Source organism: Streptosporangium sp. H13245 (genome assembly GCF_055690525.1).
This window is the reverse complement of the sequence record NZ_JBSZKT010000005.1, coordinates 111,680-227,022: the sequence shown is the minus strand read 5'-3', so window position 1 is coordinate 227,022 and position 115,343 is coordinate 111,680. Positions and strand designations below refer to the sequence as shown.

Annotated in this window: 101 protein-coding genes (2 of these 101 running past the window's edge); 23 read left to right on the top strand and 78 right to left on the bottom strand. The window is 69.8% G+C overall.

Annotated elements, in window-relative coordinates:
• Positions 1–205, bottom strand: partial view of an AfsR/SARP family transcriptional regulator gene (locus tag ACW9TB_RS12620; RefSeq protein WP_472748157.1) — the 5' portion only. Its footprint begins 2,576 nt before the window's first position; 205 of the gene's 2,781 nt are visible here — the first part of the coding sequence; it begins with the start codon at positions 203–205; the stop codon falls past the left edge of the window.
• A 315-nt stretch (positions 206–520) separates the two neighbouring features.
• Here ACW9TB_RS12620 and ACW9TB_RS12615 point away from each other — a divergent pair, with 315 nt between their 5' ends.
• Positions 521–2,407: a propionyl-CoA synthetase gene (locus ACW9TB_RS12615; RefSeq protein ID WP_472748156.1), complete on the top strand. Its 1,887-nt coding sequence runs from the start codon at positions 521–523 to the stop codon at positions 2,405–2,407.
• A 140-nt stretch (positions 2,408–2,547) separates the two neighbouring features.
• Positions 2,548–4,749, top strand: coding sequence for a WD40 repeat domain-containing serine/threonine protein kinase (locus tag ACW9TB_RS12610; protein ID WP_472748155.1), 2,202 nt, complete (start codon positions 2,548–2,550; stop codon positions 4,747–4,749).
• Positions 4,750–4,793: 44 nt separating this feature from the next.
• Here ACW9TB_RS12610 and ACW9TB_RS12605 read toward each other — a convergent pair whose 3' ends face one another.
• From ACW9TB_RS12605 to ACW9TB_RS12520, 18 genes are all read right to left on the bottom strand, one after another.
• Positions 4,794–6,014: an MFS transporter gene (locus ACW9TB_RS12605; RefSeq protein ID WP_472748154.1), complete on the bottom strand. Its 1,221-nt coding sequence runs from the start codon at positions 6,012–6,014 to the stop codon at positions 4,794–4,796.
• A gap of 21 nt (positions 6,015–6,035) precedes the next feature.
• The gene (locus tag ACW9TB_RS12600) at positions 6,036–6,920 is read right to left on the bottom strand and encodes a radical SAM protein (RefSeq protein WP_472748153.1); all 885 of its coding nucleotides are present in this window, start codon (positions 6,918–6,920) and stop codon (positions 6,036–6,038) included.
• Between the two features lie 17 nt (positions 6,921–6,937).
• Positions 6,938–7,762, bottom strand: a complete 825-nt coding sequence (locus tag ACW9TB_RS12595) for a hypothetical protein (RefSeq protein ID WP_472748152.1) — start codon at positions 7,760–7,762, stop codon at positions 6,938–6,940.
• Complete coding sequence (locus ACW9TB_RS12590) at positions 7,734–8,693, bottom strand: hypothetical protein (protein ID WP_472748151.1); 960 nt, start codon at positions 8,691–8,693, stop codon at positions 7,734–7,736. The genes ACW9TB_RS12595 and ACW9TB_RS12590 overlap by 29 nt, the downstream gene beginning before the upstream one ends.
• Entirely contained in the window at positions 8,680–10,011 is a 1,332-nt protein-coding gene (locus ACW9TB_RS12585) for an amino acid--tRNA ligase-related protein (RefSeq protein ID WP_472748150.1), read from the bottom strand. Before ACW9TB_RS12585 ends, ACW9TB_RS12590 begins: the two co-directional genes overlap by 14 nt.
• 67 nt (positions 10,012–10,078) lie before the next feature.
• Positions 10,079–11,332, bottom strand: coding sequence for a radical SAM protein (locus ACW9TB_RS12580; RefSeq protein ID WP_472748149.1), 1,254 nt, complete (start codon positions 11,330–11,332; stop codon positions 10,079–10,081).
• A gap of 155 nt (positions 11,333–11,487) precedes the next feature.
• Positions 11,488–11,658 carry a hypothetical protein gene (locus ACW9TB_RS12575; protein ID WP_472748148.1) on the bottom strand — a complete coding sequence of 57 codons (171 nt, stop codon included), beginning with the start codon at positions 11,656–11,658 and terminating at the stop codon, positions 11,488–11,490.
• Between the two features lie 222 nt (positions 11,659–11,880).
• Positions 11,881–13,077 (bottom strand): cation:proton antiporter, encoded by a 1,197-nt coding sequence (locus ACW9TB_RS12570; protein WP_472748147.1) that lies wholly within the window; start codon positions 13,075–13,077, stop codon positions 11,881–11,883.
• 68 nt (positions 13,078–13,145) lie between these two features.
• A complete protein-coding gene (locus ACW9TB_RS12565) occupies positions 13,146–13,478 on the bottom strand; it encodes a hypothetical protein (RefSeq protein ID WP_472748146.1) in 333 nt (110 codons plus the stop codon).
• Between the two features lie 8 nt (positions 13,479–13,486).
• Complete coding sequence (locus ACW9TB_RS12560) at positions 13,487–14,653, bottom strand: DUF418 domain-containing protein (RefSeq protein WP_472748145.1); 1,167 nt, start codon at positions 14,651–14,653, stop codon at positions 13,487–13,489.
• Between the two features lie 365 nt (positions 14,654–15,018).
• Positions 15,019–16,119, bottom strand: coding sequence for an N-acetylglucosamine kinase (locus tag ACW9TB_RS12555; RefSeq protein ID WP_472748144.1), 1,101 nt, complete (start codon positions 16,117–16,119; stop codon positions 15,019–15,021).
• Positions 16,120–16,124: 5 nt separating this feature from the next.
• The gene (locus ACW9TB_RS12550; RefSeq protein WP_472748143.1) at positions 16,125–17,012 is read right to left on the bottom strand and encodes an alpha/beta hydrolase; all 888 of its coding nucleotides are present in this window, start codon (positions 17,010–17,012) and stop codon (positions 16,125–16,127) included.
• A gap of 126 nt (positions 17,013–17,138) precedes the next feature.
• On the bottom strand, positions 17,139–18,533 hold the full coding sequence (locus tag ACW9TB_RS12545; protein WP_472748241.1) for an NAD(P)/FAD-dependent oxidoreductase: 1,395 nt from the start codon (positions 18,531–18,533) through the stop codon (positions 17,139–17,141).
• 205 nt (positions 18,534–18,738) lie between these two features.
• Positions 18,739–19,587, bottom strand: a complete 849-nt coding sequence (locus tag ACW9TB_RS12540; protein ID WP_472748142.1) for an ABC transporter permease — start codon at positions 19,585–19,587, stop codon at positions 18,739–18,741.
• Positions 19,584–20,435, bottom strand: coding sequence for an ABC transporter permease (locus tag ACW9TB_RS12535; RefSeq protein ID WP_472748141.1), 852 nt, complete (start codon positions 20,433–20,435; stop codon positions 19,584–19,586). Before ACW9TB_RS12535 ends, ACW9TB_RS12540 begins: the two co-directional genes overlap by 4 nt.
• Positions 20,436–20,477: 42 nt before the next feature.
• Complete coding sequence (locus ACW9TB_RS12530; RefSeq protein WP_472748140.1) at positions 20,478–21,686, bottom strand: polyamine ABC transporter substrate-binding protein; 1,209 nt, start codon at positions 21,684–21,686, stop codon at positions 20,478–20,480.
• Positions 21,687–21,729: 43 nt separating this feature from the next.
• Entirely contained in the window at positions 21,730–22,875 is a 1,146-nt protein-coding gene (locus ACW9TB_RS12525; RefSeq protein WP_472748139.1) for an ABC transporter ATP-binding protein, read from the bottom strand.
• A 25-nt stretch (positions 22,876–22,900) separates the two neighbouring features.
• Complete coding sequence (locus tag ACW9TB_RS12520) at positions 22,901–24,358, bottom strand: gamma-aminobutyraldehyde dehydrogenase (RefSeq protein WP_472748138.1); 1,458 nt, start codon at positions 24,356–24,358, stop codon at positions 22,901–22,903.
• 193 nt (positions 24,359–24,551) lie between these two features.
• Here ACW9TB_RS12520 and ACW9TB_RS12515 point away from each other — a divergent pair, with 193 nt between their 5' ends.
• On the top strand, positions 24,552–25,046 hold the full coding sequence (locus ACW9TB_RS12515; protein ID WP_472748137.1) for an Lrp/AsnC family transcriptional regulator: 495 nt from the start codon (positions 24,552–24,554) through the stop codon (positions 25,044–25,046).
• Between the two features lie 27 nt (positions 25,047–25,073).
• Here ACW9TB_RS12515 and ACW9TB_RS12510 read toward each other — a convergent pair whose 3' ends face one another.
• A complete protein-coding gene (locus tag ACW9TB_RS12510; protein WP_472748136.1) occupies positions 25,074–25,598 on the bottom strand; it encodes a DivIVA domain-containing protein in 525 nt (174 codons plus the stop codon).
• A 295-nt stretch (positions 25,599–25,893) separates the two neighbouring features.
• Positions 25,894–28,620, bottom strand: a complete 2,727-nt coding sequence (locus ACW9TB_RS12505; protein WP_472748135.1) for a fascin domain-containing protein — start codon at positions 28,618–28,620, stop codon at positions 25,894–25,896.
• Positions 28,621–29,284: 664 nt separating this feature from the next.
• Here ACW9TB_RS12505 and ACW9TB_RS12500 point away from each other — a divergent pair.
• From ACW9TB_RS12500 to ACW9TB_RS12485, 4 genes are all read left to right on the top strand, one after another.
• Positions 29,285–31,411 carry a ThuA domain-containing protein gene (locus tag ACW9TB_RS12500; RefSeq protein WP_472748134.1) on the top strand — a complete coding sequence of 709 codons (2,127 nt, stop codon included), beginning with the start codon at positions 29,285–29,287 and terminating at the stop codon, positions 31,409–31,411.
• 48 nt (positions 31,412–31,459) lie between these two features.
• Positions 31,460–34,777 (top strand): discoidin domain-containing protein, encoded by a 3,318-nt coding sequence (locus ACW9TB_RS12495; RefSeq protein ID WP_472748133.1) that lies wholly within the window; start codon positions 31,460–31,462, stop codon positions 34,775–34,777.
• 253 nt (positions 34,778–35,030) lie between these two features.
• Positions 35,031–35,822: an ATP-binding cassette domain-containing protein gene (locus ACW9TB_RS12490; protein ID WP_472748132.1), complete on the top strand. Its 792-nt coding sequence runs from the start codon at positions 35,031–35,033 to the stop codon at positions 35,820–35,822.
• Positions 35,819–36,490, top strand: a complete 672-nt coding sequence (locus ACW9TB_RS12485; RefSeq protein WP_472748131.1) for a hypothetical protein — start codon at positions 35,819–35,821, stop codon at positions 36,488–36,490. The genes ACW9TB_RS12490 and ACW9TB_RS12485 overlap by 4 nt, the downstream gene beginning before the upstream one ends.
• A gap of 139 nt (positions 36,491–36,629) precedes the next feature.
• Here ACW9TB_RS12485 and ACW9TB_RS12480 read toward each other — a convergent pair whose 3' ends face one another.
• From ACW9TB_RS12480 to ACW9TB_RS12455, 6 genes are all read right to left on the bottom strand, one after another.
• Positions 36,630–38,117 carry an alpha/beta fold hydrolase gene (locus tag ACW9TB_RS12480; RefSeq protein ID WP_472748130.1) on the bottom strand — a complete coding sequence of 496 codons (1,488 nt, stop codon included), beginning with the start codon at positions 38,115–38,117 and terminating at the stop codon, positions 36,630–36,632.
• A gap of 339 nt (positions 38,118–38,456) precedes the next feature.
• The gene (locus ACW9TB_RS12475; protein WP_472748240.1) at positions 38,457–39,110 is read right to left on the bottom strand and encodes an AAA family ATPase; all 654 of its coding nucleotides are present in this window, start codon (positions 39,108–39,110) and stop codon (positions 38,457–38,459) included.
• Positions 39,089–39,289, bottom strand: coding sequence for a DUF397 domain-containing protein (locus tag ACW9TB_RS12470; protein ID WP_472748129.1), 201 nt, complete (start codon positions 39,287–39,289; stop codon positions 39,089–39,091). The genes ACW9TB_RS12475 and ACW9TB_RS12470 overlap by 22 nt, the downstream gene beginning before the upstream one ends.
• Before the next feature lie 24 nt (positions 39,290–39,313).
• Positions 39,314–39,940 carry a DUF5753 domain-containing protein gene (locus ACW9TB_RS12465; RefSeq protein ID WP_472748128.1) on the bottom strand — a complete coding sequence of 209 codons (627 nt, stop codon included), beginning with the start codon at positions 39,938–39,940 and terminating at the stop codon, positions 39,314–39,316.
• 195 nt (positions 39,941–40,135) lie between these two features.
• Complete coding sequence (locus ACW9TB_RS12460; protein WP_472748127.1) at positions 40,136–41,092, bottom strand: phage baseplate protein; 957 nt, start codon at positions 41,090–41,092, stop codon at positions 40,136–40,138.
• 183 nt (positions 41,093–41,275) lie between these two features.
• The gene (locus ACW9TB_RS12455) at positions 41,276–42,553 is read right to left on the bottom strand and encodes an ATP-binding protein (RefSeq protein WP_472748126.1); all 1,278 of its coding nucleotides are present in this window, start codon (positions 42,551–42,553) and stop codon (positions 41,276–41,278) included.
• A gap of 188 nt (positions 42,554–42,741) precedes the next feature.
• Here ACW9TB_RS12455 and ACW9TB_RS12450 point away from each other — a divergent pair, with 188 nt between their 5' ends.
• Positions 42,742–43,080 (top strand): PadR family transcriptional regulator, encoded by a 339-nt coding sequence (locus ACW9TB_RS12450; RefSeq protein WP_472748125.1) that lies wholly within the window; start codon positions 42,742–42,744, stop codon positions 43,078–43,080.
• Positions 43,077–44,144, top strand: a complete 1,068-nt coding sequence (locus ACW9TB_RS12445; RefSeq protein WP_472748124.1) for a hypothetical protein — start codon at positions 43,077–43,079, stop codon at positions 44,142–44,144. Before ACW9TB_RS12450 ends, ACW9TB_RS12445 begins: the two co-directional genes overlap by 4 nt.
• Positions 44,145–44,267: 123 nt before the next feature.
• Here the strand turns inward: ACW9TB_RS12445 and ACW9TB_RS12440 are convergent, their stop codons facing one another.
• The 3 genes from ACW9TB_RS12440 to rlmN form a co-directional block, all read right to left on the bottom strand.
• On the bottom strand, positions 44,268–44,957 hold the full coding sequence (locus ACW9TB_RS12440; protein WP_472748123.1) for a hypothetical protein: 690 nt from the start codon (positions 44,955–44,957) through the stop codon (positions 44,268–44,270).
• Positions 44,954–45,526: an RNA polymerase sigma factor gene (locus tag ACW9TB_RS12435; protein WP_472748122.1), complete on the bottom strand. Its 573-nt coding sequence runs from the start codon at positions 45,524–45,526 to the stop codon at positions 44,954–44,956. The genes ACW9TB_RS12440 and ACW9TB_RS12435 overlap by 4 nt, the downstream gene beginning before the upstream one ends.
• A 288-nt stretch (positions 45,527–45,814) precedes the next feature.
• The gene (rlmN, locus tag ACW9TB_RS12430) at positions 45,815–46,939 is read right to left on the bottom strand and encodes a dual-specificity RNA methyltransferase RlmN (RefSeq protein ID WP_472748121.1); all 1,125 of its coding nucleotides are present in this window, start codon (positions 46,937–46,939) and stop codon (positions 45,815–45,817) included.
• A gap of 72 nt (positions 46,940–47,011) precedes the next feature.
• Here rlmN and ACW9TB_RS12425 point away from each other — a divergent pair, with 72 nt between their 5' ends.
• Positions 47,012–48,103: a suppressor of fused domain protein gene (locus tag ACW9TB_RS12425; RefSeq protein ID WP_472748120.1), complete on the top strand. Its 1,092-nt coding sequence runs from the start codon at positions 47,012–47,014 to the stop codon at positions 48,101–48,103.
• A gap of 16 nt (positions 48,104–48,119) precedes the next feature.
• Here the strand turns inward: ACW9TB_RS12425 and ACW9TB_RS12420 are convergent, their stop codons facing one another.
• The 6 genes from ACW9TB_RS12420 to ACW9TB_RS12395 all read right to left on the bottom strand — a co-directional run bounded on the left by ACW9TB_RS12420 (position 48,120) and on the right by ACW9TB_RS12395 (position 53,561).
• A complete protein-coding gene (locus tag ACW9TB_RS12420) occupies positions 48,120–48,962 on the bottom strand; it encodes a phosphatidate cytidylyltransferase (RefSeq protein WP_472748119.1) in 843 nt (280 codons plus the stop codon).
• A 56-nt stretch (positions 48,963–49,018) separates the two neighbouring features.
• Positions 49,019–49,576, bottom strand: a complete 558-nt coding sequence (gene frr, locus ACW9TB_RS12415; protein WP_472748118.1) for a ribosome recycling factor — start codon at positions 49,574–49,576, stop codon at positions 49,019–49,021.
• Positions 49,577–50,018: 442 nt separating this feature from the next.
• Positions 50,019–50,786: a UMP kinase gene (gene pyrH / locus ACW9TB_RS12410; protein WP_472748117.1), complete on the bottom strand. Its 768-nt coding sequence runs from the start codon at positions 50,784–50,786 to the stop codon at positions 50,019–50,021.
• Between the two features lie 50 nt (positions 50,787–50,836).
• A complete protein-coding gene (gene tsf / locus ACW9TB_RS12405; RefSeq protein ID WP_472748116.1) occupies positions 50,837–51,670 on the bottom strand; it encodes a translation elongation factor Ts in 834 nt (277 codons plus the stop codon).
• A 108-nt stretch (positions 51,671–51,778) separates the two neighbouring features.
• Positions 51,779–52,726, bottom strand: a complete 948-nt coding sequence (gene rpsB, locus ACW9TB_RS12400; protein ID WP_472748115.1) for a 30S ribosomal protein S2 — start codon at positions 52,724–52,726, stop codon at positions 51,779–51,781.
• Positions 52,727–52,952: 226 nt separating this feature from the next.
• Entirely contained in the window at positions 52,953–53,561 is a 609-nt protein-coding gene (locus tag ACW9TB_RS12395; protein ID WP_472748114.1) for an ArsR/SmtB family transcription factor, read from the bottom strand.
• 352 nt (positions 53,562–53,913) lie between these two features.
• Between ACW9TB_RS12395 and ACW9TB_RS12390 the strand changes: the two genes are divergently transcribed.
• Positions 53,914–55,194, top strand: a complete 1,281-nt coding sequence (locus ACW9TB_RS12390; RefSeq protein WP_472748113.1) for an MFS transporter — start codon at positions 53,914–53,916, stop codon at positions 55,192–55,194.
• A 149-nt stretch (positions 55,195–55,343) separates the two neighbouring features.
• Here ACW9TB_RS12390 and ACW9TB_RS12385 read toward each other — a convergent pair whose 3' ends face one another.
• Positions 55,344–56,696 carry a CoA transferase gene (locus ACW9TB_RS12385; RefSeq protein WP_472748112.1) on the bottom strand — a complete coding sequence of 451 codons (1,353 nt, stop codon included), beginning with the start codon at positions 56,694–56,696 and terminating at the stop codon, positions 55,344–55,346.
• A 304-nt stretch (positions 56,697–57,000) separates the two neighbouring features.
• Between ACW9TB_RS12385 and ACW9TB_RS12380 the strand changes: the two genes are divergently transcribed.
• Positions 57,001–57,714, top strand: coding sequence for a murein hydrolase activator EnvC family protein (locus ACW9TB_RS12380; protein WP_472748111.1), 714 nt, complete (start codon positions 57,001–57,003; stop codon positions 57,712–57,714).
• 207 nt (positions 57,715–57,921) lie between these two features.
• Here the strand turns inward: ACW9TB_RS12380 and dprA are convergent, their stop codons facing one another.
• The 12 genes from dprA to rpsP form a co-directional block, all read right to left on the bottom strand.
• Positions 57,922–59,397 carry a DNA-processing protein DprA gene (dprA, locus tag ACW9TB_RS12375; RefSeq protein WP_472748110.1) on the bottom strand — a complete coding sequence of 492 codons (1,476 nt, stop codon included), beginning with the start codon at positions 59,395–59,397 and terminating at the stop codon, positions 57,922–57,924.
• Positions 59,394–61,010 (bottom strand): YifB family Mg chelatase-like AAA ATPase, encoded by a 1,617-nt coding sequence (locus ACW9TB_RS12370; RefSeq protein WP_472748109.1) that lies wholly within the window; start codon positions 61,008–61,010, stop codon positions 59,394–59,396. Before ACW9TB_RS12370 ends, dprA begins: the two co-directional genes overlap by 4 nt.
• Before the next feature lie 68 nt (positions 61,011–61,078).
• A complete protein-coding gene (locus tag ACW9TB_RS12365) occupies positions 61,079–61,432 on the bottom strand; it encodes a YraN family protein (RefSeq protein ID WP_472748108.1) in 354 nt (117 codons plus the stop codon).
• Positions 61,433–61,706: 274 nt separating this feature from the next.
• Positions 61,707–62,030, bottom strand: coding sequence for a DUF2469 domain-containing protein (locus ACW9TB_RS12360; protein ID WP_030511723.1), 324 nt, complete (start codon positions 62,028–62,030; stop codon positions 61,707–61,709).
• A gap of 39 nt (positions 62,031–62,069) precedes the next feature.
• On the bottom strand, positions 62,070–62,756 hold the full coding sequence (locus ACW9TB_RS12355; RefSeq protein WP_472748107.1) for a ribonuclease HII: 687 nt from the start codon (positions 62,754–62,756) through the stop codon (positions 62,070–62,072).
• A 64-nt stretch (positions 62,757–62,820) separates the two neighbouring features.
• Positions 62,821–63,414, bottom strand: a complete 594-nt coding sequence (gene lepB / locus ACW9TB_RS12350) for a signal peptidase I (protein ID WP_472748106.1) — start codon at positions 63,412–63,414, stop codon at positions 62,821–62,823.
• A 9-nt stretch (positions 63,415–63,423) separates the two neighbouring features.
• Positions 63,424–64,290: a signal peptidase I gene (lepB, locus tag ACW9TB_RS12345; RefSeq protein ID WP_472748105.1), complete on the bottom strand. Its 867-nt coding sequence runs from the start codon at positions 64,288–64,290 to the stop codon at positions 63,424–63,426.
• A gap of 156 nt (positions 64,291–64,446) precedes the next feature.
• Positions 64,447–64,800, bottom strand: a complete 354-nt coding sequence (gene rplS / locus ACW9TB_RS12340; protein WP_344746403.1) for a 50S ribosomal protein L19 — start codon at positions 64,798–64,800, stop codon at positions 64,447–64,449.
• A 188-nt stretch (positions 64,801–64,988) separates the two neighbouring features.
• Complete coding sequence (gene trmD, locus ACW9TB_RS12335; protein ID WP_472748104.1) at positions 64,989–65,798, bottom strand: tRNA (guanosine(37)-N1)-methyltransferase TrmD; 810 nt, start codon at positions 65,796–65,798, stop codon at positions 64,989–64,991.
• A gap of 1 nt (position 65,799) precedes the next feature.
• Positions 65,800–66,324, bottom strand: a complete 525-nt coding sequence (rimM, locus tag ACW9TB_RS12330; RefSeq protein WP_472748103.1) for a ribosome maturation factor RimM — start codon at positions 66,322–66,324, stop codon at positions 65,800–65,802.
• 93 nt (positions 66,325–66,417) lie between these two features.
• On the bottom strand, positions 66,418–66,660 hold the full coding sequence (locus ACW9TB_RS12325) for an RNA-binding protein (protein ID WP_329091253.1): 243 nt from the start codon (positions 66,658–66,660) through the stop codon (positions 66,418–66,420).
• Position 66,661: 1 nt separating this feature from the next.
• A complete protein-coding gene (gene rpsP / locus ACW9TB_RS12320) occupies positions 66,662–67,147 on the bottom strand; it encodes a 30S ribosomal protein S16 (protein ID WP_386261743.1) in 486 nt (161 codons plus the stop codon).
• Positions 67,148–67,405: 258 nt separating this feature from the next.
• On the opposite strand from rpsP, the gene ACW9TB_RS12315 reads away from it, so the two are divergent.
• Complete coding sequence (locus ACW9TB_RS12315) at positions 67,406–68,203, top strand: hypothetical protein (RefSeq protein ID WP_472748102.1); 798 nt, start codon at positions 67,406–67,408, stop codon at positions 68,201–68,203.
• Between the two features lie 238 nt (positions 68,204–68,441).
• Here ACW9TB_RS12315 and ffh read toward each other — a convergent pair whose 3' ends face one another.
• From ffh to ACW9TB_RS12290, 5 genes are all read right to left on the bottom strand, one after another.
• On the bottom strand, positions 68,442–70,001 hold the full coding sequence (gene ffh / locus ACW9TB_RS12310) for a signal recognition particle protein (RefSeq protein ID WP_472748101.1): 1,560 nt from the start codon (positions 69,999–70,001) through the stop codon (positions 68,442–68,444).
• Between the two features lie 85 nt (positions 70,002–70,086).
• Positions 70,087–70,647, bottom strand: coding sequence for a GTP-binding protein (locus ACW9TB_RS12305; RefSeq protein WP_031158879.1), 561 nt, complete (start codon positions 70,645–70,647; stop codon positions 70,087–70,089).
• A 13-nt stretch (positions 70,648–70,660) separates the two neighbouring features.
• Complete coding sequence (locus ACW9TB_RS12300; protein WP_472748100.1) at positions 70,661–71,119, bottom strand: DUF742 domain-containing protein; 459 nt, start codon at positions 71,117–71,119, stop codon at positions 70,661–70,663.
• Between the two features lie 24 nt (positions 71,120–71,143).
• Positions 71,144–71,557, bottom strand: coding sequence for a roadblock/LC7 domain-containing protein (locus ACW9TB_RS12295; RefSeq protein ID WP_326646986.1), 414 nt, complete (start codon positions 71,555–71,557; stop codon positions 71,144–71,146).
• A gap of 43 nt (positions 71,558–71,600) precedes the next feature.
• Complete coding sequence (locus tag ACW9TB_RS12290) at positions 71,601–74,771, bottom strand: sensor histidine kinase (RefSeq protein ID WP_472748099.1); 3,171 nt, start codon at positions 74,769–74,771, stop codon at positions 71,601–71,603.
• A 499-nt stretch (positions 74,772–75,270) separates the two neighbouring features.
• Here ACW9TB_RS12290 and ACW9TB_RS12285 point away from each other — a divergent pair, with 499 nt between their 5' ends.
• The 5 genes from ACW9TB_RS12285 (at position 75,271) to ACW9TB_RS12265 (ending at position 79,706) form a co-directional block, all read left to right on the top strand.
• A complete protein-coding gene (locus ACW9TB_RS12285) occupies positions 75,271–76,257 on the top strand; it encodes an ABC transporter substrate-binding protein (protein WP_472748098.1) in 987 nt (328 codons plus the stop codon).
• Entirely contained in the window at positions 76,254–77,042 is a 789-nt protein-coding gene (locus ACW9TB_RS12280; RefSeq protein ID WP_472748097.1) for an ABC transporter permease, read from the top strand. Before ACW9TB_RS12285 ends, ACW9TB_RS12280 begins: the two co-directional genes overlap by 4 nt.
• 11 nt (positions 77,043–77,053) lie before the next feature.
• The gene (locus ACW9TB_RS12275; RefSeq protein ID WP_472748096.1) at positions 77,054–77,833 is read left to right on the top strand and encodes an ABC transporter permease; all 780 of its coding nucleotides are present in this window, start codon (positions 77,054–77,056) and stop codon (positions 77,831–77,833) included.
• Between the two features lie 9 nt (positions 77,834–77,842).
• Positions 77,843–78,625, top strand: a complete 783-nt coding sequence (locus ACW9TB_RS12270; RefSeq protein ID WP_472748095.1) for an ABC transporter ATP-binding protein — start codon at positions 77,843–77,845, stop codon at positions 78,623–78,625.
• Between the two features lie 76 nt (positions 78,626–78,701).
• Entirely contained in the window at positions 78,702–79,706 is a 1,005-nt protein-coding gene (locus ACW9TB_RS12265) for a methyltransferase (protein ID WP_472748094.1), read from the top strand.
• A 375-nt stretch (positions 79,707–80,081) separates the two neighbouring features.
• Here the strand turns inward: ACW9TB_RS12265 and ACW9TB_RS12260 are convergent, their stop codons facing one another.
• The 6 genes from ACW9TB_RS12260 to ACW9TB_RS12235 all read right to left on the bottom strand — a co-directional run bounded on the left by ACW9TB_RS12260 (position 80,082) and on the right by ACW9TB_RS12235 (position 87,311).
• A complete protein-coding gene (locus ACW9TB_RS12260) occupies positions 80,082–80,621 on the bottom strand; it encodes a GTP-binding protein (protein WP_329091233.1) in 540 nt (179 codons plus the stop codon).
• Between the two features lie 7 nt (positions 80,622–80,628).
• Positions 80,629–81,027 (bottom strand): DUF742 domain-containing protein, encoded by a 399-nt coding sequence (locus ACW9TB_RS12255; protein ID WP_472748093.1) that lies wholly within the window; start codon positions 81,025–81,027, stop codon positions 80,629–80,631.
• Between the two features lie 9 nt (positions 81,028–81,036).
• Positions 81,037–81,459 carry a roadblock/LC7 domain-containing protein gene (locus ACW9TB_RS12250; protein WP_030906232.1) on the bottom strand — a complete coding sequence of 141 codons (423 nt, stop codon included), beginning with the start codon at positions 81,457–81,459 and terminating at the stop codon, positions 81,037–81,039.
• Positions 81,456–84,401, bottom strand: coding sequence for a sensor histidine kinase (locus ACW9TB_RS12245; protein WP_472748092.1), 2,946 nt, complete (start codon positions 84,399–84,401; stop codon positions 81,456–81,458). The genes ACW9TB_RS12250 and ACW9TB_RS12245 overlap by 4 nt, the downstream gene beginning before the upstream one ends.
• 197 nt (positions 84,402–84,598) lie before the next feature.
• Positions 84,599–86,005 (bottom strand): aminobutyraldehyde dehydrogenase, encoded by a 1,407-nt coding sequence (locus ACW9TB_RS12240; RefSeq protein ID WP_472748091.1) that lies wholly within the window; start codon positions 86,003–86,005, stop codon positions 84,599–84,601.
• 34 nt (positions 86,006–86,039) lie between these two features.
• Positions 86,040–87,311 (bottom strand): nucleotide disphospho-sugar-binding domain-containing protein, encoded by a 1,272-nt coding sequence (locus tag ACW9TB_RS12235; RefSeq protein WP_472748090.1) that lies wholly within the window; start codon positions 87,309–87,311, stop codon positions 86,040–86,042.
• Between the two features lie 125 nt (positions 87,312–87,436).
• Between ACW9TB_RS12235 and ACW9TB_RS12230 the strand changes: the two genes are divergently transcribed.
• Positions 87,437–88,045, top strand: coding sequence for a TetR/AcrR family transcriptional regulator (locus ACW9TB_RS12230; protein ID WP_472748089.1), 609 nt, complete (start codon positions 87,437–87,439; stop codon positions 88,043–88,045).
• Here the strand turns inward: ACW9TB_RS12230 and ACW9TB_RS12225 are convergent.
• The 4 genes from ACW9TB_RS12225 to ACW9TB_RS12210 are packed head-to-tail and all read right to left on the bottom strand — an operon-like array spanning position 88,039 to position 91,835.
• The gene (locus tag ACW9TB_RS12225; protein WP_472748088.1) at positions 88,039–89,064 is read right to left on the bottom strand and encodes an ABC transporter ATP-binding protein; all 1,026 of its coding nucleotides are present in this window, start codon (positions 89,062–89,064) and stop codon (positions 88,039–88,041) included. The two genes, ACW9TB_RS12230 and ACW9TB_RS12225, sit on opposite strands and share 7 nt — an antisense overlap.
• Positions 89,064–89,837 carry an ABC transporter permease gene (locus tag ACW9TB_RS12220; protein WP_472748087.1) on the bottom strand — a complete coding sequence of 258 codons (774 nt, stop codon included), beginning with the start codon at positions 89,835–89,837 and terminating at the stop codon, positions 89,064–89,066. The genes ACW9TB_RS12225 and ACW9TB_RS12220 overlap by 1 nt, the downstream gene beginning before the upstream one ends.
• The gene (locus ACW9TB_RS12215; RefSeq protein WP_472748086.1) at positions 89,830–90,711 is read right to left on the bottom strand and encodes an ABC transporter permease; all 882 of its coding nucleotides are present in this window, start codon (positions 90,709–90,711) and stop codon (positions 89,830–89,832) included. Before ACW9TB_RS12215 ends, ACW9TB_RS12220 begins: the two co-directional genes overlap by 8 nt.
• Positions 90,708–91,835 carry a polyamine ABC transporter substrate-binding protein gene (locus ACW9TB_RS12210; protein WP_472748085.1) on the bottom strand — a complete coding sequence of 376 codons (1,128 nt, stop codon included), beginning with the start codon at positions 91,833–91,835 and terminating at the stop codon, positions 90,708–90,710. Before ACW9TB_RS12210 ends, ACW9TB_RS12215 begins: the two co-directional genes overlap by 4 nt.
• A gap of 313 nt (positions 91,836–92,148) precedes the next feature.
• Here ACW9TB_RS12210 and ACW9TB_RS12205 point away from each other — a divergent pair, with 313 nt between their 5' ends.
• Both ACW9TB_RS12205 and ACW9TB_RS12200 read left to right on the top strand, forming a co-directional pair.
• Positions 92,149–93,132, top strand: coding sequence for a hypothetical protein (locus ACW9TB_RS12205; RefSeq protein WP_472748084.1), 984 nt, complete (start codon positions 92,149–92,151; stop codon positions 93,130–93,132).
• Entirely contained in the window at positions 93,129–94,205 is a 1,077-nt protein-coding gene (locus ACW9TB_RS12200; protein WP_472748083.1) for an SIS domain-containing protein, read from the top strand. The genes ACW9TB_RS12205 and ACW9TB_RS12200 overlap by 4 nt, the downstream gene beginning before the upstream one ends.
• A 12-nt stretch (positions 94,206–94,217) precedes the next feature.
• On the opposite strand, the gene ACW9TB_RS12195 is transcribed toward ACW9TB_RS12200, so the two are convergent.
• Both ACW9TB_RS12195 and ACW9TB_RS12190 read right to left on the bottom strand, forming a co-directional pair.
• Complete coding sequence (locus tag ACW9TB_RS12195; protein WP_472748082.1) at positions 94,218–95,000, bottom strand: DUF742 domain-containing protein; 783 nt, start codon at positions 94,998–95,000, stop codon at positions 94,218–94,220.
• On the bottom strand, positions 95,000–98,017 hold the full coding sequence (locus ACW9TB_RS12190) for a sensor histidine kinase (RefSeq protein WP_472748081.1): 3,018 nt from the start codon (positions 98,015–98,017) through the stop codon (positions 95,000–95,002). Before ACW9TB_RS12190 ends, ACW9TB_RS12195 begins: the two co-directional genes overlap by 1 nt.
• Before the next feature lie 378 nt (positions 98,018–98,395).
• Between ACW9TB_RS12190 and ACW9TB_RS12185 the strand changes: the two genes are divergently transcribed.
• A complete protein-coding gene (locus tag ACW9TB_RS12185; protein WP_472748080.1) occupies positions 98,396–99,394 on the top strand; it encodes an ABC transporter substrate-binding protein in 999 nt (332 codons plus the stop codon).
• A gap of 67 nt (positions 99,395–99,461) precedes the next feature.
• Here the strand turns inward: ACW9TB_RS12185 and ACW9TB_RS12180 are convergent, their stop codons facing one another.
• From ACW9TB_RS12180 to ACW9TB_RS12145, 8 genes are all read right to left on the bottom strand, one after another.
• A complete protein-coding gene (locus tag ACW9TB_RS12180; protein ID WP_472748079.1) occupies positions 99,462–100,049 on the bottom strand; it encodes a GTP-binding protein in 588 nt (195 codons plus the stop codon).
• Entirely contained in the window at positions 100,030–100,392 is a 363-nt protein-coding gene (locus tag ACW9TB_RS12175) for a DUF742 domain-containing protein (protein ID WP_344919297.1), read from the bottom strand. The genes ACW9TB_RS12180 and ACW9TB_RS12175 overlap by 20 nt, the downstream gene beginning before the upstream one ends.
• 39 nt (positions 100,393–100,431) lie before the next feature.
• Positions 100,432–100,854, bottom strand: coding sequence for a roadblock/LC7 domain-containing protein (locus ACW9TB_RS12170; RefSeq protein ID WP_472748078.1), 423 nt, complete (start codon positions 100,852–100,854; stop codon positions 100,432–100,434).
• A complete protein-coding gene (locus ACW9TB_RS12165; RefSeq protein WP_472748077.1) occupies positions 100,851–103,679 on the bottom strand; it encodes a sensor histidine kinase in 2,829 nt (942 codons plus the stop codon). The genes ACW9TB_RS12170 and ACW9TB_RS12165 overlap by 4 nt, the downstream gene beginning before the upstream one ends.
• A 249-nt stretch (positions 103,680–103,928) precedes the next feature.
• The gene (locus ACW9TB_RS12160; protein WP_472748076.1) at positions 103,929–106,205 is read right to left on the bottom strand and encodes a [protein-PII] uridylyltransferase; all 2,277 of its coding nucleotides are present in this window, start codon (positions 106,203–106,205) and stop codon (positions 103,929–103,931) included.
• Positions 106,206–106,208: 3 nt separating this feature from the next.
• Positions 106,209–106,547 carry a P-II family nitrogen regulator gene (locus tag ACW9TB_RS12155; RefSeq protein WP_350948726.1) on the bottom strand — a complete coding sequence of 113 codons (339 nt, stop codon included), beginning with the start codon at positions 106,545–106,547 and terminating at the stop codon, positions 106,209–106,211.
• A complete protein-coding gene (locus ACW9TB_RS12150) occupies positions 106,544–107,857 on the bottom strand; it encodes an ammonium transporter (protein WP_472748075.1) in 1,314 nt (437 codons plus the stop codon). The genes ACW9TB_RS12155 and ACW9TB_RS12150 overlap by 4 nt, the downstream gene beginning before the upstream one ends.
• A gap of 744 nt (positions 107,858–108,601) precedes the next feature.
• Positions 108,602–109,984, bottom strand: a complete 1,383-nt coding sequence (locus tag ACW9TB_RS12145) for a helix-turn-helix domain-containing protein (RefSeq protein WP_472748239.1) — start codon at positions 109,982–109,984, stop codon at positions 108,602–108,604.
• A gap of 198 nt (positions 109,985–110,182) precedes the next feature.
• On the opposite strand from ACW9TB_RS12145, the gene ACW9TB_RS12140 reads away from it, so the two are divergent.
• Positions 110,183–110,674, top strand: a complete 492-nt coding sequence (locus tag ACW9TB_RS12140; protein ID WP_472748074.1) for an ATP-binding protein — start codon at positions 110,183–110,185, stop codon at positions 110,672–110,674.
• A 564-nt stretch (positions 110,675–111,238) separates the two neighbouring features.
• On the opposite strand, the gene ACW9TB_RS12135 is transcribed toward ACW9TB_RS12140, so the two are convergent.
• The 4 genes from ACW9TB_RS12135 to ACW9TB_RS12120 all read right to left on the bottom strand — a co-directional run.
• Positions 111,239–112,177 carry a sigma-70 family RNA polymerase sigma factor gene (locus ACW9TB_RS12135; protein ID WP_472748073.1) on the bottom strand — a complete coding sequence of 313 codons (939 nt, stop codon included), beginning with the start codon at positions 112,175–112,177 and terminating at the stop codon, positions 111,239–111,241.
• A gap of 211 nt (positions 112,178–112,388) precedes the next feature.
• Entirely contained in the window at positions 112,389–113,540 is a 1,152-nt protein-coding gene (gene hutI / locus ACW9TB_RS12130; RefSeq protein WP_472748072.1) for an imidazolonepropionase, read from the bottom strand.
• A 173-nt stretch (positions 113,541–113,713) separates the two neighbouring features.
• Positions 113,714–115,075 (bottom strand): formimidoylglutamate deiminase, encoded by a 1,362-nt coding sequence (locus tag ACW9TB_RS12125; protein WP_472748071.1) that lies wholly within the window; start codon positions 115,073–115,075, stop codon positions 113,714–113,716.
• Positions 115,063–115,343 carry the 3' end of an allantoate amidohydrolase gene (locus tag ACW9TB_RS12120; RefSeq protein ID WP_472748238.1) on the bottom strand. Its footprint extends 979 nt past the window's final position, so 281 of the gene's 1,260 nt are visible here — the last part of the coding sequence; the start codon falls outside the window, past its right edge; its stop codon occupies positions 115,063–115,065. The genes ACW9TB_RS12125 and ACW9TB_RS12120 overlap by 13 nt, the downstream gene beginning before the upstream one ends.

Below are 115,343 nucleotides of genomic sequence, written 5' to 3'. Positions count from 1 at the left end.
GGCCGGGTTCGAGCGCCCGCCGCAGGCCCGCGACATAGGTGTAGACGCTCTGCGACGCGGTGGAGGGCGGCCCGTCACCCCACAGGGCGTCGATCAACTGGCTCGGCGCCACCACTCGCCCGGGGGGCAGGGCCAGCACGGCCATGATCGCCTGTTGACGCGGCGGGCCGAGGTTGAGATCCATCCCGTCCTGGGATCCCGTCACGGGCCCAAGAAGGCGAATGAAGGTTCCCTCAGTCACACCCGCTCCGCAACCGTGTCGACCACTTACCACCGGAGCCTAGCCACAAGATCCCGGGGAAATAAACCCCCGCCCCGGTTCGAAGGCCGTCACGAAATGCCTGACCTGCGAACTCACCGCGTGCCGCACAAACCGCACCGGGAAACGAGAGCCCGGGTCGGATCCCGGGTTCCTGGCCGGGAGTGGCGGGCGCCCTGGTTTCATCGGGAGTCGTTCTTCGTACGCGAAGGCCGGAGAGGGGCCTCGACCCGGGAGTCCGGGAAAGAGCATGATGGCCTGATGTCGTACGCTGACGCCTTCGCCCGCAGCATCGCCGATCCCGAGGACTTCTGGGCCGAGGCCGCCGAGGCGGTCACCTGGAGCAGGCCGCCGCGCGAGGTGCTGGACGCCGGGGCGCCGCCCTTCTACCGGTGGTTTCCCGACGGGGAGCTGAACACCTGCCACAACGCGCTGGACCGGCACGTCGAGGCGGGGTACGGCGACCGGGTCGCGCTGATCCACGACAGCCCGGTGACGGGCACCGGCAGGCGTTACACGTACGCCGAGCTGCGCGACGAGGTCGCGAGGTTCGCCGGGGTGCTGCGGTCGCTGGGGGTGGAGCACGGCGACCGGGTGGTGGTCTACATGCCGATGGTGCCCGAGGCGGTGATCGCCATGCTGGCGTGCGCGCGGCTGGGGGCGGTGCACTCGGTGGTGTTCGGCGGGTTCGCGCCCAGGGAACTGGCGGCCAGGATCGACGACGCGCGTCCCAAGGTGGTCGTGTCGGCCTCCTGCGGGATCGAGCCCGCCCGCGTGGTGCCGTACAAGCCGATGCTGGACGCCGCGCTCGGCCTGGCCTCGCACGCGCCCGCGCACTGCGTGATCCTCCAGCGCGAGCAGGCCCCCGCCGAGCTGGTGGAGGGACGCGACGTCGACTGGGCGAGCGCGAAGGCCGAACCCGCCGAATGCGTGCCGGTGCGGGCGACCGACCCGCTCTACATCCTCTACACCAGCGGCACCACCGGCCTGCCGAAGGGCGTGGTGCGCGACAACGGCGGGCACGCGGCGGCGCTGCTGTGGAGCATGGCCAACGTCTACGACATCGCGCCGGGCGAGGTGTTCTGGGCGGCCTCCGACGTCGGCTGGGTCGTCGGGCACTCCTACATCGTGTACGGGCCGCTGCTGCGCGGCGCCACGACCGTGCTGTACGAGGGCAAGCCGGTCGGCACCCCCGACGCGGGCGCGTTCTGGCGGGTGATCGCCGAGCACCGGGTGACCGCGCTGTTCACCGCGCCGACCGCGTTCCGCGCCATCAGGAAGGCCGACCCCGAGGCGGCCCTGCTCGGCGGGTACGACATCTCGTCGCTGCGCACGCTGTTCCTGGCCGGGGAACGCCTGGACCCCGACACCTACCACTGGGCGGCGGGAAGGCTGGGCGTGCCGGTCGTCGACCACTGGTGGCAGACCGAGACCGGCTGGCCCGTCGCCGCCAACCTGCGCGGGCTGGAGCCCATGCCGGTCAAGCCGGGCTCCCCCACCGTGCCCGTCCCCGGATACGACGTGCGCGTGCTGCGCCCCTCGGGCGACGAGTGCGCCCCCGGCGAGGAGGGGGCGATCTGCATCCGGCTCCCGCTCCCGCCCGGCACGCTGCCCACGCTCTGGCAGGACGACGAGCGCTACGTGAGGTCCTACCTGTCGGCCTTCCCCGGCTACTACCTGACCGGTGACGGCGGCCACCTCGACGAGGACGGCTACCTGTTCGTGATGGGCCGTACCGACGACGTGATCAACGTGGCCGGGCACCGGCTGTCGACCGGATCCATGGAGGCGGTGCTGGCCGCGCATCCGGCGGTGGCCGAGTGCGCGGTCATCGGGGTCGCCGACGAGCTGAAGGGGCAGGTGCCGCGCGGCTTCGTGGTGCTGAAGAGCGGGACGGAGATCGACCCGGAGACCCTGCGGGCCGAGCTGGTCCTGGCCGTCCGCGAGCAGGTGGGCGCCGTCGCGGCCTTCCGGCAGGTGGACGTGGTCCCGGCCCTGCCGAAGACCCGGTCGGGGAAGATCCTGCGCAAGACCATGCGCGGCATCGCGGAGGGCGCCGAGGAGCCCGTCCCCTCAACCATCGAGGACGCGACGGTGCTGGACGCGCTGCGCCCCATCATCGGCCGCCACCCCGCCGAGGACGGCTAGAAGGCGGCCGGGAATTCCCCGACGTCACCCCGGCTTTTCCTGGGAATTCACGCGATGCCCGATCCACGCTCGGCATCATCACGGTCACAATCAGTTCCTTCTTTCCGCTTACGGCACTATGACGTCGTTAAAGTCTCTTTGTGGCGAATGACGCGGGCAGGCTGGTCGCTGGGCGATATCGGCTGATGGACGTGCTGGGCCGCGGCGGGATGGGCACGGTGTGGCGGGCGCGGGACGAGAGCCTGCACCGCCAGGTGGCGATCAAGGAGCTCATCCTCCCCGACCACCTGGACGTTCCCGCCCGCGAGACGCTCTACAAACGGATGCAGCGTGAGGCCCGGGCCGCGGCGCGGCTGAAGCATCCGGCGATCATCACCGTCCACGACCATGTCGTCGAGGCCGACGGCCGCCCGTGGATCGTGACAGAGATCATCGACGGGCCCTCGCTGGACGAGGTGCTGCGAACCCGGGGACGCCTGCCGCCCCAGCGGGTGGCGGCGATCGGCGGGCAGATCCTGGCGGCGCTGGCGGTCGCGCACGCCGCCGGGATCACCCACCGCGACATCAAGCCCGCCAACGTCCTGCTCGAAGGTGAGCGGGTCGTGCTGACCGACTTCGGGATCGCCACCGTCGAGGGGGACGTCACCCTCACCGGCGCCGGTGTCACCCTGGGCACCCCGGCCTTCATCGCTCCCGAGCAGATCAACGGCCACCCCGCGACCGCGGCGTCGGACCTGTGGTCGCTGGGCGCCACCCTGTACGCCGCCGTCGAGGGCCACCGGCCGTTCAGCGGGACGACGCACGGATCGATATACGTCTCGATCGTCACCCGGCCGCCCGCCCCGTTCGTGCACGCCGGTCCGCTGGCGCCCCTCCTGGAGGGGCTGCTGCGCAAGGAGCCCGCCCGCCGCCTCACCGGCCCCCAGGCCGCGGGCCTGCTCGCCGAGATCGCCGCCGCCCCGGCCCTCGATGAGTCCCCCGCAGGACCGAGGCCAGACGACGCCGAGACCCGGATCGCCGACCGTCCCGCTCTCCCCACACCGCCCCCTCCCCCCTCGCCGACCGCGCCGTACGTCACCGCAGGCCGGGAGGAGCGGCCCGTCACCCTGCCGCTCACCGCCGTGTCGCCCGCCGCCCCGCCCGCGCTCGCGTCCACGAAGACCTCGGTACGCGCCCCCCGGAACCGGCTCCGCCCGGCGATCGTCGTGGCCGCGGCTCTCCTGGTCACCGCCGCCACGCTGGGCTACCTGCTCCGGCCAGAGACGGGTCCCGCGAAAGTGACCGCCGTCGCCCAGCTCAGGGGGCACACGGAAACGGTGAACACGGTGGCGTTCAGCCCCGACGGCGAGACGCTGGCCAGCGGCGGCGGTGACGGCGAGCTGATCATGTGGAACACGCGGACCCGGCGTCCCGTCGGCGATCCGATGAAAGGCCACACCAGGGCGGTGCAGGCGATGGCGTTCAGCCCGGACGGCGGGCTCCTGGCCAGTGGCGGCAGCAACAATGAGGGGACCGACCCCGGCGACCACACGGTGCTCCTGTGGGACACGCGGACCCGCCAGCCTGTCGGCGACCCGCTCACCGGCCACACCAACTGGGTGGAGGCGGTCGCCTTCAGCCCGGACGGCAAGACCCTCGCCACCGGCAGCAGCGACAAGACCGTGATCGTGTGGGACACGGCGACCTGGCAGCCGATCGGCGGCCCGCTCACCGCCCACAACGACTGGGTGCAGGCGGTCGCGTTCAGCCCCGACGGCAAAACCCTCGCCACCGTCGGCGACAACATGGCGGCGATCCTGTGGGACACGGCGACCTGGCAGCCGATCGGTGATCCACTCACCGGCCACACCGGATCGGTGCTGTCGGTCGCCTACAGCCCCGACGGCAAAACCCTCGCCACCGGCAGCAGCGACAGGACGGCGATCGTGTGGGACACGGCGACCCGCCGACGGATCGGTTCCCCGCTCACCGGCAATCCGGGCGAGATCCACACTCTCGCGTTCAGCCCGGACGGCGGCACCCTCGCCGTGGGCACCGGTTCCGTCGTCCGGCTGTGGGACACGGCGACCTGGCGGCCGGTCGGCGACCCGCTCACCCGCCACACCGGGTCGGTGTGGTCGCTCGCCTACAGCCCCGACGGCAAGCTCCTCGCCACCACCGGGGACGACACGACGGTGATCCTGTGGGACACCTCCTCGTCGGCCGGGACGGGCACGACCGTTCCGTGGCCGTGGCTCGCCGGAGCGGGCGTGCTCGTCGTGGCGGCGCTGGGAGCGGTGGTGGTCCTGCGGCGCCGCGGCGGGCGGGCTCCGGGCCGGGAGGCCACCGGGGCGGGAGCCTAGGTGGCCGGACGCGGTCTCCGTCGTGGACGTGGTGCCGCGGGACCTCAGGGCCCGCCTGCCGGACCTGCCGCCGCACCGGCCGGTCGGCGCGACCCGTGAGGAGGTCCCGGTCCGCGGGAACGGCGGGTGAGAAGCAGCGCGCCCAGTGCGAGGACCGCCGCGCCGATCGAACACCACGCGAGCGCGGGACCGACACCGGCCCGCTCCCACACCAGCCCGAACAGGAAGGCGGCCGCCGCGGAGGCCAGACCGCTGACCGTGCTGAAGCTGGAGGTGAGGGTGTTACGGAACTCGTCCGGGAACGACTGCTGCTGGACGGTCGCGACCGCGGTCAGCATCAGCCCGCAGGTCAGCTCGGCGATGACGAAGCCGGCGTACTGCAGGACCCCGCCCGCCAGGGCCGCGGCGCTCAGCGCGAGCGCCATCAGGATGATCAGCCCGGTGATGGGGGCGGGGGCGGCGGCCCAGGGCACATACTTGATCAGCCACGCCCCCAGGGCCGCGGCACCGGAGTAGACGAGCAGCAACAGCCCCAGATTGCCGAGGGGGACGGCGTTGAGCTCGGTGGCCGCGGGCTGCCAGCCCATCACCATGAGCTGGAACGGCACCATCGCCAGCGAGCTCACGAGCAGGAGCCCCACCAGGGGCGGAGCGCACGCCTGGCGCAGGCCGTCCTTGATGCGCTGCCGGACGGTTCCCTCACCGTGCAGCGCCGACTCCGGCCAGGTCACCCGGATCCAGGCGACGGCGAGGAGCATCACGATCCCACCGGCGGCTATCACGGTGCCGGGGTCGACGACCCGGACCAGGCCGAAGGACGCTCCCGCGCCGGCCGTCGCCGCCGACCATCTGGCGACCTGGGCGCCCCGGACGGCCGCGGGGATCCGGTCTTCGAGGCCATCGCTCCTCAGCCGGGCCACGACCAGGCTGACGGGGGCCCCCGAATAGACGGCCATGCCCGCTCCCCACAGGGCCAGGGCCACCACCGACAGGGCGAAGGAGTGCGACAGGCTGTAGGTGATCAGGGCGGCGCCCCAGAGCGCGAGCCCCACGGTCAGGACCCGGCGCTGGCCGTATCGATCTCCCCAGGCGCCGCTCGGCAGTTCCACCAGGGTGAGCACGACACCGCTGACGGCGAGAGCCAGGCCGACCTCACCTCCGCTGAGGCCGCGCTGTGTGAGCACCGCCACGTAGCCGGCCCCGAAAAGGAAGTCGACGAAGCCGACCACGGCGGTGAGCGCCCAGTAAGACCGCATGATGTTCATCTCGTCTTCTTCCTCGGCGCCCTACGCATCGATGAGGCATCCCAGCGTGACGCACGGGCCGGGCCGCTGCCGGAGCAACTCGGTGCTCCGGTGCGCGAGCACGTCGCGGGGGTCGTCCTTCACGGCGTTGCCGAGTGAAACCCCGTGGCGCTGACCGCAGACCCGGATCTCCCCATCGGAGTCGATGAACACGCCCCTGTCCCCGGTTTCACAGCTGTTGATCGCCGGGATCCGTCCCGTTCTCAGGAAGTGCAGGAACCTCGCGTAGTAGGCGGGCCTGCCGAGCGTCCCGGCGGAGCGGTTCAGCGCATCCGTCAGCTCGGCCCGCTCGTCCTGCGAGAGGGTCATCAGGCTGAGGGGGTGCGTGGACGCCACGCCGACCGGGATGATCTCCAGCCGGAAGTCCCGGGCGGCGCAGAAGTCCACCACCGCCTGGCAGTCGCGCCAGTTCTTGGCGGTGACGACCATCGACACCAGCACCTGCCCCGCACCGGTCTCACTGAGGAGGTCGAGTCCTTTCAGTGCCTGGCGCGTGCCTCCGCGGACGCGGTCGGGCAGGGAGGTGGAGACATGGTCGATGCTCACGTGCACCTCGCAGCCCAGATCGGCCAGGGCGCGGACCTTGTCCCTCGTCAGCAGGACGCCATTGGTCATGATCAGTGTGGAGGTGGCCAGCTCGGTCGCCGCCCGTGCGATGTCGAGGATGTCGTCGCGCAGCAGCGGCTCACCGCCGGTGATACTGATCAGCTCGATCGGCGCGAGCTCCCGGCATCTCTCGAACCAGGCGCGATACTGCGCCGCGTCGAGGGTGGCCTTGATGTACTGGGAAGTGCCCACCTCGTAGTAGCAGTACGTACACGCCAGGTTGCAGCGGTCGGCCACCATGATGGTCTGACGTCGGAACATGATGTGAACTCCTCAGCTCAAACCGGCGCGGACGCCATACGCGCCGTCAGGGATGTGCGGATGACGGCCCGGGTGCCGTCCGCCGCGATGGTCCGCCGGGATCCGTCGATGTCGTCGCGCAGGAGCCGCCACGTGGCGGGCTCGTCCAGGAGCGGCCGCAGCCGTCGCACGAGGCGCCCGCGCCGGCGCAGCCCTTCGTCCGGCATCCGCTCGTACCCGCGGAAGAGATCCTCGAAGATCTCGTGCAGCGGTGTGGAGCCGGCGGCGCACGCCCAGACGACGGCATCGGCCCACGCCTCCATCTCCTCACGCGCCCGCGCCGTGGCGAAGAGCAGGAGGTTGCCCAGCCACTGGTGCACGAGTTCGTGCGCGACGTACAACAGTCGCGCGGTGGCGGGCCGGCGCAGGCAGGCGTCGGCGATCACGACCATCGAGGGCAGCGACAGCCCCAGCGGGGTGGTGTGGTTCCCCCGCACCAGGTGCACGGCCGGCCAGGGCAGCGCGCCGAAGCGTTCGTGGAGCAGGGCCCACACCTCGTCAAGGCGCCGATCACGGACGCCGTCGACGACGACCCCTGAGGCGTCCGCCCGGCCGACAAGGCTGAAATCAGCCGAACCTGGCGCGATCATGGCCAGCTCGGCCAGGCGGACGTCCCGGTAGCGGGCGGCGAGGGGCAGATTCGACACGACCGGCGCGGTGTACGGGCCGGTCTCGTCGAACACGACCGGGGCGTCGCGGTAGGGGGTCAGCCGCGGTGTCTCCGCCAGGCCGCCGACGAACTCGCGCACCGAGGCCAGACGCCCGCCGTGTTCGTCAGCCAGCCGCAGAGCCGTCCCGCACATGCGCGCTGAGATGTGTCCTGGTCGCATCCGCGTTCACCATCCATAGTCCGGTCGCCGCCGACAGCACGAGATCGGCGTGCCACTTCCCCTCGACGTCACCACCGAGCAGGGTGTTGTCGCCCAGTCCGACGTGCACCCGGCCGAACGCCTTCTCCCCGAGGGAGGTGCCGGGCAGCCAGCGGGCCGACTCGTTGAGGCCCAGCCCGATCTCCACGAGGGGTGCCCCGGCGAACGCTCCCGCCCGGCCTGCCCGTACCGGGACCTTGACGGGCCGGCGCTCGTGCCCGTCCGGCGCGAGGCTCAGCTCGCCGTTGACCCGCGACGGGTCGCACGCGATCCACACCTCTCCCAAAGGCAGTTGCAGGATCGGCCGGTCCCGCTCGGCGTAGGTGAAGTCGCTGTGGACCGTCCACGGCGGGGTGACGACGAGTTCGCCGCCCGTCCCGTCGCCGAGCACCACCGCGTGTGCCGTGGCCAGTGCCCGTTGCGCCGCCAGCGCGTGGCGGCGCATCAGGTCGCCGTCCTCGGCCAGGGCCGCGAGGTACACCTGTTCGAGGCGGGCGGCCAGGCCGGGTGCCCTGATGCCGTGCGGGAAGTCGACGAAGCACACCGCCGTGGTGCGGACCAGTTCCCGTACGGCGGCTATGGCGCCGGACGCGGGCGGGCCGCCTCCCATGAACGGATCGTGGTAGATCAGCAGGCCGCCGGGCCGCGTGTTCTCCGCGGGAAGGCGCCATTCCTGGTCGGCGTCGTCCAGGCGGACGTCGTGGACATCGCAGCCCCGGCCGGTGAGCGCCTGGACGACGTGCCGCCAGAGCGGGTGCGCGCCGCGGTGCACGACGGTCGCCGTGGCGGGTGTCCCGAGCAGGTCCCGCACCGTGTCCACCATGGCGAGCGCGGCCGGCCGGGCGCCGTCGTCAGCGGGTGTCACGGTAGCGGGAGGATCCGGAGCCCAGCCGGGGGAAGAGCTGGGCCTCCGCGGCGGTGCCCGAACCGTCGAGCAGCGACACCAGCCGCTCCCAGCCCACACCGCACGTCACCATGCCCGGTGGGGCGTTCTCGAGCGCGCGGATCAGGTAGGCGTAGCGTTCGCTCAGCCCCTCGGTCTTCGCGTCACGGAGGTTCTCGTGGAACCCGTCGAGATCCGCGTTCGCGCTCGCGTGGGCGACCTCCGTGCCGCAGATGTACAACTCGGCCTGGGCGAGACGCTCCGTCCCCTCCGCGTCCCGCAGGCGCGTCGCGGTCACTCCCCGTACGGGCAGGGTGGAGTCGGCGCCCTCCCCCTGTCTCCAGTGGAAGGGCGGGTAGTAGTGCCAGCGCGGGTTCCACTGCAGGGCGGCCATGGACTCCAGGTCGCTGGAGGCCAGCGCGGTCACGTAGTCGAGCACCCTGGCCGTCTCGGCGAGTTGCCCGTGAGGCTGCACGACCAGTCGCCGGCCGTCCGCGCCCGCGCCCGGGTCGAAGATGTCCACGCTCGCCCCCAGCGCGCGCAGGCGCTGGACCACCAGCCCACAGGTGCTGTCCGTCCAGCTCGCCGGCAGGGTCGCCATCATGAGGTCGTCGGGGGAGGCGTCGAACATCGGATACCCGCCGCCCGTCCCGGCGGGCTTGGCGTGTACGAACTGCTGCTCGCGCATCGTGATGTGGACGCCGGCCGCGAGCTCGATGATCAGGCGCTGGGTGAGGGCCACCATCTCGCCGAGGTCGGCGAACGGCATGCCGATGTCGAGTTGCTCGAACTCCATCAGGTGCGCGGGATCGGTGTCGGTCTCGTACCGGAAGCATCGGCCGAAGGTGAAGAACCTGTCCATCCCCTCGGCCAGCGCCGTGTACATCGGGAACTCCGGCGACTGCAGCAGGTGCAGGGTTTCCGGTACGGCCAGCTGGGAGTGGCTGGCGGCCAGTTCCTCGGCGCCGTACTCCTCCGAGCGGGTCCACAGGCTCGGGAGCATGATCTCCACAAAGCCCTCGTCGCGCAGGAAGTCGCGGGCCACGGCGCGCAGCATGTCCCCGGTGTGGACCAGCGTCCGGGGCAGGGCCGCGAAGGACGGCAACCGCGCGCCCTCGCGGGCCCGGCGCAGCAGCTTGACGCCCTTCACCTCGACGGTCGCCGTATCCGGCTGGCGACCGGAGACCTCGACGACGTCGTGGGGACGCACGCCCGCCCGCGTCAGGTACGCCCGGTCACAGTTCTCCAGTTGGTACCAGCCGTGGGACGTCGCCAGATAGTGCACGCCCTTGTCTCTCACGAGCCATCCCCTGAGGGTGATGTCTCTCCCTGCCATCAAGTTCACGCGTGAAGCCCCTTTCCGCGAGCTAGCCTTCGACGAGGACGAGCCGCGTCATCTCCTGCATGAACCCGCAGCGGTCGGCGTTGAGCTCGCCGTTCCACAGGACCCGCTCCACAGCGCACGGGCCGCCGCAGATCTGGCTCGCCACGCACGAGTCGCAGTCGGTGACGACCGGCTGGCTCAGATGCCACCTGCGGCCGGTGTCGTTGATGTCCTGGGTGACGGGGACCTCCACCCGGTGATCGTTGTGGTGGACAAGGCACAGGGACCTGCGCCCGTCCGCGCTGACGTAGATGGGCCAGGCGCTGGCCGGATCCTTGAGGTCGGAGACGTCGACGCAACTGTCCGCCTGGGTCTGCCGGGTGCGGATCTGGTTGGGGATGAACGTCCCCGGCCCGTGGAAGCGGACGCCTGCGGCGTTGCAGTAGGTCCAGATGTCGAAGACGGCCTGCGCCAGCTCGTGGCCCCCGGTCTCCCAGCCTCGTACGACCGGCTGCGGCGAGTTGATGCCGATGACCGAGATCGGCAGCTGCGACTCCTCGACGAACCAGCGGACGAAGGACGGCAGCCGCCGGAGGTTCGCGGCGGTGACGGTCATGAGGATCGCGCCCTCCCCGCCGGCCTCGACCCAGTTGCGCAGGCCCGTGGCGGCCCGCTCGAAGGTCCCCTTGCCGCTCTTGAGGACCCGCAGCTGGTCGTTGAACTCGGGCGGCCCGTCGAAACTGAACGTGGCGTCGAACCCGTGCCCGACGAGCCAGGCGGCTCGCGTGGCGGTCATGAGGGTCCCGTTGTTGGTGAGCGTCTGCCGGTAGCCCGTGATGCGCCCGTCCTCGACGGCCTCCCGCAGAAGGCGGTCGCCCTCGACCAGCAGGTCCCATTCGAGCAACGGCTCGCCGCCGAAATACTGGACCGTGACCGAATCGTCCTTGGCCTGGGACAGGAACCACTCGAAGGTCGCCCGCAGGCACTCGATGGACATCCGGGGTTGCGCCTCGGGGTACATCGCCTGCTGGAAGCAGTAGGAGCAGGCCATGTTGCAGCGCTCGGTCAGCGAGATCCTGAGCGTGCGGAATCCCGGCCTGCGTTCGCGGCTCCTGTTCCCGCGCAGCTCCTCCAGCCGCTGGAGCGCCCGTCCGGGGACATCCTCCGCCTCCGGCACGATGAGCCCGGCGTCGATGAGGGGGCTCAGGCGCTCGTGTTCCTCAGGGGTGAGCCGCCGTGCCACCTCCAGGGTGTCGAGGTCGGATCTCTCTCCTTCGTCCAGCTCGTACGCGTTCATGGTGAGGCTGTCGAACGCGATGTTCTTCCCCTCTCGGGAAAGGAGATGGATATAGCGGCCTTTTTTCCACATGCCCAGCCTCGCTTTGCTCGCTAATTCATTCGAAAGAGAGAGCCGACGGGCGAAAAAAATTCGCCCGTCGGCATCAGCGTGATTTAGGAGACGAGGGCCGACGAATCGGCGACAAGCTTCTCGTCCTCCGCCAGCGCGGCCATGAGGGCCGCCTCGAACAGCACCTCAGGGTCCTCGTGCTCGACGTACTTCATGTGATGTGAACGAGCGCAGCTGTCGCCGGCTCCTTCCATGGTGATAGTACGGGTCTTCATGGCAGCTCCTTGTGAATTGAATTCTCGAAACAGCCTGCCGGCTTTCCGGACTAGATCATTAATCATCCTGGTCACGGATTATGGTCGCCACAAGAATGATCACTGCCAAGAAGCGAGGGATTCCCGCCACCGCCCGGCCACTTCTCGGGACTCCGGCGTTAATTGTTGAAAACCCAACGAAATTCGGGATGTTCACCGCGCCCGGTCACGCTCGCAGTCCGGTTATCCGGCAACTCGACGAGCTGCGACCTCACGCTCTCCTCCGGGGAGCATCCGAGCGATCTGCTCGGAGCGGCTCGCGACCAGCGGGCCCAGCAGGGCGAGGACGAGCACGTATCCGGCGATGAACGGGGCGAGCCTGCTGTCCAGCCCGGCGGCCAGCGCCATGGTCGCCAGAACCAGGGCGAACTCGCCACGGGAGAGCACGGTGAGCGAGATGTTGACCGCCTCCACCCTGCCGAACGCGTTGAGCCTCGCCGCCAGCACCCCGGCCACGACGTTGAGCAGCACCGTGACCAGCACCGCGATCGTGATGGGCCAGGCCACCGACAGCATGTCCCCCGGCTCGATGGACAGGCCGAAGGCGAAGAAGAACAGCGCGGCGAAGGCGTCCCTGAGCGGGTGGACGAGCTGCCGGATCCGCGGGGCGGCCCTGCTGGAGCTCAGGATGAGCCCGATCATGAAGGCGCCGATGGCGTCGGAGACGCCCAGCTGCTCGGCGATCCCGGCGGTGAAGATCGCCAGGCCGGTGAACATCACCACCAGCAGTTCCTCGTCCCTGGTGGTGACGAGCTTGTTGACCAGCCTCGTACCCCACCGCGCCAGCGCGGTCAGCACGATCAGGAAGGCGAACGCCCTGCCGAAGGAGATCGCCGCGGCGCCGAAGCTGTCGGCGCCGCTGAGAACCGGCTGCAGTACGGCGAGATAGAGCGCGAGGAAGACGTCCTCGACGACGATGATCCCGAGGATGAGGCGGCTCTCGGGGTTGCCGAGACGTCCCATGTCGACCAGGAGCTTGGTCACGATCGCCGAGGAGGAGATGCCGATCACCCCGGCCAGGACCATGGCCTCCCTGGCCCCCCAGCCGACGGCGAACCCGAAGGCCAGGCCGCCCCCGACGTTGAGCACGATGTAGCCGACCCCGGCGAACACCAGGCGCCTGCCTCCCGCCACCAGGTCGTCGAGGGAGAACTCCAGGCCGAGGTAGAACAACAGGAAGATCAGGCCGAGCGCGGCGATGACCTTCAGGTCCGCCGGGTTCTCCACGAGGGCGAGACCGGGCGTGTGCGGGCCGAAGATGATGCCCGCCAGCATGAACAGGGGGATGGTCGGCAGCCCTATCCGGGTGCCGAGCCTGGCGATGATCCCGGCGGCGAGGAAGGAGCCGCCGAGCGCGACGAGAGCGTCACCCAGTACCATTCGGCCCTCCCCCCGGGACGATCACGGGCATGGCGAACACACATTCGTGGAACATGGAAAAACCTCCGTCAAGCGATCTCGGGCCAGAACCTCTGCTGATCGCTTGACGGGGGCGCCCGGGGAGAGCTGTCGTCGTACAGGGTGTGCGTGGCCGGGACCGGCCAGGAGGGCAGGGGCGCGACCCTCGCCAGGGGGCCGGGCGGTGCGAGGCCGGGGCCCGGCGGGAGCGGGTCGCAGGCCGGTGCGTGCGGGGTCGCGGGAGCGAAGCCGACCCCGCTGGCCAGCGTGATCGCGGCTCCCGGGGCGGCGGGATGATCCGCGGGCCCCGGCAGCGGGGCGTACACGAGGGCGATCAGGGACAGCAGAAGGGCCGCGACCGTACCGGCGACCCTCCGCGACAAACCATGCCCTAACGTTCGGTGGAAACTTCCGCCATTTTATCAGGCCTCTTCGAACGACCCTGAGGCGCCAGGTAGGCCCACTGCCAGAGCGTCTCGACGGGACCCCGCTCGAAGCGCCGCAGCCACAGTGTGGACAGCGTCATGAAGAGCGCGCAGACGCCCGCCCAGGCCGCCACGACCCACCACGGCCGCAGGTCGTCGAACGTCGCGGCCAGGCCGAGCCCCCAGCCGTAGCAGAGCGCCGACGCGACCAGGTTCTGGAAGATGTAGGAGCTCAGGGCGGTACGGCCGACGTTGGTCAGTCCCCGCCTCAGCACGCCGGGGGCGCCGGTCGCCCGCCGGGCGAGGGCCGCGACGAGGCCGAGCAGGCCCAGCGCCACCACCGGGGGCAGCAGGTACCGGTCCACCAGGAACCAGCCGGGACCGGCGAAGGCGGTGACCAGGTTCAGAGGCAGGGCCACGGCGAGTCCGGCGATCATGAGCCTCCGGCGCAGCGTGGCGCCCCGCGCCGAGTCCTCGAACACCCCGGCGCGCATCAGCCGGGAACCGAGCAGGAACAGCACGATGCCCATCGGGACGATGAGGACGATCTCGATCCGGTAGAGGCCGATCATCTCGATCCTGGCGGCGACCTGCTGCGGGTAGGTGCCGTCGGTGAAGAGCGTGGACGGCTCAGACTCCCCGATCACGCTCGCCTGGCCGGAGAGCATGCCGACGGTGAACAGGCCGATCAGCGCGGCGAACACCGACCCGACGGTGATCATCCACGCCTTGACCACGCGGTCGCTCCTGCCGATCAGGTACGCCACGATGATCGAGGTCAGCGCGTAGCCCATGAGCACGTCGAACTCGAAGATCAGCAGGTAGTGGATCAGGCCCTCGACGAAGAGCAGCCCGGCCCGCCACAGGTACCAGCCGGGCCACGGCACCCCACGGCGCGCGGCCGAGCGGTACTGGAGTTCGAGCCCGACACCGAAGAGCAGGGTGAGCAGCGCGAGGAACTTGCCGTTGGTGAGGAAGCGGAAAAAGGTCTCCAGGGTCCCCGGTTGCCCCAGCGCGTTGATGACGTCGGCGGGGCCGCCGGGGTCGGTGAAGATCCAGATGTTCGTGCCCAGGGTGCCGACGATGGCGATCCCCCTGAGCAGGTCGAGCACTTCGATGCGGCGACTTGTCACGCCTTCCACGATCTCGCCCGGCGGGGCCGCGGACATCGTCACGCAGACCCATCCGGGACGTACATCGATGTATGTACCGGACCAGGACTCCGGCCCACCCGCCCCGCCCGGCCCCGCCTGTAAAGCCCAGACAGGCCCAGACAGACCCGGCCCGACCCGGACAGCGGAGACGAGCCGGACCACCACCGGAACGGAAACCGGCCCGATCACCGGAGACGACGCGAACACGAAACCGGCCCGATCACCGCCAACGACACAACCATGAAACCGGGCCGCCCCCGAAGGGCACAAGCGTGAAACCGGGCTGATCACCGCGAACACCACAAGCGCAAAACCGAGCCGAACACCACAAGCACGAAACCGGCTCAGTCACCGGAGACGACGCGGGTGTGGAGCCGGGCCGCGGTCGCCGGGTCCCAGCCGAACGCCTCCCGGCCGGCCAGCCAGGCCGCGGCCCCCGCGCCGTCGCCCGCCAGGACCGTCGAGGGCCCCAGCCTCTCCCGTACGGCGGAGGCGATCGGCCCCTCGCTGGTCAGCACGCTCCCGGCCAGCACGATCGGGCTCGTCTCGCCCGCCCGGCGGACCTCGGCCACCGTCTCGCAGAGCAGCCGGGCCGCGGTGGACACGATCTCCAGGGCGGCCGGATCCCCCTCGGCCGCCGCCCGGCTGACGAGCGGGGCGAGCCGGGCCAGCTCCAGCGGGGGCCGCGACTGCGCGTGGACCACCAGCCTGATCGCCAGCGCCCTCATCTCCTCCGTCCCCGTCTCCCCCGTCCCCGTCGTTCCCGCGCCATCGCGCCCCATCTCGCCGACCCCGCGCCGGGTGGGCGGGGAGTCCCGCCGGCCTCCACCGGACCCCTCGGCCGCCGGGGCGCCCGGGGAACGCCATGCGGCGGGGCCGGTGGGAAGCGGCTCGTCCCCCAGCAGGGCGGCCACGACCAGGCGGGTGAGCCTGCCGCCCGCGTCGCCCCGGCTGAGGGCGTGGGCGGCGACCCCGGCCGCCTCCCTGCCCAGCCAGAACCCGGAGCCCTGGTCGCCCAGCAGCCAGCCGAGCCCGTCGGCGATCATCACCGGCTCGCCTTCCTCGATCCTGGCGGCGATCGCCCCGGTCCCGGCGATGAGCGCGGTGCCGCGCGGTTCGGCCGTACCGGCGGCGAAGGCGATGCCCAGGTCGCCGGTGAGCCGGGGCGGGACGCGCAGGCCCGCGGCGGCCCACATGGGGTCGAAGACCAGCCGGTCCAGCGCCCCGCCGCCCGCCAGCCCGACGACCGCCCCGGCCACCAGGCCGGGGTCGATCCCGCGCAGGGCGAGCTCCAGCGCCAGGCCGATGTTGCCCACGGCGACGGCGTTGCCGTGGGCCGCGGGGTTGCCGCCCGGTGCCCTGCCGTACCCGGCCCGCCGCCCCGAGGCGTCGAGCAGGAGGGCCCGCGAGGAGGTCCCGCCGACGTCCAGCCCGAGGACGTACATCGCGTTCAGAGGTGCTCGCCGAAGAACGCGGTGACGGCCTCGACCGCCCGGCTGACGTGCGGCTCGGCGTCGTAGAGGTCGATGTGCAGCCTGGCGTCCAGCCAGACGAGCCTCTTGGGCTCGTCCATCCGCCGGTACGCCTCCTCGGCCCCCTCCGGCGAGCAGAAGCGGTCGACCACGCCGTGCACGATCAGGCCGGGCGTGGGCGACAGGAAGTCGGCTCCCGTCATGTTGTCCAGGGTGATCAGTTCGCGGACGGAGGCCCGGGTGACCTCGTTGCGCCAGTGCTCCGAGGCGCCCCTGGAGGTGCCGTAGTAGGCGAACGGCTCGTCGCCCGGCATGGCCGCCTCGCCCTCCTCGGCCACCGCGGGGAGGTATTCCACCTCACCACCCCCGTCCTGGCGCTCCAGCACCGCTGTGAACGAGGCCAGCGCCTCCCGGTACCCCGAGGGTGACATTCCGGCGCGCATCCCGTAGGGGTTGTTGTAGGCCCCCGCGATGCCCGCGAACGCCTTCACCCTGGGGTCGAACGCGGCGAACCTGAGCGCGTAGCCCCCGCCGAGGCAGATCCCGACCGCGCCGATCCTGCCGCCGTCCACCTCGGGGCGCGAGCGCAGCAGCGAGACCGCGGCCCGCAGGTCCTCCAGCTTGCCCTGGGCGTCCTCGTGGTTGCGCGGCTCCCCGCCCGACTCTCCCCAGTTGCGGTGGTCGAAGGCCAGCGTCGCGTATCCCGCCTCGGCCAGCCGGGCGGCGTACAGGCCGGTGACCTGGTCGCGGGTGCCGGTGAACGGGCCCGTGAGGACGAGGGCGGGGTGCGGGCCCGGCGCCGCCGGGATCCGCAGGTCGCCGAAGAGGGTGATCCCTCCGGCGGTGAACTTCACCTTTTCGGACATGCTCCAAGTCTGTACGGACCGCGCGGCGGAAGCCAACGGGCACCCCGCCGTCCCCGCCCGCTCGTCCGGCCTGGGCCGGGAAAGGACGGGGACGGCCTGGGGCACCCTCCAGGAACCCTGGGAACCCTAGGAGTCGAACCCGAGACCCATCCGGTCCAGGGTGCGCAGCCAGAGGTTGCGGCGGCCCTGGTGCAGGTCGGCCTGGGCGATCGACCAGCGGGTCATCTGGATCCCGGCCGAGCGGACCGGCTCGGGCGGGAACGGGACGGGCTTCTCCTTGACCATCCGGAGCTCGGTCCGCTCGGTCCGCTCTCCGGCGAGCAGGTCGAGCATGACGTTCGCCCCGAACCGGGTCGCGCCGACGCCCATGCCGGTGTATCCGGCGGCGTAGGCCAGGCGCCCGCCGTGCGACTGCCCGTAGAAGGCGCTGAACCGGCTGCAGGTGTCGATGACGCCGCCCCACCTGTGGGTGAAGCGCAGCCCGGAGAGCTGGGGGAACGTGGTGGAGAAGTGTTCCGCCAGCTTGACGAAGGTCTCGTCGCGCTGCTCGTACTCGGGCTTGATCATGCCGCCGTTGTAGTAGACCGCGTCGTAACCGCCCCAGAGGATCCGGTTGTCCTCGGTCAGCCGGTAGTAGTGGAACTGGTTGGCCGCGTCGCCGACCCCCTGCCGGTTGTGCCAGCCCACCGAGGCCAGCTGGTCGTCCGAGAGCGGCTCGGTCATCAGCGCGTAGTCGTAGACGGGCACCAGGAAGTGCCTCAGCCGCCTCAGCAGCGGCTGGAACACGCCGGTGCCGAGCGCGACCCGCCGCGCCCTGACGCTGCCGTGCGGGGTGATCAGGTCCAGGCTCGTCGGGGTGTCCCTCATCGTGCGTACCGGCGTGCGCTCGTAGATGCGCACGCCCAGCGAGAGGCAGGCCTGCCGGAGCCCCCAGGCCAGCCGGGCGGGGTCGAGCATGGCGCAGCCGTCGCGCTCCCAGTGGCCCCCGATGTACGTGGGCGAGTTCACCTCCGCCCGGATCTGTTCCCCGTCGAGGACGTCGAAGCGGGCGCCCAGGTCGCGGGCGACGCCGACGTTGCGGTTCATCTCCTCCAGCTGCCACGGCTCGGTGGCCACGTGCAGCTCGCCGGTGCGCTCGTAGCCGCAGTCGATGCCGTACCCGGCGACCGCCTCGCCGATCTCGTCGAGGTTGTCGACGCCGAGGCGTTCGAGCGTGGAGATCTCCTCGGGCCAGCGCTCCAGCCCGTTGGCGATGCCGTGGGTCAGCGTGGCCATCGCGAATCCGCCGTTGCGGCCGGAGGCCGCCCAGCCGATCCTGCGTCCCTCAAGGAGGACGACGTCGAGCGACGGATCGCGTTCCTTGGCCATCAGGGCGGTCCAGAGCCCCGAGAAGCCACCGCCGACCACCGCCAGATCGGCGCCGGTCTCGCCGAAGAGCCGCGCGAGCGGCTCGGGTTTCGCCGGACTGTCGAGCCAGTACGGCTTGCGCTCCGCGTCAGCAAGAGCCTTCAGCGGATCCACAAATCTCACTTCCCTACGTGAGTCAAATTGTCTTTGTGTGTATCGCGTGGTCGTGAGGACCACGCGCGGGTTCCCCCCGCCTGAGTCCGATCTCGCCTCCCTGTTCTCTGCCGTGAATCTGTTTCCGCCGGGAATCCGGGAACCCGGGGATCCGGGTACACCGAAGCCCCGTGCCACCCGGTGAGGGCACGGGGCTCGGCGGCGGCTACGTGCGGCGGCGCGCGGTGACCGTGTTGACCACGGCGATGGCGACGCCTACCGCGAATATAAGCGTTCCGAGAACGTTGACCTGAGGCGGCACCCCGATACGGGTGGCGCCCCAGATCCACAGCGGGAACGTCTGGGTGGCGCCGCTGGTGAACTGGGTGATCACGAAGTCGTCGATGGACAGGGCGAAGGCCAGCAGCGCGCCCGAGACGACGCCGGGCAGGATCATCGGGAAGGTGATCCGCCAGAACGTGACCCACGTGGACGCGCCGAGGTCGCGCGCCGCCTCCTCGATCGACCGGTCGAGCCCGATCACCCGGGCCCGTACGGTGATCGCCACGAAGGAGAGCGAGAACAGCACGTGCGCGACGACCACGGTCGCGAAGCCGGTCTGCACGCCGACGCTGATGAACAGCGACAGCAGCGAGGCGCCCATGACCAGCTCGGGCGAGGCGATCGCGGCGAACATCACCAGGTTGGTGGCGCCCTGCCCGCGGAACCGGTAGCGGCCCAGGGCGAGGCCCATGAGCGTGCCGAGCAGCGTCGTGACCACCGTGGAGAGGGCGGCGATGTAGATGGAGTTGCGCACCGCGTTGAGCAGCTCGGGGTACTCGTCCAGGCGGCCCCACCACTTGAGGGTGAAGCCCTGCCAGGTCACGTTCGACTTGCTCTGGGTGTCGTTGAAGCCGAACACGATCATGACGACGATCGGCAGGAACAGCCAGGCGAGGATCAGCCAGACGTAGCCGAAGAGCAGCCGGTCGCCCAGCCGCTTTCCGCGGCGCGGTGACCCGCGCCCGGCGGGCGCGCTCGTCACCGGGGCCTCCGTGACGTCGATGGTGCTCATCGGGCCGCCGCCTCCAGGACGTTCTCGGTGCCGAGCGCCCTGGCGTAGGCGAAGATGCCGACCAGCATCGCCGCCATCAGCGTGAACGACAGCGCGGCGGCGGTCGGGTAGTCGTTGTTGACCAGATACTCGGTCTGGATGATGTTGCCGATCATCGTGTTCTCCGGGCCGCCGAGGATGCCCGCGTTGACGTAGTCGGCGGTCATCGGGACGAACGTCATCAGCACCCCGGCGAACACGCCCGGCAGCGAGAGCGGCAGCACGACCTTGGTGAACGCCTCGCGCTTGGCCGCGTAGAGGTCCTGGGCGGCCTCGACCACCTTGGGGTCGACCCGCTCCAGCGCGACGTAGATCGGCAGGATCATGAACGGCAGGTAGTTGTAGACCAGCCCGCCGATCACCGCGAACGTCGTCTGCAGCACGTGGAAGTCCTCGGGCAGCAGCCCGGCCGACTTCAGCGGCCCCAGCAGCATGCCGTCGTCGGCGAGCAGGAACTTCCACGACACCGTGCGCAGCACGAACGAGACGAAGAACGGCAGCAGCACCAGCAGCAGGTAGGTGGACTTGCGGCTGCCGCCCTTGAAGGCGATCCAGTAGGCCATCGGGTAGGCGAGCGCGATGGAGATCACGGTCGCGGCCAGGCCGTACCCCGCCGAGCGCAGGAACTGCGTCTGGTACTGCGACAGCGCGTCGGCGTACACCGAGAAGTTGAACGTCTGGACGAATCCGTCGACCACGTTGCCCTCCTGGGTGGACACCGAGGCCATGAAGACCATCGGCACCACCAGGAAGATCGCGAGCCAGAGTCCGCCGGGCAGGATGAGCAGGTAGGGGGCGAGGCGTTTCACCGGCCGATGGCCCCTTCCGGTCCGAGTCGCTCTCTCATCCGCCTAGCCCTGCGTGACGGGCTGGAAGATGTCCTCGAAGACCTTCTCCTCAGCGGAGGTCAGCGTCTTGTACGACCTCAGCTTGGCCATGTCCGTCTCCGAGGGGAAGATCAGCGGACTCTCGGCGATCTGCTCCAGCGCCTTCTTCTCGTCGCCGGTCGCCTTGGCGGCGTCGGCGAGGACGAGGTCCTTGGCGGAGGAGACCGGCGTGATGTAGTTGATGTACTCGACCAGCATCGTGGCGATCTTGGGCTGGTAGACGTAGTCCATCAGGGTGAGCGCGTCGACCGGGTTCTGCGCGGTCTTCGGGATGCACATGTTGTCGGTCCAGATCGTGCCGCCCTCCTCGGGCACCACGAACCTCAGGTCCTTGCCCTCGGCGACCTGCTGGAAGATGTCGCCCGACCAGGCCATGGTGATCCAGATGTCGCCCCTGGCGAGGGCGTCGACGTAGTCGTTCTCGTAGTACTTGCGCACGAGACCCGCGTCGCGCTGCTCCTTGAGCTTTTCCCCGGCCTTCTTCCAGTCGGCCTCGACGGACTTGTCGGGGTCGATGCCCAGGGCGAACATGCCGAAGTTGGCGACCTCCTGGGTGTCGAGCATCATGCCGACCTTGCCCTTGTACTTGGGGTTCCAGAGGTCTTGGATGCTCTTGACCTCGTCCACGTACTTGGGGTTGTAGGCGATGCCGGTCACGCCGACCGTCCACGGGATGGTGTGGGCGTTGTTGGGGTCCCAGGTGGGGTTCTTCACCGCGGAGCCCGCGTTGGCCGCGAAGTTCGGCAGCTTGGAGTGGTCGAGGGGGACGAGGTAGCCCAGCGCGATGGCCTTGCCCAGCTGGAGGCCGTTGGTCAGCACCATCAGGTCGTAGCCGATGTCGTTGTTCGCGGCGAGCAGCGGCTGGACCTTGCCGAAGAACGTGCTGTTGTCCTGGATGGCCTCCTGGTAGGCCACCTGGATGCCGGTGTCGGCGGTGAACAGCTCCAGCGAGGGGTAGCGCTTGCCGTCCTTGTCGATGTAGAGCGGCCAGTTGGCGAAGCGCAGCGTGCCGTTCTTCTTCTTGGAGCCCCAGTACTCGGCGACGGCGTCCCTCGGGGGGACGGCCGCCACCTTCTTGCCCTGCACACCGCAGGCGGCGAGGGCGAGTCCGGCGGCCGACAGCCCGCCGAGGCGAAGGGCGTCCCGGCGGGTGACGGAGCGGCTCTGCGTCATGCCTCGCAGAAAGGCGGGGTTCTGGCGGGGGTCCATATCGAGCTCAACTTCCGATCGCGTACGAGTGGTGCGGCAGCCACGACAGCCAGACGGCGTCTCCACGTTCCGCCGTACTCGCGCTGTCGAGCGCGTTCTGCTGGAAGACGGTCACCTCCGCGCCGTGGGCCAGGCAGACCGTGTAGCTGGTGTAGAGCCCCAGATAGACCACCTCCGAGACGGTGCCTCGCACGACGCTGAGGTCTCCGGTGGGCTCCTCCGTGGTGATCCTGATCTTCTCCGGGCGCACCGTGATCGCGATCGGTTCCCCGGCGCCGAACGATCCGCCCTCGGCGAGGACGTGGTCGTCGTCACCCAGCTTAAGCACCGCGAAACCGGACCGGAGCCGGTCGACGGTGCCGCTGAGCAGGTTGGACGTGCCGATGAACCCCGCTACGAAAGCGGTGGCGGGCCGCTCGTAGATCTCCCTGGGGCTGCCGAGCTGCTCGACCGCGCCGTCGTTCATGACGGCGATGCGGTCACTCATCGTGAGCGCCTCGCTCTGGTCGTGCGTGACGTACACGAAGGTGATGCCGACCTCGCGCTGGATGCGCTTGAGCTCGATCTGCATGGCCTGGCGGAGCTTGAGGTCGAGGGCGCCGAGGGGCTCGTCCAGCAGGAGCGCGCGGGGTTTGTTGACCAGGGCGCGGGCGAGGGCGACCCGCTGCTGCTGGCCTCCGGACATCTCCCGGGGGCGGCGCTTCTCGCGCCCGGTGAGGTCGACGATCTCCAGGATCTCCCCGACCCGGCGCCTGATCTCGGCGTCGGCGACCTTCTTGCGCCGCAGCCCGAAGGCCACGTTGTCCCAGACGTTCATGTGCGGGAAGAGGGCGTACGACTGGAAGACCATGTTGACGTCGCGCCGGTTGGGGGGGACGTCGGTGACGTCCTGGCCGTGCAGCCGCACGGTGCCGCGCGAGGGGTCCTCGAACCCGGCGATCATGCGCATGGTGGTGGTCTTGCCACAGCCCGAGGGGCCGAGGAGCGAGAAGAACTCCCCCTCGGCGATCGACAGGGTGACACCCTTGACCGCCTGGACGACCTCGCCGTGGGAGACGTACTCCTTGACGACCCCGTCGAGTTCGATTGCGGGCACGTGGGGCGAGTGGGAGACGGCTTCGGCCGTCTCCGTGCCCGCCTGGATTTCGGTCATGCCAGGCTTATCCCTCTGTTCGCGGCTATTCGCCGATGTAGTGCATGACGTGCTTGACGCGCAGGTAGTCGTGCAGGCCGAAAACGGACAGATCTTTACCGTAGCCGGAGTGCTTGAAGCCTCCGTGCGGCATCTCCGAGACGAACGGGATGTGGGTGTTGACCCATACCACGCCGAAGTCGAGGCGGTTCGACACCCGCATCGCCCGGCCGTGGTCGGAGGTCCACACCGAGCCGGAGAGGCCGTACCTGACGCCGTTGGCCTTGGCGACGGCGTCGGCCTCGTCGGAGAAGGTCTGGACGGTGATGACCGGCCCGAACACCTCGTTCTGCACCATCTCGTCGTCCTGCCTGAGGCCGTCGACGACGGTGGGGGCGAAGAAGTAGCCCCGGTCGCCGATCCGGTTGCCGCCGGTCAGGACCTTGGCGTGGCCGGGGACACGGTCGAGGAAACCGGTGACGCGGGCCAGCTGGTCGGCGTTGTTGAGCGGGCCGTACAGGGCGTCCTCGTCGGAGAGGCCGCCGGTCACGGTGCTCGCCGCCGCCTCGGTGAGCGCGGCCACGAACTCGTCGTGGACGTCCTCGTGGACCAGCACGCGGCAGGCCGCGGTGCAGTCCTGCCCGGCGTTGTACAGGCCCGCGGTGGCGATGGACTCCGCGGCGGCCTTGAGGTCCCTGACGTCGTCGAACACGACGACGGGCGCCTTGCCGCCCAGCTCCAGGTGGACCCGCTTGAGGTCCTCGGCGGCGCTCCTGGCCACGGCCATTCCCGCGCCCACCGAGCCGGTGATCGCGACCATGGACGCGGTCGGGTGGCCGACGACCAGCGCGCCGGTCTCCCGGTCGCCGACCACGACGTTGAAGACGCCCTTGGGCAGGACCTCGCCGAGGATCTCGGCCAGCTTGACCGTGGAGGCGGGGGTGGTGTCCGAGGGCTTGAGCACGACGGTGTTCCCGGCGGCGAGCGCCGGGGCGATCTTCCAGACCGCCATCATCATCGGGTAGTTCCAGGGGGTGACCTGGCCCACCACGCCGATCGGCTCGTGCCTGATGACGGAGGTGTGGTCGGCGAGGAACTCGCCGGACGTCGGTCCCTCCAGCGTGCGCGCGGCCCCTGCGAAGAAGCGGAAGTGGTCGGCGGCGATCGGGGTCTCGTCCTCGGCCATCCGGGCGCGCGGCTTGCCGGTGTTGCGGCACTCCACCTCGTTCAGCTCCTCGGCCCGCGCGTCGATCGCGTCGGCCACCTTGAGGAGGAGGTTGGCGCGCTCGCCCGGGGTGGCCTGGCTCCACGCCTCGAACGCGGCGGCGGCGGCCGCGTAGGCCGCGTCGACGTCCTCCGGGCCCGAGATCGGGGCCCTAAGGTAGATCTCGCCGGTGCACGGATCGATGACGTCGGAGAACCGGTCGCTTTTGGTCTCCACGAGTTCGCCGCCGACGTAGTTGCGCAGGCGGGGAAGTTCGCTGGTCTCAACCGGGGTGGTCACCGTCGGCCTCCTTTGGATCGGGGCTGAGTTGTCGCGACTCTTACAGAGCGAGAGCCCTGCGACAAGGGATTTCGTTGTTAAGATACCAAATTGCTACGAAATCGCTTGACAGAAGCCTCGGAACTGACAGCATGTCGCATCCGAGCCGCAACATGACGGCAACAGCCCCGCAACATGACGCCAGGGAGCGCCCATGACGACGCCGCCCAAGGTTCGCCGGGAGAACGACGCCAAACCCGGCCCCGTCGTCCTCGACGAGATCTCCAAGCAGATCATCGAGCAACTGCAGACGGACGGGCGCAAGCCGTACGCCGCCATCGGCAAGGCCGTGGGCCTCTCCGAGGCGGCCGTCCGCCAGCGGGTCCAGCGCCTGCTCGACGCCGGGGTCATGCAGATCGTCGCGGTGACCGACCCGCTGACCCTGGGTTTCCCCCGTCAGGCCATGATCGGCATCAAGTGCGAGGGTGACCTGGAGACGGTGGCCGACGAGCTGTCGGCGATCAGGGAGATCGACTACGTCGTGCTGACCGCGGGGTCGCTCGACATCATGGTCGAGGTCGTCTGCGAGAGCGACCAGCATCTCCTGGAGATCCTCGGCAAGATCCGGGCCATCCCGACCGTCCGGGCCACCGAGACCTTCGTCTATCTCAAGTTGCACAAGCAAACCTACTCCTGGGGCACCCGCTGATGTTCCACCGCTCTGTGATGGACGCCCTCAGAGGTGCTTTTCCAGCACGTCCGCGAGGTCGGCGAGGAACTCGTCGACCTCGCCGATCGCGTACCCCGGCCGCAGCATCACCGTGGTGAACCTGGCCTCGCGCACGTCTGCGGGGGTGAGGGGCGTGTCGGTGGTGCCACGCAGGGTGGCCACGATCCGGTCGAGGAAGGCGTCCACCTCGTCCTCGTTGTAGCCCATGCCGAGGCGTCCCGGCCTGAAGGCGACCCGCTCGACCCGGGCGGCGTGGTCCTCCGGCTCTCCCCTCCCCGGGTCCTCGGGGGCGGGGCGGCGGGCGGGGACGACCGGGTGCCCGCCCGTCCCGGCGGGCCTGGTCTCGATCGCCACGATGAAGGCCTCGAGCGCGAAGTCGACGGCGATCTCGTGGTAGCCGCCGCGCCTGGTACGGAAACGGGCGCCGCGGATCTCGTCCGCGGTGACCGGCTCCCCCTCGGGGGTGCCCCTGCCGAGGGTGCCCTCGATCCGGCGGACCAGCAGGTCCACCTGGTCCGTGTCGTATCCCATGCGAACCCCGAGAACCCGTGGAAAGCGGTTCAAACCCGCGTCCTTTCGCCTCTCCCCGATCGGCCCTTTATCCGTTGTATCCATTCTGGAGGGGATCGCCGGGGAAAAGCGAGTGTCGGGGACGGGCGTGGACCCCGCCGGGAATCCCTGAAACCGGCCGGACCGGGCAGTCCCGCGAGGACGGCGAAACGCGGGCGTGACAGGCGGGAAACGCGCCTGACAGAGGCGTGACCAGCGGGAACGCCGGAAACCGGGCCCGAAGAGTTCGGGCCCGGCTTCCGGAAAATCCGCTTATTTAGTTATTTATCAGGTCGAAGCTCTCCCAGGGGCCGATCGCGTCGCGGTTGGCGATCAGCGGGTTGGCGCCACCGGCGTCGGCGCACACGAGCTTGCCGTTGACCTGGGCCCTGAGGCTGACCGAGCCGTCCGGGTTGGTGATGAGCTGGAAGGTCTCCCAGGGGCCCACCGAGTCGCGGTTGGCGATGAGCGGCTGGGCACCGGCGCCCTCCGCGGCCACGAACTTGTTGTTGACCCTCGCCCGCAGCGCGATGGTGCCGCCGCTCTGGTTGACCCTGTCGAACTGCTGCGCCGTCCCGACGGACGTCCCGTTCGCGATCAGCGGCGAGCTGGCCGAGGCGGTGACGTACAGGCCGTTGGCCTTGGAGCGCAGGCTGATCGTCCCGTTGCTGGTGCCGCCCGGGAGGCCCAGGGTGGAGGCGGTGCCGCTCAGGGCCTTGACGCCCTGGTTGGCGGAGCCGGTCAGCGTCGTCGAGGCGTAGCCGCTCAGCGGCTTGGCGGTCCGCTCCACGACGTACACGGTGTTGGCGGCGGTGGCGAAGGAGACCTCGCCGGTGGAGACGGTGGTCAGGATGGCGTTGTCGGAGGCGCGGCGCACCCGGATCTGCTGGGTGCCCCAGGGGTTGACCACCGTGGCCTGCTTGCCGTGCTGGCTCCTGAGCCCGACGTACTTGATCTCCCCGGCCTCGCGCTCGGAGCTGACCAGGAAGCCGTCCTTGGCCAGGAGGGTGAACTTGCCGACGAAGGAGGAGTCGCCCGGCACCGCGGGGAACACCCGGATCTTGTCGTTGTAGCTCTGCATGAGCGACTCGTTCAGCGCCGACAGGTGCACGCCGAGGTACTCGAAGACGCCGTTGGTGTTGGTGGTCATGCCGTTGGGGTAGTTCTGGTACCGCTGCAGCATCGTCTTCATGCCCTGGTACGCCTGGTCACCGAGGCCGAGCCGGGCCGCCTGGACCGCGTCGTTGGACCACACGTTGCCGTAGGGGAACGGCCGCTGGTTCCAGGTGTTCACCGCGGTCTGGTAGTCGGGGTAGCCGATGCCGGTGATGTTGTACGGCCAGATCAGCTCGGAGGCGACGTTCTCGTTGTTCCTCGTCTGCGAGATCGGCGGCTGGTGCGGCTGGTAGGCGCCGTTGGCGACGACGTAGGGCGTGAGGTTGTTCACGATGTTCTGCCAGTCGGCGCGCAGTCCGGCGTCGAGGCCGAGCTGCTGGCTGACCTGGATCGTCAGCGGGAAGATGCTGCGCACCGCGGCCAGGTCGGTGATCGCGTTGCGGACGTTCCAGTATGTCTCGTGCGAGTTGGAGTTGGCCATGTAGTACTTGCCGGTCGGCCCGTCGAAGGACAGCAGGCCCTTGTAGAGCTTCGCGGTCTCCCGCATGTACGGGTACGCCACGTCGCGCAGGTAGTTCGCGTCGTTGGTGTAGCGGTACTGCAGGTACATGTTGTACGCGGCCTGGTAGCCGGTCGTCAGGATGTTCTTGGTGTAGTCGCTGTTGATCGTGCCGCGCGCGTTGCCGTCCCAGCCCATGGTCTCGGGCACCCACAGCGCGTCGATCCCGTACCGCGTCTGTGTGTACGACTTCAGCCCGTTGTAGTTACGGCTGTAGAGCCGGTTGAAGTTGTTCATCAGTTCGGTGTGGTTGGAGGCGAAGAACGAGTTGTAGACGTCTCGCTGGTTCCAGTACCAGTAGGCGTTGCTCCACTTGGAGTTGTCCTGCGTGGCGCGGAAGACACCGTTGATGAAGTGCAGCGGGTAGTTGCCGTAGCTGCCCGCGGCGATCATGTACGTGCTGAGGTAGTAGACGTTCTCCAGGTAGTCCGCGTCACGGTTGGAGTTGGAGTACTGGACGAACGACTTGGCCCAGAACGCGTGCCACCAGTTGCGGTAGTTGTTGAACGTGTTGGTGTAGCCGGTGCTCTTGACCGAGGCCAGCTGGCTGCGCGCCTGCGCGACCGAGTCGCGGTTGGGGGCGTTGACGCGGCTCGCGGCGGTGAACCAGATGGTGTAGCTGGAGGTGGGCGTGATGTTCAGCCGCACGTTCCTGCCGTTCACGACCTGGGTGGTGAAGTTCGCGCCCTCGACGGTGGCGGCCATGGTGTAGCCGAAGCCGTTGGCGTCGGTCTGGCCCCGGCTGAAACCGGCCACGTTGGCGTCGGAGAAGGTGGAGATCGTCCGCCAGGTGTTCAGGTCGGGCACGTCCGCGATGTTCTGGACGGTGGCCGGGTCCCACATGCTGAGGTCGAAGGCCACGTTGGACACGCCGCCCCGGGTGTCCTCGACGTGGATGCCCATGACCTCGGAGTTCGGCGACCCCATCACGGTCACGGTCCGGTTGGAGTCGTACTTGGTGGTCAGCGTCCCGTCGTACAACGACAGTCTCTGCTGGAAGTTCGTGTACCCGGTGTCCATCGCCGGGGTGGTGCTGAGGTTCGCCAGGCCCGCCGCGTAGGTCGACTGCTGCGACAGGTCCACCCCCGACACCTGCATCGTGAGGCCGTTCTGGTTCCAGGCCATCGCCCCGGTGCGGCCGTTGCCGACGGTCAGACCCTGGATCGGGTTGGTGTTGGGGCGGTTGTAGACGATGTCGTGCTTCGAGAGGTACGACCCGTAGTCGACCTTCAGGGCCCCGGTCGCCTGGTCGAAGGCCGTGTCACCCGGCGCCGCCCACGCCGGCACGGCCAAGCCGACCGAGGCCAGGCATGTCACGAGGAACCACATGAATAAGAGGCGTACTGGTTTTCTCGACATGATCTTCCTTAATCGCCACCGGGGACGACGGCCACGCCGCCCCGTCCTGACCAAGCGCGCGACTCACCCACCTGCGTGGCCGGCGCCTCCGCTTGGGGGGAGAGCGGGTCGCTTCGGCGGGACGGGGCGGCCGGTGGGTGACGTGATGCGGGGGGAGTACGCCGGGGAGTTAGGGAGCCGCCGCCGGCAATCGGCGACCGGCGGCGGCTCCCTAACTTCCCCGTAGGTGCAGATCCGTCACCGGGACACCTGTGGTCACAGGCCGGGCCTGCTTCACACTCGGTAGATCGGATCTGTCAGCCGTAGTTAACATCGGACGTCTGCGGACGTCAAGATAGGAAATATGCCCTTTGGACAGGAAAAATTTGGCCGCTGATCATAGTAAGTCGCTGACCAGGCCATATTTAGTCCATTTCGGCCGGAAATTACAGCCCGTCGCAGATAAATACATCCGATGTATCAAGATCATTACGGACGGGCCGCGAGTGATTCGCGCGTAACGCGCCCGACGCATTGACGCTTTCGCCGGTCCATGCGAATCTTTTGTCGTACGGCGGCGAATGTCCTGACATCTCCGCCGAAAGGTTGTCACCAGGTGCGGCGGCGCGCTCCTCTACCCCCTAGGAGTAGGCGTATGCGCCGGATCTCGCGGGTTCTCCTCGCGCTGGCCGTCATGATCACCGGAGCTATCGCGCTGATACCCGGTACCGCCTCGGCGGCCCCCCTGACCAAGGTCCTCATCTTCTCCAAGACAGCCGGTTTCCGGCACTCCTCCATCCCCTTCGGGATCACCGCCATCCAGCAGCTCGGCGCGGCCAACGGCTTCACCACCGTCGCCACGGAGGACGCCGGGGCCTTCACCGCCGCCAACCTCGCCCAGTACCAGGCGGTCATCTGGCTGTCGACCACCGGCGACGTGCTCAACGCCGCGCAGCAGACCGCGTTCCAGTCGTACATCGCGGGCGGCGGCGGGTACGTCGGCGTCCACGCCGCGTCCGACACCGAGTACGACTGGCCCTGGTACGGCGGCCTGGTCGGGGCGTACTTCGCCTCCCACCCGGCCACCCAGCAGGCGACGATCCGCGTCGAGGACAGGTCGAACCCGTCCACCTCGCACCTGGCGCCCACCTGGACCCGCACCGACGAGTGGTACAACTACCGCACCAACCCGCGTAGCGCCGCCAAGGTGCTGGCCAACCTGGACGAGTCGTCCTACAGCGGCGGCGGCATGGGCGCCGACCACCCGATCACCTGGTGCCAGGACTACCAGGGTGGCCGGGCCTGGTACACCGGCCTCGGTCACACCGACGAGTCCTACGCCGACCCCAACTTCACCAAGATGCTGCTCGGCGGCATCCAGGTCGCCGCGAAGGCGAAGGCCGCCGACTGCCGTCCCGAGACCGGCTACACGCCGCTGTTCGACGGTACGCAGGCCAGCCTGAACCAGTGGCGGCAGGCCGGTGCCGGCAGCTTCACCCTCGCCAACGGCACGCTGTCCTCCGTCGGCGGCATGGGCCTGCTCTGGTACCCCGTCTCGACCTTCTCCAACTACTCGCTCAAGCTCGACTGGATGATGCCGGGCGACGACAACGGCGGCGTCTTCATCGGCTTCCCCGACCCGGGCAACGACCCGTGGCAGCCGGTCGACCTGGGACACGAGATCCAGATCGACGCCACCGACGCCGACCCCACCCGGACCACAGGCAGCGTCTACAGCTTCAAGGCGCCCGACACCGCCGCCCGCGCCGCCGCGCTCAACCCGCCCGGCTCGTGGAACACCTACGAGATCGCGGTACACGGGCAGCGCGTCGAGATCTACCTCAACGGCACCAAGATCAATGACTACACGAGCACCCGGAACATCGCCAACGGCTACATCGGCGTCCAGAACGACGGTGCCGGGCTCGACATCAACTACCGCAACATCCGCATCAAGCAGGACGGCCCGACCAACCCCCCGACCAGCGACCTCGCACAGGGCAAGCCGGTCACGGTGAGCAGCGTGGAGACCGGCAGCGCGCACGTCGGGGCGAACGCGGTGGACGGCAACCCCGGCACCCGCTGGGGCAGCGCCTACGCCGACCCGCAGTGGATCAGCGTCGACCTGGGGGCGAACTACAACCTCAACCGGGTCCGGCTGAACTGGGAGGCCGCCTACGGCAAGGCGTACCAGGTCCAGACCTCCACGAACAACACCACCTGGACCAACGTCTACTCCACCACGACTTCAGACGGTGGTGTGGATGATCTGACCCTCACCGGGACCGGCCGCTACGTGCGCGTCTACGGCACCCAGCGCTCACTCCCCGCCTACGGCTACTCGCTGTGGGACCTCAACGTCTACGGCACCCCGGCCACCTCGAACCCCACCACCCTGCTGTCCACCGGCAAGCCGGTCACGACCAGCAGCGTGGAGACCGGCAGCGCGCACGTCGGGGCGAACGCCGTGGACGGCAACCCCGCCACCCGCTGGGGCAGCGCCTACGCCGACCCGCAGTGGATCACCGTTGACCTGGGCGCCACCCGCACCATCAACCGCGTCCGCCTGAACTGGGAGGCCGCCTACGGCAAGGCGTACCAGGTCCAGACCTCCACGAACAACACCACCTGGACCAACGTCTACTCCACCACCACGAGCGACGGTGGTGTGGACGACCTCACCGTCACCGGGACCGGGCGTTACGTCCGCGTCTACGGCACCCAGCGCTCGCTCCCCGCCTACGGCTACTCGCTGTGGGACCTCGACATCTACGGCACCTGACGCACCCTCCCCGCACGCATCTGCCTTTTCACCCCCCAGGAGACCTTCGTGTTAGGTTTCACGCGCCTTCGTACGGCCTTAGGCGTTCTCGTCCTCGCTCTCGCCACCGCCGCGGCGGGAGCCACCGGCACCACCGCGGCGGCGTCGACCACCTCCACCTCCACGTCGGGCGCCGCCGCCGCCTTCGCTCCCCCGCCGACCAGCGCCTTCGAGAAGGTCAAGCTGGACGGCGGGCTCTCGATGGGTGAGCCCATCGAGCTCTCCGTCCTGCCCGACGGCAAGGTCCTCTACATCAACCGGGGCACCACCTCCGGCGGCGGCCAGGTCCGCCTGTACAACCCCACGACCAAGGCCACGACCGTCGCGCTCACCGTCCAGCTGGACGCGCGCTTCGAGGACGGGCTCATCGGCATCACCCTGCACCCGCAGTTCGCCACCAACCGCTGGGTGTACCTCTTCTACTCGCCCAAGGTGACGCCGCTGGTGAACCGGATCTCCCGGTTCACCTTCAACGCCACCACCAACGTCCTCGACCCGGCCAGCGAGGACATGATCATCGAGTGGCCCACCGAGCGTGAGCTGTGCTGCCACTCGGCCGGTTCGATGAGCTGGGACACCAACAACAACCTGTACTTCGCCGTCGGCGACAACACCAACTCCGGCGGCGACTCGGCGGGCATGGCCCCGATCGACGAGCGCACCAGCCGCAACCCGCAGTACGACGCGCAGCGCACCTCCGGCAACACCAACGACCTGCGCGGCAAGATCAACCGGATCCACCCGGAGAACAACGGCACCTACACCATCCCCGCGGGCAACCTCTTCGCGCCGGGCACCGCGCAGACCAGGCCCGAGATCTACATCATGGGCACCCGCAACCCGTACCGGATCTGGGTCGACAAGAAGTCGAACAACACCCTGCACTGGGGTGAGGTGGGCCCCGACGCGAACGCGACCCTCGCCAACCGAGGCCCCGCCGCCTACGACGAGTTCAACCGCGCCACCGGCCCCGGCAACTACGGCTGGCCCTACTGCGGTGGTCCCAACGTCGCCTACAACGACTGGGACTTCGCGGCGAACGCCCCCCGGGGCTGGTTCCCCTGCGGCGGCACGACGGGACCGGTCAACAACTCGCCGCGCAACACCGGCCTCCAGCAGCTCCCCCCGACCAAGCCGTCGCTGGTCTGGGAGCAGCACGGCGGCAGCAGGGAGTGGCCCGCCCTGGACAACCCCGGCGGCTGCGGCTCTCCCAACCACTCCGAGGTCTACCACTACGACCCGAACCTCGTCTCGGACGTGAAGTGGCCCGCCTACTACGACAACAAGCTGCTGATCTCCGAGTACTGCCGTAACTGGATCAAGGAGGTCCAGTTCAACAACGGCAACCCGACCACCGGGACGCCGACCATCATCGAGCCGGTGCTCGCGGGGATGAACCTCGTGCACCCCATCGACATGGAGTTCGGCCCCGACGGCTCGCTCTACCTGCTGGAGTACGGCAGCGGCTACTTCTCCGGTGCCGCCGACGCCGGGCTCTACAAGATCAACCACGTGCAGGGCGGCCGGTCGCCGATCGCCCAGGCCACGGTCAACCGGGACAACGGGCTCGCCCCGCTGGCGGTCACCTTCTCCAGCGCCGGGACCTCCGACCCCGACGGTGACGCGCTCACCTACGCCTGGGACTTCGACGACAACGGCACCGTCGACTCCACCGCCGCCAACCCCTCGTACACCTACACGACCAACGGCGACAAGCGGGCCCGGCTCACCGTCAGGGACGCGAGCAACCGCACCGGGACCGTGGTGATCCCCATCGTGGTGGGCAACAACCGGCCCACCGTGACGCTGAACGGCCTGCCCGCGGGAGGCATGTACAGCTGGGGTGACGACCTGATCTCGACCGCGTCCGCGACCGACGCGCAGGACGGTACGCCTCCCTGCGCCAACGTCGTCATCCGTGCCGCGCTCGGCCACCAGGAGCACGCCCACGAGGAGGGCCAGGGCACCGGCTGCGGCTTCACCGTGAACACCGGCCCGATCCACGCCGGGCTCGACGCCGTGCAGTTCTTCGTGATCCGCAGCAGCTACACCGACCGAGGCGCGACCGGCTCCGTCCCGCTCACCGGCGAGAAGGAGATCACGCTCTGGCCCAAGCAGTGGCAGGCCGAGCACTACGCGCAGCTCAACGGCCCCAAGGTCGTCGACCAGGCGGCGGCGGAAGGCGCCAAGCGGCTCGGTGACATCCAGAACGGCGAGTGGGTCAAGCACCACGCCGTCAGCCTCAAGGGCATCACCGGGGTGAAGGCACGTGTCTCCTCGGCCAACGCGGGCGGCGTCCTGTCGTTCCGCTTCGACTCGCCCACCGGCCCCGAGGTCGCCCGCGTCACGGTCGGCGGGACCGGCGGCTGGGACAACTACGCCGAGGTGACCGCCCCGGTCACCAAGCCCGACGACAACACCCACGACCTGTATCTCGTCTTCACCGGGAGCGGCACCGGCGCCCTGTTCGACCTGGACAGCTACACCTTCACCGGTGCCGGGGCCAGCACCCCGCCCGGCAACCCCGACCCGGGCGGCGACATCGCGCGGGGCAAGCCGGTCACGACCTCCAGCGTCGAGGAGGGCAACGTGCTCGTCGGGGCGAACGCGGTGGACGGCAACTCGGCCACCCGCTGGGGCAGCCTCTACACCGACCCGCAGTGGATCACCGTGGACCTGGGGGCGAACTACAACCTCAACCGGGTCCGGCTGAACTGGGAGGCGTCCTACGGCAGGGCCTACCAGGTCCAGACCTCCACCAACAACACCACCTGGACCAACATCTACTCCACAACCACCGCGGACGGCGGTGTGGACGACCTCACCGTCAGCGGCACCGGCCGTTACGTCCGCGTCTACGGCACCCAGCGCGCCCTCACCTTCGGCTACTCGCTGTGGGACCTCAACGTCTACGGCACCCCCGCCACCTCGAACCCCTCGCTGCTCTCCGTCGGCAAGCCGGTCACGACCAGCAGCGTCGAGGAGGGCAACGGTCGGGTCGGGGCCCTGGCCGTGGACGGCGACCCCGCCACCCGCTGGAGCAGCCTCTACAGCGACCCCCAGTGGATCACGGTCGATCTGGGCGCCACCCGCACCATCAACCGCGTCCGCCTGAACTGGGAGGCCGCCTACGGCAGGGCCTACCAGGTCCAGACCTCCACCAACAACACCACCTGGACCAACGTCTACTCCACGACCACTTCGGACGGCGGTGTGGACGACCTCACCGTCAGCGGCAGCGGACGCTACATCCGCGTCTACGGCACCCAGCGCTCACTGCCCGCCTACGGCTACTCCCTGTGGGACTTCGACGTCTACGGCACCTGACCCGGCGGACGCGAAGCTAAAAAACTGAACGATATATAAACCCGACACCAACGGAGACCTCGCTTCACGCGGGGTCTCCGTTGCCGTTCCTGTCTTCACCGGAGGCATTCCGGGAGGACGGGAGCGGCAACCTGGGTACCCGCGACGAGTCGCGGCACCGAACGACCGCGACCAGTGGCGACAGGCAACGGACAACGGACAACTCGGGTAACGAACGACCGTAATGCGGATGATCACGGTAGGGTTGCGGCTTATGCGGCTCTCCACGGTGTCCTTCCGATACTCGCGGCGCGGCCCCTGGGTCCTGCGGGATGTCGAGCTCACGCTCCATCCCGGTTCCGTCATCGAGGTCACCGGCCGCAACGGCGCGGGAAAGTCAACGCTGCTGCGGTTGCTCGCGGGCTTCGTCCCCCCGTCCCGGGGCTCGATCTCCGACCGGCCCGGCGTCGTCGGCTACGCCCCGGACGTGTTTCCGGTGGACCAGCCGTTCACGGTCGCCGCCTACCTCGCCCACATGGCCAGGATCCGGGGCGTCTCCACCGCCTCCGCCGCCAAAGACCTGGCGGAACGGCTGAACGCGACCCACCTGCTGGAACAGCCGCTCGGCGACCTGTCCAAGGGCAGCGCGCAGAAGGTGGGGCTCATCCAGTCACTGCTGGCCCCGCCGGACCTGCTCATCCTCGACGAACCCTTCGCCGGGCTCGACGAGCAGACCCGCGCCGAACTCCCCGTGATCATCGAAGAGATCGCCGCACGCGGCGGCACGGTCGTGGTCAGCGACCACCAGAAACAACTCCAGGACTTCCCCGGCGCCGACCACTGGCTCGTCGCGGACGGCGACGTCACCACCGGCACCCGCGCCCCCTCAGCCCTCCCCAGCCCCGAGGCACTCCCCCGGATCCCCCGGGACGCCTCGAAGGAGCCCTCGCCGCTCCCTCGCCCCTCCCCGCAGGTGGTCATCGAGGTGCTCGTGGACGCGGACGACGCCGACGAGGTGGAGCAGAAGCTCCGCGCCGACGGCTACCTCACCAGGCGGTCATCATGATCCACCTCGTACGCTTCAAGCTCTCCGCCTACGCCCGGTCGCACCGGCTGCTCCAGCCGATGATCGGGCTCTTCGCGATGCTGATCATCTTCTACTCCACGCTGACCCCACCCGGCAGGGAGCTGTCCGCGTACGCCGACTCGGCCGGGCTGCTGATCCTCATCTTCGCCTGGGCCGCCCGGGGGCTGCTCGACACCGAGCCCCCGACGCAGCGGCTGATCTCCATGACGGCCGCCGGACGGCCCGGCCGCGAGATCGGGGCCGGACTGCTCGCCGCGCTCACCGTCTGCCTCGGTATGGCGGCGATCGCGGTCGGGATGCCGCTGGTCATCGGCTTCGCCGCCATGCCCACCCCCGCCGACCTGGCGCTCGGCATCGCGCTGCACGTGCTCGGCGTGAGCGTGGGAACGGCCCTGGGCGCCCTGACCAGCCGCCCGATCCTGGCCTCCCCCGCCGTCTCGATGCTCGCCCTCTTCGGCGGCTACCTCGCCCTGCTGCTGATCAGCCTCACCCCCGCGGGCCGCCTCCTGGTGCCGATCATGCCCTGGATGCGCGCCGCCAACGCCGGACTGCTCGACACCGTCCTCCTCCCCATCGCCGCGGCCACCCTCTTCTGGTCCGCCGCGAGCATCGTCCTGTACACGCGCCTGCGCCGCCTGAACCCCTGACGAGGCCCGTAACACAGGCGTGGGTGTCGCCGAACCACCGGACTCGCGTGGTTCGACGACACCCACTCACTCGACAGCCGTACAGCTCTTACCCGGTCTCACCCGGACGAGCCGCCCGGGTTGAGGCCCGCCTCCGGACCTAGAACGCCCAGTGGTTCTGGCCGGTCGGCCACGTCCGCGACGGCGCCTGCTGCTTGAGCACACTCTCCTCGGGCGTGCCCACGGCACAGCGCGTACCGTGCGGCGGCACCTTCAGCGAGATCAGGTACTCGTCGAAGATGTCCGTCTGACACTTGTCCTTGCCGTAAATGCGGTGTCCCCAGCCCTCGTATGTGAGCAACACCGCCTTGGACCCGAGCTGACGGGCCGCGTTGGCGGACCAGATCCACGGAGTGGCCGGATCGTGCAGGGAGTTCCCGAGCAGCAGCGGGGCGTCGCCCGTGTATCGCAGTGCGTGCGGCGCGTTGGTGGTCGGGTAGTTCATGCAGATCGGCAGGTCGTCGACCGGGTACGGGTGGTACCCCGTGTCGGGTGCGAGCGCGCCGGAGACACGCATGAGCGCGGCGTACTCCGAGTAGTTACGCACCTGGAGGTTGTAGTCCTGGCAGAGAACCGCGGTCGGCAGATGCGCGACGTCCCCCTCCACGGGCTGCCGTCCGGACAGCGGGGGCACCCACTCCGGCTGCGGCCCGCCGTTCAACCAGTTGATCACCTCGCCCAGGATCTGCCAGGCCGGCCCCTCCGTGCCCAGCGCGGCGTTGTAGACGACCTGCAACTCGGTCATCGTCTGGCCCGTGCTCGGGTACTTCAGTTCCCCGCGCCGCGCCTTCTCCCGCAGGTCCTTCCAGATCCCACGGATGTCACGCCCGTTCAGGACGCAGCTGGTGTCCTGCTCGCACCAGCCGACGAACTCGTCGAACGCGTCCTCGATGGCGATCGCCTCGGTGGCCAGGAAGCCCGCGACGCCGAGACTGTGGTCCATGTTGCTGTCGAGCCCGAGGGCCCGGACCCGGCCGGGGAACAGCTCGGCGTACATCTGGCCGATCAGCGTGCCGTACGAGATCCCGTAGTAGGTGAGCTTCTCCTCACCCAGGGCGGCGCGCAGCGCGTCCAGGTCACGTGCGACATCTGCGGAGTCGACGTGGTCGTACAGCGGGCCGGTACGCGCGCGGCAGTCGGCGTGCAGCTTCTTGGTGAACGCGTTCCAGGCGTCGAAGTCGGCCTGGCTCTTCATGACGGTGTGCGGCATCCGGTTGTACACCGACGCCGAGCAGATCACCGGGTTGCTGCGCCCCACGCCCCGGGGGTCGAACCCGACGATGTCGAACCGTCGCTGCAGTTCCTCGGTGTAGGAGCCGGGAGCGCCGTACACGGCCTCCACCCCCGACCCGCCCGGACCACCGGGATTGATCACCAGCGAACCGACCCGCGCGGCCGGATCCGTGGCCTTCCGCCGCGCGACGGCGATGTCGACCTTCGCCCCGTTCGGCTTCGACCAGTCGATGGGCACGCTCAGCGTGCCGCACTCGGCGGCAGGCTCCTCTTCACAGGGCGCCCAGGCGATGGCCTGCGCCCTCACTACCTCGGTGTCCGCGTTGGCGACCCCGATCGGTGAAACCGTCACCATCGCCAGGAGGACGGCGAACCAAGAGGTTCTTCTTCGCACAATGCTCCAGTCTCTAGTCGATCTTCCCTCGTAACGGGCGACGCTAGCGGATCACCACATATTCAAAGGCCAAAACCGGAGAAAACAGCACTATTTCCTCCAAACAGGCATCCGACCCGATAGGATCCGCGCCCCGTCATCGACGCGGACGACAACACCGCCACACGGACACACGACCGGCGAAACAGAACCCACCGCGAAGGCCCCCGGAGTCCTCTCGCGAGCGCTTGGAAACCGACGAGCCACTGGCCGACATCGCCCCGCACATAACCGGTGTGAGCGCGGGAACGGCCCCTTTGGTCAGTCAGCGTCGGTGGCTGTGTCCAGGGCGTACCGCAGGTAGAAGTCCGGCTTGGCGAGGAAGCGTCGCCAGTGATCGACCAGTTGGAGGTTTTCCCACTTGGTGGTGCGGATGCCGTGGTCGCCGAGTTCGATGATCTGCGCACCGGGGAGGCTGGTGAGGATCGGCGAGTGGGTGGAGCAAATGATCTGCCCGCCCTCGTCCGCGACGCGGGCCATGAGGCCGACCAGGCGCACGCATGAGTGGAACGAGAGGGCCGCCTCGGGTTCGTCCATGAGGTAAAGCCCCGGCCCGGTCACCATGCGTTCCAGGACGATGAAGAACCCTTCCCCGTGGGATTGCTCGGTGAGATCTTCCTCCCAGAACCCGGGCAGGCCGGAGACGTTCTGTCCGAGGTTGAAGAGAGTTTCGGCGCGGAGGAAGAACGCCCGGCGCTTGGTACGGGGGCCGCGAAGAAGACGAAGGCCGGTGGTGGTGAGGTCGGCGTCCATGACGTCCCCGAGGGGTGTGGCGGGGCCTGTGCTGGCGTATCGGGTGCCTGCCTTGCCGCCTTCGGAGTTGATGCCGCAGACGTCGGCGATCGCTTCCATGACGGTGGACTTCCCGGAGCCCTTCTCTCCCACCAGGAATGTCACGGGGGTGGTGAACTCCAGGCCGTGTTCGGAGAGGTGGCGGATGGGTCTTTGGAGTCGCGGACAACGAACAACTCGGTCACGCCTGTCTTGTGGCTGGCCAGGGCCGTATCACCTGGGATTACCGCCACCTCGACACAGCTGGCTCCGCCGTCGCCGCTGGCGGAAGATTTCACCCATCGAGCCGACGAGAGGTCCATCTCGGGTGTACCTCCTACTTCATGCTAAGAGATTTCGTCCACCACTCGCGCGAGCAAGGCCCGTGAATCATCTGGGCTGAGCGCTCGGGCGCGGAGGTGGTCAAAAAGACTGACGTAGGTGTCGACGTCTGGCGCCTGCTCCAGATAGAGGGAGCCTCGCCGGTACTCAACGTACACGACGCTTGGATCACCGGCGAAGCCCAGCAGGTGGTAGGCACCGTGCATGGCCAGGTGAGCCCCGGCGCTGAAAGGAAGCACCTGGAGCGTGATGTTGTTAAGCCGCGATGCCTGAGTGAGCTTGTCGAGCTGTTCACGCATGGTCTCAGCTCCTCCCACCATCCTTCGCAATGCTCCCTCACCGATCACGACCCACAGTTCCGGCGCATCGGCTGCCAAGAGTTTCTCTTGGCGCTTGAGGCGAACCGCAACCCGGCGGTCAATCTCCTCATCGGATGGAACGATCAGTTCGGACTGGAAGAGCGCCCCCATGTAATTTTCCGTCTGCAGTCGCCCGTCGATCTGCTCATTTTCCCAACTGCAGATCTTGGAGGCCTCCTCCTCTAAACCGACGTAGACCTCGAACCATTGCGGGATGGCTCCGCTGTACGCCTGCCACCATCCCCGCCGACGGGCGTCACGGGCCAGCGTCATGAGTACGTCGTCGGCCTGTGCGACGTCCGCTGCGGAGCGACCGTGGAGGAACTCGCCCGCAACCTGGAAGAGGAGACGCGACTGGAGAACCAGCCCTGGCGACGCGTGCCGTTGACCTCGACGCCATAACCCATGACCAGGCGCACCCTGTACCGGACTGGCCGGGGTGACCGGAAACCGGGGCGCTCTCGGCTGTCAGACGAGGGCGGTCTTGTAGAAGACGCTGGCCTTCCTCGCTCCCGCGACGCCCGAGGCGAGTCCCAGGCACAGGCGGGGCGCACCGCCCGCGATCTGGATCGCCATGCCCTCCGGCTCCCGGAAGTCCAGGGACTTTCCGGCCTGGGTGAGCGACCGCTGGACCTTACCGCCCGTACGCAGATCGACGCAGGTGATGTAGGCGTTGCCCGGAGCAGGGTTGGAGGTGCTGTAGGCGGTGCCGTCCAGGAGGTACAGGTAGTTCCCGTAAGCGGTGTAGCCCTGGAAGACGCCCAGCCCCGACGGCTGTGCGATGTCGAACAGCGGGGTGGCCGTTCCGCTTTTGAGCGCCGACAGGGAGTACGCCGCGTAGCGCGCCTTTCCGTCGACCCAGTAGCGCATGATCAGCCGCTTGGTGGAGGGGTCGATCGCACACGTGGTGCTGGTCGCGCCCGCGATCGGCGCGTACTTGGTGAGAGCGGAGGAGGACGCGGTCAGGGTCTGGCCGTTGACGAACTTGAACCGGGCCAGCCTGTTGCCCCAGGCGTTGGTACCGTCGCTCACGGCGTTGGTCTCGGTCCACAGGTAGGCCGAGGTCCCCGACGGCTCCACTCCGATCTGGACGCCGTGCCCGAAGCCCATCAGGTACATGTGCCCGAGCACCGTTCCGGTCAGGCTGAGTTTGGTCAGGCAGAGGTTGCCCGCCGCCGCCGACCCCGAGCCGTTCTTCACCTGGACCACGTAGATGTGTCCGTTGGTGTTGTCGAAGCCGAACGACTGCAGCACCGTCTCGTCGTGGAGGGCCTTCTTCCAGATCAGCTCCGTCGCGGGTGCGGCCAGGTCGAACCGGTCCGCCACGGTTTCCGCGGCGGCGCCCCGGACGTCGGCGAAGCCGCCCAGGGCCGTCGCCGCGGCGGCGCCGGTGGCGGTCTTGAACAGGCCCCTACGAGTGATCATCCGCGACAGATACGGCATAGAGGAATTCATCCCGTTTCGTTCAGTGGCGTCAGAGAACCCGTCAATCTCTATCACCCTGAAGATCACGACAACATTAGAACGGACTAAATCCCGCATAACGGACCGATCCAAGCGGGCCAGAGCAACTCGGTCTCCCCCGAGGCCTGAGCGATCGCCGAACGGCTACCTACGCGGAGCGGCGACCTCCCAGAGGGCGCTCACCGGCATGGCACGCATGCGGTCGCCGAACGGGAGTGTCTGCGCCCCCGTATAGAGGACGATTCCCACCGCGAAGTCATCGCCGAGGCGGGCCGCGAGGTGTCGCAGTCCCCTGAAGTCGTCCGGTCGCACCGTCGACGACGCCTTCACCTCTATGCCGACCACGCGCCCCTGGCGACTCTCCAGGACGGCGTCGACCTCGACCTTGTCCTTGGTCCGGTAGTGGAACAGCTCCACGCGTTCGTCGGACCAGGTGAGCTGGCGAGCCAGCTCCATGAGGACGAAGCCCTCCAGGAGCGGGCCGAAGGCACCTTCGGGACGCACCAGGCTCCTGGAGTCGGCCCCCAGGAGGTTCGCCGCGATCCCGGAGTCGACGAAGGCCATCTTGGACGTCCCGATCGCACGGCTGCCGAGGTTGCGTGACCAGGAGGGGATTCGCTTGATCAGGAAAACCTCTTCCAGCAGGCCAAGGTAGCGATGGATCGTGCTCGCGGAGAGCCCGATCCCGTTGCTCAGGGATCCGGGCACCAGCAACTGGCCCGACCGGGCGGCCAGCAGCCGGACCAGGGCCCGCATCTCCGAGGTCCGCTCGATCTCCGCGAGCTGGCTCACGTCACGCGCGATGAGATCCGCGACGTACGAGTCGAGGAACCGCTCCCGTCTGTGGACGTTGGGCCGCGAGACCGCCTCGGGGAATCCGCCCCGGACCAGGCGTTCCGCGTACTCGGCGCGACCGACCTCGGAGGTGTGGTGCAGGTTTTCAGGCTCGGCGAAGACGGCGTCCACGAACCCGTCGGCCGTACCGTCGATCTCGCCCTGCGAGAAGGGCCACAGCTCGATGGTCTCCATCCGGCCGGGCAACGCGTCGGGAAGCCCCCGGAGCCCGAGCACGCGCGCCGATCCGGTCAGCAGGTATCGGCCCGGCCTCGGATCGGTGTCCACCTGTTCCTTGATGGCGAGCAGCAGCTCGGGGGCTCGCTGGATCTCGTCGATGACCATGAGCTCGGGAAAGTCCACGAATCCGGCGGGATCGGCGAACGCGGCCTGGCGGGCGGCGGGGGTGTCGAGGTTGCGCCACTCTCCGGCGCGTCCCTTGGCGAGGAGCCGGACCAGGGTGCTCTTACCGCACTGGCGTGCCCCCGTCACGAGAGTGACGCGGGTGTCGGTCAGGGCCTCCTCGACGAGTCTTTCCGCACGTCGTGGAATGACCCTGCCGAGAGGAGTCTGTGAGCCGCTGACCATGGGGTAAGCATGCCACAGCGGGAGGTCTGGTGACAGGTTGGTCGCTAGGTTGCTGACAGGTTGGTCGCTACTTTGCTGACGGGATGGTCGCTGGGTTGCTGACGGAATGGTCGCCACATCGCGGGCACGGCGAGATGTCCTTCGGTCTGGCTCGCCCAATATCCTGGCTTCCACGATATATTGTGCCCATGAGCCAACGAACGATGACGGAACCCGCGTTTCTCGTCCTCACCGCGCTGGTCGACGCTCCACGGCACGGCTACGGGATCGTGCAGGAGGTCGAGAAGCTGTCCGAGGGGCGGGTGCAGCTGAAGATCGGCACGCTGTACGGCGTGCTGGACCGGCTGGCCGCCGACGAGCTGGTGGTGCTGGACCGCGAGGAGGCTCAGCAGGGGCGGCTGCGCCGCTACTACCGGCTCACCGAGTCCGGGGCGCGAGCCCTGGAGGCGGAGGCCGCCCGGCTGGCCGAGAACGTCAGGACCGCCCGCGAGCGGCTGAGCGTCCGGCACGCGGGAGGTCTGGCGTGAGCCTTCTGGAAGACCGCTACCGATACGTGCTGCGCCTGCTGCCCGCCTCCTACCGCGCCGAGCGGGAGGAGGAGATGGTCTGCGCGTTCATGGAGGGGGCGGGCGGCCTCTCCGACGCCGACAACCCCCGGCCGCGCTGGTCGGAGGTCGCCAGCGTGGCCGCCCTGTCGGTGCGGGTGCGTCTGGGGGGTGTCGGCGCGGCGCCGCGCTTCCTCGCCTGGGGCGAGGCGGTCCGCCTGGTGGCCGTGCTGGGATTGTTCTTCCACGCGGCGGTGAGCTGCGCCTGGCTCCTGGACCTCCTGAGGCTCTACGGAACCGCCGACTACCAGGCCACCCTCGGCGGCACCGGGTCGGCACAGCGGCTGTGGAGCATCGTGCAGGTGCTCGGCTACCTGCTGTGGATCTCGGTCTTCGTCTCGCTCCTCCGAGGCCACCCGCGCATCGCGAAGATCCTGGCACTGCTCGCCCTCGCGCTGTTCTACAGCCCCGGCCTCCAGGGCGGGATCCCGTTCAGGAGTGAGGATCTCGTGTACAGCCTCCTGTTCGTGGTCCCCGTGCTCGCCCTGGCGGCCGGATTCCACCGTGACGCGCCACGGGCACACCGCCCCTGGTGGAAGGCCCTGCTGCCCGTCGCCGCCGGTGTCACGCTGTACGCGATCATGAGCGCGCTGGGCTCGCTGGGGATGGCGCGGATCGTCGACTGGCGGGTCTGGTCATGGTTCCAGCCCTGGCTGAGCACTTCGGGGCTGGCCTGCCTGGCGTTCCTGGTCGCGAGCGCGTTCCTGTTCGGGACGCGTCCGTGGGCTCCGGGGGGCGGGCGCGGCCCCGCCCTGCCGCTGGCGCTGGCCATCCTGTCCGTGCCGGTGCTGCTCGCCCACGTTTCCCACCTGACCCTCGACGCCGCCGACCCCGCCACCCGCGTCATCGCGGCCGTGAACCTCGGCCAGCTGGTCGCGGTGCTGCTGTGCGGCCTGGCGCTCACCGGCCTGGCGGTCAGGGCGATGCCCGCCCTGCCCCAGGTACCCCCGCCGCTCCCCTCCGACCAACGGCCCGAAGACCGCTGACCGGCCTGACCGGTGTGGCGTACGGCTTCGGCGTACGGCGTGACCGGCCACCGGAGCCACTCGGCGCTCGAAGGCGCCCGCCACGGCGGGCGCCTTCTCCGGAGGTCCCGGGGAGCGGAAAGGTCAGCTACCCGCGGGCGGGAACGCCTCGGGGTTCTTCACCGGGTCGAGGGGGGCGTCCCAGGACGGGTCCTTGACGACCGTGCACGGTTTGACGGGGCCCTCGGCGAGCCGGAAGGAGTACTGCCAGAGCACTCTCGGCTTCTCCGGCCCCGAGGTCTGGTCCGCGTTCTCGGCGAACTCCATGACCACGCGCTGCTCCGGCTTGATCTCCTTCGGGTAGATCTTCACCCCGCCGGGAATCCTGTCGTACACCCTCTCCGCGGGCGAGTTCTCAAGCGCTTTCCTTATCCGTGCCATGACGGCGGGGTCCTTGCTCTTCAACTCCTCCGGAGTGAAGGTCGACTCCCCCACGCCCGTGAACCGCTCCGGGGCGCACCACGTGCCGGGCTTGAGGTAGGAGATGTCGGCCTCCACCCCCAGGTCGGCCAGATCCTGTTCGACCTGGCCGGGGTCGCGGAACTCCTTGATCTTCAGCGTGATCGACCCGTCGTCGCCCCGCGTCAGCGCGTACGCGGGGTTCTCCGACCCCGTCATCAGCGGTACGGCCACCAGCGCCGCGGCGGCGATGCCCGCGACCGCCGCCGCCCCCGCCAGCAGGCGGCGGCGCGGCCTCGAACGGACCGGCCCCCGCGCGGCCCTTTCGCCGATCTCTGTCTTGAGCTCCATGAGCAGTCTCTCCTCGAAGTTCATCGGAGTCCTTCCATGACAGCGGGAGGGATGACGCCGGGAACGTGGCGCAGTGACTGGCGGGCGCGGTGCAGCCGGACCCTGGCGGTCCCCTGCCGGATGCCGAGTGCCGTAGCCGCCTCCGCCACGGAGAGCTGGTCGACGACGACCAGTTCCAGGACGGCGCGCTCGCTCTCGGGCAGTCCGGCCATGGCCTCGAAGGCCCGCCGGGCCGTGCTCTCCGCGTCCAGCCGCTCCTCCATACGCGTCAGGTCGTCCGCGTCGAGGAGACGGCGTCCACTGATCCTGCTGGCGAGACGCATCTCACGTGCCGCCCGCCGCCGCTCGGCGGACAGGGTGTTGCGTGCCACGCCGTACAGCCAGCCGATCTCACTGCCCAGGCCGGAGCGGTAGGTGTGCGCCGAGTCGAGCACCGCGACGAAGACCTCGGCGACCAGGTCGGCCACCGTGTGGGGGTCGTCCACTCGCCGGGCCAGAAATCGCGTGACCGCTTCGACGTGGCGCCGGTAGAAGGCTTCGAAAGCCTCGGGGTCGGTGGAGATCTCCGCCAACCCCGTCTGTTTGAGGCGCACCGGCCATGTTCCCTTCGTCGTCCTCCCGAATACACCACTGCTTGGAAGGAGACCGACAAAGCGTTACATGAACGGGTGAGTCAGCCCGTCGACGCGCACTTCCTGGGGGCTGGGATCATGCCCCGGAATGGACGAGGATCCGGACGAGGTCGGCGATGCGGCGGGAGCGCGGGGCGGCGGGGAGCGCCGCCCCGGGGGAGTGCCCCGAGGCGGCGGTCGGCGCCTGGGTGGGCGCAGCCGTACGGTAACGGTCGGCGCCTCGGGAGAGGCGGCCGTGCGGTGGGAAAGCTACTCGGCGGCGGCGAGCTGGCCGCAGGCGCCGTCGATCTCGCGGCCACGGGTGTCGCGGACCGTCACCGGCACGCCGTGGTACTCCAGGCGGCGGACGAAGGCCCGCTCGTCCTCCGGGCGGGAGGCGGTCCACTTCGAACCCGGGGTCGGGTTGAGCGGGATCAGGTTGACGTGCACGAGCTTGTTCTTGATCAGCTTGCCGAGCAGGTCGGCGCGCCACTCCTGGTCGTTGATGTCCTTGATCAGCGCGTACTCGATGGAGACCCGGCGCTTGGTCGTGGCCGCGTAGTCCCAGGCCGCGTCGAGGACCTCGGCGACCTTCCAGCGGGTGTTGATCGGCACCAGCGTGTCGCGGAGCTCGTCGTCGGGGGCGTGCAGCGAGAGCGCCAGCGTCACCGGCAGGCCCTCGGCCGCGAGCTTGCCGATCGCGGGGACCAGGCCGACCGTGGAGACGGTGACGCCCCGGGCGGAGATGCCCAGGCCGTCGGGGGCGGGCTCGACCATGCGGCGGACGGCGCCGATCACGGCCTTGTAGTTGGCCAGCGGCTCGCCCATGCCCATGAAGACCACGTTGCTGACCCGGCCGGGACCACCGGGAACGTCACCGGCCGCGAGCGCGCGGGCCCCGGCGACGACCTGCTCGACGATCTCGGCGGTGGTCATGTTGCGGGTCAGGCCCGCCTGTCCGGTGGCGCAGAACGGGCAGTTCATCCCGCACCCGGCCTGCGACGACACGCACATGGTCGTACGGTCGGTGTAGCGCATGAGGACCGACTCGACCAGCGCGCCGTCGAAGAGCCGCCACAGCGTCTTGCGGGTGGTCCCCGCGTCGGTGGTCATCTCCCTGACCGAGGTCAGCAGGTTGGGGAACAGCGCGGCGGCGAACTTCTCCCTGGCCGAGGCCGGGAGGTCCGTCATCAGCTCGGGATCGCCGTTGAGCTTCTCGAAGTAGTGCCGGGAGAGCTGGTCGGCGCGGAACGGCTTCTCGCCCAGCTCGGCGACGACCGCCCGGCGCTCGGCCATGGTCAGGTCGGCCAGGTGGCGGGCGGGCTTGGCCCGGCGCGGCGCCACGAAGGTGAGCTGGCCGGGTACGGGGGTCCCGGACGGGCTGACGGTCGACAAGTCCAACGCCTTCTCTCAACGGTTACGCGAATGCTCGAAGCGGTGCCCGACAGTGATCTAGAGTCCGGAGGTATGGCGACAAACCGCCCCACGGGCCCCGCGGAAGAGCGGGGAGACGGCGTCGAGGTCGTACTTACCGACGTCAATCCCTACGGAAGCCGCACCCTGGTGGTCGAACGCGACGAGACTTCCTCGGTAGCTTACCTGTGCGGACCGGGGGGAATGGTGCACGGAGCCGTCTGGCTGGCCAACCACCGCCCGGCCCCGGACGGGATCGCCCCGGAGCGCCTGAACTCCGAACTGCCGCCGATGGCCCCCCGGGCGAACACCCGGCACCCCGAGGGCCGGGGCCCGCTGGGCGCGCTGCGATCACTGTGGTTCGAGGAGGGCGACGGCGTCGCCCTGTACGAGAACGACGAGCTGCTCGCGGTCATTCCTGGGTGGGCGGACATGAGCCGGGGAATGCCCGGCTACTCCCGCGACGCGCTGGGCGAGTCCCCGTTCGCCTGGTCGCTGGAGGAGGCCCACGACGGCCTGGCCTCCCGGATCGCCAAGGCCCGCGCCTACTGGGAGTGGCGCGGAGGAGACGGCGCCTGGGCCTCGTTCCAGCAGTTCGTGATGGGCCACCTGGACCGCAGGATCGGTACCGCGGGCAGGTTCTGGGACGCGGGGGGCGAGCGGATGCCCGCGGTGGGCATCACCGAACGCCCGCCGGAACGGGACAGGGAGCACACGATCCTGTCCACGGTCGGGATGAGCTGCCAGCGGATGCCCACCGTCGAGCAGTACATCGACCGGCCCGACGCGTACGCCCGGGTGGAGCTCGCCGTCGCCTCCCCCGGCGACGCCCGCGACGCGGCCCGGCTGTTCCTGTGGCTGGGGCAGTACCCATGGCACTCGGTCACCTGGCTGGGCCACGGCCACACCGCCAAGTGGTACCACCGGCCGGAGACCTTCCCGCTCGGCTCCGCCTACGGCGGCGTCATGATGCTGACCGGGCTGCCAGGACTACCCGACATGTCGGGCTTCTCCTTCGGGGGCGACGCCGTGCAGTGGCTCTGGCTCGTCCCGATCACCCCGGACGAGCTGAACCTGGTCTCGGCCCAGGGCTACCGGGCGGTGCTCCCCCGCCTGTCCGCGACCCGGCTCACCACCGCGAGATGACAGGTCGGAACGGTGGTCAGACCAGCAGGGTGAGCAGGATCCAGACCGGGATCAGCGCGGCGACCAGGGAGTCGAGGCGGTCCATCATGCCGCCGTGGCCGGGAAGCACGCTGCCCATGTCCTTGACGCCGAGATCGCGTTTGATCACCGACTCGACGAGGTCGCCGAGCGTGGCGAAGACCACCACGACCGCGCCGATGAGGACGCCCTTCCAGATGTCGTCCTCCAGCAGCCACGCCACCAGCCAGCCGCCCACCGCCATGCAGGCCAGCGCCGACCCGGCGAAGCCCTCCCAGGTCTTCTTCGGGCTGATCACCGGGGCCATCTTGTGCCTGCCGAGGGAGATCCCGGCGAAATACCCGCCGATGTCGCTCGCGGCGGTGGTGGCGATGAAGACGACCACCCGGTCCGCGCCCTGGTCGGGGTTGGCGAGCAGCAGCGCCACGAACCCGACGAGCAGGGAGGGGTAGACGACGACCAGGATGGTCGCGGCGGTGTCGCGGACGTAGTTCTCGGTGCCCAGGAACATCCGCCAGATCATCAGCCCGAGCACGGTCATCGCGAAGACGCCGACCAGCCAGGCGGTCCCGCCCCAGTAGGCGCCGGCCAGCATCCCGGCCATGCCCGCCAGAACCGGGATCAGGGGGACGCGGGTGCCTCTGGCCTCGAACGACCGGACCAGCTCCGTCACGCCGATGCCCACCGCCGCGATCACCACGGCGAGGAAGAGCACCTTCACGAAGTACAGGGAGGCGATGATGACCGCCGCCAGGGCGAGCCCCACCGCCGCTGCGACGGGGAGATTCCGGCCGGTACGGCTACTGCCCGCCACGGGTTCCACAGGGGGTCCTACTTTCATACCTACACAAAATCCTTGCCCCGCACGGACGGCCCGCGCGGGACAAGGATCGTGGCTCAGACCTCAAGCAGCTCGGATTCCTTGTGCTTGAGCAGCTCGTCAATCTTGGCGACATGCTTCTGGGTGAGGTCGTCGAGCTCCTTCTCCGCCCGGCGCACCTCGTCCTCACCGGCCTCGCCATCCTTGATCAGCTTGTCCAAGGTCTCCTTGGCGTTGCGACGGATGTTGCGAATCGAGACCCTGGAGTGCTCCGCCTTGTTCCGGGCGACCTTGATGTACTCCTTGCGGCGATCCTCCGACAGCTCGGGGAAGGCCACCCGGATCACCACTCCGTCGTTACCGGGGTTCACACCGAGGTCCGAGTTGCGGATCGCCTTCTCGATCGCCGCCATCGAGCTCTTGTCGAAGGGCTGGATGATGACCATGCGCGCCTCGGGCACGTGGAACGAGGCGAGTTGCTGAATGGGGGTGGGTGTCCCGTAGTACTCAGCGCTGATCTTGTTGAACATCGACGGGGTGACACGACCTGTGCGGATGCCCGCGAAGTCGTCCTTCGCCACCGACACGGCCTTGTCCATCTTTTCCTCGGCTTCGAGGAGGGTTTCGTCGATCACAGCGGCTCCCTGTCTTCTCGGTCACTCCCCATCCTCACGCACTTCGCGGGACGTCATCACGCCGCGGGCCCACTGGACCGCCACGGTCGCGTACCGCTCAGCTCGTTACGTCAGGTTCGCACCCTGTCTTCTCGGTCACGCGCCCCTCCTCACTCGCTTCGCGGGACGCTCCTACCTCGCGTACCACTCCACTCGCTACGTCGGGCTCGCTCCCTGTCCTCTGGTCGCTCACCACTCCTCACTCGCTTCGCGGGACGCTCCTACCTCGCGTACCACTCCACTCGCTGCGTCGGGCTCGCTCCCTGTCCTCTGGTCGCTCACCACTCCTCACTCGCTTCGCGGGACGCTCCTACCTCGCGTACCACTCCACTCGCTGCGTCGGGCTCGCTCCCGTTGCCGTACCGGCCCTGTCGCCGCGCCGGCCTGTCGCCATGCCGGCTCGCTACCGTGCGGGGCTCACCAGCGTGCCGATCTTCTCACCGCGTACCGCCCGCAGGATGTTGCCCTCACCCATGAGGTCGAAGACCACGATGGGAAGGCTGTTGTCCATGCACAGGCTGATGGCGGTGGCGTCCATGACTCCGAGACCGCGGGTCAACACCTCACCATATTCGAGATGGTCGAACCGGACGGCGTCGGGGTTCTTGCGGGGGTCGGCGTCGTAGACGCCGTCCACCTGGGTGCCCTTGAGCAGCGCCTCGGCACCGATCTCCAGCGCTCGCTGCGCGGCGCAGGTGTCGGTGGAGAAGAACGGCGAGCCGAGCCCCGCCCCGAAGATGACCACGCGGCCCTTCTCCAGGTGACGGATGGCCCGGCGGGGCAGGAACGGCTCGGCGACCTGCTGCATGGTGATCGCCGTCTGGACGCGGGTGTCGATGCCCCGCTTCTCCAGGAAGTCCTGGAGGGCCAGGCAGTTGATGACCGTGCCGAGCATGCCCATGTAGTCGGCCCTCGCGCGGTCCATGCCGCGCTCGGACAGGGCGGCGCCCCGGAACATGTTGCCGCCGCCCACGACGACCGAGACCTGCACGCCACCGCGTACGGCCTCGGCGATCGAGTCGGCGAGGTGGCCCACGACGCCCGGATCGATGCCCAGCGGCTCTCCGCCGGCGAACGCCTCCCCGGACAGCTTCAACATCACCCGCTTCCAGCGAAGCGGGTCCGAGTACGAAGAAACCGCCGGCGTAGCGGGTCCTGTGTTCTCCTGCACGGCGGCGGCCTCCTCGTTTGATGCTCTGTTTGAAGAGCGGATGTCAGGGATTAGGCCTGGCCGACCTTGAAGCGGACGAAGGCCTGGACCTTGACACCATTCTCGTCCGCGAACTTCGCGACCGACTTCTTGTTGTCCTTGACGAAGGACTGCTCAAGGAGGGTGAAGTCCTTGTACCAGCCGTTGATCCGGCCATCAACGATCTTGCCGATGGCGGCCTCGGGCTTGCCCTCCTCGCGGGTCATCTCCTCGAAGAGCGCGCGCTCCTTCTCGACGACGTCGGCCGGGACCTCGGCGGGGCTGAGGTACTTCGGGGCCATCGCGGCGGCGTGCTGCGCGATGTCCTTGGCCACGTCGGCGTTCGGGGAGTCGAGCTGCACGAGCACGCCGACCGCCGGGGGAAGCTGGGGGTCGGTCTTGTGCATGTAGGCGCCGATGAAGCCGCCCTCAAGCACGGCGAACCTGCGGATCTCGATCTTCTCACCGAGCGCGGCGTTGGCCTCGTCGAGGTGCGCCTTGACGCTCTTGCCGTCGAACTCGGAGTCGAGCAGCGAGGGCACGTCGGACGGCTTGGTGGCCAGGATGTGGTCGACCACCTGGCCCGCGAGCTCCTGGAAACGCTCGCCCTTGGCGACGAAGTCGGTCTCGCAGTTGAGCTCCAGCAGCGCGGCGGCGGAGTCGCCCTCCTGCTTCAGGGCGACCAGGCCGTTGGAGGCGGTACGGGCCTCACGCTTGCCGACGTCCTTGGCGCCCTTGAGGCGGAGGATCTCGACCGCGCGGTCGAAGTCGCCCTCGGACGACTCAAGAGCCTTCTTGCAGTCCATCATGCCGGCGGCGGTCAGCTCACGAAGCCGCTTGACGTCGGCCATGTTCACGGAAGCCATTGTCTTTTCCTCGTGGGAATCGTCGTGGATCGGGTGGGTGCCCCCGACTGAGCGGCACCCACCCGGAAGGGTCTTGCGGGTCGTACGGCCGGAGCCGTACGGAGTGACCTAGGCCTGCTTCTCGGTGGACTCGGCCTCGGCGGCGGGAGCGTCCGCGGCGTCGGCGGGAGCCTCCGCGGCCTCGGTCTCGACGGTCTCGGCGGGGGCCTCCGCGACCTCGGCCTCGGTGGCCTCGGTGGTCTCGGCCTCGGCGGCCGGGGCGCTGTCGGCGCCGCCCGCGAGCAGCTCCTGCTCCCACTCGGCCAGCGGCTCGGCGCCACCGGCGACGGCCGGCTTGTCGTCCCCGCCGCGGTTGGCACCGGCGCGGGCCATGAGACCGGCGGCGACGGCGTCGGCGACGACGCGGGTCAGCAGGCCGACGGCGCGGATGGCGTCGTCGTTACCCGGGATCGGGTAGTCGACCTCGTCGGGGTCGCAGTTGGTGTCGAGAATGGCCACGACCGGGATGTGAAGCTTGCGAGCCTCGCTGATCCCGATGTGCTCCTTCTTGGTGTCGACGACCCACACCGCGCTCGGGATCCGGGACATGTCCCGGATGCCGCCGAGGGTGCGCTCAAGCTTCTCCTTCTCGCGGCGGCGCATGAGGAGCTCCTTCTTCGTGAGCCCCGAGGCGGCCACGTTGTCGAAGTCGAGCTCCTCCAGCTCCTTCAGGCGCTGGAGCCTCTTGTGCACGGTGGAGAAGTTGGTGAGCATGCCACCCAGCCAGCGCTGGTTGACGTACGGCATGCCGACGCGGGCCGCCTGCTCGGCGATGGCCTCCTGGGCCTGCTTCTTCGTGCCGATGAACATGATCGTGCCGCCGTGCGCGACGGTCTCCTTGACGAAGTCGTAGGCCCTGTCGATGAAGGCCAGCGACTTCTGAAGGTCGATGATGTAGATGCCGTTGCGCTCGGTGAAGATGAAGCGCTTCATCTTCGGGTTCCAGCGACGGGTCTGGTGGCCGAAGTGCACGCCGCTTTCCAGCAGCTGTCGCATGGTGACGACGGGGGTGGACATTGATGTCCTCCAGATCGGGGCGCCCATCTCTGGGCGCTGTTCTCGGTTGGACGCGACAGCCTGCGGCTGTCGCCCTGATGCCCCGAACCGGATCCAGCCGGGCTCTCGCCCGGACCGAGGGATCCCGGTTCTTGACGGGGCATGCGAAGTCGGCCCATGACTCACAGGCCACCAAAAGTGTACCCGCAACCGCGCCTCTTCCCGACCTTCAGCCGTCAAGCGCCCCTTACGCGTCGCGTGGAAGGCCGTGCGGCCGGCGCCGGGCCCGGGGGAAGAGGCTGACCTGTGCCTCGGAGACCCGGGCCCCGGGCGGGGCGTCCTCCCGGTCCCTGACGGTGGTCTTGTAGGGGGCGAGCAGCTCGTCGATCCGCTCGTTCAGCACCTTCAGCTCCTCGGCGTCGACCAGCAGGACGGCACGGTTGAACAGCGCGGCCTCGCGCCACTCCCGTGACTCCCGCTCCAGGTTCTCCATCGCCCTGTCCACCTCCTCCGCCGCCTGCTCCCGCAACGCCTTGATCAGGAACTCCTTGGCGCTGCGCACGTCCGGGCCGTCATCCGGGTCGGGGCTGACGCTGAGCCCCACGGCACTGGAGCGCCAGAGCCGTTCCCTGCCGTCGCCGCGCGCGGGCGCGTCCTCGACGAAGCCGTACTTGGCGAGCATGCGCAGGTGGTAGCTGGCCGCGCTGGGCGTGACCCCGACGACCTCGGCGACCTCGGTCGCGGTACAGGGCTCCTCGGCCTGGAGCCGGTTCAGGATCGCGAGCCGCGCGGGGTGCGCCAGCGCGCGCATCGCCGTGGGGTCGGTGAGGGACGTGCGCCTCGGTACCTCGGTCATGTGCAGACCGTACCCACTCCACGTATGAAGCATTGCCTTCATAACTGTGAAGGGTTATCTTCACAGTTATGAAGCATTCCCTTCAGAGTCACCGGAAGCCGGAAAGGGACGGATCGCCGTGACCCCCGCGACCCCCGCCACTCCCGCGAACCCCGTGACCCCTGCGGCTCCCGCGCACCCTGCGCCCCCCGCGACCTCCGCGAACCCCGTGGCTCCCGCGACCTCCGCCACTCCCGTGACCCCCGCGACCTCCGGGAACCCCGCAGTCCCCGCGACTCCCGCAGTTTTCGTAACCCCCGCCACTCCTGTGACCCCCGCGAACCCTGCGACCTCCGCCATTCCCGTCGCTCCCATGACCCCCGCGACTCCCGCGACTCCCGCGACCGAGCCGGTGCCTCTCAGGAAGCAGCGCGACTACCGGCTCCTGCTCTCCGCCCGCGCCGTCACCGAGACCGGTACCGAGGTCTCCCGGCTGGCGGTGCCACTGACCGCCGCCGTCCTGCTCGGCGCGTCCCCGACCCAGATGGGCGTGCTCACCGCCGCGACCTCGCTGCCCTACCTGCTGATCGGGCTCCAGGCGGGTGCCCTCGCCGACCGGCTGAGGCGGCACCGGCCGGTCATGGTCGCCTGCGACACGGTCTCGGCCGTCGCCATGGCCACGATCCCGGCGGCCTGGATCACCGGGCTGCTCAGCGTGCCGTGGCTGATCGCGGTGGCGTTCGTCGTCGGCACCTGCTCGGTGATCTTCCGGGCGGTCAACTTCCCGCACCTGGTCACCGTGGTCCACGAGAGTCAGCGGACCGAGGCCCTCGCGGGCTTCCAGTCGGCCTTCGCCGTGGCGACCGTCGCCGGGCCGGGTCTCGCCGGGCTGCTGGTCCAGCTGATCACGGCACCGTTCGCGATCCTGGTCGACGCGGTGTCGTTCCTGGCCTCGGCGTTACTGATCAGGTCGATCAAGGCGCCGGAGAAGCACACGCCCGCTCCCCCGCGTGGCATGTGGACCGAGATCCGCGAGGGCCTGGACACGGTGGCCGGGCACCCGATACTCCGCGCGCTCTGCGGCGCGGGGATCACGATCAATTTCTTCGGCAGTGTCTACATGGCACTGTTCGTGATCTACGCGCTCAACGTGATCGGCCTGCCCGCGGGACTGGTGGGTGCCGTCACCGCCTGCTTCGGCGTCGGCGGCCTGATCGGCGCGGCCCTCGTCCCGCGCCTGACCGGACGCTACGGCGAGAACCGGATCCTGGCCTGCTCCGTGCTGCTATTCCCCGTCGACTTCGTGATCGCCGCACTGGCCTCGGGACCGGTGTGGCGCAGTTTCCTCCTCCTGTCCGCCAGCGCGGTTGCCTCCGGTGTGGCCGTCGTGGCCTTCTCCGTCTGCATGGGTGCCATCACCCTGCGCGAGACCCCCGCCGAGCTGCGCGGCCGGGTCAACGCCACGCAGTCCTTCCTGATCCAGGGTGTCCTCACCCTCGGCGGCCTCGCGGGTGGCCTGGCCGGTGAGCTGCTCGGGCTGCGCCCGGTGTTCTGGATCTCCGCGGCCGGGGTCCTGACCACGATCGCGTGGATCTGGCTCTCCCCCCTGCGCCACTCCCCCGCCCCTGCCGACGACCCCGTCCCAACCCGATAGCCCCTGCGGGCCGCTCCCTGTCAGCAGGGGTACGCCCACGGCGAGGCCGTCCGCGTGAGACCTCTTCGCAGGAAGCACTTCGCGAAAGCGTTCGCAAGAGGCCCCTACGGAAAGCCCTTCGTGAGAGGCCTGGGAAGCCGGGGGACGCCTCACCGCCAGGTGGGTGGGTGCTCACCCCGCTCTGGAGGCGGGCTCGACCAGTACGGTGACACACCGTCGACGGTGCCGGGCGGCCGGAGGTAGGTCAGGCGGCCGAAAGCACTGTCCATCTCCTCGATCATGCCGGTGACGTCGGGCTCCGGCGCGGCCACTCCGCCGACCCGGCCGAGGCCGTCCAGCCACCGCGCGGTCCTGGCCAGGGAGAGCTCCACCCTCCAGGATCCCCCCTCGGTGGACCGGCGGAGCAGGGCGGCCATCGCGCCGAAGGCGGCCAGGTGGCCGGTGGCGTGGTCGAGAACCTGGGCGGGCAGCGGACGCGGCCGCGATCCGTCGCCGCCCTCGTGGGCGATACCGGACACCATCTGCACCAGGCTGTCGAACCCGCGCCTGCCAGCCCACGGCCCCCGCCCGCCGTACGCCGAGATATCAACGCACACGATCCCCGGCCTGATCTCGGCCAGTCTGCGGGGACCGAACCCCAGCGCTTCGAGGGCACCCGGCCGGTAGGACTGCACAAGCACGTCGGCCTCCGCCACCAGGTCGCGCAGCGCGGCGCTCCCGGACGGAGTCCTCAGGTCGAGATGGCAGGACCGCTTGCCGAACGCGGTACCGATCACCAGCCCCGGCACCTCGGGAAGGTGCCGGGCACCCACCCTGAGCACCTGGGCCCCGTGGGCGGCCAGCGTGCGGGTCGCCACCGGCCCGGCGATCACCCTGGTCAGGTCGAGCACTCGTACCCCGTCGAGCACCCGCCCTCCCCCGCCTCCCGAAGCACCGGTCCTCGGACAACCGAGATCGCCGATCCGGGTCAGGTGGACGAGCGGCGACGCGGCGACCGCCCGTGACTGCGGGTGCTCACGCCATCCGGCGCGGTCGCGCATGGCCGCCGCGCACCCTCCCGCGGCCGTCACCGTTTCCTCGATCTCGACTGCGGTACGTCCCGCGCACGCGCGTTCGACAGCGTCTCCGCCCACACCGACGGGCAGTCCCAGCGCCGCGAGGGCCGCGTCACGGTGGTGGCCGAAGTTGCAGTGCAGCCGGACCCAGCCGTCGGCGGTCCGATAGTCACCGGAGAGGGAAGCCCATAGATCCACGGCGACCCCGTCGATCTTGAAGTGACGCTCGTCCAGGAAGGCGATCGCCGCCTCCCACACGTCCACCGCGGCCTGGCTTCCGCTCCCTTTGAGCGCCGCGGCCGCCGCGGTGGCGGCCCCGACGGCGACCGCGGCGGCGGTGCCCACCCGGAAGACGGAGGGCAGCACCGGATCGTCTCCGCTCACCCGGACCGGCGGCAACGCGACGCCCACCTCCGCGGCCAGCTCGCGGATACGCTCTTCGACCACCTGATCCCCACTCACACGACGGTCCGGGACTCCCCCGCTCATAACATCCCTGTCCCGCTTGGCCGACATTTCCAGGTCATCTCAGCGCTCCGTGGGTCATCCCAGCCAACACCACATCCCAAGCCCCTTCACCGCTCACGCGAAGTTTCAGTCCCAGCGCTCGCACCACATCCCACGGCCCGCACCGCTCACTCGACGTTCAGGAACCCTCTCGGCCCTGTCCTCAGTCACCTTCTTGGCCGCTTATCCACAGAATTCCATTCGGCCCATACCCGGCCCATCACGGGTCTTCATGCTCACAGGCATGAAGCCCGTCCACACCGTGGGGCTGCGAGCTCTGTTGTGCTCGCTGGTCCTGGCCACCCCGTCCGCGACCGCCCTCACGCAACCCATCGTCGTAACCGGCCGCGCGTACGGCGTGATGACTCCTGTGGCCACCCCCGCGACCACCCTCACCGCCGCGCACGGCCCGGCGGGGACGGCGCATCCGGCCGGGGCGCTCGCCCCCTCTCTGGCCCCTTCCCCCGAGTCCCCTCTCCGGGAGTCTTCTCGCTGGGAGTGGCCGCTCGCCGGGCGGCCACGGGTGCTCAGGGGCTTCGCACCGCCGACGCAGCCGTGGCTGGCCGGTCATCGGGGCGCCGATCTCTCCGCGTCTCCCGGAGCCGAGGTGCGCGCCGCGGGAGCGGGAACGGTCGGCTACGCCGGGCCGCTCGCGGACCGGGGGGTGGTGACCGTGCTCCATCCCGGTGGCCTGCGGACCACCTATCTGCCCGTCCAGCCCTCGGTGCGGCGCGGGCAGAAGGTGGCCACCGGTGAGGTGATCGGCACCCTCCAGGACGTCCCGGGGCACTGCCCCGCCACCTGCCTGCACTGGGGCCTGCTCCGCGACCGCGCCTATCTCGACCCCCTGCTCCTCCTCGGCCACGGCCAGGTCCGTCTCCTCCCCCTGTGGCCCACTCCGACTCCGCAGCCCCCTGTGGCCCGCTCCGACTCTGCAGCCCGCCGCATGATCCCCTGACTCGTTCCGCCCCGCGGCCACCCCACATCCACGACCTGCCCTGCCCCGCCCCGATGCCGTCCCGCCCTCGCAGCCAGCGACCCGCTTCTCCCCTGCGGGGCCACTCCACATCCCCAGCCTGCCCCGCACCGGTGGCCACTCCGGATCCGTGAGTTCGACCGGCGAATCCTCGACCCGGTAACGGGGCGGGAACAGGCCGAGAACGGGCTATCCGCCGGGAGGGCGGTCGGGGCGGAGGCGCCAGCCTCGGGCGACGCGTTCGACGTAGCCCGCGGCGGCCAGGCCGCCGAGGCAGGAGAGCACGGTCTCCAGGTCGACGCCCGCGGCGACGGCTATCGTCGCGGGGCCCACGCCGATCCGGGTGGGCATGGCCTCGACGACCTTCCGGCTCTCCGGGTCGAGCCGGTCGCGGGGAAGCACCGGGCCGTGCGGCTCCGGGGCCAGGTCGGTGCCCATCGTTCCGGCGAGTTCGATCACCTCCTCGGGGCCGGTGACACAGGTGGCCCTGCCCTGGCGGATCAGCCGATGGCACCCCACCGAGAACTCCGAGGTCACCGGGCCCGGAATCGCGGCCAGATGACGGTTGAGCGCGATCGCGTGCCCGGCGGTGTTGAGCGCTCCGCTGCGCACGGCCGCCTCGACGACCACGGTGCCCCTGGACAGGGCCGCGATGAGGCGGTTTCTGACGAGGAACCTCGGCCGGGTCGGATGCGCGCCCATGGGGCACTCGCTGACCAGCACCCCCCGCGCCCGGATGGCGGCGAACAGCTGCTGGTGCGCGCTGGGATAGGCGACGTCGGCGCCGCAGGCGAGCACGGCGACGGTCGGTCCCTCTCCGGCGAGGGCACCCCGGTGGGCAGCCCCGTCGATGCCGTAGGCACCGCCGGAGACGACGCCCCACCCTCTCTCGCCCAGCCCGGCCCCGAGCTCCGCCGCCACGTGCGCGCCATACGGCGTGGCGGCCCGGGAGCCGACGACCGCGATGGATCTGAGACAGGAGAATCGCAGATCGGCGTCGCCGTGCAGCCAGAGAGCATGGGGCCGGGAGTTTCCCAGGTCGTCCAGTTGGGTCGGCCATTCGGGATCTCCGGGAACCACCAGCCTGGCCCCGATCCGCTCGCCCTCGGCCAGGTCACGTTCGGGATCGGCCGTCCTCAACCGGGCCGCCCAGGAGGCGACCGTCCGGTCGAGCCTGGCCGCGAGCCGCCCCTCCCGCGCGGTCCCCGAGCCGTCGCCCGCGCCGTCACCCACTCCGGACCGGCCACCGCCCGACCGGCCACCGGACGCGCCTGATCTCTCGTGCCGCACCGCCCCCAAGCCGTCACGGGAGAAGGGGCGTTCCCCGGATGGGCCGGACGCTCCGCCTCTCGGCTCCGGACTCCCGTCACGCGGGCCCCGGCCCCCGTCACGCGGAGGGAGATGGCCGCCGCGTGAGCCGGACCCCCCGCCCAGCGGCTCCGGACCCGTCCCACGCGGGCCGGGACCTCCGACCGGCAGGCCGGGGTTTCCGGCCGGGCGGCCGTGGGTGTCGGCGAGCCATCGGGTGAGCCCCTCGTCCGCGGCGCCCTCGCGGATCAGGGCGACGGCGACCTCGGGGCCGCGCAGGGCCACGAGGGCGCCCATCATGGCGTCGCCCGGCTCGGCCAGGCGCATCAGGGTGAGGCGTGCCAGCCTGTCGCTCATCGTTCCTCCCCCAGCCAGAGCCCGAGCGCGGAATTGGTCTCGTGGAGCTCCGGCCGGTCCTTGCCCGCGAGATCGGCCAGGGTCCAGGCCAGCTTGAGAATCCGGTCGAGGCCCCGGGCGCTCAGCCGTCCGCTGTCGAGATGCCCGAGCAGCGGCGACATCGCCGCGGGCGGCGGACGGTATTCGGTGTGGAGGGCACGGGCGGGCACCTCCGCGTTGCACCGCCACGGGGTGTTCGCGAACCGTTTGGCGGCCCGCTCACGCGCGAGCAGCACCCGCTCGGCCACCACCCCGCTCGACTCGATGAACCGGCGGTCGGCGAGGAGCTCGCGCCTGGTCGAGCGAAACAGGCCGACCTTGATGTCCACCCGGTCGAGCAGCGGGCCGGAGAGCCTGGCGAGATAGCGGCGGCGGGCCGCGGGAGCGCACGCGCACGGGTCGTCAGGGGTGGAGGGCCGTGCGCACGGGCACCGGTTGGCCGCCAACACCAGCACGAACCTGGCGGGGAAGGTCACCGACGCCAGCGCCCTGGAGACCGTCACCCGCCCCGATTCGAGCGGCTGCCTGAGCGCGTCGAGAACGGTCGCCGAGAACTCGGGAGCCTCGTCCAGGAAGAGCACTCCCCGGTGGGCCAGTGAGACGGCCCCCGGACGGATCACCCCGCTGCCCCCGCCGATGACGGACGCGACGGTCGCGGTGTGGTGGGGGGCCACGAACGGCGGGCGGACCAGCAGGGGACGGTCCCTGGGCAGCACCCCGGCGACCGAGTGGATGGCGGTCACCTCCAGGGCCTGGTCCCGCTCCAGGGCCGGGAGCAGGGTCGGCAGCCGCTCGGCGAGCATGGTCTTGCCCGTGCCGGGAGGGCCGAGCATCCAGAGGTTGTGGCCGCCAGCGGCGCAGATCTCCAGAGCCCGGCGGGCGAGGGGCTGTCCGGCGACGTCTCCCAGATCAAGGGCGACACCCTGCCCGTCACCGGAACCGGGGGCGTCCCCGAGGCCCGCCTCACCGGGAAATCCCGGCGGGAGCGGGCCTGCGGCCCCCGAATCGCGATCTCCAGACCCGGACTCTCCAGCCCCGGGCGGAAGAGCCCCCGCCGGTTCGTCGCTCCGCAGCCAGCTCACCAGCGCGCCCAGCGTGGTCGCCGGGACCACGGTCACCCCCGGCACGAGACCGGCCTCGGCGGCGTTACGGGCCGGGACGACGACGGTGCGGGCACCGGCCGCGACGGCAGCCAGCACGGCGGGGAGCACGCCCCGCACCGGCCTGACCGAGCCGTCCAGGCCCAGCTCGCCCAGGAAGAACGGCTCGGCGACCCTGGCGGCGGGCACGAACCCGGCCGCCGCGAGCAGGGCCATGGCGATCGCGACGTCGAACAGGCTCCCGCGCTTGGGCAGGCTCGCGGGAAACAGGCTGACCGTGATCCGGGAGTCCGGCCAGGCGTAGCGGCTGTTGACCAGGGCGGAACGGACCCGGTCACGGGCCTCGCTCAGCGCGGTGTCGAGCATGCCGATGAGGTGGAGACCCGCCACGCCGCTGCCCACATCGGCCTCGACCTCGACGAGACGGCCGGTCACCCCGACCAGGGCGACACAGCGCGTGCGTGCGACGGCCACTCACCCCACCCCCCGCGGGGAGCGGATGATCCATGACAGGCCGGAAAAGATCGACGGACCGGGGGACATCAGCACACCCCCCGCTCGTGGCGGACGACGAAATCCCCGGCGAACCGCTCCAGGGCGACGACGTCGACGCGGATCGCGTCGAATCCGCCCTGGCGCTCGGCGAGCCATCTGGCCGCGAGCCCGCGCAGACGGGCGATCTTCGCGTCGGTGACCGCCTCGAAGGCGGTGCCGTGGCTGCGGCCGGAACGGGTTTTCACCTCCACCGCGACGAGCGTGCCCCCCTCCCGGGCGACGACGTCGATCTCCCCGTCCGGGCACCGCCAGTTGCGATCCAGAATCTGCAGGTCGTGTGCGAGCAGATAGTCGACGGCGATCTGTTCGCCGTGCCTGCCGAGCTCATCCTTCGCGGCCATGGAACCACCTCCGGTTCCAGACCTTCGCTCAGCTCACCGCGCCGCCAAGAGACCGAACACGGTTCTGTGGAAATCCGGCCGGGCGTGAGGCATGCCTGTGGAAAACCTTCCGCGGCCACTCAGGCGCGTCACAGCGCCTCGAACCCCTCAACCCTGCCCCGGGTACCCCCCGGGGCCCCAGCCCCGCGGACGATGCTCTCAAAGCCGCCGGGAGAAGCCGCCCGGCACGCCCCTCGGCGGAACCCCTCGAAAGAGGCCCCTCGATCAGAGCCGCTCAGGAGGAGAAGCCCTCCTTGGGCATCTCCAGGTCGGGCTTGGCGAGCTCCTCGACGTTCACGTCCTTGAAGGTCACCACGCGGACGTTCTTGACGAACCTCGCCGGGCGGTACATGTCCCAGACCCAGGCGTCCTGCATCTTCACGTCGAAGAACACGTCACCGTTCTCGGCGGTGCGCACGTCAAGATCGACGGAATTGGTGAGATAGAAGCGCCGCTCGGTCTCCACGACATAGGTGAAAAGGCCGACAACGTCGCGGTACTCACGGTAAAGCTGCAGCTCCATCTCGGTTTCGTACTTTTCGAGATCCTCTGCGCTCATACCGGTCCTCCTGTTAAACGCCCACCCCGGCCCGCCCGATCAGACGGCACCGGCCCCCACTTCATTCTCACCCATCACCTCGCCCGCTCCTGACCGCGCCACCGTCGAGAACGAGAAGCGGTGATCCGGACACGGACCGTAGGTTCTGAGAGCCCTGCGATGGTCGGCGGTGCCATACCCCTTGTGCACGGCGAATCCGTACCGGGGATGGCGTTCGTGCAGCGCCACCATCATCTCGTCCCGCGTCACCTTGGCCACGATCGAGGCCGCGGCGATGCAGGCCGCGACCTGATCTCCCTTCCACACGCCCAGCGACGGTGCGGGCAGGCCCGGAACGGGGAACCCGTCGGTCAGAACGTAGCCGGGGTGACAGGGTAGCCGTGCCACCGCCCTGCGCATTCCTCCGATGTTGGATCTATGGAGACCCCGGGCGTCGATCTCACCCGGCGGGATCACCACCACGCTCACCGCCGCCGCGGTCGCCATGATCCGCTCGTACAGCGACTCGCGCCGGGAGGCCGTCAGCAGCTTGGAGTCACCCAGGCCGTCGATCCGGCCGCCCAGCACCACGGCGGCGATCACCAGCGGCCCGGCGCAGGCGCCCCGACCGGCCTCGTCGACCCCCGCCACGGGACCGAGCCCGCGGCGGCTGAGGGCCCGCTCGTAGCCGTACAGTCCCGAATCCCGCCGGACCACGCTGGGTCTGGGGCGAAACGCAACCGTCATGGCACCGCGGGTGACAGAACGACCATGCCCAGAGAGTACGCCCCCTCCGGGGCATTCGGTACCGCTATCTCACCTTGAGAAAGCTCTCCGGCCTCGAAAGGACGGTGGCCCTGGAGAACGGCCAGTAGATCGCGACGGCACGGCCGATGACGTCGCTCTCGGGAATCGTCCCCTCTCCCAGCCTCTCCTCGTGGGCCCGCGAGTCGGCGGAGGCGGTGCGGTGATCACCCATAACCCACAGCCGCCCCTGGGGGACGACCTTCTCGAACGGATCCCCCGAGGGGAAGTCCTCGGAGTAGAGGTAGGAGCTCTCTTCGAGCGGCACCCCGTTGATCGTGATCCGCCTCTTGGCGTCGCAGCACTTCACCGTGTCACCGCCGACCGCGATGACCCGCTTGATGGTGTCCTCGTCGTTCCAGCCCTTGAAGACCACGATGTCGCCGCGCTCGGAGTCGCCGTGCAGCTTGTTGACGACCACCCGGTCACCCACCAGAAGGGTGTTCTGCATCGACTCCGACGGGATCCAGAACGACTGGAAGACGAAGGCCTGCAACAGCAGCGCCACCACCACCCCGCACACCAGCAGGAACAGCGACTCGCGCAGGCTGGCGCCCTTGCCGCTCTTCTCTTTCTTCTCAACCTCGGGTTCAGCGGTCATGGGATCCGGCTACCGCCTCGAAAGCAGACGACGACGCCACAGGACCAGCGGCACGGCCCCCGCGAAGCCCGCGAGGAGCGGAGCCGCCCCTCCCAGGGCCGCGGCGGCCTTGAGGGCCGGCTGGCCGAAGGTGTCGGGAATGGGAAGGGTCGTGGCCCTGGAGAACGGCCACACGATCACGAAGGCCCGGCCGATCACCTTGTCCACCGGGATCGTCCCGCCACCGGGGTCACCAAGGTGGGAACGGGAGTCGAGGGAGACCAGCCGGTGGTCGCCCATCACCCACAGGCGGCCCTCCTCGACCTTGGCCTCGAAGAAGCTCTGGGACGGCACGTCGCCGGGATAGAGGTACTTCTCGTCGATGGGGACCCCGTTGACCGTCACCCTGCCCTGGGCGTCGCAGCACTTCACGGTGTCACCGGCGACGCCGATGACCCGCTTGATGTAGTCCTTCTCGCCGGGAACCACGCCGAAGGCGGTGCCGATCCAGCGGAAGAACCCCACGACCGGGTTGGACGGCTCCTCGATGGGGACCTCGGGATCCCAGGAGTCGACCCCGGAGAAGACCACCACGTCGCCGCGCTCGATGTCGCGGACGCGGTAGACGAGCTTGTTGACCAAGACCCGGTCGTTCGTGAGAAGGGTGTTCTCCATCGACTCCGAGGGGATGTAGAACGCCTGGATCACGAAGGTCTTGATTATGAGGGCGAGCACCAGCGCCACGACGATCAGAACAGGCAGCTCCTTCCAGAAGGAGCCCTTCTTCTTGTCCTTGCCGTCCTCGGCGCTCTTCTGAGTGTCTTCGGCGACCATGTCCACCTCGTCCTCGACAGGTCGACGCGAGACTGCGCCGTACTCCCGGTCTTCGCTAGTCATCGCTGACGAGCCTAGATGATGGGCGGTACCAAGTGGTCGAGTGACGGGGTACCGCATAGCCATGCGTATTGCCATAGGAGGTCAAACCTCCTTACATGCGACTGGCCCGCTCCCCGGAGAAGGGGGCACGGGCCAGGCCGGCGGACGCTGGCGCGCCTAGCGGGCGTCGCGCTTCTCGCGGATGCGAGCGGCCTTACCGCGCAGGTCACGCATGTAGTAGAGCTTGGCGCGGCGGACGTCGCCACGGGTCACGAGGGTGATCTTCTCGATGACCGGGCTGTGGACCGGGAAGGTCCGCTCGACGCCGACGCTGTAGCTGACCTTGCGGACGGTGAAAGTCTCACGGGAGCCACCGCCCTGGCGGCGCAGGACGAAACCCTTGAAGACCTGGACACGGGACCGGCTGCCCTCGATGACCCTGACGTGGACCTCAAGCGTGTCACCGGGCCGGAAGTCCGGGACGTCGGTGCGGAGCGCGGACTTCTCAAGCTCGCTGATCAGCGTGTGCATGACAGTGGTACCTCATTTACGAGCGCACACGGAGGTCCATCCGGCCGCGACGGAGCGGCGTCGCGATGGACACGCGTGCTGAAGTGGACTATGTCTCGGAGCCGGAGCCGTCTGCCCGGCGGCGCGCCAGCCAGTGTTCGGTCGGCGGCAACGCTTCAGTCTGCCATATTTCTCCGACCGACCGGAAATCAACCGGTCAGGGCGGCAGACCCGGCGGAGCCCGCGGGACCCGTCTCGGGGAGTTCCAGCTCCGCCAGGGCCCGCCTGTCGTGCTTGTCCAGGCTCTCCGGGTCGAGCGCCGCCAGCAGCTCCGGCCGGTTCCTCGCGGTACGGCGCAGCGCCTGGTCCCGCCGCCACCGGGCGATCTTCCCGTGGTGCCCGGAGAGAAGGATCTCCGGCACCTCGTGCCCCCGCCACTCGGGCGGCTTGGTGTAGACGGGGCCCTCAAGGAGGTTCTCCATCGCGCCGGGCGCGAAGGAGTCGTCCACGGCCGAGTTGACGTTGCCGAGCACGCCCGGCAGCAGCCGCCCGACGGCCTCGATCATCACCAGCACCGCCACCTCGCCCCCGGCGAGCACGTAGTCGCCGACACTGACCTCGTCCACGCGCATGCGGGCGCCGTACTCGGCCATCACCCGGGAGTCGATGCCCTCGTAGCGGGCCGGGGTGAACAGCAGCCACGGCTCGGCGGCGTACTCCATCGCCAGTTTCTGCGTGAAGGGCACGCCGCTGGGGGTCGGCACGATCATCCTCGGGGGTCCGGCCGGGCCGGAGGCGAGGACCTCGTCGACGGCCTCCCCCCAGGGGCCCGGCTTCATGACCATGCCGGGACCGCCCCCGTAGGGGGTGTCGTCCACGGTGCGGTGCACGTCGTGGGCGTGGTCGCGGAGCTGGTGGAGGTGGACGTCGAGGATGCCGCGCTCGCGGGCCTTGCCGATGAGGGAGACGTCGAGGGGGGCGAAGTACTCGGGGAAGATGGAGATGACGTCGACGCGCATGTCAGACGATCTCGTCCGGGTCGAGGAGCCCGGCGGGGCCGTCCACGACGAGGATGCCCTTGACGAGGTCGACCTCCGGGACCAGCGCCTTGACGAACGGCACGTAGACCTCGGCGGCCCCGGCCTTCCCGCGCCGTACGACCAGCAGGTCCTGGCCGTGGTGGAGCACGTCGGACACCTCTCCCACCGGCTCGCCGTCGGGCTTGACCACGGTGAGGCCGATGAGCTGGTGGTCGTAGAACTCGTCGGGGTCGTCGGGGGGCGGGATGTCGTCCGAGTCGATGACGAGCATGGTGCCGCGGAGCTCCTCGGCCTGGTCGCGGCCGGTCACGCCCTCGAACCTGACCAGCAGGATCCCGGAGTGCCAGCGGCGGGACTCGACGACCAGCGGGCCGGTCGACACGGGATCGGTGGCCAGGGTGGTGCCCGGGGCGAAGCGCCTGTCCGGCTCGTCGGTGCGCACCTCCACGGAAACGTCCCCGCGGAGCCCGTGCGGGCGGCCGATCCGGCCTACGACGAGCTGCACGCCCGCCTCCTCACGTAGTGGTGTCTGTGGAAAGCAGACGGGCCACCCACACTGGGCGGGTGGCCCGTTCGCTCGTTGGACGCGTCTCGCCGGCTAGCGGGCCTCGTTCAGGTCGAGGAGATCGACCCGGACGTACTTGCCGTCGCCGAGGGCGTTCACGACCGTGCGAAGCGCCTTGGCCGTACGACCTCCGCGGCCGATGACCTTACCGAGGTCCTCGGGGTGGACCCGGACCTCAAGCACACGCCCGCTGCGGATGCGGCGGGCGTGAACCTGGACGTCGTCAGGATGCTCGACGATGCCCTTCACCAGGTGCTCGAGGGCCTCCTCGAGCACCTCAGGCCTCGCCTTCCGGCTTCTCCTCGGCGGCCGCGGTGGGCTCAGCCGGGGTCTCGGCGGCGGCCTCTTCGGCCTTGGGGGCCTCTTCAGCCTTGGGAGCCGCCTTGCGGGTCGACTTCTTCGGCGTGGTGGCGGCCTCCAGGGAGAGCGCCTCCTTGGCCGCGGCCTCGTAGACCGCGTGACGGTCGGCCTTGGGCTCGGCGACCAGGAGCGGAGCCGGAGCCGGCTCGCCCTTGAACTTCTGCCAGTCGCCGGTGAGCTTCAGGAGCTTGAGCACGGGCTCGGTCGGCTGCGCGCCGACACCCAGCCAGTAGGCCGCCCGGTCGGAGTCGACCTCGATGCGCGAGGGGTTCTCCTTCGGGTGGTACAGGCCGATCTCCTCGATCGCCCGGCCGTCACGCTTGGTGCGGCTGTCGGCGATGACGATGCGGTACTGCGGGTTGCGGATCATGCCGAGCCGCTTGAGCTTGATCTTGACTGCCACTGGTGTGGTCTCTCCTGCATTAGAGCGTGGGTGAGCGGCGTCTCATCGAGTGGGGCACGAGGAGAGGACCGTTCGAGGGACAGGCATGGCACGCGGGAGTGAGAGGGCAACCACGTGTCACGATGTTCCAACATGTCATTGTGCCAGACGTGCGGGGGTGCCCGGCCAACCCCCGGCCATCCGGTACGGCGGCCGGAGGGCAAATCTCGGTAATCCCCGTGTGTCCGGGACCCTCGGCGAGCCGGCCTGGTGCGCTAAATGGCCGCCGTGGCAACCACCCTCAGATCTCTGCTGCTGACCGCGACCGGATCCATCGCCGTGCTGGGCGCGGTGCTGGCCATCAGGGCGACGACCCCGGCCGGTCAGGCCGACGTGTTCCCGGCGCCCGTCTCGTCCCCCGCCGGAACCCTCGGAGAGTCCCTCCGGGTCCCCCTCGGCGAAACCCCGGGAACCTCGGGACTTCCCGGGCTCCCCGGATTCCCGGGAACCATCGACCTTGGAACCACCGGCCTTCCCGGAACCACCGGGCTCCCCGAGATCACCGGGCTTCCCGGGATCACCGGAACCTCCGAGTCCTCGGGAGCCTTCGGGAACCCCGGCACCGGGACCGGCCAGGAGCACGCCCCCTGGGGAGCGCCGGAACCTCCGGGGACGCCCCTGCTGCCGGGAGCCTTCGTACGGGCGGGGACGGTCGCTCCGCCCCTGACACAGGCGTTCCTCTGGTCGCCCGCGCGACCGGGGACGCCGGTCCCCGCGGAACCGGCCGGGCCACCTGGGGCGCCCGCGTGGCCCGGGGATCCCGTCATGCCGGAGGCCGTGCCCGAGGCGCCCCTCTCGCAGGAGCCTGCGGCCCCGCCGGAGACACCCACCTCGCCGGTGATCCCGGTCCCGCTGGGGGACCCGGTCGCGCCGGAGATCTCGACCCCGCAGGAAGCACCCGCGCGGTCCGCGTCCCTGACGTCCGTGCCGTCCCTGGCGCCCCCGCCGTCGTCCCTGGCGCCCCTGCCGCTCCCGCTGTACTCGTCGCACGGGCGGGAGGGCGGGACGCTCTGGTAGGGGCGCTCCGGTGGGGGCGCTCCGGTGGGGGCGCTCCGGTGGGGGCGCTCCGGTGGGGGCACTCCGCGTGAGGGCGCTCCGGTGGGGGCACTCCGCGTGAGGGCGCTCCGGTGGGGGCACTCCGCGTGAGGGTGCTACTTGGGGCGTACGCCGAGTAGTTCGAGCACCGCGACGAGGACGAAACCCGCGACGATGATCACCCAGATCCACCTGGCACGCCGGTGGAACCCGTCATCGCTCATTTCTGGCCGGGGAGCTTGAACTTCGAGGGGTCGAAGCCCGGCGGCAGCTCCAGGCCGGGCGGCAGCTGCTGCCGGGAGCCCAGCTTGCCCAGGAGGCCGTTGCCCGCGGGGGCCGCGGGCTCGTCGGTCTTGTCGGGGGCGGCCTTGCCGAGCGACGCCTTGCGCGGGTCACCGCTGACCCTGCGTCCCTTGGCCGCCTTCTTCTGCGCGGCCTTGCCGCCCTTGCGGCCACCCGGCATGCCGGGGATGCCCATGCCCCCGGCCATCCGCTTCATCATCTTCTGGGCGTCGAAGAAGCGGGTGACCAGGCCGCTCACCTCGGTCACCGTCACGCCGGAGCCCCTGGCGATACGGGCGCGGCGGGAGCCGTCGATCATCTTCGGGTTGTGGCGCTCGGCGGGGGTCATCGAGCGGATGATGGCGGCGATGCGGTCGAGGTCGCGGTCGTCGACCTGGTTGAGCTGCTCGCGCATCTGCCCCATGCCGGGCATCATCCCGAGCAGGTTCTTGATGGGGCCCATCTTCTGGACCATCATCATCTGCTCGAGGAAGTCTTCCAGGGTGAAGCCCTCGCCCGAGGTGAGCTTGCTCGCCATCTTGGCGGCTTCGCCCTCGTCGAAGGTCTTCTGGGCCTGCTCGATCAGGGTGAGGATGTCACCCATGTCGAGGATGCGCGACGCCATCCGGTCGGGGTGGAAGGCGTCGAAGTCCTCGAGCTTCTCACCGGTGGAGGCGAACATGATCGGCCTGCCGGTGATGTGCCGGACCGACAGGGCGGCGCCGCCCCGGGCGTCGCCGTCGAGCTTGGTCAGTACGACGCCGTCGAAGCCCACGCCCTCCATGAAGGCCTGGGCGGTGGTGACGGCGTCCTGGCCGATCATGGCGTCGACGACGAACAGGACCTCGTCGGGCGAGACCGCGTCGCGGATGTCGGCGGCCTGCCTCATCAGCTCCTGGTCGATGCCCAGGCGGCCCGCGGTGTCGATGATGACGATGTCGTGCTGCTGCCGCCTGGCGTGGTCGATCGACTGGCGGGCCACCGCGACCGGGTCGCCGACGCCGTTGCCCGGCTCGGGCGCGTAGACCGCGACGCCCGCGCGCTCGGCCACGACCGAGAGCTGCTGGACGGCGTTGGGCCGCTGGAGGTCGGCGGCGACGAGCAGCGGCGTGTGGCTCTGCTCCCGCAGCCAGCGGGCGAGCTTGCCGGCCAGGGTCGTCTTGCCCGCGCCCTGGAGGCCAGCGAGCATGATGACGGTCGGCGGGTTCTTCGCGTAGCGGAGCCGCCGGGTCTCACCGCCGAGGATCTCGATGAGCTCGTCATTGACGATCTTCACGACCTGCTGCGCCGGGTTCAGCGCCTGGGAGACCTCGACGCCGCGGGCGCGTTCCTTGACCTGGGCGACGAACGCCTTGACCACGGGCAGCGCGACGTCCGCCTCGAGCAGCGCGATGCGGATCTCGCGGCAGGTCGCGTCGATGTCGGCCTCGGACAGCCGACCCTTGGATCGAAGGGAGGAGAAGACCGATGTCAGCCGGTCGGAAAGCGTCTCGAACACGTGATTGGCCAGCCTCTGCGCTACAGGTCTGCGACTCGACCTCCCAGCCTATCCGCTGGGAGGTGCGACTGACGCCCTCCCGCGGTCAGCGACCCCAGCCGGGGACGGCCATCCGCATGGTGAGCGCGTGCTCGACAAGCGTGATGAGCGTGGCCTTCACCGCGTCGCGCGAGCGGGCGTCGGTCCGGGAGATGGGGATGTGCGGCGCCAGTGTCAGCGCCTCGCGCACCTCCTCCTCGCCGTGGAGGTAGGTGCCGTCCCAGCCGTTGACCGCGACGACGAAGGGGAGCTTGGCCTCCTCGAAGTAGTCGATCGCCGGGAAGCTGTCGGCCAGCCGCCGGGTGTCGACGAGCACGATCGCGCCGATGGCGCCGCGGACCAGGTCGTCCCACATGAACCAGAACCGGTGCTGACCCGGCGTACCGAACAGGTACAGGATCAGGTCCCGGTCCAGTGAGACACGGCCGAAGTCCATGGCGACCGTGGTGGTGGTCTTGTTCGGTGTGAGGCCGAGGTCGTCGATCCCGGCGCTGGCGTCGGTCATCACCGCCTCCGTGGTCAGCGGCAGGATCTCCGACACCGCCCCCACGAAGGTGGTCTTGCCAACACCGAATCCACCGGCGACGACTATTTTCGTCGATGTCAGGCCGCCGCCGCGGCTAGAGCCTGCGAAGTCCACTGAGCACCCTTTCCAGCAGGTTGAGATCCGGCTTGCCCGCGTCCAGCTGCGGCTGGTGGATCTGCACCAGGCCCTCGGCGGCCATGTCGGCCACCAGGATCCGGGTCACGCCGAGCGGGATGCGGAGCATCGCGGAGATCTCAGCGACCGAACGCACTTGCCGGCACAGGGCGCTGATCGCCTGATACTCCGGGGTGCGGGTGGATAAATCATGATGTATGGAGGTCGCCGAGGAGACCAGGGCCTCCAGGGCGAGTTGGGTCCGGGGGGCGGTGCGCCCCCCGGTGACGGCATACGGGCGGACGAGGGAGCTCTGCTCCGACGGCGCCGGGTGCATCAGATGCGAAGGACCGCCCTGATGCCGGTGGGGGTCGTCCATTGATTGATAGGGATACCCGCCGTGCGGGTCGCCCTCACCGGTCCAGCCGCGGCCTGCCACGGCAGCCTCCTAGCGTCATCGCCGTCACCGTGAGTGGGAAGACTGCAGTTCCGCGCGGACGGCCGGGGTCAGCACCTGGCCCGCCCGCTCGACGAGCATCGTCATCTGGTAGGCCACCAGCCCCATGTCACAGTCGGCGGCGGCCAGCACCGCCAGACAGGAACCGTCACTGATCGACATGATGAGGAGCAGCCCTCGCTGCATCTCCACCACGGTCTGGGTGACCGCCCCGCCCTCGAAAACCCGCGAGGCACCCTGGGTCAGGCTGATCAGGCCGGCCGCGACCGCGGCCAGCTGGTCCGCCCTGTCCCTGGGAAATCCGTCCGAATACGCCAACGGCAGACCGTCGGCTGACACGACGACCGTGTGCGCCACACCTGGGACGTTGTTCACAAAATCGGTGATCAGCCAATTGACCCCCCGGGCGGCCTGGCTCATTTCGCGCACGTGTCATCCTCCTTGGCGACCATGATGAGCTCGCTCACCGGTCCTCCTTGTTTCCTTCAACGTCCCGGCCGAAGTCGGGATACGGCCGCCCGTCTCCGGCTCCGCCCTTGGCGGCCGCGCGCCCCTGCCGTACTCCCTGCTGGAAGCTCGCCAGCCTGCTGCGCACCGCCTCCGGGGAGACCGTCGGCCGGTGCACGGGAGCTTGGGGGGCCGCGCTCAGGTCGGGCGCGGCCGTACCGGGTACCAGGTTCGCCTTGGGCACCCGCTTGGGCAGCCCGGAACCGGTGATCCCGCCGAGTGAGGGTTCGCTGGCGGCCTTGGCCGCCTGCCAGCCCACGTCGGCGGGCGACGACCAGCCGCCGCTCCCCTGTGCGGGGGCGGCCGGCTGTGAGAGCTGGACGGTCTCCTGGACGGCCCGGGTCTCGGGGACCTCTTCGGCGCGCTCCTGGACGGCCGGGCCCGGCTCGACCTTCCTGAACCAGTCGGACTCGACGGCCGCGAAGATCGGCAGGAACTCCTCCTTCGCCTCTTCCATGGGCGAGGAGTCGGGGATGATCGGCAGCGGGCCGGTGTTGTCCGCCGGGTCGAAGACGCGCCGGCCGAACGGCCCGGAGTTGCCGGTGGACGGCCATCCCCCGGAGTCGCCGCGCGAGGAGGTCGACCACACGTCGGAGCCGCTGTCCCTGCTCTGCTGGCCGCCGGGCCAGACGGGGGCGTCGCCGCGCGGGGGCGCTCCCGAGCCGGCCGACCACATCCCCGCGTCACTGCGAGGTCCGCCCTGTCCCTGCCGCCATCCGGAGGAGTCGGGCTGGGAGGCGTTCGGCCAGCCGCCGGGGTCGGCGCCGGGCGGCGGGACCTGTCCTGGCCAGGGGGTGTCGACGGGCGCCTGCCCGAACTGGCCGCCTCCTCCGAAGGGAGGCTGCGAGGCCTCGAAGGAGTTGAACTGCTGCCCCAGGTCGAAGGAGGCGAACGAGTTCTGGTGGGCGGCCTCGAACGAGGCGAAGGACGGCATCGGGGGGGAGGTCGGGCTGGCCAGCACGGGCGGGCGGTCCATGGAGGCCATGGATCCGGCCCAGTCGCCGCTCTGCATGCTGGAGGGAGGTCCGCCGGGACGGTTGGCGATGGCGAGCAGGTTCTCCGGGAGCAGGACCATCGCGGTGAGGCCGCCGCTGTCCTGCTGCCTGAGCTGGACGCGGATGCCGTGCCTCAGGGCGAGGCGGCCGACCACGAACAGGCCCATTCTGCGGGAGACGGAGACGTCCACCACCGGCGGGTTGGCGAGCCGCCAGTTGGCCTGGGAGAGCTCCTCGGCGGTCATGCCGATGCCGATGTCGGTCACCGAGACCATCACCCCGCCGCCGTCGATGCGGTTGCTGGAGACGATGACCTTGGTCTCACGCGGGGAGAAGGAGATCGCGTTCTCCACGAGCTCCGCGATCAGGTGGACGACGTCGTTGACGGAGGTGCCCGCCACGGACACTCCCGCCGACAGCTGCAGGTCGACCCGCTCGTAGTTCTCGACCTCCGACAGCGAGGCGCGGACCACGTCGATGAGCGGGACCGGCTGGCTCCACCTGCGGGCGGGCTCCTGGCCCGCGAGGACCAGGAGGTTCTCGGAGTTGCGGCGCATGCGGGTGGCGAGGTGGTCCAGGCGGAAGAGGCTGCCGAGCCGGCCCTCGTCCTGCTCGCCCTGCTCCAGGCTCTCGATGAGGGAGAGCTGGCGCTCGACCAGGGTCTGGCTGCGCCGGGAGAGGTTGACGAACATCGAGTTGACGTTGCTCCGCAGCGTGGCCTCCTGGCCCGCCAGCCGTACGGCCTCGCGGTGGACCTCGTCGAAGGCCCGCGCCACCTCACCGATCTCGTCGTCGGAGGCGACGCCGATCGGGGTGATGTCGGTGGTCGAGACCTCGCCGCTCTCGCGCATGCTCTGGACGGTCTCGGGGAGACGCTGTCCGGCGATGGACAGCGCCTCGGTGCGGAGCGTGCGCAGCGGCCTGACCAGCGACCGCGCCATGACGGCGGTGACGATCAGGACGAGGAGGAGGAGCAGGCCGCTCAGTCCCGCGGCGATCAGCGCGCCGCGCTGCTCGGACGCCTGTAGGACGCTGCTCTGCATGATGAGGGTGTTGGCGACCTGCTCCTCCACCGTGCGCATGTTCTCGATGACGTCGCTGGAGGCTTCGAGCCAGGTCGACTGGTCGCCGAGCTGGCTCGACGAGACGTCGACGTTCCGCAGCGGCTGGCCGTTGAGCGCGAGGAAGATGGCACGGGCGCGCAGGGCCGCCGCGCGGTCCTTCTGCTGGCTGCTGACCGTGTCGTCGTAGAGCTGGCGCTGTTCGATCGACGCCTCGGAGCGGAAGGTCGCGAGCTCTCCGTCGAACTGCGCGCGGGCGGCCAGCATGGCGTCGAGGCCCTCGGCGCTGAACCCCCTGACGGCGAGGGCGGCGGCGAGGTTCGCCCGCTCCCTGGACGCCTGTTCCTTCGCCCTGGTCAGCGCGGCGAACGCGGCCGCGCCGCTGGTGAGGTTCTGGTCGGAGACACCCTGGATGATCTCGTCGTGCAGGGCCAGCAGGTCCGCGATGGTACGGGAGTACATGGCGATCGTGGGCTGGGCCGGCAGCAGGGTCTTCGTGCCGGAGGCCAGTTCGCGCACGCTCTTGAGCTCGTCGATGCGGCGGCGGATCTGGGTGAGCTCGGTCTCGCCCCGGGTGCCGAGGGCCGCGAGGAGGCCGCTGTCGGCCATGGCACTGTTGACGCGGCCGCTCACCTGCCCGACGACCTCGTCGACCGCCTCGTACTGCTTGCGCAGGTTCGACCTGCCGGTGGTCGGGCGGCCCTGCGCCACGTACCGGGCCGACAGGTCGCGCTCAAGTTGCAACTCGTTGGTCAGGTCACTGAGACCGGCCGTGAGTTCGGCGGTGGTGCGCACGCGCTCGTACTCGGCCGCGCTGCTGATCGAGGTGGTGACCCGCAGGCCGCCCAGCACGATCGCGGCGACGGTGGGAATGACGATGAGCGCGATCAGCCGCGATCTCACCCGCCAGTTCTTGAGCGCTAGCCTGCCGCCGTTCCTCGCGGACTTCTCGGAGTCGCGACCGTCGAGGTCCTGACCCGGGCCGCTCTGCGGCCGCCTCCCCTGGCTGTCGAATCCCAGGGCAGGTGCCAGCCCGGAATCGCGTTCGCTGGGGATTGACGCTGTCCTCACTGGCCTCCGCTGCCTCTCCTCGGATCGTCTGCTTGGAGGGGATCGCGTCACGCAATGATGTGCGAGTGACGCCGACGCATCCATGGGGTAGGGGTTATTGGAGCACAGCCGGATGAGTTCGGCCAACAGCACATAACTCGCATTCTTCACTTAACAGGCACACAGCATCCGCAACCGGGCGATGACTCTGCGTCCTGTAACCACAAACTTCCGCAAAGTTGCCAAACAGATTTATTGACATCTTTCGCGATGCCCGCTAGGCCGCCACATCTCACGATTGATACGGCTGTGGCGACTGGGGCCCCTATGGCCGTTTTGTGGCTTCGGGGCGATAGGGGCGAAAGAGGTAATATTTGTAATTTGACTGATCTACTCCGCTACTCTGATCCGCGGTCGGCATACCCCCCTTGACCAACGTGCCTCCCGGGACCCCCTCCATGTCGCCCGATGAGTTACCGCGAGTTCCGGCAGGGGCGGTCAAATGCAGCTAAGGAGACCCATGAGGTTCAAACTTGCGAGCCGGGCCGTCATCGCAGGGGTGGCCGCCGCCCTCGCGCTGAGCGCCTGCGGAAGCTCTGACACACCCGCTGACACCACCTCCGCGAACGCGGGCGGCCTGGAGAAGCCCAGCCTCAAGATGGGAGCGCTGCCGATCCCCGACTCGGCCGCGCTCTACATCGCCAACAAGCGGGGCTTCTTCAAGGAGGAGGGCCTCACCGTCAAGATCGAGCCGGTGCCCGGCGGCGCCCAGGCCCAGCAGGCCCTTCTTGGCGGCGCCCTGGACGCCACGCAGACGAACTACGTCTCCACCTTCCTGGCCGTCTCCAAGGGCCAGAAGCTGAAGATCATCTCTGACCTCTACCAGGCCGCCCCGAACTCGTTCAACCTCATGGTCCCGAAGGACTCCGGCATTAAGACGCCGGCGGACCTCAAGGGCAAGAAGATCGCGGTCAACAGCAAGCAGAACATCGGCACCCTGGCGGTGACCACGGTGCTCAAGACGCACGGCCTCACCGAGAAGGACGTGGAGTTCGTGGAGTTCCCCTTCCCTGAGATGGGGGCCCAGCTGGCCAGCAAGACCGTCGACGCCGCCTGGATGACCGAGCCGGCCCTGACCGGGGTACAGAAGGCCCTCGGCGCCCAGAAGCTCGCCGACACGATGGTCGACTCCACCGCGGACTTCCCCATCGCGGGAGTGGTCGTCACCGAGGCCTTCGCCAAGGAGAACCCCAAGACGGTCGCCGCCTTCCAGCGGGCGATCGCCAAGGCCCAGCAGATCGCCGCCTCGGACCGCAAGGCCGTCGAGGAGATCCTGCCGACCTACACCAAGATCGACGCGGCGACCGCGGCCGTGATCACGCTGGGGTCCTTCCCCACCAGCCTTGACGAGACCCGCCTGCAGCGGGTCGCCGACCTCATGCTTGAGCAGGGCTACCTCACGAGCGCGATCCAGGCCAAGGCCATCCTCCCCGGAAATGTCGGGTGACACGGCGCAACCCGCTCGACAACAGACTGCTCTGCGGCGCCCTCGGCGTCGCGGGGCTGTTCTGCGTCCTGGAGGTCGCCGGCCGGGCCGGGCTGATCGATCCGCTCGCGTTCCCGCTGGCCTCCACGGTGCTCGGCCGGGCGGTCACTCTCGTGGCGGACGGGGAGTTCCTCTCCGACGTCGTCTCTACGCTCGGCGCGTGGGCGACCGGGCTGCTGCTCACGGTCGCGATCGCGGTGCCCGCCGGGTTCCTGCTCGGCAGCCTGCCCCGCGTGGAGAGCGCGCTGCGGCCGATCGTGGAGTTCCTGCGCCCGATCCCGTCGATCGCGCTGATCCCGCTGGCGCTCGCCGTGTTCTCCGACAGGTTCGACATGAAGGTCACCCTGGTCGTCTACGCGGCGACCTGGCCCGTCCTGATCAACACGATGTACGGCCTCAAGGACGTCGACCCGCTCGCCAAGGAGACGCTCCGCAGCTTCGGGTTCGGGAAACCGGCCGTGCTGTGGCGGGTCTCCCTGCCTAGCACCGCGCCCTTCATCGCCACCGGTGTCCGGCTGGCGTCGGCGATCGCGCTCATCGTGGCGATCAGCACGGAGCTGATCGGCGGCGGCGCCGACGGCATCGGCAGCTACGTCCTGGAGAGCGCGGGCGGCGTGGACGCGACGGAGTACGTCATCGCCGCCGCGATCTGGGCCGGGGCCATCGGCGTGGTCACCAACGGCCTGTTCGTGCTCGCGGAGCGGCGGCTCTTCCGCTGGCACACCGCCCGGACGGAGGTCGTGTGATGAACGGCGCGATGCGCGTCGCCGGCCGGCTGTGGCCGGTGCCGGCCGTCGTGGCGCTGTGGGAGCTGCTCACCCGCTACCTGGAGATGCTGAGCTTCCCGCCCCCGTCGCAGATCGCGGCCAGCGCGTACACGATGTGGCTGACCGGTCCCGCGGAGCGGCTCTGGCTCACCGACGCGGCGCTGGAGAACATCCCCACGAGCGTCGGCCGGCTGCTGACCGGGTGGGTGCTGGCCGGGGTCGTCGGGATCGCCCTCGGGGTCGCCCTGGGCCGCTCCCCGCTGCTCTTCCGCCTCGTCGACCCGCTGGTGCAGTTCGCCCGCGCCATTCCCCCGCCCATGCTGCTGGCGCTGTTCCTGGCGCTGTTCGCCATCGGCCCCCGGATGCAGATCAACTTCATCGCGTTCGGCATCGTCTGGCCGATCCTGATCAACGCCTGCGAGGGGGCCAGGCACGTCGACCGCCAGCACCTGGACACCGCGAGCGTCTTCGGGCTGACGGGCCGCGAGCGGCTGTTCCGGATCATCCTGCCCTCGGCCATGCCGAAGATCTTCGCCGGGCTCCGCGTCAGCCTGTCGCTGGCGCTGATCCTCATGGTGCTCTCCGAGCTGATCGGCAGCACCGACGGGATCGGCTTCCAGCTCCTGGAAGCCCAGAGGTCCTACGACTTCCCCGGTGTGTGGGCGACCATCGTGGTGCTCGGCGTCCTGGGGTACGCGCTCAACTCGGCGTTCCTGGCGGCCGAGCGGCGCGTCCTGTCCTGGCACCGATCCGCCAAGCAGACCACCTGAGGACCCGCCGTGCTCGAAATCACGAACCTTTCCCATACCTACGGCAGCGGGCCGACCGCGCACAACGCGCTGGGCGGCATCAACCTGAGGGTCGCCCAGGGCGAGCTGGTGTGCGTCGTCGGCCCCTCGGGGTGCGGCAAGTCCACTTTGCTGCGTTCCATCGCGGGGCTGATCCGGCCCAGCGGCGGCCAGGTCACGCTCAACGGCACCCCCGTGGAGCGGACGCCCGACAACCTGGCCGTGGTGTTCCAGGACTACAGCAGGTCCCTGTTCCCCTGGATGTCGGTGGCCGACAACGTCTCGCTCCCGCTGCGCCGCAAGGGCCTGGACAAGCAGCGGCGCAGGCAGTCGGCGCTGGAGGCGCTGGAGGAGGTCGGGCTGCAGGGCGCCGCGGCCAAGTACCCGTGGCAGCTCTCCGGCGGCATGCAGCAGCGGGTGTCCATCGCCCGCGCGCTGGCCTACCGGCCCGCCCTGCTGCTGATGGACGAGCCCTTCGGCTCCGTCGACGCCCAGACCCGCGAGGACCTGGAGGACCTGACCCTGCGGGTCCGCGGCCTGCACAACATGACCATCGTGCTGATCACCCACGACATCGACGAGAGCGTCTACGTCGGTGACCGCGTCGTGGTCCTGTCCAAGGCCCCCGCCGGGATCGTGGGCGACCTGCGCGTGGACCTGCCGGGGCCGCGCGACCAGATCACCACCCGCGAGCACCCCGACTTCGTGCACCTGCGCGCCGAGGTCGGCCGCCTGGTACGCGGCAGGCGCTGCCCGTCGTCCTCGGCTCCCTGAAACGTCACGCCCTCCAGACCCCCTCCGGAAACACGGCTCCCCCTCCGGACCGTACGCCGGAGAAGAGAGGATTCTCATGAGCGACCCACAGGCACCGGTATGGGATGCGATCGGCGGTGTCTCCCGCTTCGCCGCCCTGGCCACGATGGCCGAGCTGGGCTGCGCCGACCACCTGCGAGACGGCGCCCTGACCGTCGACGAGCTCGCGCTGCGCTGCGGCGCCAACGCGCCCGCGCTGGGCAGGGTGCTGCGCCAGCTCGCCTCCATGGGCATGGTCGCCACGGCCACGCCCGGCACGTACGAGCTGACCGAGGCGGGGGCCACCCTCCGCGACGACACTCCCAACTCGTTGCGCTCCGCCGTGCGGATGATCTCCGAGGACGGCTTCTGGTACGGCATGGGCAAGGTCCAGCAGACCGTGCGCACCGGGAAGTCGGGCTTCGTGGAGCGGCACGGGCCGCTCTACGAGTACCTCGGGGCCAACCCCGAGGCGGGCGCGCTGTTCGACGACTACATGGTGGTGAGGGCACAGCCGTTCGCGGACGCCGTGGCCTCCCGCTACGACTTCTCCGGCGTGCGGACCCTGGTGGACGTGGCCGGCGGCAAGGGACACATCCTGGCCGCCGTACTGAAGGAGTACTCAGATCTCAGCGGAGTTCTGTTCGACCGGGAACGCGTGGTCAGCGGGGCTCGCGAGTTCTTCGCCGGGGCCGGTCTTGAAGACCGGTGCAGTTTCGTCGACGGCGACTTCTTCGTCTCCGTACCGGCCGGGGGGGACGCCTACCTGCTGAGCAGCGTGCTCCACAACTGGTCGGACGAGGACTCCATCCGGATCCTGCGCAATATCAGGGAGGTCATCTCCGACGACGGCCGGGTGCTCATCGTGGAGTTCGTGGTCCCCGACGACGACCGGCCGCACATCAGCAAGGACGTCGACATGCGGATGCTCGCCCTTTTCGGCGAGGGCATGGAGCGCAGCACCTCCGAGTACGCGGAACTCCTGGGCAAGTCCGGTTTCCGGCTCAGCCGGCAGATAGAGCTTCCCGGCGGTTCCTCCGTCGTCGAGGCCCTGCCGATGTAGGAAAGCGGACAGCGGCGGCCGGTGGTGTGAGGTTCACGCCACCGGCCGTCGTTGTTTCATCTCCCTTCAACACGGATTCGCTTTCCCGCTTTCCTCCGGGCGCGCTTTCCGCACACAATGGGAATGGCCACCGTGAAATCGGTGGCCATATGATCGGGCACGAGACGGAATCGCGGTGCCGCGCGTCCGGTCGTCCGCGCGGCGCGTCCGCGACCGGGAATCCACGCGCGGGCTTTCTCTCTCGCCTAATCCCCTTCCTTTTATGACATGCGTTATCAGCTGATTTCGGGCGGGCTTATCGGGCGGGTGAATGCCCTGGCCTGGAAACGGCTGTGGGCCCCGTCCCTCCCGGGACGGGGCCCACAGCGCGTGACGTCAGACCCTGAGCGTCAGGACGTGCTCGACCAAGGTGATCAAGGTCGACTTCACGGCGTCGCGGGACCGGGCGTCGGTCCGGACGACGGGGATGTGCGGGGAGATCGTCAGAGCCTCCCGCACCTCCTCCTCACCGTGGACGTGCGATCCGCCGAACCCGTTGAGGGCCACGACGAACGGCAGGCCGGCCTCCTCGAAGTAGTCGATCGCCGGGAAGCTGTCGGCCAGCCGCCGGGTGTCGACGAGCACGATCGCACCGATCGCGCCCTTCACGAGGTCGTCCCACATGAACCAGAACCGGTGCTGACCCGGCGTACCGAACAGGTACAGGATCAGATCACGGTCCAGCGAGACACGGCCGAAGTCCATCGCGACCGTGGTGGTTCGCTTAGTCGGGATGTGCGAGAGGTCGTCGACGTCCGCACTGGCCTCTGTCATCACCGCTTCCGTGGTCAGCGGCATGATCTCGGAGACCGCACCGACGAAGGTCGTCTTGCCGACACCGAACCCGCCGGCAACGACGATCTTCGTCGACGTCATCCCGGCGTCAGAGCCTGCGAAGCCCACTGAGCACCCTTTCAAGCAAATTGAGATCCGGCTTACCCGCATCCAGCGACGGCTGGTGGATCTGCACCAGGCCCTCGGCCGCCATGTCCGCGATCAGCACCCGGGTCACGCCGAGAGGCATGCGCAACAGGGCGGAGAGCTCGGCAACCGAGCGCACCTGCCGGGACAGCGAGATGATCGCCTGATATTCCGTGGAGAGCGTGGTGGGGTCCACGCCCGCGAACGTCGCCGAGGAAACCAGCGCCTCGAGAGCGAGCTGCATCCGGGGAGCGGTCCTGCCCCCGGTCACAGCGTACGGGCGAATTAAACGATCTCGCCCGCTCTTGGCCTGAGGCGTGCCCAGAGATTCCTCCGGGCCACGCCAACCTGGTGCGTCCATATCACCCCCCTATCGCTGAACCGACTGCAGCTCGGCACGAAGCGCAGGCGTAAGCGCCTGGCCGGCACGCTCTGCGAGCAGTGTCATCTGGTAGGCCACAAGGCCCATGTCGCAGTCCGGCGAGGCCAGCACGGCCAGCGCGGAACCATCGCTGATCGACATGGTCAGCAGGAGGCCCCGCTGCATCTCGATCACCGTCTGTGCCACCGGACCACCCTCGAACACCCGCGAGGCGCCCTGAGTGAGGCTGATCAGACCGGCCGTGATCGCGGCGAGTTGGTCCGCCCTGTCCTTGGGGAAGCCCTGGGAGTAGGCCAGCGGGAGCCCGTCCGCGGAGACGATCACCGCGTGCGCCACTCCGGGCATCTCCTTGACGAACTCGGTGATCAGCCAGTTGAAACCGCGAGCGGCCTGGCTGAGTTGGTTGTTCACTGCTGGTTCTCTCCCTCGACGGCGTTGGCGCGCTCGCTCATCTCAGCGCGCCCCTGCCGTACGCCTTGCTGGAAACTGGACAGACGGCTGCGCACCCGTTCCGCCGATATCGGCGGCATCGGGGGGGCCGGAGCCGCCGGGGCCGCCGAGGCGGCTCCGGGAACGAGGTTCGCCTTGGGCACCCGCTTGGGAAGGCCCGCTCCGGTCAGGCCGCCCTCCACGGGCTTCTTGGCGACCTCGGCGGCGGCCCACCCCTGGTCGGAGGGGGTGCTCCACGGCTGCCTCTCGGCCACGGGCTCGGCCTGCCTGGGCGGCTGCGCCTGCTGCGGTTGCTGCGGCTGCTGCCGGGGCCCCCGCTGCGGCAGCGGCTGTGCCTGCTGCTGCGGTGGCCTGGGCTGCTGCTGGGGCGGCGGCGTGGAGTGCGTGATCTGCGGGATGTTCTGGGTCTCCAGCCCCTGCGGACCCCGCCTGACCCGCTGTTCCAGCGGCCGTGGCTTGACCTCGGGCTCGGGAGCGGCCTCCTCCTCCGGCTCCGGAGCGACGGACGCGCCGCTGCGGAACCAGTCGGATCCCACCGCCGCGAAGATCGGCAGGAACTCCTCGGGCTCGGGTTCCGTCGGCGGCATCTCGACCACGGGAAGGGCCTGGGTGTTCTCCACCGGCTCCAGCCGGTGTGGCGTCCAGGGGTCGATCGCGGGCGGATCCGGCCAGGCGGAGGGGAACGACGGCGGCGCGGTCGACGCCAGCGGGGACGACCACAGGTCCTCCACCGCCGAGGCGGGCACCACGGGCCCCGACCACAGGTCCGCGGACGTCGGCGCCGGCACCTGGAGAGGCGCCTGGGCGGGCGGCGTCCCTAGATCGGCCTGCGGCCGGTTGCCGCGCCCCGCGCCGGTCCCGAACGGGTCGGGGTTCGGGGCGGAGCCGAACGGGTCGGGGTTCACCGAGGCGAACGGGTCCTGGTTGGACATGGAGCCGAACGAGCTGGACGGGCCGCCGAAGGAGCCGGACGGCATGCCCTGCCCCGACAGCGCCATCTCGGGCATCATCGTGGACTGGGCCACCACCTGCACCGGCAGGAGCACGACGGCGCTGAGGCCGCCGGTCTCCGGGCGCCTGAGCTGGACCCTGATGCCGTGGCGCATGGCCAGGCGGCCGACCACGAACAGGCCCATCCGGCGGGAGACCGACAGGTCCACCGCGGGAGGCTCGGCCAGGCGGCGGTTCGCCTCGGCCAGTTCCTCGTCGCTCATGCCGATGCCGGAGTCGGTGACCGCCAGGATGACGGCGCCCATCTCGTTGCCGTTGCTGGTCACCGTGATCTTGGTGTCCTGCGGCGAGAAGAAGATCGCGTTCTCGACGAGCTCCGCGATCAGGTGGACGATGTCGTTGACGGCCTGGCCGATGATCGAGATGCCCGACTCGATCCGGAGGTTGACCCGCTCGTAGTTCTCGACCTCCGACAGCGAGGCGCGGACGACGTCGCTGAGCGGGACCGGCTCGCTCCACCGGCGGCTCTGCTCCTGGCCCGCGAGGACCAGGAGGTTCTCGGAGTTGCGGCGCATGCGGGTGGCCAGGTGGTCCAGCTTGAAGAGGCTGCCCAGCCGTCCCTCGTCCTGCTCGCCCTGCTCCAGGTCGTCGATGAGGTCGATCTGCCGTTCCACCAGCGACTGGGTGCGGCGGGAGAGGTTGACGAACATCGCGTTGATGTTGCTGCGCAGGCGGGCCTCGTCACCGGCGAGCCGGATGGCCTCGCGGTGGACCTCGTCGAAGGCGCGGGCCACTTCCCCGATCTCGTCGCGGGAGACCACTCCGATGGAGGGCACCTCGACGTGCGGGGCGTGGTCGCCGGACTCCCGCAGCACCCGGACGGTCTCGGGCAGCCGGGTGTCGGCCACCTCGAGCGCCTCGCTGCGCAGCCTGCGCAGCGGCCGCACGAGCGTACCGGCCACCCAGGCGGTGATGAGCAGGATCAGGACCAGCAGGACCAGGATCGAGGCACCGGAGATCATGGCGCTGCGCTGCTCGGCGCTCTCCATCTCCTGGCTGCGGGAGACGACCGCGGACGCCAGGCGGCGCTCGACGGTCCGCATGCCGTCCACGATCGCGCTGGAGGCGCCGTACCAGTTGTCGGCGCTTATGAGCCAGCCTCGGCCGATCCGCTCCAGCGGCTTGTTCTCGCGCATGAGGGACATGACGAGAGCGCGCATGGAGTCGGCCTTGTCGACCTTGGGGCCGTTGACCGCGTCGCGGAAGCTCTTGATGTCGTTGGCGGAGGCGGTGGCGCGGAAGGCGTTCTCCTCGCTCAGCTGGCTCCGGTACGCGCCGAGGAGGTCGGCGGGGTCGTCGAAGTCGAACTTGCGGTCGAGGAAGCTGACCAGGAGGGTGCCCCGCTGCCTGGCGACCTGCTCCTTGGCCCGGGTCAGCGCGCCCAGCGCGAGCGCGTCCCCGATGAGGCGCTCGTCGCCGCCGCCGCGGCCCAGGTCGTCGTGGAGGGTGGTGAAGTCGGTGATCATCCGCGTGTACATGCCGAGGGCCGCCCGGGGGAGCACGCTTCCCTCGGCCATCAGCCTGCGCAGGCCGGGGAGCCCGTCGAGCCAGCGGCGGATCTGGGCGACCTCGGCACGGACCCGGGTGGCCTGCGAGGAGTCGAGGGCGTCCATGGCGGCCAGCGCCTGCTCGCTGCTCCGGTCGACCACCTCGCGCTGTTCCGTGACCTTGTTGAGGTTGGCGCGGGTGGCGATGGCGACGGACCAGGCGGTGAGGTCGCGCTCCTCGGCCATCTCGTGGGAGAGGGTTCCGAGCGACTCGACCAGCGAGGCGACCTCGGCCATCCGGCGGTACTCGCCGGCGGTGGACAGGGCCGTGGTGAGCTGGAGGCCGGTGAGGAGCACGGCCGCGGCGGTCGGGAGCAGGATCAGCGCGACCAGACGGGGACGCACGCGCCAGTTCGCCGGCAGGAGTCGACTGCCCACCCCTGACGCGCGGTGGCTCCGGCGGTCTTGTGTCATCACTGGCCTACGTAACCCCTCGCCGGATTTGGAAGCGGCGGAAGCAATTTGAGCACATCCTTTATGTCACTTCGAATGGAGTAATTGCCGACATATCCCCACAAAAGGGACATATGGCGTCAAAGCTTTCAGGCTGGCCGGAAGGAATCCCTCACCTCCGGAGCCTGGTGCTTGATCATCAGGTGGCGGGTCACAGAGTATTCCTGAACCGCCTCCTGACTCATATCCTTGCCGAAGCCGCTTCCCTTGACCCCGCCGTGCGGTGCCTCGGACGCGATGGGCAGATGGTCGTTCACCCAGGTCACGCCCACGTCGAGCCGGTGCGAGACACGCAGCGCCCTCGCCACGTCCCTGGACCAGACCGAGGAGGCCAGCCCGTAGGGGGTGTCGTTGGCCAGCCGTACCGCCTCGTCCTCGCCGTCGAAGGGCAGGGCGACGAGGACCGGGCCGAAAAGCTCACCCTGAACGATCTCGCTGCTCTGCGCCGCGCCGGAAATCAGCGTGGGCGGGTAGTAGAACCCGGGACCTTCGAGCGGGACGCCGCCGTGCAGCACGGAGGCGCCCGCCGCGACGGAGCGCTCCACGAAGCCGTGCACGCGGTCGCGGTGCGCGGCGGAGATCAGCGGGCCGATGTCGGTGGCCGGGTCCCAGGGGTCGCCCACCGTGATCTGGGCCAGCGTCGTGTGGAGCGCCTCGACGGCCTCGTCGTACACGTCGCGGGAGATGTAGACGCGGGTCGCGGCGGTGCAGTCCTGGCCGGTGTTGTAGGTGGCGCCCATCGCGACGCCCCTCGCCATCTCGGACAGGTCCGCGTCGCCGAAGACCAGCGCCGGGGCCTTGCCGCCGAGCTCCAGGTGGACCCGCTTCAGGGAGCCGGTGGCGCCGCGCATGACGGCGCGGCCGGTCGCGGTCGAGCCCGTCACGCTCACCATGTCGACGCCCGGGTCGGCGACGAGGGCCTCGCCCACCTCGGCGTCGCCCAGGACGACCTGGAGCAGGCCGTCGGGCGCGCCGGCGCGGGCGAACAGCTCCGCCATCCTGAGCGTGGTGCCCGGAGTCTGCGGGGCGGGCTTGATGACCACGGCGTTCCCCGCCGCGAGCGCGGGGCCGATCTTCCACACCCCCATGACCAGGGGGAAGTTCCAGGGGGCGATCGATCCGACGACCCCGACCGGGCGGCGTACCAGCACCGAGGTGTAGCCGGAGCTGAGAACCCCCGCGCCGGTGCCGTCCAGCGAGCGGGCCGCCCCGGCGAAGAAGCGGAGGTTGTCGGCCGCGAACGGCAGCTCGCCGTCGCGGAAGACCGACGCGGGCTTGCCGGTCTCGATGACCTCCAGCCGGGTGAGTTCCTCGGCGTCGGCCTCGACGAGGTCGGCGAAGCGCAGCAGCACCCTGGACCGCTCGGCCGGGGTCGCGGTGCTCCACTCCTCGAACGCCGCGCGGGCCCGCCGCACGGCGGCGGCCACCTCCTCGATCGAGGTCTCGGCCACCTCCCGCAGGAGGTCGCCGGTCGCCGGATTGATCAACTTGCCCATGGGACTTCCCTTGTCGTGGTGATGCGGAGAGCCGTCAGGCTCCGGCCCGCTCGATCAGGTCGGCCGCCCTGCGCAGGCCGTCCCGGCCGCGGATCTCCTCGCCCGCGGCGGCCAGGCGCTCACGGAGCCCGGTGTCACCCAGGAGCCGGTCCAGCGCGCCGGTCAGCTCCTCGTCGGAGAAGCCGTAGGTGGCCAGGCGCACGCCGTAGCCGAGTTCGTGGACGCGCTGCGCGTTGTCGTACTGGTCCCAGAACAGGGGCAGCAGGATCATCGGCTTGCCGAAGTGCAGCGCCTCGGTGGTGGTGTTGTTGCCGCCGTGCGTGATGACCAGGTCGACCAGCGGGATGATCTTGGTCTGCGGGACGAACTCGGCGCCCCACATGTTGCCGGCCAGCTTGATCTCCTCGTGCAGCGGGCCCTTGGAGACGATGAAGCGGTACGGGGTGGTGCCCAGCACGTCGATGACCCGCTGCATGAGGCCGACGTCCGCCGAGCCGAGCGAGCCCAGCGAGAAGTAGACCAGCGGCCCCTCCTGCCCGGCCAGCGACTCGGGGAGCTCGAAGCCTCCCTCCGTCTCGCGCACCGAGGAGTCCAGGCGGTGCCAGGAGTCGCCCAGCGGCCGGGCGCCGGTGTAGTCGGCGATCTCCGGGAAGACGTACAGGTTGAGGTCGCCCTCGTGGATGAAGTCCAGGTCCGGCAGCGGGCGGGCGCCCTGCTCAACGACCCACTCGTTGAAGGCGGTCCAGATCTCGCGGTGGGTGCGGTCGTACTCGGCGTTGAAGGCGCCCCACTCGGAGCGGTCGTCGGCGGGCAGCCCGGAGAAGACCGGGGCGACGCCCTCGCCGCGTACCTCAAGCGGGTTGCAGGACACGATGCGGACGAACGGCTTGCCCGCCGTCAGCAGCGCCGGGAAGGTGATGACGTTGTCCTCGACGATGACGTCCGGCTGGACGCGCTCGATAATCGCCTTCAGCTGAGGCTCGCAGTACTTGGCGCCGTCGATAAGCGCGTCCCAGATCGGCTTGGTGACCGTCTCCAGCTGTTCCAGGGTCGACTTCCGGTATTCGGGGGCGGTGTCCCTGATGAAGTCCTTCCAGAACTGCCCGGCGTCCTGCTCCTCTTCGGAGGGAGGCGCGAGATCGACAAGATCCTCCTCGAATCCGAGGGCCTCCAATTTCCCCTTCCAGGAGGCCTCGGCTGCGAAAACGACTCGATGTCCGCGCTTACGAAGAATGTCACCGATGCCGATGCAGTTGTTCGTGGGCCCGTAGGCACTCTCCGGCATGAACAGGATCGTGAGAGACATCACGCCTCCTTGCGTCTAGAGGTTGCGGCTTTTGAAGAATGCTTCAATTCTCGGCTGGTAAAAACGCTGGGAAAGAGTCACTATGGACCCCGGCACAGAGCGTGGTTTTCAACGAGCGGGGGAATATGACGCGCAAGGGACGGGCGGACCGGCGCCTGGATCTCATCGCGGCCGCACACCGGGCGATAATCCGGCACGGCACCGAGGGGGTGCACCTCAACCATGTCGCCGAGGAGGCCGGCCTCACCTCCGGAGCGGTCCTCTACCACTACCCGCGCCTCAGCGAGCTGCTCGTCGACGCCCACCACGCGGGGATGGAGCGTTTCTACGAGCAGCGGCTCAAGCGGATCAGCGGTATGCGCGACCCCGCGGAGAAGCTCGTCGTGACCATCCGCTCGGGGCTGCCGCACGGCCCGGACGACCCGGACGTCCGGCTGCTCAACGAGCTGGGCGGCGCCGCGCCCCGCAACAGGATGTACGCGCTCCTGCTGACCACCCTCTACGACCGTCAGGTCTCGCTCTACCAGAGCATCCTCGACACCGGGGCCGCGCTGGAGACCTTCAGGCTGGCCGGAGACTCCCTGCTCATCGCCCGCAACCTGGTCGCGCTCGAAGACGCGTACGGCTACCGCATAACGGCCCGCCACCCGGTGATCGGCCCGCAGGAGGCGGCGGAGCTCATCCTCGACTACGCCAGGACCGCGACGAACAACCCGCTCAAGTCTTCTCATTGAGGGATCAGCACTCCGTCCCCATCCGCCCAGCTGAGCGCGACGAGGGAACCCGCCTGAACCTGGGTGGCCCCCGGGGTGGCCACCAGGACGGGCGTGGGACGGCCGCTCACCTGGACCGACACGTGCGAGACGCCGCCGTAGAAGCTCACGTCGACGACCTCGCCGCGCAGCACCCCCTCGGCGCCGAGCCTGAGCCGCTCCGGCCGTACGGCGAGCAGCGCGGGGGTGCCGTCGGGCAGGGTCGAGATCCCGGGAAGCACGCCGAGCCCGTCACCGGCCAGGCCGACCGAGCAGGCCCTGCCGGGGAAGATGTTGTTGGCCCCCACGAAACCGGCGACGAACGGGGTGCGCGGGCGCTCGTACAACTCCACCGGGGCGTCCACCTGCTCGACCGAGCCCGCGTTGAAGACCGCGATCCGGTCGGCGAGCGACATGGCCTCCTCCTGGTCGTGGGTGACCACGACGAAGGTGATGCCGACCTCGTTCTGCAGCCGCTTGAGCTCCAGCTGCATCTCCGCGCGCACCTTCTTGTCCAGCGCGGACAGCGGCTCGTCGAGCAGCAGCAGGCGCGGCCGCTTCACGATCGCGCGGGCCAGCGCGACCCGCTGCCGCTGGCCGCCGGACAGCTGCTGGGGCCTGCGCCCCGCCATGGTGTCCAGCCCGACCTTCTCCAGCACCTCGCCGACCCTGCGGCGCACCTCCGCCCGGCCCAGCCTCTCCCTCTCCAGGCCGTACGCGACGTTCTTCGCCACGGTCATGTGCGGGAACAGCGCGTACGACTGGAACATCAGGTTGACCGGGCGACGGTGGGCCGCCTGGCCGAGCAGGTCGTCGCCGTCGAGCGTGACGGAGCCGCCGTCGGGTGACTCGAAGCCCGCCAGGATCCGCAGGAGCGTCGTCTTGCCGCAGCCGCTGGGGCCGAGCAGCGCGAAGAACTCGCCCTGCCGGATCTCCAGGGAGACGTCCGACAGCGCCGTGACGTCACCGAACCGGCGGCTGACACCTGTGATCTTCAGCATTAGGACAGCGACTCCGTCAGTCGGGTCATCCGCTGGGTCACGATGACCGCGGTGAAGCTCACCAGCAGCAGCAGCGTGGCCAGCGCGTTGATCTCGGGGGTGACCCCGAAGCGGACCATTGAGTAGATGACGATGGGCAGCGTCGGCGTGGTGGGCGCCGCCGTGAAGAACGCGATGACGAACTCGTCGATCGAGAGGGTGAACGCCAGCAGCGCGCCCGCCATGATGCCCGGCGCCAGCTGCGGCAGCGTCACCCGCAGGAACGTGGTGAACGGCGTCGCCCCCAGGTCCCTGGACGCCTCCTCCAGCGAGGCGTCGGCGCCGGTGAGCCGGGTGCGGACCACCGCGGTCACGAACGCCATGCCGAACACCGTGTGGGCCAGCAGCACCGAGTGCAGCCCGAGGGTCGCCTTGATCGTGGCGTAGAACACCAGCAGCCCGATGGCCAGCACCAGGTCGGGCAGGACCGCGGGCAGCACGCCGAGCGCGTCCAGCGCCCGCGACCTGGTGTGCCTGGCCAGGCCCACGGCCAGCAGGGTGCCGAGCACCGTGGCCAGCACGGTGGAGCCCGCGGCCACGATGAGGGTGTTGACCAGCCCTTCGAGGATCTTCTCGTCCCGGGCGAGGACGCCGTACCAGTCCAGGCTGAAGCCCTCGTAGACGTAGGGGGACTCGCCCGCGTTGAACGACATCACGACGAGCACGACGATCGGCGTGTACAGGAAGACGTAGGCCACCCAGAAGGGGACGTACAGCAGGCGTGATCTACGCACGTCGGGTACTCCAGGCCTGCAGGAGCAGCAGGACGATCAGCACGGCGATCAGCGCCAGCGCGAGGGTGGATCCGAACGGCCAGTCGCGCGCCTTGAGGAACTGGTCCCTGATCAGGTTGCCGACCATGATGGACCGGCCGCCACCGAGCAGTTCGGGGATGATGAAGTTGCCGAAACTCGGCACGAAGACGAAGAGGCAGCCGGTGAGCACCCCCGGCAGGGTGAGCGGCAGCGTCACCGACGCGAAGGTGCGTGCCGGTGAGGCGCCGAGATTGGCCGAGGCCTCACGCAGCTGCGGGTCGAGCCTCTCGATCGCCGCGTACAGCGGCAGGACCATCAGCGGCAGGTACGAGTAGACGAGGCCGACGACGATGGTGCCCTGGTTGTAGAGCAGTTCCAGCGGCCTGTCGATCAGCCCCAGGTCCAGCAGCGTGCTGTTGACCAGGCCGGGGCCGCTCAGCAGAACGATCCAGGCGTAGATGCGGACCAGGAAGTTGGTCCAGAACGGCAGCACGATCGCCACCAGGGCGATCGTCTTCCACTTCCGCGGGAGCTGGGCGATCAGGTACGCCGTCGGGTAGCCGATCAGCAGGGCGATCAGCGTGGCGATCGCGGCCAGCTTCAGCGAGCCGAGCAGGACCTCCAGATAGAGCGGGTCGAGCAGCCGGGCGAAGTTCTCGCCCGTGACCTCGTAGACCACGCCGCCGAACCGGCCCCTGCGGAACACCGTGAAACCGATGAGCAGGGCGAGCGGTATCAGCAGGAGGACGAGCAGGTAGGTCAGGCCGGGCCCCAGGAAGACGAGCCTTCCCAGGGCACGCGACCGGCGCGCCCGCGATCTCGCGGACGCGCCGGAAACGGTGGAACGTGTCACTGCTTCGTCGCAACCTCGGTCGCGAGGCGGGTGAACTTGGCCGAGTCCTCGCCCAGGTCGATGATCGACTCGCCCTTGAGCAGGTCGGACGGCGTCATCTGCAGCGGGGCGTTGTCAGCCTTGAGCTGAGGGTTCAGCGCGTCCATCGCGGCCTTGTTCGGGACCTTGTAGAGGATGTTCTCCGCGGCCCAGGCGTGGACCTTCGGGTCCAGGATGTAGTTGATGAAGGCGTGACCCGCCTCCTTGTTCTTGGAGGACTTCAGCACGACCATGGTGTCCACCCACAGGTCGCTGCCCTCCTTCGGGATCACGAACTTGATGTTCTTCTCGGTGGTCGGGCACCAGCCGTCCCACGCCTCGACCATCACGGCCTCGCCGGTCTTGAGCTTCTCGCCGAAGGTGGTGTCGTCGTAGCTGAGCAGCTTCGGCTTCGCCTCCTCAAGCTTCGCCCTGACCTTGGCGATCTCCTCGTCGCTCCTGGTGTTGACCGAGTAGCCGAGCGCCTTGATGGCCGGAAGGGCGAGCCAGCGCTCGGTGGTCATCATGGTGACCTTCTTGAGCGCCTCGGGCGGCGGGCTGAGAATATCGTTCCAACTCGTGGGCGGGGTCTTCACCAGGTCGGTGCGGTAGCAGATGCCCGTGGTTCCCCAGGTGTAGGGGACCGAGAAGACGTTGCCCTTGTCGTAGGACAGCTCCTTGGCCTCGGGGTAGAGGTTCGCGAGGTTGGGGATCAGCTCGGGGTGGATCGGCTCCAGCAGCCCGGCCTCGTTGAGGGCCTGGGCGTACTGGCCGGAGACGAAGGCCACGTCGAAACCGGTGTCGGCGCCACTGGTGAGCTTCGCCATGATCTCCTCGTTGGTGGCGTGCGGCGCCACCTTGAGGGTCGTCTTGAGGTTGTCCTTGATCCGCTGAGGCAGGTCCTCGGGCGTATAGCCTTCCCAGACAGAGATGGCGATGCTCTGCTTGGAGAGGTCCGCGTTGGGGTTGAGCTGCGCCGCCGAGGCACTGGCGGCAGGCGCGGCAGAGGTTTCCGCGGCCTCCCCGCCACATGCCGAGACTGCGAGCGCGAGACCGGCGGCCAGGGCGACGGCCGGAAGACGACGGGTGTACCGAGTGCGGGACACGGCCGCTACTCCTTCAGAATTCAGTGTAAGTGGGGTAGACCGGCCGTAAGGGACACGGCAGACCAAAGCAGGAGTGTTGCAGTCAACATTAACTTGAGCAAGACTTCCCCCGACATCACCACTGGAAAGTTTGATCCGTTTGTTAAATCCTGCTTCAATCTGGGACCGGATCGACACGGTTCCCCAAGCCGGCGACGGGCGGACCAGTGCGCTCCTCAGGGCTCTGACCTGCGATGTTCCCGCCCCGTTCGGCGTACGTCGATTCCAATCGCTCCCCGTGGCGATCACTACTCTTTTCTCAATCGACACTCAATTGTCATCGATCGACGGAGCCGTTCGCGGGGCCGAACGGGGGTTCGAGGTCGACCAGACCAACCACTCGGTGGTCGTCGGCGAGAAGGTCGTCGTGAAATGGCTCACCCCGCCAGCGCCGCTCCCCCAGCCCGCCCCCGACATGTTCGCGCACCTGACGGAGATCGGTTTCACCGCGACCGCCACACCGTACGCGGCCGTCTCGCGGCGCACCGGCGACGGCTCCGAGCTGCTGGTCGCCCTCGTCACCGCGTACCTGCCCGAGGCCCGTGACGGCTGGGAGTGGTGTGTGGACGAGGCCGTCTCCGGCGGAGTCTCCTTCGCCGCCGACCTGGGCGTCCTCTCCGCCGACCTCCACGCGGCGATGGCGACCCCCTCCGCAACCTTCCCCGGCCCCGTACGACACGCGGACGCCGTACGGACGGGGGAGAGCCCGTGGTCGCTCCGGGCGGGCGGGGCGCTGGAGGAGGCGCTGGCGCTGACCGGCGGCGAGGACGGCGACTGGCTCGCGGAGCACGCGGACACCCTCCGCGCCGAGCTGGCGCCCCTCGCCTCCGTGGCGGCCACCCCGCTGATCCGCATCCACGGTGACCTGCACGTCGGCCAGATCCTGCGCTGGCGGGACGGCTACGCGGTGATCGACTTCGACGGCAACCCGACCGTCACGGGCGCCGACCCCTTCCAGCCCGCGGCCCGCGACCTCGCCCAGCTCACCACGAGCCTCGAACACGTCGGCCAGGTCGCGATCAGGCGCCGCGACGCGGACCCCGGGGTGATCGCCGGGTGGACCGCCACGGCCCGCGCCACCCTGGAGTCGGCCTACCTCGGGCGGCTGGACGAGCTGGGGCACACCGCGCTTCTGGACCGTTCCCTGCTGCGCCCGTTCGAGATCGAGCAGGAGTGCCGCGAGCTCGTCTACGCGGCCAGGCACCTCCCCCGCTGGCGCTACGCCCCGATGGGCGTGCTGCGGTCCCGATACCGGTGAACCCGCTGGACCCGCTGGACCTGCTGGACCTGCTGGACCTGCTGGGCTTCGCCGGACTCGGTGAACCCGCTGAAACCGACGAACCCGACGCATTCGATGAAGGAGACCTCGTGATTCCCGAGCTGTACCTCGCCGACCTGGAGGCCAAGCCCGCCGCGCTGGCCGCCCTGGCCGACGCCCTGGAGGCGGGCGACCCCTTCGCGGGGATCCCCTCGGGGATCCGGCGGGTGCTCCTGCTCGGCATGGGCAGCTCCCGGTACGCCGCCCGGGTGGCCGCGCTGCGCCTGCGGGCCTCGGGGGTGGACGCCGTGGCCGAGTACGCCTCCGCCGCCCTGTCCTACCCGCCGGGCCAGGACACCCTGGTGGTCGCCATCTCCGCCACCGGCGGCAGCCGGGAGACCCTGGACGCGGTCGCCCGCCACCGGGGCCGGTCCTTCGTCCTCGCGCTGACCAACAACCCGGACTCGGCCGTCACCGAGGGCGCCGACCTGGTGGTCCCGATGCTGGCGGGCGAGGAGCGCGGTGGCGTCTCCTGCCGGACCTTCCAGCACACCCTCGCCCTGCTCCTGGCACTCGGCGACCGTCTCGCCGTGCCCGACGGTCCCCGCCGGGACGTGCCCGGGCTGCTCCGCCGTACGGCCGAGGCCACCGCCGACCTGCTCGGCCGCCGCGGCGAGTGGCTGGAACCGGCGGCGGCGCTGCTCGACGGACCGCACGGCGTCTACACGATCGCCCCCGCCGAGCACCTGTCCTCGGCCGAGCAGTCGGCCCTGATGTTCCGGGAGGGACCTCGCAGGGCGGCCGACGCGTGCGAGACCGGCGACTGGGCCCACGTGGACGTCTACCTCACCAAGACCCTCGACTACCGCGCCATCGTGTTCCCCGGCTCCCGCTACGACGAGCAGGCCATGGACTGGATCCGGCAGCGCGGCTCCACCGTCCTGACCGTCGGCGGCGACCTTCCCGGCGCCAGGGCCTCCGTCCGCTACCTCCACGACGACGACCCCGACGTGGCGCTGCTGACCGAGACCCTGGTGGCCGAGCTCGTCGCCGCCCGCTGGTGGCTCGCCTGAGACCGGGACGCCCTAGCCCCTGAGGTGGTTGAGGACGCGTTCGAGGAGGTCGGGCCCGGGGCCCGCCGCGGTGACCCGGGGGTGGTGGATCCGTACCAGGCCCTCGGACTCCATGTCGGAGACCAGGACGCGGGTGACGCCGAGCGGGACGCTCAGGAGGGCGGATATCTCGGCGATCGAGCGGATGCTGCGGCACAGGTCACTGATGAAGCGGTACTCCCTGATGTAGGACAGGCCGAGCGTGGTCGTGGTCGTGGTCGAGACCAGCGCCTCCATCGCGAGCCTGGAACTCGGGACGACCCGCCCTCCGGTCACGGCGTACATCCGGATCAGCGAGCTCTCCTCCTCGGCGTGATCGTCGTGCTCGTCGTGCTCGGGCCCGTACCCGAAGCGCCCGTCCCGCTGAGTGCCGAACCCGGACGCCTCCCCCGGCGTGCCGTATCCCAGTGACCCGGTCCCGGCGGCCTGGACGAACGGGGCGAAGCCGGACGCCCGCACCGGCAACCCGGCCTCGGCGGACGCGAAGCCGGACCTCTCACCCGGTGACCCGGCCTCGGCGGCGTGCACGGACGGCGCGAAGCCTGATCTCCCACCCGGTGACCCGGCCTCGGCGGTGTGCGCGAACGGCGCGAAGCCGGACCTCTCACCCGGTGACCCGGCGGGGAAGCCGTACCGGGGCGTGTCGTCCAACCCCTCGTCCCACCCCTTGCCTCGTCGCTCGTCGTGCCGCTCGTCGTGTCGGGGGGCGCGGCCGTCGCGACGCTCCCGTCCCTGGTCCCGGTTGTCGGCCCGCACTACTGTTCCCGGTTCGGGAGTTCGTTGCGCGCTCTGCGCACGCCCTCCTGGAAGCTCGACAGGCGGCTGCGCACCCGCTCGGGCGAGAGGCGCGGCGCGCCCTCCGGCGCGGGGGACGGCTCGGGCCGTACGAGAGGCGCGACCGAGCCGGGGACCAGGTTGGCCCGGGGAGTACGCCTGGGCAGACCGGCCGAGGTCGTACCACCGTGCGCGGGGGTGTTCACCGCCTGCGCGGCCTGCCAGCCGCTGTCGCCCGGCGAGGTCCACGACTCCGGCTCGGCCCGGGACACCCCGGCCACGGGACCGGCGTCGGAAAGAGAATCACCGGAGGCGGGGACGCCGGAAGCTGAGGCGCCGGGAGTGGCGCCCGCCTCGGGGCCCGCCGGGTCCGCGGCGGAGTCCCGGGCGGGGTCGGCGATCCGGAACCAGCCGGACTCGACCGAGGCGAAGATCGGCAGGAAGTCGTCCTCCCCTTCCGCCGGGACCTGGCCGGACGGGGAGTCGAGCGGCCCGGGAAAGCGGTCGAACGGGCCGGGGGGCGGCTGCGGGAACCCTCCCCGCTCCCCCGGCGGGCGGAGCCGCTCCGCGGGCGGGCTCCACACGCTCGGCGCGGTCGCGTCCGGCCTGACCCGCGAGGGCAGCGGCGCCACCCGGTCGGCGGGAGGCGCCGGTGGCATGGCCGTGGGCGCCGCGAGCAGCGGAACCCTCGGAGGCGGTCCCGCGACCCCGGGAGCGTGGGGCGACGGCGAACCGGCCGCGCCGGGAGCCTGGGGGAAGGGCGGATCACCCGCGTCACCGGGGAACCGGGGGAACGGCGAACCATGCGGATCACCCGCGTCACCAGGAAACGGCGAACCGGCCGCATCACCGGGAAACCCGGGAAACGGCGAAGCGCCCGCGTCACCGGGGAACCCGGGGAACGGCGAAGCGCCCGCGTCACCGGGGAACCCGGGGAAAGCCGAACCGGCCCCGCCCGCGGGGAAGCCGACCACCCCGGCGGGAAGACCGGCCGCGCCCGGCGTACCGGGGAAGGCGGGCGACGGGTAGCCGGTCTGCTGGATCCCCACGGGCGGCAAGACGAGGAGCGACTCCGGGAGCAGGATCATCGCGGCCAGGCCGGAGTCCTGGGGACGGAGCTGGACGCGGATACCGTGCTTGAGCGCGAGGCGGCTGACGACGAACAGGCCCATGTGGCGGGCGACCGAGGCGTCGGCGGCCTGCGGGTTGGCGAGGCGCCAGTTGGCCTCCGAGAGCTCGTCGAGCGTCATGCCGATGCCCTTGTCGGTCACCGAGACCATCACGCCGCCGCCGTCGATCCGGCTGCTGGACACCGTGACCCGGGTGTCCGGCTGCGAGAACGAGACGGCGTTCTCGATCAGCTCGGCGAACAGGTGGACCACGTCGCTCACCGCGGGACCCGCGACGGCGACCTCCGACTGGACCAGGTTCGTCACCCGCTCGTAGTTCTCCACCTCCGACAGCGAGGCCCTGACCACGTCCATCAGCTCGACCGGCTGCCTCCAGCGCCGCGCCACCTCCTGCCCGGCGAGGACGAGCAGGTTCTCGCTGTTGCGGCGCATGCGGGTGGCGAGGTGGTCGAGCTTGAACAGGTCCGCCAGCCGCTGGTCGTCGCGCTCGCCGCGCTCCAGCCGTTCGACCAGGCTGAGCTGGCGTTCCACCAGGGTCTGGCTCCGCCGGGAGAGGTTGACGAACATCGCGTTCACCGTGTTGCGCAGCCTGGCCTCCTCACCCGCCAGCCGGACGGCCTCCCGGTGGACCTCGTCGAACGCCCTGGCGACCTCGCCGATCTCGTCACGCGACATTACCCCGATCGGCGGCACGTCGGCGACGATCTCCCCTCCGTGTGACTCGCGGACCCGCTGGACGTACGCGGGCAGCCGCTCCCCCGCGACCTCCAGCGCCTCCCTGCGCAGCCGCCGCAGCGGTCTGACCAGCGAGCGCGCCACCGCGATCGTGATCACCAGCACGAGCGCCAGCAGGGCGGCGACGGCCGTGGCGACCATCAGGGCGTGGTTCTGCTCGTCGTCGCCGAGCCGCTGGCTGCGCGCGACGATGTTCTGGGCGTACCGCTCCTCGACCTCGCGCATGTGGCCGATGGTGACGGTGGCCGCGTCGTACCACTCCTTGGCGTCGTCCTTCCGCTCCAGGTCCAGGCCCCGCAGCGAGGTGCCCGAGGACGCGCGGAGCAGGACCAGCTCGCGGATGAGTTCGGCGCGTTCGGCGGTACGGCCGTTGACGGTCTCGTCGAAGAGGCGGCGGTCCCGGGCTCCGGCCTCGGCGGCGAAGGTCCTGCGCTCGTTGCGCTCGGTGGAGAGCGCGCCGAGGAACTGCTCCATCTGCCCCTGTTCGAACCGTCCGGCCACGAGCACCACCGTCAGCAGCGCCCGCTGGAAGGAGAGGGCCTCCTTGGCGCGGGCGAGCGCGTCCAGGGTGAGCGCCTGGCCGAACAGGACGTCGTCGGCGACGCCCTTGCCGAGCTCGTCGTGCAGGGAGAGCAGGTCGGCGATGACCAGGGTGTAGGCGCCGATGGTCGCGTCGGGCAGCAGTGTCGACCTCAGGGCCTGCTCGCGCAGCGGGGGGAGGTCGTCCAGGCGGGTGATCGCGGTCTCGACCTCGGCCCTGGTACGGCCGGTCACCTCCGCGCCGAGCAGGGAACCGCTCTCGCGGACGCGTGCCACGGAGCTGTCGACCAGGTCCATCTGGGCCCGTACGTCCTCCACGCCGTCCTGCGGGCGGCCGCGGGCGATGAACCAGGCGGTGTGGTCGCGTTCCTCGGCCAGCTCGTGGGTGAGCGTGCTGACGCGGGCGGAGAGCCTGGCGAGGTCGTTGACCCGCTGGTAGTCGCCCGCGGCGCGCATCGAGGCGAACACCTGGACACCGCCGAGCAGCACCGCGGCGATCGTGGGCACCAGGATGAGCGCGACCAGGCGACGGCGCACCCGCCAGTTCCGCAGGCGCAGACGACCGCCCGCGCCGTGGATCTCGTGTGTACTCACCGAACGCTGCCCTCTCGGTGGATGAACCTATGGCCAAATTTCCCGTGGTTCCCGGCAATTCGAGCACATATCAACGTGTGGGGCCAAGCGAACGCAGCTCTATAAATGCGTATTCGTGGTGAAGTAGGGACTGGATCAGGGGCTCCAGCTATGACTGGAACGCCGGTTTCGGCCATCCGAATACTCTCATTACGTATTTCCCGACCTGTATGGCCGTTTGCACCGTTCCACCCAGGGCCTGCGGCGGGGCTCTCCGACTTCGGGGCGACCACAACATTGTGATTCACGATATTTACGCCATATCTTGACTCCCTGCATCCGTAGCCCTCACCGCGTCCCCGGTCCGCCGGATCCGGGCGGCGAGCCCTGGAGGAGACCGTGGCCACACCCGGCGACGCCGCGAGCCAGGTTCGCGGTTCCCGCCCGCCCGCCCGAACCCGGCCCCGCCTCCTGGCACTCGCCGCGCTGCTCCTCTCCCTCGCCGCGTGCACCGGCCAGGGGTCAGCCGCACCGGCGGCCCCGGCCTCCGGCGACGGGATCGTGCGGATCGCCGTCAACGGGTGGGCGGGCTACGAGGCCGGTGCCGCGGTCATCGGCCGCCTGCTGACCCAGGAGCTCGGCTACCGGGTGCAGACGGTGAACCTCGACCCGCCCCGGTCCTGGGAGGGCCTCGAAAAGGGCACGGTGGACGTGATCGTGGAGAACTGGGGACGGGAGGCGCTGAAGCAGACCTACATCGAGGACAAAAAGGTCGCGGTCTCCGCCGGAAGGAGCGGCCCCAGGGGCGTCATCGGCTGGTACGTCCCCCAGTGGATGGTGGACAAGTACCCCGGCATCACCGACTGGCGGCAGCTCAACAGGTACGCCCACCTCTTCAAAACGGATAAGTCCGGCGATTTAGGTCAAATACTCGACGGGGATCCCTCATATGTCACCCACGACGAGGCCCTGGTCCGCAATCTCGACCTCGACTACCGGGTCGTCTACGCGGGGAGCGAGAAAGCGCTGATCGACGCCGCCAAACGGGCGACCCGCGACAGGACCCCGCTGCTGATGTACTTCTACGAGCCGCAGTGGCTCTTCACCCACATCAAACTGGCGAAGATCACCCTCCCGCCGTACGCGATCGGCTGCGACGCCGACCCCGCCAAGGTCAGGTGCGACTACCCGCCCTACCTGCTCGACAAGATCGTGAGCAGGCGGTTCGCCGACACCGGTGGCAGGGCCTACGAGCTGGTCCGGAACTTCACCTGGACGAACGAGCAGCAGAACGTGGTGGCGAACGACATGACCAACAACGGCCTCGACGCCGCCCAGGCGGCCCAGAAGTGGATCGACGCCAACAAAATAACCTGGAAGGAGTGGATACCGGGCTGAACCCCGTCCGGGGACGACCCCGCGGAGCGCGGGCCCGTCCCCCGGGGGAACGCCGGATGACCCGGGACTACACCGAGGTGCCGTAGGCCGTGCGAACCCGCAGCACGTGCTCGACCAGCGTGATCAGCGTGCTCTTCACCGACTCGCGGGAACGGGCGTCGGTCCGCACCACGGGAATGTGCGGAGCCAGCGTCAGCGCCTCCCGCACCTCCTCCTCGTGGTGCGGGAACTCCCCGTTCCAGCCGTTGACGCCGACCACGAAGGGGAGCTTGGCCTCCTCGAAGTAGTCGATCGCCGGGAAGCCGTCGGCGAGCCGACGGGTGTCGATCAGGACCACGGCGCCGATCGCGCCACGGACCAGGTCGTCCCACATGAACCAGAACCGGTGCTGACCCGGCGTACCGAACAGGTACAGGATCAGGTCCCGGTCCAGCGAGAGGCGGCCGAAGTCCATCGCGACCGTGGTGGTGGTCTTGTGGGGGGTCAGCCCGAGGTCGTCGATCCCGGCGCTGGCGTCGGTCATCACCGCCTCCGTGGTCAGCGGCACGATCTCCGACACCGCCCCCACGAACGTGGTCTTGCCGACGCCGAACCCACCCGCGACAACGATCTTCGTTGACGTCAGGCCACCCTGGCTAGAGCCTGCGAAGTCCACTGAGAACCCTTTCGAGCATGTTGAGGTCCGGTTGTCCCTCGTCGAGATGCGGCTGGTGGATGCGGACGAAGCCCTCGTCGACCATATCCGCCACCAGCACGCGGGCCACGCCGAGCGGGACCCTCAGCAGCGCCGAGATCTCGGCGACCGAGCGGTACGAACGGCAGAGCCTGATGATCGCATCCTGCTCGGGGGTGAGCAGCGCCAGGTCCTCCTCCATGATGAAGGAGGAGGAGACCAGCGCCTCCATCGCCATGTGGAACCGGGGCTCCGACCTGCCGCCGGTCACGGCGTACGGACGGAACAGGGGCTCGTCGTCCCCGGTTCCGTCAGTGCCGAGCACGAGCCTCTCCCGTGGGGAGACCGGGCGCGAGCGCGGTCATCACCGGCCCCGGGAGGACTGCAGCTCGGCACGGAGCGCCGGGGTGAGCACCTGCCCGGCCCTGTCGACGAGCATCGTCATCTGGTACGCCACCAGCCCCATGTCACAGTCGGGGGAGGCCAGCACGGCGAGCACCGAGCCGTCGCTGATCGCCATGACCAGCAGCAGGCCACGCTCCATCTCGACCACGGTCTGGGTGACGGCGCCCCCCTCGAACACGCGGGAGGCGCCCACCGTCAGGCTGAGCAGTCCCGCCGAGACGGCGGCGAGCTGGTCGGCCCTGTCGGGCGGGAACCCCTCGGAACTGGCGATCCTCAGCCCGTCGGCGGAGACGCACACCGCGTGCGCGACACCGGGCGTGCCACGGACGAACTCGGTGATCAGCCAGTCGAACCTGCGTGCCTCATGACTCAGGATCGTCACGAGCCCTCCTCCTCGTCCACCAGGTTCCTGGTGGTGGTTTCGACTACTTCGGCGCGGCCCCGCCGTACGCCTTGCTGGAAGCTCGACAGACGGTTGCGCACCCTGTCCGGTGACATGGGCGGCATGGGGCTGGACGGCACGGCGGCGGCCGTACCGGGTACGAGGTTCGCCTTGGGAGTGCGCTTGGGCAGGCCCGCCGAGGTCACTCCGCCGAGCGCGGGCTCGCTCGCCGCCTGGGCGGCGCGCCACCCGGCGTCGGCGGGGGTGTTCCAGCCGTCCGGGTCGCCCTCCGGCGCGGGTCGCTCGGCCGCCACGGCCCTCACCTGCTCTCTCGTCGGCGGTGTCTCGCGAGCCGGCATGCCGGACGGGGGTGTCGGCTCCTCCCCCCACGCGGCCTCCGGCTCGTGGAACCCGCTCCCCGAGACGGGGGACGCCGTCGCTCCCGAGGTCCCGCCCGCCTCCTCCGCGCGGCGGAACCAGGCGGACTCGATCGAGGCGAAGATCGGCAGGTACTCCTCCTGCTCGGCTTCGAGCGGGGAGACGCCCACCCCGGGCATCACCCCCGTCGCCGTGTCCTCGTACGAGGACTGGCTCCAGGGGGAGAACTCGGGAGCGGAGGCACCCCCGTTGCCGTTGACCTGGCGCTTGGGCAGGGGCGGGCCGCTCCCCGCCGGGCCGGAGGGACCCGCGGGAACCGGCCAGTCCGGGGCCGGGCGGCCGGAGCCGAACGAGGGCGCCTCCACGGACGCCTGCCCGAACGACGCCTGGCCGAACGAGCCCTGCCCGAACGACGGCTGCTCGAACGGCGACCGCCCGAACGGGTCCTGCCCGAACGGCGACTGCCCCTGCTCGAACGAGGGATGGGTGTGCCCGTACGAGGGCCGCTCGACGGGCGGGCGACCCGCGGGCGCCTGGGCCTGGGTGAAGAGGTCCTGCACGGGAGCCTGCTCGACCCCCCAGGACGGCGTCTGCACCGGCTGGACCGCCTGGACGATGAGCGCGGGCGGGAACAGGACCATGGCGACGAGACCGCCGCCCTCCTGCGGGCGCAGCTGGACCCGGATGCCGTGGCGCAGCGCCAGGCGGCCGACCACGAACAGGCCCATGCGCCGCGACACCGAGACGTCGACGACGGGCGGGTCGGCCAGCTTGCGGTTCGTCTCGACCAGTTCCTCGTGGGTCATGCCGATGCCCGGGTCACTGACCGCGAGCAGCGCGCCGCCGCCCTCGATGACGCTGCTGGACACCACGACCTGGCTGGCCCGGGGGGAGAACTGGATGGCGTTCTCCACCAGCTCGGCGACCAGGTGCACGATGTCGTTGGCGGCACTGCCCGCGACCGAGATCGTACGGTGCACCTTGACCTGGACCCGCTCGTAGTCCTCGACCTCCGACAGGGAGGCGCGGACGACGTCGACGAGCTTGGCCGGCTGGCTTCGCCTGCGGGTCGGCTCGTGACCGGCGAGGACCAGGAGGTTCTCGGAGTTGCGGCGCATGCGGGTGGCCAGGTGGTCGAGCCGGAACAGGTCGGCCAGGCGGCCGCCGTCCTCCTCGCCCTTCTCCAGGCCGTCGATCAGCGAGATCTGCCGCTCGACCAGGGTCTGCGTGCGCCGTGACAGGTTGACGAACATCGCGCTGATGTTGGACCTGAGCTCGGACTCCTCCGAGGCCAGCCGCACGGCCTGCCGGTGGACCTCGTCGAAGGCCTTGGCGACCTCGCCGATCTCGTCGCTGCTGTCGACCGGGATGGGATCGACGTCGGGCGTGCGCGTGTCGCCGGAGACCCGGAGCCTTCGCACGACCTCGGGAAGCCTGAAGCTCGCGACCTCCAGCGCCTCGGCGCGCAGGCGGCGCAGCGGCGTCACCATCGAGCGGGCGATGACGACCGTGAGGCCGAGCACCAGCAGGAGCAGGAGCAGGATCAGCCCGGAGGTGACGATCGCGTTGCGCTGCTCGGCGTCCTCCAGGTCCCTGGCCCGGGTGACCACGTCACCGGCGACCTTGGTCTCGACCTTGCGCATCCGGTCGAGGACCGTGGTGTTGTCCGAGAACCACTGCTTGACCTCGTTGAAGTCGGACAGCAGCCGCCCGGTGCGATTGGGGTCGCTGGCGAGCACGATGACCCTGGCCTTGATCAGCTCGGCCCGGTGGACCTTCTCGTCGATCATCGCGGTGGCGAGGAGCTGCGCGTTCTCCGGGGTCGACTCGACGCCGAAGTCCGCCTCGTACTCGTCCATGCGGGAGCGGGAGGCGATGAACTTCTCGACCTCCTGCGGGTTGATGAGCGAGGGCGCGTAGTAGCCGGCCAGCAGCCGGGCGCGTTGCTTGGAGACCTCCTCCTTGGCGTACGCCAGGGCGCTGAGCGCGCGGGTGTTGCCGATGATCTCCGGGTCGTCGCTGACCAGTGTGAGCTCCTCGTGGAGCGTCAGCAGCGGGGCGATCATGAAACTGTACCGTTCCACACGGGTGATGCCCGCGAGATTGCGCAGCTCGGACAGGCCCTCCAGCTGGTAGGCCACGTCCTTGGCCGCCTCGACGACTCGGGCGCCGTAGGAGTCGTCGATCGCCTGGACTTCCAGCCGCACCTTCTTGACCAGCGCGTCCACGGTCTTCCGCTGCGCGTCGGAGCTGTCCTTCAAGCTCTTGTTCGAGGGCTGGAACGACGACCAGGCGCCACGGTCACGTTCCAGCCCGAGCGCCTGGGCCAGATCGCGGAGCCCGCCGGAGTACTCCGCCGCGGAGGCGGTCCGCTGGTATCCCGCGACGCTGTCGACGGAGGCCACCACACGCGTACCGGCGAGCACGACGCCCACCGCCGTCGGCACCAGGATCAGGGCCGTCAGACGTGAACGGACGCGCCAGTTTTTCAAGCCGAACCGGGCGGCAGGCCGCTTGCCACGGTCGGGTGCCGAAGCACCTCCGCTTTCGGATGTCGCCGTAGTCACCGCTCTCGCTACCCCTCAATCACGACACAAGTGGACAACATCAGACCACAAGGTCATGGCAAAAAATCGGCAAACCCGACATACCGACTTTAATCGTTACGAAGGCGACGAGAGACCGATTTTTTACGGTTACCGCAGGGCAGCCAGCACCTGATCCCGTACCTGCGCCCGCTGGACCTCGTCGGTCAGCGGGCGGCCGGCTCGGTCGACCACGTAGAAGACGTCCACCGCCTCTGCGCCGAGAGTCTCCACACGGGCGGCCCGTACGTCAAGACCACATTCGCCAAATGCTCTACCAATCCGCCACAAAAGCCCCGGACGGTCATGGGCTCGCACCTCGATGACGGTCGCGGTGTTGGACGCGTCGTCCACCAGGTTCACCCTCGGCGGCGCCACCGGCACCCGGGCCGGGCGCAGCGACCTGGTCCTCCTGGCCAGGCGTTGTTCGATGTCGAGGCGTCCGGCCAGGACCAGTCTCAGGTCGGCCTCCAGCGTCGCGGGGTCGGGCGGTGAGCCGTACTCGGGAACGACCGAGAACTCGATGACGGCGGTCGCCCCCGCCGAGGCGGCCGACGCGGCGCGGACCACCATCCGGTGCGCGGCCAGCACCCCGGCCGCGCGCCAGAGCAGCCCGGCGCGGTCGGGCGCGACCACGGTGACCGCTCCCCCGTTGACGCGCACGGCGCCGCCGCCGTGGCGGGCCAGGGACGCCTGCTCCACCGAGAGCGAGGGCGCGGGGCGCAGCGGGGTGCCCGAGAGCGCCGAACGCACCCGGCGTACCAGGTCGGCGACGAGCGAGGCCTTCCACGAGTTCCAGGCGGCGGGCCCGGTGGCGTGGCCGTCGGCCACCGCGAGGGCCGCCAGCAGTTCGAGGACCTCGCGCGAGCCGACGGCCTCGGCCACCCGGGAGATCGTCACCGGGTCGTCCAGGTCGCGGCGGGTGGCCGTCTCGGGCAGCAGCAGGTGGTGGCGGACCACGGTCTCCAGGATGTCGACGTCGGCCGGGGGCAGGCCCATCCGGGTCCCGATGTCGCGGGCGACGACGGCGCCGGTGGTGGAGTGGTCGCCGGGGTATCCCTTGCCGATGTCGTGCAGGAGCGCGGAGATGAGCAGCAGGTCGGGCCGCGAGACCTCGCGGGTGAACGAGGCGGCCCCCGCGGCGGCCTCGATCAGGTGCCGGTCGACGGTGTAGCGGTGCACCGGGTTGCGCTGCGGGCGGTGCCGCACCCGCTCCCAGTCGGGCAGCAGGCGGACCAGCACCCCCGCCTGGTCGAGCTCCTCCCAGACGGGCACGGCCGCGCGACCGGCGCCGAGCAGTGCCACCAGCGCGTCACGCGCCTCGTCCGGCCAGGGCACGGGCAGCGGCGGCGACTGGGCGGCCAGCGTGGTGACGGTGGCGGGCGCCAGCGGCAGCCCCGCCTCGGCCGCGGCTGCGGCGGCGCGCAGCACCAGGACCGGGTCCTTGCGCGGGTTGACCCCGCGGGCGAGCACGACCTCCCCGCCGTGCTCGACGACGCCGTCGGCGAGCGGGCGGCGGCCACGGGGGGTGGGGCCGGTCAGCAGCCGGTCGACGGTGCGCCAGGTGGCGTCGAAGGCGTGCCCGATCGTCCTGGCGGCCTCGGCGAGCCTGCGCATCAGCGCCTCGGCGTCGAGCAGGCCGAGAACTCCCGCGACCGCGTCCTGCTCCTGGAGCACCAGCCTGTCCGCGCCACGGGCGGTCACCAGGTGCAGGCCGTGCCGGATGTCGAGCAGCAGCTCGTAGGCCTCGCGGACCCGGGGGCCTGGCGCCGAGGCGACCCAGGCCGCCGCCACGGCCTGCATCGCCTGCACGTCGCGGATGCCGCCCCGGGAGTCCTTGAGGTCGGGTTCGAGCAGGAACGCCAGCTCACCGCTCGCCTCCGCCCGCTTGTCCGCGGCGTCGCGCAGCTCGCCCAGGCGGCGCCGGGAGTCGGCGCGCCACTCGGCGAGCACGACCTCGCGCGCCGAGCGCGTCAGCTCCGGATCCCCCGCCACGTGCCGCGCCTGGATCAGGCCGAGGACCGCCTTGAGGTCCTCCCTGGCGACCTTGGCCGCCTCGTCCACCGTCCGCACCGAGTGGTCGAGGCCGACCCCGGAGTCCCAGATCGGGTACCAGATGCGGTCGGCGATGCGCGCCACGTCCTCCCGCCCGTCGTGGAGCAGGACCAGGTCGAGGTCACTGCCCGGCGCGAGCTCGGAGCGCCCGAGGCTTCCAACCGCGACGAGCGCGACTCCGCTGAGGGCGCCGCGCTCGTCGTTTCTCGTCGTTCCCCCGTTGGACCCGTACGGCGTACCGACGGCGGTGCGGACCAGGTCCGTCAGCCAGCGGTCGATGTCCGCGGCCCGTTCCTTACGGGCCGCGGCGTACGAGCGAGTGTCGCCTCTCACCGGTTAGAGCGCCTCAGGTCCGCGTTCCCCGGTGCGGACGCGGATGACCGTGTCCACCGGAACGGACCAGACCTTGCCGTCACCGATCTTGCCGGTCTGCGAGGCCTTGACGATGACGTCGATGACGTCCTCGGCATCCTCCTCCTCGGCGAGCACTTCGAGGCGAACCTTGGGTACCAGGTCGACCTGGTACTCGGCACCTCGGTAGACCTCGGTGTGACCACGCTGGCGGCCGTAACCACTGGCCTCGCTGACCGTCATGCCCTTGACCCCGAACTGCTCCAGGGCCGCCTTCACATCATCGAGCTTGAACGGCTTGATGATCGCGGTGATGAGTCTCATGCGTCCACCTTCTTAGACGCCGGGGCGGGGGCCGGACCGTTGACGGCGGCCACACCCGAGGAGTGGATGGTGCCGAGGTCGTAACCGGTCTCGGCGTGGGAGGTGATGTCGACTCCGGTGACCTCTTCCTCGGCGCCGATCCGGAAGCCCATCGTCTTGTCGATGATCTTAGCGATGATCCACGTGATGATGAAGGAGTAGGCGCCGACCGCGACCGGGCCGAGGATCTGCAGGCCCAGCTGCTTGACACCGCCGCCGTAGAGGAGGCCGGGGCTCTGCTGCTCCAGGAACGGGTAGGCGGCGATGAAGCCCAGGGAGACCGCGCCGATCACGCCGCCGACCAGGTGCACGCCGACCACGTCGAGGGAGTCGTCGTAGTTGAGCTTGTACTTCAGGCCCACCGCGTAGGCGCAGACCGCACCGGCGACGAGGCCGAGGAGGAGAGCCGCCCAGGGGTCCACGAAACCACAGGCCGGGGTGATGGCGACCAGACCGGCGACGGCGCCGGAGGCGACACCGAGGCTGGTGGCGTGACCGTCGCGGAGCTTCTCGACCACGAGCCAGGCGCCCGCCGCCGCCGCGGTGGCGATCTGGGTGTTCATGAACGCCAGGCCGGCGGTGCCGTCCACCGCGAGCTCGGAGCCCGCGTTGAAACCGAACCAGCCGAACCACAGGAGACCGGCGCCGAGCAGGACCAGGGTCAGGTTGTGCGGCCGCATCGGCTCCTTGCGCCATCCGGCGCGCTTGCCGAGCACGAGCGCCAGCGCCAGGGCCGCGGCTCCCGCGTTGATGTGGACCACGGTGCCACCGGCGAAGTCCTCGATGCCGAGGTTGAACAGCCAGCCGTTACCCCAGACCCAGTGGGCCACGGGGAAGTAGACAATGGTCGCCCAGACGATGGTGAACAGCACCCAGGCGCCGAACTTGGCGCGGTCGGCGATGGCACCACTGATCAGCGCGACGGTGATGATCGCGAAAGTGAGCTGGAAGGCCGAGAACACCAGGCTCGGCATACCCGTGCCATCGTCCTTGGTGGCGGTGTCGACCAGGCTCTGCAGTCCAAGGGCGTCGAAGCCGCCGATGAACTTGTTGACGAGCTCGCTGCCGTTGTCGGTGAAGGTCAGCGAGTGCCCATAAAGCACCCAGGCGATGGTGACGGTGATGATGCTGACAAACGACATCATCATCATGTTCAGGACACTCTTGGCCCTTGTCATTCCTCCGTAGAAGAACGCGAGGCCGGGAGTCATCAACAGCACCAGCGCGGTGGCTGTGAGCATCCAGGCAGTGGTGCCGCTATCGATCTTCATTCGACGCGACCCTCCCTTACAAATGGCGTGTGGCCGGTTTCACAAGCGCAGTGATCGCTTCCTGGGCTCCATCGACCGGCCGCGCACTGACGTTGCGCCACAGCGTGTTCTTCCACCGTTTCAAGGTGCGACCTTGTGTGTTTCACATCTGTGAATCTCGGCAGCATGGTGTTTCATACATGTTTCGGACAAGGTGCGCCATGACTTACAGATGACCGAAAAACAGCCCAGGTGAACCCCGCTTGACGGTTCCCTGGGGCCTGGACACCCCCGCCCAGGACGGCCGCCACGCCCACCATGTCCCCCCAATCCAGACATATAGGTAGGGCCGTAACCCCTGGCCAGAGCCTCACCCGGCCTTGATCGGCTTCGGCGTCGTTCACGCTACGGTGGGCGGGCATTCCGGACGGCCGTCTCAGTCACTCTCCGGCGATCCAGGCCTCCGGCCTGCGCGGGCGCGGTGGTTACGGGCTCTTTCAAGCCGTCCGGAACACCCGCCCACCTCCGCTGTGCCCGCTCCCACCGCACGGCGTACGACCGTAGCCGCTCACTCTCCGGCCGCCCTGTGAACGCCGTGCGGCTGAAGCGATCCGTACGAGACCGTTCGGAGCGAGCCGCCGTAACTGAAGCGTTACTTTCGAAAGGAGCGCACGGCGAGCGCCAAAGAAAACCCCTTCTCACCATACAATGCAGCCGTACGCCGCGGAACCCCCAGAAACACCAGTCACAAAACAGCTGACCGGCTCAGTTCAGGCCATTACGAATAGCCAGCGCGTGAAGCTCCGAGGGGACCGGGCCCGTGCCGTACCGCATTCCCGAAATCAGCGTGGACACCGAGGGGCGGCGAATCTCCTGGGGAGCGGTCCGCTCGGCGGCGAGCAACGCGGTCACCGCCCGATCCCGGCGACCAAACTGCTCCCAGGCGCGAGCCGTGTCAACACACCAGCGAGCATGGCGTTCAGGAGTGGGAAGCAGGCGGTGGTTCACCCCACGAGCGTGATCGAGAGCGACCCCCGGCTCACCGAGGGCGGTATGAATGCCGACCCGATACACCGCGACGTTCGCGGGCGTCGGAAGCCTCCCCCGCGACGTGGCCTCAGGAAGACGGGCCACCGCCTGCTCGGCTTCCCCGACCAGATCGAGCGACTGGGCCCTCAGGCCGTTCTGGGCACACGAGTAGGCGGCGGTGCATAGCAGGGCGGCATAGACCTGAAGCGTCTGCGGCTCTGGGGTTCCACTGTCCGCCCCCAGATCGAGCGCGGTGCGCGTGAGCATACCGACCGCACCCTCGTGACGCCCCTGACGCCGCATGGCGATCGCCACAGCCCGGGAGGCCCCGGCGGTCGTGAACGGGTCACCCGAGAGGGCGGCCGTGGCGAGGGCACGGTCGGCCGCCACCCAGGCCATGCCGTCCTGATTGAGCTTGACCGCGAACTCGCTGGTGAGCATGTAGGCGTCCGCGAGGTAGGCGTTGACCCGTTCCCGCTCCCGCCCTTCCACCTGGGCGAGGGTGGCCTGAGCGGTGGCCGCGACCCGGGGAAGCATGATCGACAGATCGCCGTACCGGCAGGCGTCGAACGTCGTACGCGCCACGTCCAGAGCCGCGCGCAACTCGGTCATGGTCGCCGGGGTTCCGGTGGTGCCCGTGGTGAGGAACCGTTCGAGACGCTGAGCCATCGTCGCGGCGTCAACCGCCTCCTGAGGTCCCGCGAGGAGGGCCGCCCCGGTCAGACCGGTGAGCCCGGCGAGAAACCGGCGTCGCTTCACGGCGTCATCCTCCCCTGCCAGGTGAGGTTCAACACTAACGGGAGCGGCCGTGGAGCGAAGGTGGACGCTCCGGCCCACCGGGGAATCCTCCGACGTGAGCGGGGACGACAGCCCCAGCCACGACGGTGGAATGTCAAGCACGCGGGCAAGGATGCGAAGCGTGGTGATGTCGTCCAACGCCTGATGTCCGGTTTCCAGCCGCGAAATCGTCGCGGCCGAGTAACCCGCCCGAACGCCGAGCTCCTGTTGCGTCAAACCTTGGGCACGGCGGGCGAGCCGTACCACTTTCCCGTAGTCGTGTGCGGCGACCGCGTCGCGCATCCGAGGCTGCGACACGTCATGCCTTCGCGTCTCCACCATGGCCACCTGATCCAGGGAGGGGATCTCATCGTAAGCGGACCGTCACCCTGAGAAGCGGCACACCTCTTCTTTCCCGCTGTTTTTGCAAGGGTCGCAAATGATCTTTCGCAGTACGTACAGGCTCTGCCGTTCCGTCGTCACGTGGGATGTCGTGGGAGATGAGCGCCCGATCTCGTCGAGCCGAACGGAGAACCCTCAATGGCTGACTTCGCTCACCGACCATCCACGATCGACGAACCGGCCGTGCCTCGTCCCGAGCTGATCCACGCGATGGTGGCGATCCGCCCCGGCGGCCTGACCTGGCGGCGGACCTTCCTGGGTCGTCTCGATCAGGCACCACGGGCCCGCCAGTTCGTCCGTTTCCTGTTGGACGACTCCCCTTGTCGCGAAGACGCCGAGCTGGTCGCCTCGGAACTCGTCAGCAACGCGCTGCGCCACACCGCCAGTGGGAAGGCTCACGGCTCCTTCATCGTCGAGGTCATCCGCAAGACCACGACCGTCCGCGTCGCCGTCTACGACTGTGGTTGGGGTGGAACGCCCAAAACCCGACGGCAACGATCTCCGGCCGGAGACGAGGAGAACGGCCGAGGTCTCCTGACCGTGACGGCCCTGGCCTCCAAAGTCGGATATCGAGGCACCCAGGCCGTCGGCCACGTGGTGTGGGCGCAGTTCGACCTCACCTCGCCGTAACCCCGCCCTGCGCTCCTTTCCGAGGTGGCGCTTCAGCTACGGCGTCCCACCCCGAACGGGCCCGTACAGATCGCTTCAGCCGCGCGGAGAACGCTGGGCGGCCGGAAAGAGAGCCGCTACGGTCCGCACCCAGTACGGCGAGAGCATGTGCAGCGGAGGTGGGCGGGTGTTCCGGACGGCTTGAAAAGAGCCCGCAACCATCGCGCCCGCGCAGGCCGGAGGCCTGGACCACAGGACAGCGACTGAGACGGCCGTCCGGAGCACCCGCCCACCGCAGCGTGAACGGCGAAGGAACCCGCCGCGGCCCGAACAGTCATGGAGCCGGCTCACGCGTGAACGGCGATGAGGCTCCCACGATGACGAAACCCGTCACAGCCTGAACGGCGATGAAGCCCACCACACCTGAACAGCCATGGAACCGGCCACAGCGTGAACGGCAGGAGACCCTCGCGGAGGAACCCGCCACGGCCCGAACAGCCGGGGAACCGCCGTGGTGGCGAATTCACCGTGGAAGCGAAAACGATCCGGCACGGTCCAGGTAGAAACCGTGCCGGATCGTAGGGACTAGGCGGCCGTGGCCATCTTTCGCAGTCGGGCCAGGGCGTCGCGCTCGATCCGGCGGGCGCGGTCGCGGCCGATGCCGTAGCGCTCGCCGACCTCGGTCAGCGTGTGCTCGCGGCCGTCCATCAGGCCGTAGCGCCAGCGGAGCATCTCGCGGGTCTGCCCCTCAAGCCCGGTCAGCCACTCCTCCAGGCGCTCGCGCTCCAGGATGTCCATCGCCTGCTGCTCGGGGTCGGCCCACGTGTCGTCGGCGATCATGTCGCCGAGCTCGGTCTCGTCCTCGTCGCCCACGCCCAGTTGCAGGGAGACGGGGTCGGAGGCCCAGCGGCGGAGCTCACGGACCCGCTCGATGGGGAGTTCGAGCACCGCCGCCAGGTCGGCGTCGGTCGGCTCCTGGTCGAACTCGGCCAGCATGTCGCGGCGGACCCGCATCAGCCTGGTCATCTGCTCGCCCGCGTGGGTGGGCAGGCGCACCGGCCGGGCCTGCTCGTGGATGGCGCGCCCCACCGACTGCCTGATCCACCACGTGGCGTATGTCGAGAACTTGTAACCGCGCCGATAGTCGAACTTCTCGACCGCGCGGACCAGTCCCAGATTCCCCTCCTGGACCAGATCGATCAACGGCATTCCCCGCCCGGAGTATTTGCGCGCGACGGCCACCACAAGACGTAGATTGGCCTGGATGAATTCGTCTTTGGCCCTCCGTCCGGAAACAGCCAGTCGTTCAAGCTCCTCATCGGCCGCGTCCGCGATCCGCGGCTCCGTCAACCCACCGTCCAGCAACTGCTCCGCGAAGAGACCCGCCTCGATCCGCTTGGCGAGCTCGACCTCTTCCTCCGCAGTGAGCAGGGGCACCCGTCCGATCTCTGCCAGGTAGGTCCCGAGCAGGTCTCGATCAGAGACGTGCTGATCCTGCGTCCGATTCCCCGTCGGCCTTGCCATCCGATGGCACCTCGCTCCGCCTGCTTATGACGTGTCCACCCGCTCGCTCAACGCCCCATGCGCGCAGACACATCGCTTGTCTTTTCAACGGATGGATCAGGGCAAAGATTCCCTCAAGAAGTACGCCTGGAGAATGGTTTTGGATTTCCTCCTCAGGGAGGATGTTTCCCCGCGCCACGTCAAGACCCATGACTAACCCCCGCGAAGGGGCTCAAACCAGGCGGCGCCCCTCCTTCCACACCTGGGTCACCAGCGGCACCCCCGGCCGGTAGGCGAGGTGGACGTACGTGGGTGTGTCGAGAATCACCAGGTCCCCTCGGCTCCCCACCCGCAGCGTGCCGACGTCCCCGCGGCGCAGCGCCCTGGCCCCGCCGTACGTGGCGGCCCTGATCGCCTCCAGCGGTGTCATCCGCATCTCCCGCACCGCCAGCGCCACGCAGAACGGCATGGAGGAGGTGAAGGAGGAGCCCGGGTTGCAGTCGGTGGCGAGCGCGACCGTCACCCCGGCGTCCAGCAGACGGCGGGCGTCCGGGTAGGGCGAGCGGGTGGAGAACTCCGCGCCGGGCAGCAGGGTGGCCACCACCCCCGACGACGACAGCGCCGAGACGTCGTCGTCGGTCAGGTGGGTGCAGTGGTCGGCGGAGGCCGCGCCCACCTCGGCCGCGATCCGCACCCCGGGCCCCTCGCCCAGCTGGTTGGCGTGGATCCTCGGCAGCAGTCCCGCCTTCATCCCGGCGAGAAGGATCTCCCTGCTCTGGTCGGCGTCGAAGGCCCCGCGCTCGCAGAACACGTCGACCCACCGGGCGTGCGGCGCGCAGGCCTCCAGCATCTCCCCGGTCACGGTGCGGACGTACTCGTCGGCCGAGGAGGCGTCGGGGGGTACGACGTGCGCGCCCAGGTAGGTGGTCTCCTCGGTGAACCCCCGCGCGATCTCCAGTGACCGGTGCTCGTCCCCGACCGTGAGGCCGTAGCCGCTCTTGATCTCGACCGTGGTCGTCCCCTGGGCGAGCATCTCGGTGACCAGGGTGGCGGTGCGCCTCACGAGTTCGGCGTCGGAGGCGGCGCGGGTGGCCGCCACCGTCGTACGGATGCCTCCCGCCGTGTACGGGCGGCCCGCCATGCGGGCGGCGAACTCGGCCGTGCGGTCGCCCGCGAAGACGAGGTGGGCGTGGCTGTCGACGAAGCCGGGGATGACGCAGCGCCCGGCCACGTCCACCCGTTCGTCGGCGGGCGGGGCCGCGTCCGCGGGTCCCACCCATGCCACCTCGCCGTCCTCGACGACCAGCGCCGCGTTCTCGATCTCCTCCCGCGCCGGGTCGCCCGTGTAGAGCAGGCCGATGCGGTCGAAAAGGGTGCTCGTCACCGGCCGATCCTCGCTCGTCACACCGACCTCTCCTCTCACCAGCCAGTCCCCACGCGTCATACCGACCTCTCCTCTCACCGGCCAGTCCTCACCCGTCATACCGACCTCTTCTCTCACCGGCCGGTCCTCACGCGTCATACCGACTTCCCCTCTCATCGGCCGGTCCTTGCTCGTCACGCCGACTTCTCCTCTCGCGCCTCGGCGACCGCCTCGGCGAGCATGGTGCCCACGTCGCCGAGGACGTGTCCGCCGTCGACGACCACCTGGCGCCCGCCCGACACCACGGAGTGCACGTCGGCGGCCGTGGCGGCGAAGACCACGGTCTCGGCCAGGTGCGCCGGGGAGGCTCCGGCCGTACGGACCGAGTCGAGGCGCACCGACACCAGGTCCGCCCACGCGCCGGGGACGAGCAGGCCCGCGTCGGCGAAGCCGAGCGAGTCGTGTCCGGCGGCCGTGGCGGCGTTCAGGAGTTCGGCGGCCGACCAGTGGCCGCGCCGCTCGGTGGCCAGCCGCTCGTCCAGCTCGACCGCGCGGGCCTCCTCGAACAGATCGATGACCGCGTGGCTGTCCGAGCCGAGCGTGATGGGCGCCCCCGCCTCGAACAGTCTCCTGGCCGGTCCGATGCCGTCGGCGAGGTCGCGCTCGGTCGTCGGGCACATGCACACGCGCGTGCCGGAGGCCCCCAGCAGCGCGACGTCCACATCCGACAGGTGGGTGGCGTGTACGGCGGTCGTGCGGGGGCCGAGCGCGCCGTGCGCGTCCAGCAGCTGGACCGGGGTCGCGGCGTAGGCCTCCACGCAGGCGGCGTTCTCCGCGCGCTGCTCGGAGACGTGGGCGTGCAGCGGGACCGCGTGGCGCCGGGAGAACTCGGCGACCACGGGGATCTGCTCGGCCCTGACCGCGCGGACCGAGTGCACGGCCACACCGATCTCCACGTCCCGCTCGTCCCGGTAGCGGGCCACGAGCGCCTCGGCCCGCGCGGCCCACCCGTCGGCGTCCCCGTCGCCGAACCGCCGCTGCGCGCCGCTCAGCGGGGTGCCGACGCCACCGGTCAGGTAGCAGGCGTCCAGCAGCGCGACGCGCAGCCCCGCCTCCCGCGCGGCCTGGACGAGCGCGTGTCCCATCGCGTTCGGGTCGTCGTACGGCCTGCCGCCGGGCCCGTGGTGCAGGTAGTGGAACTCCCCCACGCAGGTGATCCCGGCCAGCGCCATCTCGGCGTACGTGGCCCTGGCGAGCCTGAGATAGGAGTCGGGGTCGAGCGTTCCCGCCACGCCGTACATCTGCTCGCGCCAGGTCCAGAAGCTGCCCTTCTCGCGCTGCGTCACCCCGCGCAGCGCGCGGTGGAAGGCGTGGGAGTGCGCGTTGGCCATGCCGGGAAGGGTGAGTCCGGCCAGCCGGACGGCTCCGCCGGGCGGGGTCGCCACGCCGGTGACGATCTCGGTGATCCGGGTGTCCTCGATCCTGACGAGCACCCCCGCGACGACCTCGCCCGGCGGCAGCCAGGCCAGCTCGCACCAGTAGCTCAGCTCCCGCACAGGTCCTCCACAACGGCGGCGAGGGCGGCGACCCCGGCGTGGCAGTCGGTTCTGTCCGCGTGTTCCTCCGGAGAGTGAGAGATGCCCGTCGGGTTGCGGACGAACACCATCGCACTCGGCACACCCGCGGACGCGAGGATGCCCGCGTCGTGCCCGGCCCCGGTCGGCAGGACGGGCGCGCTCCCACCCCCGGCCGCGCCCCCGGTAGCGACCGCGCTCCCGGCCGCGTTCTCGGAAGCGATCGCACTCCCGGCCGCGTTCCCGGTGG

Bases quoted from the DNA above. Each gene is read 5' to 3' on its own strand.
- ACW9TB_RS12615 (WP_472748156.1), top strand. From the start codon at position 521: ATGTCGTACGCTGACGCCTTCGCCCGCAGCATCGCCGATCCCGAGGAC.
- ACW9TB_RS12605 (WP_472748154.1), bottom strand. From the start codon at position 6,014: ATGAACATCATGCGGTCTTACTGGGCGCTCACCGCCGTGGTCGGCTTC.
- ACW9TB_RS12600 (WP_472748153.1), bottom strand. From the start codon at position 6,920: ATGTTCCGACGTCAGACCATCATGGTGGCCGACCGCTGCAACCTGGCG.
- ACW9TB_RS12595 (WP_472748152.1), bottom strand. From the start codon at position 7,762: ATGTGCGGGACGGCTCTGCGGCTGGCTGACGAACACGGCGGGCGTCTG.
- ACW9TB_RS12580 (WP_472748149.1), bottom strand. From the start codon at position 11,332: ATGAACGCGTACGAGCTGGACGAAGGAGAGAGATCCGACCTCGACACC.
- ACW9TB_RS12575 (WP_472748148.1), bottom strand. From the start codon at position 11,658: ATGAAGACCCGTACTATCACCATGGAAGGAGCCGGCGACAGCTGCGCT.
- ACW9TB_RS12570 (WP_472748147.1), bottom strand. From the start codon at position 13,077: ATGGTACTGGGTGACGCTCTCGTCGCGCTCGGCGGCTCCTTCCTCGCC.
- ACW9TB_RS12555 (WP_472748144.1), bottom strand. From the start codon at position 16,119: ATGTACGTCCTCGGGCTGGACGTCGGCGGGACCTCCTCGCGGGCCCTC.
- ACW9TB_RS12550 (WP_472748143.1), bottom strand. From the start codon at position 17,012: ATGTCCGAAAAGGTGAAGTTCACCGCCGGAGGGATCACCCTCTTCGGC.
- ACW9TB_RS12540 (WP_472748142.1), bottom strand. From the start codon at position 19,587: ATGAGCACCATCGACGTCACGGAGGCCCCGGTGACGAGCGCGCCCGCC.
- ACW9TB_RS12530 (WP_472748140.1), bottom strand. From the start codon at position 21,686: ATGACGCAGAGCCGCTCCGTCACCCGCCGGGACGCCCTTCGCCTCGGC.
- ACW9TB_RS12525 (WP_472748139.1), bottom strand. From the start codon at position 22,875: ATGACCGAAATCCAGGCGGGCACGGAGACGGCCGAAGCCGTCTCCCAC.
- ACW9TB_RS12515 (WP_472748137.1), top strand. From the start codon at position 24,552: ATGACGACGCCGCCCAAGGTTCGCCGGGAGAACGACGCCAAACCCGGC.
- ACW9TB_RS12510 (WP_472748136.1), bottom strand. From the start codon at position 25,598: ATGGGATACGACACGGACCAGGTGGACCTGCTGGTCCGCCGGATCGAG.
- ACW9TB_RS12505 (WP_472748135.1), bottom strand. From the start codon at position 28,620: ATGTGGTTCCTCGTGACATGCCTGGCCTCGGTCGGCTTGGCCGTGCCG.
- ACW9TB_RS12500 (WP_472748134.1), top strand. From the start codon at position 29,285: ATGCGCCGGATCTCGCGGGTTCTCCTCGCGCTGGCCGTCATGATCACC.
- ACW9TB_RS12490 (WP_472748132.1), top strand. From the start codon at position 35,031: ATGCGGCTCTCCACGGTGTCCTTCCGATACTCGCGGCGCGGCCCCTGG.
- ACW9TB_RS12485 (WP_472748131.1), top strand. From the start codon at position 35,819: ATGATCCACCTCGTACGCTTCAAGCTCTCCGCCTACGCCCGGTCGCAC.
- ACW9TB_RS12480 (WP_472748130.1), bottom strand. From the start codon at position 38,117: ATGGTGACGGTTTCACCGATCGGGGTCGCCAACGCGGACACCGAGGTA.
- ACW9TB_RS12470 (WP_472748129.1), bottom strand. From the start codon at position 39,289: ATGGACCTCTCGTCGGCTCGATGGGTGAAATCTTCCGCCAGCGGCGAC.
- ACW9TB_RS12465 (WP_472748128.1), bottom strand. From the start codon at position 39,940: ATGACGCTGGCCCGTGACGCCCGTCGGCGGGGATGGTGGCAGGCGTAC.
- ACW9TB_RS12460 (WP_472748127.1), bottom strand. From the start codon at position 41,092: ATGATCACTCGTAGGGGCCTGTTCAAGACCGCCACCGGCGCCGCCGCG.
- ACW9TB_RS12455 (WP_472748126.1), bottom strand. From the start codon at position 42,553: ATGGTCAGCGGCTCACAGACTCCTCTCGGCAGGGTCATTCCACGACGT.
- ACW9TB_RS12450 (WP_472748125.1), top strand. From the start codon at position 42,742: ATGAGCCAACGAACGATGACGGAACCCGCGTTTCTCGTCCTCACCGCG.
- ACW9TB_RS12440 (WP_472748123.1), bottom strand. From the start codon at position 44,957: ATGAACTTCGAGGAGAGACTGCTCATGGAGCTCAAGACAGAGATCGGC.
- ACW9TB_RS12425 (WP_472748120.1), top strand. From the start codon at position 47,012: ATGGCGACAAACCGCCCCACGGGCCCCGCGGAAGAGCGGGGAGACGGC.
- ACW9TB_RS12420 (WP_472748119.1), bottom strand. From the start codon at position 48,962: ATGAAAGTAGGACCCCCTGTGGAACCCGTGGCGGGCAGTAGCCGTACC.
- tsf (WP_472748116.1), bottom strand. From the start codon at position 51,670: ATGGCTTCCGTGAACATGGCCGACGTCAAGCGGCTTCGTGAGCTGACC.
- rpsB (WP_472748115.1), bottom strand. From the start codon at position 52,726: ATGTCCACCCCCGTCGTCACCATGCGACAGCTGCTGGAAAGCGGCGTG.
- ACW9TB_RS12395 (WP_472748114.1), bottom strand. From the start codon at position 53,561: ATGACCGAGGTACCGAGGCGCACGTCCCTCACCGACCCCACGGCGATG.
- ACW9TB_RS12390 (WP_472748113.1), top strand. From the start codon at position 53,914: ATGACCCCCGCGACTCCCGCGACTCCCGCGACCGAGCCGGTGCCTCTC.
- ACW9TB_RS12380 (WP_472748111.1), top strand. From the start codon at position 57,001: ATGAAGCCCGTCCACACCGTGGGGCTGCGAGCTCTGTTGTGCTCGCTG.
- dprA (WP_472748110.1), bottom strand. From the start codon at position 59,397: ATGAGCGACAGGCTGGCACGCCTCACCCTGATGCGCCTGGCCGAGCCG.
- ACW9TB_RS12365 (WP_472748108.1), bottom strand. From the start codon at position 61,432: ATGGCCGCGAAGGATGAGCTCGGCAGGCACGGCGAACAGATCGCCGTC.
- ACW9TB_RS12360 (WP_030511723.1), bottom strand. From the start codon at position 62,030: ATGAGCGCAGAGGATCTCGAAAAGTACGAAACCGAGATGGAGCTGCAG.
- ACW9TB_RS12355 (WP_472748107.1), bottom strand. From the start codon at position 62,756: ATGACGGTTGCGTTTCGCCCCAGACCCAGCGTGGTCCGGCGGGATTCG.
- lepB (WP_472748106.1), bottom strand. From the start codon at position 63,414: ATGACCGCTGAACCCGAGGTTGAGAAGAAAGAGAAGAGCGGCAAGGGC.
- lepB (WP_472748105.1), bottom strand. From the start codon at position 64,290: ATGACTAGCGAAGACCGGGAGTACGGCGCAGTCTCGCGTCGACCTGTC.
- rplS (WP_344746403.1), bottom strand. From the start codon at position 64,800: ATGCACACGCTGATCAGCGAGCTTGAGAAGTCCGCGCTCCGCACCGAC.
- trmD (WP_472748104.1), bottom strand. From the start codon at position 65,798: ATGCGCGTCGACGTCATCTCCATCTTCCCCGAGTACTTCGCCCCCCTC.
- ACW9TB_RS12315 (WP_472748102.1), top strand. From the start codon at position 67,406: ATGGCCGCCGTGGCAACCACCCTCAGATCTCTGCTGCTGACCGCGACC.
- ACW9TB_RS12295 (WP_326646986.1), bottom strand. From the start codon at position 71,557: ATGAGCCAGGCCGCCCGGGGGGTCAATTGGCTGATCACCGATTTTGTG.
- ACW9TB_RS12285 (WP_472748098.1), top strand. From the start codon at position 75,271: ATGAGGTTCAAACTTGCGAGCCGGGCCGTCATCGCAGGGGTGGCCGCC.
- ACW9TB_RS12275 (WP_472748096.1), top strand. From the start codon at position 77,054: ATGCGCGTCGCCGGCCGGCTGTGGCCGGTGCCGGCCGTCGTGGCGCTG.
- ACW9TB_RS12265 (WP_472748094.1), top strand. From the start codon at position 78,702: ATGAGCGACCCACAGGCACCGGTATGGGATGCGATCGGCGGTGTCTCC.
- ACW9TB_RS12260 (WP_329091233.1), bottom strand. From the start codon at position 80,621: ATGACGTCGACGAAGATCGTCGTTGCCGGCGGGTTCGGTGTCGGCAAG.
- ACW9TB_RS12255 (WP_472748093.1), bottom strand. From the start codon at position 81,027: ATGGACGCACCAGGTTGGCGTGGCCCGGAGGAATCTCTGGGCACGCCT.
- ACW9TB_RS12240 (WP_472748091.1), bottom strand. From the start codon at position 86,005: ATGGGCAAGTTGATCAATCCGGCGACCGGCGACCTCCTGCGGGAGGTG.
- ACW9TB_RS12235 (WP_472748090.1), bottom strand. From the start codon at position 87,311: ATGTCTCTCACGATCCTGTTCATGCCGGAGAGTGCCTACGGGCCCACG.
- ACW9TB_RS12230 (WP_472748089.1), top strand. From the start codon at position 87,437: ATGACGCGCAAGGGACGGGCGGACCGGCGCCTGGATCTCATCGCGGCC.
- ACW9TB_RS12225 (WP_472748088.1), bottom strand. From the start codon at position 89,064: ATGCTGAAGATCACAGGTGTCAGCCGCCGGTTCGGTGACGTCACGGCG.
- ACW9TB_RS12155 (WP_350948726.1), bottom strand. From the start codon at position 106,547: ATGAGACTCATCACCGCGATCATCAAGCCGTTCAAGCTCGATGATGTG.
- ACW9TB_RS12150 (WP_472748075.1), bottom strand. From the start codon at position 107,857: ATGAAGATCGATAGCGGCACCACTGCCTGGATGCTCACAGCCACCGCG.
- ACW9TB_RS12145 (WP_472748239.1), bottom strand. From the start codon at position 109,984: ATGGTGGAGACGCGAAGGCATGACGTGTCGCAGCCTCGGATGCGCGAC.
- ACW9TB_RS12140 (WP_472748074.1), top strand. From the start codon at position 110,183: ATGGCTGACTTCGCTCACCGACCATCCACGATCGACGAACCGGCCGTG.
- ACW9TB_RS12135 (WP_472748073.1), bottom strand. From the start codon at position 112,177: ATGGCAAGGCCGACGGGGAATCGGACGCAGGATCAGCACGTCTCTGAT.